Raw genomic sequence first — 82,614 nt, forward strand, 5'->3', positions numbered from 1 at the left:
AGCGGTTACGGCACCGAAGGGGGCGACAACAATTACAACCTGCGCGGCAAATTGCGTTACAATGATGGCGGCGCCCTGCGCGTGACGCTCAGCGGCGATTACAGCAATATCGACACATCGCAGATCGCCAACAAGCTCATCGCCACTTTTCCGTCCGTGTTTGCGGGCACCTATAATTGCGCCATCGCGGGCAATCCCACCCAGACCGTGGGCGGCGTGACCGGCCCTTGCGACAGCTTTATCGGCGGGCCTCCGGCAGGCGCCTTTGTCGGCAATCGCGGCGGCCTCAATTCGGTGGTCGATCTGCCCTCGATTTACGGCGTCAATGCCGATGCCAATCCGAACAACAACCGGCTGCCCTATGACAACCGTTTTGTGACCAACAGTATCGACACCAGCTATGCCAATGGCAACAATTTCTCGAAAATGAAGTCCTATGGCGGGTCGGCCACCATCGATTACGATCTGGCCGAAAATATGACGATCAAGTCGATAACGGCCTATCGCGAATTGCACTGGAAGGCGGGCATGGATCTGGACGGTTCGCCGCTCGATTTCCTCCATACCAGCTTTGAAATGAACCAGAAGCAGTTCAGCGAGGAGCTGCAACTGACCGGCAAGGCGATGGATAAGAAGCTCAACTATGTGCTGGGCGCTTATTATTTCACCGAAAGCGGCAATCTGCATGATTATGTGACCTTTGCCGAAGGTCTGCTGCAGGTGGACGGGCCGAACAATCTGTCCACCAAGAACTATGCCTTTTATGGTCAGGCCGACTATAAGATCACCGAGCAGTTGGGCATCACCCTTGGCGGGCGCTATACCCATGAAAGCAAGACGTTCGAAGGGTTCCAGTCGGACAATAACGGGCTGAATTATAAGCTGGCCCAGTTCTTCGGCGATCCCAATTGCGCCTCGCTGACGCCGATCTCGAACCAGTGCCGCATCGACAACAACTTTCCCAACGCGGGCCAGCCCCTGCGCTATTATATCGCGGGCGAGCAGCACAAGAGCTTTAACAATTTCTCGCCCAAGGTGGGCCTGCAATATCACCCCAGCGATGCAATCATGCTCTATGCCAGCTGGTCCAAGGGCTACAAGACCGGCGGCTGGACCACCCGCCTGTCCAACCCGCTGCCCTATGCGCCCGGCTTTGGCGCCGAAAAGGCCACGACCTATGAAGTGGGCGCCAAGACCCAGTTCTTTGATCGCCACCTGCAAATCAACGGCGCCGTGTTCCAGACCGATTATTCGGGCATCCAGCTCAACTTTCAGCAAGGCGTTTCGCCCACCATCCAGAACGCGGGCGTTGCGCGCATTCGCGGCTTTGAACTGGAAGTCACCGCCGCGCCTGCTCAGGGACTGACGCTGACCGGATCGCTGGGCTATACCGATGCCGTCTATACTTCGGTCGACGGTCCGGCGCAGGTGGCTGCCTCGGTGTCGCAGGCGGGCGTATTTGCCGGGGCCACCTTGCCCAAAACTCCCAAGTATAAGATCAACATCAGCCCGCGTTACGAGGCTGATCTGGGCAAGCATGGCAAGCTGGTGCTGCTGGGCGATGTCACCTTCACCGACAAGATGAAGAATGACACCGAAGGCACCTTCCTGCTCGACCGCCCCGCCACGACCGTCATCAATGCCAGCGTCACCTATAAGCCGCTCAGCGGGTTCTGGGATCTGACCGTGGGCGGCACCAATCTGACCAACGAGCGCTATCTGACCACGGGTCAGGCCCAATATGCCGGTGGCCAGATCTACGGCACCTATAGCCGCCCGGCCGAATGGTACGCGCGGCTTGGGATTAAGTTCTAAACAACACCCTGCCTTGCGCCGGATTGGCTCTGTCCGTCCGGCGCCCCCTTTCAAGGAGGCGAGCATGCCCGAAACAGCGCACAGCGAATTCTGGAAAGACATCAAGCCGGTCGAAAAGGTCTTTCGCGAGGGCGGCCTGCCCGAAGTCTATCTGCCCAAAATTGCCGAGGGCGACGAACGGTACTGGGTGCCGATCAGCGAGACCGTCTCGTCCAAACCGGTGTGGATCAGCCCGGCCAAGAACATGTGGGCTGATGTGCTGATGAGCAAAAAGGCGGGCCTGGTGAACCGCCATTACCACCCGCACCCGATCTGGGCCTACACGATCAGCGGCAAGTGGGCCTATCTGGAGCATGAGTGGACGGCCACGGCGGGCGACTTCGTCTATGAAACCCCCGGCGAGAGCCACACGCTGGTCTGCTATGAACATGCCGATCCGATGAAAGTATTCTTCGTCGTCTCCGGCCCACTGATGTGGCTGGATGAACAGGGCAACACGACCGGCCACTATGATGTCTTTGACTACATCGCGGCGGCCCGCGCCCATTATGCCGGTAACGGCATCGGCGCCGACTATGTCGACACGCTCATCCGATAATATCCCAGAGAGGAACAGCCCATGGGCACAATGAAAGCACCGCCATCCTCGGCTTATAAGATCGTGCAGGTCGAGGAACTCTACGCCGATCTGATCAAGAACAAGGGCGTGGAAGGCAGCTATGTCGGCCGCGAAGAGAGCGAAAGCCCATGGGTGCCGTTTGGCGAGGGCGCGGCCATCCGCCATCTGGCGTTTGACGTCCGGCAGAACATCTATTGCAACATTTTGTGGATCAAAGGCCCCGGCGTGATCGGCACCCACAAACATCGCGGGCCGGTCTGGGCCATCGGGCTGGAGGGCTCGTTCCGCTATCTCGAATATGACTGGGTGTGCCGCCCCGGCGATTTCATCACCGAAACCCCCGGCACCGCGCACACGCTGGTCACCGATGATCCCGACGGCATGAAGGCTCTGTTCTGGATGCAGGGCGCCAACGAGTTTTATGACGCCGATGGCAAGCATGTCGAAACGCTCGATGTGTGGTGGTTCATGAACCACTACGAGACCTATTGCCGCGAAAACAACATCGCCATCAATCCCGCGCTCTATCTTTAAAGGATCAGGCACAGTGGCAATTCTGGACAGATTTTCCGTCGCGGGCCGCAGCGCTCTGGTCACGGGGGGCGCATCGGGCCTCGGCCTTGCCTATGTCGAGGCGATGGCCGAGGGCGGGGCGGCGGTGACGCTGAGCGACATTGACGCGGAAGGGGCCGAGCGCGAGGCGCAGCGCCTGCGCGATGCGAGCTATGATGTGCGCGCCGTCGCGCTCGATGTGTCCGACAGCGATGCCGTGGCCCGCGTGTTCGACGATCACGCCAAGGCATTCGGCGGGCTGGACATCTGCTTTGCCAATGCGGGGATCGACACCGGGGCGGGCTTCTGGAACCCGGAAGGACATCGTAACCCCGATGGGCAGGTCGATACCTATGATCCCAAACGCTGGGACAAGTCGATCGCGGTCAATCTGTCCGGCATGTTCTATACGATCAGCAATGCCGTGCGGATCATGAAGCAACCGTGCCGGGCCAATGGCCGCACGGGCGGCGCGATCATCGCCACCGCGTCCAACGCGGGCCTTGTGACCGAACCGATTGTCGGCCTGCCCTATATGCCTGCCAAGGCGGGCATTTTGCATATGGTGCGCGCGCTGGGGCTGGAGCTTGCCGAATTTGGCATCCGCATCAACGCCATCGCGCCGGGGCCTTTTGTCACGAATATCGGCGGCGGCTGGCTCAAGAAGGATCCCACGGTGCGCGCGGCATGGGACGCTATCGTGCCTTTGGGCAGCGTGGCGGAAACCGAACAGATGAAGCCGCTGGCGCTGATGCTGGCCAGTGACGCGTCCGATTATATGACCGGCGCCCATGTGGTGATTGATGGCGGCATGATGCTGGGGAGGTTCAAGTGAGGCGCTGGGCATTGCTGCCGCTGATGCTGGTGGCCGCGCCCGCCTCGGCGCAAACGGGCCAGGCCTTGGGCCAAACGCTGGCGCAGCGCAGCCCGGCCAAGACCTATGCCAGCATTTGCGCCTATTGCCACGGCCATAACGTGGGGCCGATCATTCTGGGCCGCAAGCTGCCCGTCGAATATATTCAGGCGATGGTGCGCGCGGGCCGCAACGGCATGCCCGCCATGCGTCCGACCGAAATCTCCCCTGCCGAACTCGACGCACTGGCCACTTGGATTTCCAAGGCCCCCAAAGACATCAAGGAGCATGGCCAATGAGCGGCCCGACCATCGACAGACGCGGATTGCTGGGCGCGGGCGTTGCGGCGGCGGCGGCCGTCGGCATCGCCGGACAGGCGATGGGGCAGGGCGCGGTTATCGCGCCGGGCGTAAGCAAGGCGGACCTTGCCGCCGCGCTGAAAGCCATGCGCGCCGTGGTGGGCGATGCATGGGTGGCGGGCGACGCCGAGAGCCTGAGGCCATGGTCGAAAAGCTATACGCCCGATCCGACGGGCCGCCATGCGCCGGTGGGCGCGGTGGCGCCGGAAAATGTCGAACAGGTGCAGGCGATCCTAAAAATCGCCAATCAATATCGCCAGCCCGTCTGGCCGGTCAGCACCGGCAAGAATATGGGCTATGGCAGCACCACGACCGCCGCACCGGGCCAGATCATCCTCGACCTGAAACGCATGAACCGCATCCTTTCGGTCGATACCGAGCTTTGCACCGCGCTGGTCGAACCGGGCGTGACCTATCAGCAAATGCGCGACTATCTGGACGAGCATAATATCCCGCTGTGGATCGATGTGCCCACCGTCGGCCCGATTGTCGGCCCGGTCGGCAACACGCTGGATCGCGGCGTGGGCTATACGCCCTATGGCGAGCATTTCATGGTGCAATGCGGCATGGAAGTCGTCATGGCCAATGGCGATATTTTGAAAACCGGCATGGGCAGCACCAAGAACCCCAGCGCATGGCAGGCGTTCAAATGGGGCTATGGTCCCTATCTGGACGGCATTTTCACCCAGTCGAATTTTGGCGTGGTAACGAAAATGGGCCTGTGGCTGATGCCCGCGCCACCGGTCTATAAACCGCTGGTGGTGCGCCATAAAAAGATGGAGGATGTGGCGCGCATCTCCGACGCCATGCGGCCTTTGCGCATTGCCGGGATTGTGCCCAATGTGGTGCTGATGATGGGGGCGGCCTATCAACTGGCCATGTTCCACCGGCGCGGTGAGGTGACCACCAAGGCTGCACAGGTGAGCGACGAGGAGATCGCCACATTCGCTGCCCAGCATGATCTGGGCATGTGGAACACCTATATCGCGCTCTACGGCACGCCCGCCCAGGTGGCCGAAAGCGAGCGCATCATACGCGGCGCCTTTGCAGCCATCGACGGCGATGTGATGACGCAGGAGCAGATGAAGGATAACCCGTGGTTCCACCACCATGCCACGTTGATGCGCGGCGGGCTCAGCCTTGAGGAAGTGGGCCTTGCGCGATGGAAGGGCGCGGGCGGGGGCCTTGCGTGGTTTGCGCCCGTGGCCCCGGCCAAGGGCAGCGAAACGCAGGGGCAGATCGATCTGGCCAAACAGATCCTTGCGCGCCACGGCTTTGACTATACCGCCGCCTTTGCTGTGGGCATGCGCGAATTGCACCACATCATCGCGCTGCTGTATGACAAGAGCGACCCGGCTGAGGAAAAGCGCGCCGATGATTGCTATCGCGAGCTGGTCACCGGCTTTGGTGATCGCGGCTGGTGTTCCTATCGCACCGGGGTTCACGCCATGGATCTGGTGGCGGCGCAATATGGCGAGACCAATCGCGCGGTGAATGCTGCCATCAAGCAGGCGCTTGACCCCAACCACATCCTTGCCCCCGGCAAATCGGGGATCGCATGATGGCGGGGCGGTTTGACGGCAAGACCGTGCTGATTACGGGGGCGGCCACGGGCATAGGGCGGGCCACCGCTCTTGCCTTTGCCGCCGAGGGGGCCGGTGTGATGATCGGCGACATTGACCCGCGCGCGCAGGAAACGCGCGCGATGATCGCGGCGGCGGGCGGCAGGGCCGAATTTTGCCCCACCGATGTGCGCGATCCGGCGGCGCTGGACGCATTGGTCAAGGCTTGCCTGTCCAGTTTTGGGCGGATGGATTGCGCGTTCAACAATGCCGGTATTCTGCCGCCCCAGCGCCCCATCCACGAAGTGACGCCCGAGGAACTGGACCTTGCCATCGATGTCGATTTCAAGGGCGTGTTTTACGCCATGCAGGCCGAAATCCGGCACTTTCTGACCGTGGGCGGCGGAGCGATCGTCAACACCGCCAGCGTGGGGGCGGTGATTGCCGATCCCAATATGAGCGCTTATTGCGCGATGAAGCACGCCGTGGCGGGCCTGACCAAGGCTGCGGCGGTGGAATATGCGCGGGCGGGCATCCGCACCAATTGCATCGCCCCCGGCTTTGTCATCACGCCGATGACCCGCCATTGGGCCGAAAGCAACGCCTTTACGGATATGTTCTTCGCGCAAAACATCTCCGGCCGCGCGGCTCAACCCGAGGAAATCGCCCCCACCGTCCTGCATTTGTGCAGCGATGGCGCCAGTTTCATCAATGGCGCCACATTCGTTATCGACGGTGGCCAGACGGCACATTAGTATGTATTACAGACAAAACTATAAAGGAGAGAATTGCCATGGCCGTTATGACCGCGCCGCCTTCGAATAAGGCCGCCATTGTCGATGTGAAATTCCCCCATAAGGCTTTGGTTGATCGCCTCAGCCCCGGCGGGCGCTATATCGATGCGCAGACCGATGTGGACAGCCCATGGGTGCCCTTTGGCGAAAACGCCGCGATCAAGCATCTGGCCTTTGATGTGCGGCAAAACCTGTTTTCGAACATCCTGTGGGTCAAGGGGCCGGGCGTGATCGGCACCCATCTGCATCGCGGCACGATCACCATGGTCTGTCTCGAAGGCAGCGTGCGCTATCTGGAATATGACTGGACGGCCACGCCGGGCGGCCTCATCCTCGAAGTGCCGGGCGAAAGTCATACGCTGGTGACCGAGCATCCCGAAGGGTGTAAGCTGTTCGGATGGATGCAGGGCCCGATCGACTTCTTCGACGATCAGGCCAATCTGGTCGATACCGCCGATGTGTGGTGGTTCATCAACCACTATGAGACCTATTGCCGGGACAATGGCCTCGCCATCAATCCCAAGCTCTACGTCTAAAGGGCGCGGTCTGATGCGCGCGGTGGTGATGCAGGGGCTGCACAGGCCGCTGGCGCTCGAAACCTTGCCCGATCCCACGCCGGAGGCCGGCGAGATCGTGGTCAAGGTTGGGCGCTGCGGCATTTGCGGGTCGGATCTGCATATGACGGAAGACCCGGCCTACGGCATGGGCGCGGGCAGCGTTTTGGGCCATGAATTCGCAGGCGAAGTCGTGGCGTTGGGTAAAGGCGTTGAAGGGGGCGTCGAAGGCTTTGCCACGGGCGATCTGGTCGCGGTCAGCCCGCTCAAAAGCTGTGGCCATTGCCCCGCCTGTGTGGCGGGCGAGGTGGCATGGTGCGAGCATTTCGGGCTGCAAGGCGGCGGCTATGCCGAATATGCCGTCACGCGGCCCAATCAATGCGTGCGCCTGCCCAAAAGCGCCAGCCTTGCCGATGGGGCGATCATCGAGCCTTTGGCCGTGGCGCTGCATGGCATCAATCTGTCGGGGATGAAGGTCGGCGATAATGTGCTGGTGCTGGGCGGCGGGCCGATCGGGCTTGCCGCCGCCTTTTGGGCGCGGCGGCGCGGCGCGCGTGCGGTGGTGGTGCAGGATGTGGCCCTGTTTCAGGCCGAGCGCGCGCTGGCGATGGGGGCAACCGGCTTTGTTGCAGAACCTGACGATCCGGTCGGGGCGGCAGAGCGGGCGCTGGGCGGCAAGGCCGATGTGGTGATTGAATGCGTGGGCCGTCCGGGCCTGATCGCGCAGGCGGTGCAGCAGATCCGCCCGCGCGGCACGATCCTGCTGCTGGGCCTTTGCACCCAGCCCGACACGTTCAATTCCTTTGCCATGCTCTCCAAAGAGGTCCGGCTGGTCACCTCGGCCTTTTTCCGCACGCAGGAATATGAGGCCGCCCTCGACGCCCTGTGCAGCGGGGCGCCCGAGCCGCGCCATCTCGTGTCCGACACGATTGCCCTGTCCGACACGCCCGAGCGTTTTGAGGCGCTGCGGCGGCGCACCCATGACTGCAAGGTGCTGATCAGCCCGTTTGGATAGCAAACCCATGCGCAACATCGACTATTTCGACAAATCCGCCGGGCTTTATCCTGATCGCCCGGTACTGAAGACCCAGCAGGGCACGATCACCTATGCCGCGATGCAGCGGATGACGCACCGTCTGGCGGGCGCCATGGTGGCCGCTGGCCTGCAACCGCAGGAGGCCGTGGCGATCATGTCGCCCAACCATCCGGGCGTGCTGACGGCGATGCTCTCGCTGTGGCGGGCAGGGGCGGTGTGGATCCCGGTCAACACCCGCAACGCCATGCCCGACACGATTGCCTATCTGCGCTATGTGCGTGCGGGTTGGCTGTTCTATCATTCCAGCCTTTCGGCCGAGGCGCATGAGGCCGCGCGGCAAGTGCCCTCGATCCGGCATCTGATCTGCCTTGATGCGGCCGATGCGGGCAATCCCAGCCTCGATGGTTTCATGCTGCCCGCCGATGCGTCATCCTTTCCCGATCTGGGCAGCCCGGACGGGGGGGACCGCGAACTCTGCGCGATCATCGCCACGGGCGGAACCACCGGCCCGGCCAAAGGGGTGCGCGCGCTGAACCGCAGTTGGGGCACGATGCTGGAGAGCATCGCTATGCTGATGGCGGTGAAAGAGATACCGGTGTTCCTCGCCACGGCGCCTTTGTCGCATGCGGCGGGTCCTTTCGCGCTGGCCGGGATCGCCATGGGGGCGACGATTGTGATGCTGCCCGCGTTTGACGCTCATGCGGTGATGGAGGCGATCCAGACCTATCGCGTCACCCATATGTTCCTGCCGCCCACCGCGCTTTATTCGATGCTGGCCCATCCCGATGTGCGCCACTATGATTATTCCAGTATGCGCTATTTCCTGCTGGCCGGATCGGCTTGCAGCCCGGAAAAGCTGCGGCAGGCGGTCGATGTCTTTGGCCCTTGCCTGTGCCAATCCTATGGCCAGAGCGAGTTTCACCTTATTGCCACATGGCTGCCGCCCGAAATCTTGGCCGCCGCCGCCGCAGGGGATCACCCCGAACGGTTGGCCAGTTGCGGGCGGGCCACCGTCTCTGTGCGCGTGGAATTGATGAATGATGATGGCGCGCTGCTGCCCATCGGCGAGGTGGGCGAGATCGTCGGGCGCGGGGGCATCGTGTGCGACGGTTATTTCGAGATGGAGGAAGCCACCGCCGACGTGCGCGGCCATGGTTGGCACCACACGGGCGATGTGGGCCGCCGCGACGAGCATGGCTTTTTCTACATTGTCGACCGCAAGAAGGACATGATTGTCACGGGCGGCTTCAACGTCTTTTGCAGCGAGGTGGAAGCCGTGGTTTCCGAAATGGCGGGCATCCATGAATGCGCCGCCATCGGCATCCCCGATGAAAAATGGGGAGAGGCGGTTAGCGTGCTGGTGGTGGCCGATCCGGTGAAGGCGCCCGATGCCGCCGCGATCATGGCCCATTGCAAGGCGCGGCTCGGCAGCGTCAAAGCGCCCAAACATGTGTTCTTTCGCGACGACCTGCCGCGAACCCCGGTGGGCAAATTCGACAAGAAGGCCATGCGTGCCGAGTTTTGGCAGGGGCAAAGCCGCAGCGTCAATTAAACAGCGCTTTTATCCCCGCAGGCTTAGGGCCTGACGATCAGGCCGCCCACCGCCTTTGGCGCTGCGCCCCGGCATGGGCGGGGCGGCCGCTCTGGAACCGCGTGCGGCAGCAGACGTCTCTTCCGACATTACCGCATTGTTCTGGGCAATGGTGCCCATTTCCGCCACGGTCTGATTGGCCCTTTGCAACTTGCCCGCCTGTCCTGAGGCCTTTAAGAATGAAAAGATATTGCGCTCGAAGGCCCTGAACGTCGTCTGTGGATGGCTCCCGCGTTGCAAGCACTTTTTTGAAAATCTGACGGTCGGTCGGGTGCAGTCGTCTGTCCGGCCTGTTTGCGCAGTCGTTTCGGACTGCTGGCCCTGATGGGGTCCGCGAACAGGGTTCCTATCGGGTTTGCAGGCTCGATCACCTACGACGTTCACTGGATTGTCCCTGTTCCCGGTCTGACCGGTTTCGCCATCATTTCTCTTTGCGCTCACAACTTCGTTTGGCTGGGCTGCTCAGCCATATTCCATTCTCATGCCGCCAATACCGGCGCATGCGCCGCCTGATAGATCTCGCCGCGCGTCATCACGGCCCATGCAATCCGCGCCATTTTGTTGGCCATCGCCACACTGGCCACTCTGGTGGACTTCCTTGCCAGCAGGGCGACGATGCGCGGGTCAACTGCTTCAGGCTTGGTCTTGGCGCGACGGATCATCGAGGTCGCCCCGATGACAAGCAACTGCCGCAAATATTTGTCGCCCATCTTGGTGATGCGCCCGAGGCGCTCCTTGCCGCCACTCGATTTCTGGCGCGGGGTCAGGCCAAGCCATGCGGCAAATTGCCTGCCCGAACTGAATTGGTGAGGATCAGCGACCGATGCGGCAAGCGCTGTTGCACCGATCGGGCCAATGCCCGGGATCGTGGCAAGGCGACGGGCCACCTCATCGCTTCGCTGCAGAGCATCGAGGCGCAGGTCGAGCTGGCGCAGCTGGGCATGAAGATCCAGTGCAAGCCCGCACAGCATAGCGATCACGTGTGCCGCTTGTGGTGGCAGATCAACGCTAGCTTCACCATCGACGATTTGACGCGCCATCTGCAATGCCCGGTCCAGACCGACAGGAATGGCGATCCCAAACTCGGCAAGCTGGCTGCGCATCATGTTGACCAACTGCGTACGCTGCCCAATCAGCAGATTACGTACCCGGTGCAGCGATAGTGCTGCTTGCTGCTCGCGTGATTTGATGGCCACGAACCGCATCGTCGGGCGTGTCACCGCCTCGCAGATCGCCTCCGCATCATTGGCATCGTTTTTGCCACGTTTTACATAGGGGTTGACGTAAGCAGGCGGCATCAATCGCACTTCATGGCCAAGGTTTTGCAGTTCTCGAGCCCAGTGGTGCGAGGTCCCGCAAGCCTCGATGCCGACAAGGCATGGTGATAGCTTTGCGAAAAAGGGCAGCATCTGCGCGCGGCGCAGCGTCTTGCGCGCGACGACAGTGCCCTCCTTGTCGACACCGTGAACCTGAAAAACATTCTTGGCCAAATCGAGGCCGATCGTGCTAACTTCCATGGTGGATGGCTCCTTTGCTCGGGTTTGCCTGACAGCAACCCATCTTGGCACCTAGATGCCGTGAGCGGGAGCCATCCACCTCATCCGGTTTGAAGGGGGCGGGCGGTCAAGCATGGCGACTCACCGGCTTGGCTCAAAGGAGGGGTGGCGAATGCCCGGTCGGCTAGCCCTGCTTAACTCTGGCAATTTCAGCCTCGTCGAGCTGGCGGATCTCGATATTGCGAAACATGACTTCAGCGGCCTCGAATTCAAGTGCAATGCGCCCGCCGGTAAGTGGTCGCGGCATGCCGCTGGAATCGTGACCGTTGATCATCGAAAACACGGTCAAGACGATCCGTCCGTTCACGAGATGTGCGGCCTGATCGCCAAAGGCGTAGAGATCCAGCGTGTTCCAGCCATCCAGGCGCTCATAATTGCCGGAGTGCCGGAACCACTGACGAGCGATATTGCCCGCCACAACAGGCTCTTCGTAAGTCTTGGGGAGAGATGGTATCCAGTTTGGCCACAGTGGGGTGCCGCCCAGCAACAGCCCTTGAAGGCCCTTGGTATTGACCATGATGGCATCGCCAACGTCGCCCTCTTCAATCTGGAATTCGACGCAGTTCGGGAACAAGCGGTCCCGTTCTGGGCCCATGTGATACAAGAGACCGCTGTTTCTGCGCTGAAGACTGCGGGGCGTAAAGCGATCCAAACCCCATTTGAACTCCAGACGCAGGTGATAGTTGCTCCACTCCCGCGTTGTCGCAATGTGGCCCATCGTCGATTCCTGCGAACGGTCGAAGGCCGGACCGAGAAAATGGAGGGTTCCGTTTTCGATTGTTACAGCGCGGTGGAGGTCTTGATCGCCCACTTTGTCGTGAAAAAACGTCCACCCCTCAAGATTTTTGCCATTGAACAGCCGCTGCCATTCTCCCCCCGAAACGCGCGCTGGGTCTGCGAGCACACGAAAAGGGAGCAAGTTCGAGACACCTGCCAGTCCAAGGCCCTTGAGGGCAACGCGCCTGCCGATCAACTCATCCTCCATTATTAGAATTTTAATTCTATAGTATCTAGCAGCTGTCGCGCATTCTGCCAACTGGGCATCTGCAGAACCTTTCCGACGGGATTGCAAAACAGATCGCGGCAGGTGTGGCAGCCGAGACCCGGCCGCCCAAAACCATTCAAAAATGTCAGCTACAGGCCATGAATGGATGACCGCTTCGGTTTATTCAGCGAATGTCGTCCTTGGCGGCCCCGATCGTGGCGCGGGCGCGGCTTCTGCCCTCGTCCTGCATCAGCGCTGCGACTTTGGCTTGGACATAGGCGGCGATCACCTGCGGGGCGAATCCATCAAGGCGCGGCGGAAGCGGACGGTCATTGCGGAAACAGTTCGACATGGATGTCGCCCGTACGGCCATAGTAGACCACACGGCGGCCGAGGAACGAGACGAGATAACCAGCGCAGCCTGCCGCCGCCACATTCCGGCTGAAGGCCTGATACGTATAGGCCTGATCGCCCGACTGCGCCCAGCGGATCTGGGCCTCGACGACGGCTTTATCGAAGGCTGCCGCCACTGGTCCGGCATGAGAGGGCATTGGCAGGTCCAGCGAAGTGCCGTCAGGCAAGTAAAAACTCTGCGCGCTACGCCGATAATCGACCGCATAGCCTTCGAAACCGGCCTCGATCAACCGACCGATGATGGCGGGAAAGCTGAGCGAGCCATCATGGGTTGCATCAAGGCATTGCTGCGCAACAGCGGCAAGGTCGGCAGCAGGGGCGGGATCCATCATCATCCTCTCAAATTACTCCACCGGCGCGGTGGTGAGCGCATGGGCGTTAATCAGCTTATGCAGCAGCCCCCTGAGAGCCGCATGGTCTGCATCGGACAGGCCGATAAAGAAGGCGGCATCACTCTCGTCCGCCAGACGGGCCAGCGCAGGCACCTTGGCGATGCCTTCATGCGTGAGCGACAGGCTGTGGGCGCGTTTGTCGTTGGGGTTGTCGGTGCGTGCAATCAGGCCTTTGTCCAGCAACCGGTCGGCGAGCTTACTGATCGCACCCTTGGTCATCCCCATCTTGCGCGCCAGCAAGCTGGGGGGCAGCGGTTTTCCACCATAAAGCGCCCGCAGCATGACCCATTCGGCTAAAGTGACATCTTGGCCGGCCAGCTTGCCGGCGAAGCCCTGTGACACGGCGTTCGACACCATGCGCATGAGAAAGCCCGTGTGGGCGGAAAGATCGGAGACAGGATGCATCGGGCTCATCACATTGGTTGACATGGAAACTAGATAGGGAAAGTTTCCATGTCAACCAGTCCGAGTGGACGAGAATTTCGTTCAGCGAACACAAGTCGGTGGCTGCCGACGCTACGCTTCCTAAAATGATATGATCGCAGATGAACTGAAGGCAGGTGGCCACGACGCAATTTGGGCGCGCCAACGTCTGCTTTGGCTAAGGTTTTCGCGTGCTTGCGTACGAAAACCTTTCATGTAGGAAACCCGGGGGCCGCATAGGTTGAGTTATGGGGCTCAATTGTATCCCATTCGGACACCGTGATGCCAGTAGAGTACATTTCGTCGTGTACGAGCTTTGTACGATGGCCTTTCACATACGCTCTGCCTGAGTAAGCAGAGGTTTTCGATACCGATTGCATAGCAAAAAACCGTTGGAAGGGCGGTAATCCCTGCGCAGTTCATGAAGCAACACATGAGTAGATTCCGATGCTATTGCATTTCTCCCATTTGCTTATGGGTCATCTGTCGTCCAGTCATGTCTGAGCGCGCCTGCTGCGCGGATCAGTACTGTTCCAGAAAGGAAAATCATGCGCGCCCTTCCTCTTGGCATCATTGCTTTTGGCTTGCTTGCCGGTTGTTCCGACTATGGTGATCAGGGCCGCATGCGCATGGGATCGGGGGGGTATGATTATAACCGTCCTGATCCCGGCTACGGTGGCTATGAGGCCGACCGCTATTACCGCAATGACCCAAACCGCTATCAGGAAAGGCGATTGTCGCGTGATGAACGCATCTATCGCGGGCAGGATGGGCGATATTATTGCCGCCATTCCGATGGCACGACGGGGCTGATCGTCGGCGCGCTGGCGGGTGGGGTGTTGGGCAATGCCATTGCGCCGGGCGGATCGGAAGTGTTCGGCACGGTCCTTGGCGCCATTGCCGGAGGGGCGGCCGGTCAGGCCATCGACAGCCGCGCAGAGGCGCGTTGCCGGTAAACGCTTCGTTTCATGCCTCGGCCTGGCGCGATGGGCCAGCCAACCATAAAGGAGCCGGCAATGCCGCTTGGCCTTCTTCTTGTCATTGTGCTGCTAGTGTTCCTTTTGGGCGGTTTTAGCGGGCGGTTCGGCGGCTATGGCTATGGCTATGGTCATGCCGGGATCAGCGTTATCGGCGTGGTGCTTGTCGTTCTGGTTGTCCTGCTGCTGACCGGTCGGCTGTGAGATGCCGGCATTCGTCAGCCCTGTGACCGACACTTTACAGTAATAAATCCCTGATGAAATCGAGGATTACGAAATATGCCCCTTGTAAACCTGATTGTCGTGCTCATCGTAGTCGGAGTAATTCTCTGGCTCATCAACAACTATCTGCCGATGGATGGCAAGATAAAGTCCATCCTGAACGGTGTGGTGGTGATAACGGTCATGATTTGGCTGCTTCGGGTGTTTGGCCTGCTGGATTCGCTTTCGACCATTCACATCGGAAAGTGACAGGCAAACAGCAGCCTGCGGCTACGCCTCTTTAGCCACCCCAGCCAAGTGGAGCCAAGGCATGCGCGTTCGAACATTCGATATGGCTGGCCTTCTTGAATTCATTCCCGCCAAGATCGGCGATGGGCGGGGCTATTTTACCGAAATCTGGCGAGAGGACCGGTTCTGTCGAGAGGTTGGGCTCGTGGGCTTTATGCAGGAAAACCAGTCTTTGTCGGCACGGGCCGGCACCATCCGGGGGCTGCATGTTCAGACCCACCCCGCAGCCCAAGGCAAGCTGGTGCGTTGTATCGCCGGGGCCATTATGGATGTTGCTGTCGATATGCGAAGAAATTCTCGGACCTATGGCCAATGGTGCGCTGTTGAATTGTCTGCGGAGTGCCTCAATCAATTTTGGATACCTGTGGGATTTGCCCACGGGTTTTGCACGCTGGTTCCCGATACTGTCGTGACTTATAAGGTTACAAACTACTACAGTCCAGACAATGACAAGGGTGTGTTGTGGGACGATCCGGCCATCGGCATCGAATGGCCCGCCATCGCCGATGAGGCGACACTCTCGCCCAAGGATCGGGTGCAACCGACTCTGGCCCAATCCGAAATTCTGTTCTGACAAAAAGGATCAAGCCTATGCGCGTGATTGTGACCGGCGGCGCCGGCTTTATCGGCTCGGCGCTTGTGCGTCATCTGGTCCTTGATCGGGGCTATGACGTGCTGACAATCGATGCCTTGACCTATGCGGGCAATCTGGCCTCGCTCAAACCCGTAGAGGGGCGGGGCAATCACCATTTCCTGCGGGCCGACATTCGTGATGGCGCAATGATGGCGCAGGCCATGGCCACGTTCCGGCCTGACCGCATCATGCATCTGGCCGCCGAAAGCCATGTCGACCGCTCGATCACCGGGGCTGATGATTTCGTGCAAACCAATGTCCTTGGCACCTTCGCCCTGCTGGAGGCGGCGCGGGCCTATTGGGACGGGCTGGACGTGAGGGCCAGGGCTGGTTTCCGCTTCCTGCATGTCTCCACCGATGAGGTCTATGGCAGCCTTGGGCTGAGCCGGACGCATCTGTTTCGGGAAGACACGCCCTATGATCCTTCCAGCCCCTATTCGGCCACCAAGGCCGCCAGCGACCATCTGGCCAAGGCATGGCAGCGCACCTATGGCCTGCCGGTGGTGGTTTCCAATTGCTCGAACAATTACGGGCCTTGCCACTTTCCCGAAAAGCTCATTCCGCTCACCATCCTGAACGCGTTGGAGGGCAGGGAACTGCCCGTCTATGGGCGGGGCGACAATATCCGCGACTGGCTCTATGTGGAGGACCACGTGCGGGCGCTGGACCTGATCGCGGCCAAGGGCCGGGTCGGGGAAACCTATAATGTCGGTGGCCGAAACGAGCGGCGCAACATCGATGTCGTGCGCGCTATCTGTCATGTGCTGGACAGGCTGTGCCCGGGGCCGACCGCGCGTGAAAGCCTCATCCGCTTTGTTCCCGATCGGCCCGGCCATGATGCGCGCTATGCCATCGATGCCAGCAAGCTGGAAAACGAACTGGGCTGGCAGGCGTACGAAACCTTTGAAACGGGGATTGAAAAGACCGTCCAGTGGTATCTCGAAAACCCCGGTTGGTGGCAGCCTTTGCGCCAGAATTATGATGGCCAACGGCTGGGCCTGCTGGATCAATGCGCATGAGGATTGCGGTAACGGGCAAGACCGGACAGGTGGTCAGCGCCCTGATCGAGCGCCATGGTGGGCATGATCTGATCGCGCTGGGTCGACCGGGGCTGGATTTGTCCAGGCCCGATAGCATTGCCCCCGCGATCCGGGCGGCGCGTCCCGATCTTGTCGTTTCAGCCGCCGCCTACACCGGCGTGGATGAGGCCGAGCTGCACCGTGAGCAGGCCATGGCCATCAACGGCATTGGCGCTGGCGAGGTGGCGCGCGCCGCGTGGCAATTGTCGGTCCCCCTGATCCACCTGTCGAGCGACTATGTCTTTGATGGCACCAAGGATGGGCCATACACCGAACAGGATATTCTGGCGCCGCTGGGCGTTTATGGCTTGAGCAAAATGGCCGGTGAACGGGCCGTAAGGGCTGCGCATCCCGGCGCGGTTATCTTGCGCACGGCATGGATCTACAGCCCGTTCGGCCACAATTTCGTCAAGACCATGCTCAGGCTGGCCGCGACGCGGGACGAAATCGCGGTGGTGGCCGACCAGATCGGCAATCCAACCAGCGCGCTCGACATGGCCGATGCTGTGCTGGCGCTGGCCGAGAGGCTGGCCGGTGATGGCGCGCGCAAAGAAGGCCGGGTGTTCCACCTGGCCGGCAGCGGCGAGGCCAGTTGGGCCGATCTGGCCGAAGCGGTGTTTGCCGCCAGCACTGCGGCTGGTGGCCCTTGGGCAAGGGTGCGTCCGATCACCGCTGCACAATATCCCGCTGCGGCGATGCGGCCGGCCAATTCGCGCCTGTTCTGCGGCGCGATGGCCGATGCCCATGGCATCCGGTTGCCTGATTGGCGCGCCAGCGCGGCCCAGGTTGTTTCGCTATTGGTTCGCACACAGGAGAAGGCGATATGAAGGGCATAATCCTGGCAGGCGGCAATGGCACAAGGCTGCATCCGATGACGCTGGCGCTCAGCAAGCAACTGATGCCCGTCTATGACAAGCCGATGATCTATTATCCGCTGACCACCCTGATGCTGGCGGGCATCCGGCAAATCCTGATTATCACCACACCCCATGATGCGCAGGTGTTTCGACACTTGCTGGGCGATGGGGCGCAATGGGGGCTTGAGATTGCCTATGCGGTCCAGCCCGAGCCGAAGGGATTGGCGCAGGCCTTTACCATTGGTGCGGATTTCATCGCGGGCGAACCCTCCTGTCTGGTGCTGGGCGACAACATCTTCTTTGGCCATGGCTTGCCTGACCTGATGGGGCGGGCGTCCAGCGCGCTCGATGGCGGGGCGGTGTTTGCCTATCATGTGTCCGACCCCCAGCGCTACGGCGTGGTCGAATTCGACACACAGCGGCGCGCGGTCAGCATTGAGGAAAAACCCCGGCATCCGCGCTCCAATTGGGCGGTCACGGGCCTCTATTTCTATGATGCCGAGGTGGTCGATATTGCTGCGGGCATTCAGCCTTCGGCGCGCGGCGAAGTGGAGATCACCGACATCAACCGGATCTATCTGGAACGCGGCAAATTATCGGTGATGGAGATGGGGCGCGGGTTCGCATGGCTGGATACGGGCACACCTGACAGTTTGCTGGAGGCCTCGGAATTTGTCGCTACGCTGGAGCGGCGGCAGGGGATGAAGATCGCCTGTCCCGAAGAAATCGCCTGGCGCATGGGGTTCATCGCCGACAAAGGCTTTTCCCAGGCAATCGATCGGGTGGGTAAGGGGGCCTATGCTTCCTATCTGCGCGCCCTGACCGATGGGCGCATTGCTTTGGGCGCGCATTCGCCCGTTATGCCGGATCATGCAGTCCTGTGAACGCAAGCGGTTCTGTCGGAGCTTTGCTCCCCCATCGATCGCCCGATACGGCGCATCGCAAACTCACCGCGCCATTTTCATACCAGGCCGTTGGCCATCGCAAAGGCAACCATATGCGAACGATTGCGCGTGCGTGTCTTGAGGCGGATATGGTCGATGTGCCGCTCCACTGTGCGTGGCGCGATGGTCAGCTGTTTGGCGATCTCCTTGGCGGACATGCCCAGGATGACGCAACGCAGGATTTCGTATTCCCGGTTTGTCAGGGGGTCCGGGCGGGATTCGGTATTTTCGTCCATAGCGCCGCGCCTCCCTGAGCGATGGTTTTATGCGGCAAGAAAATAAATTCGGGCCGCTGCAAGCTTATCATGGTCAGTCAGAATGGCGCTCTTTGCAACGGTAATACCAGTACGTAAAAAACCTAGTGTGATACTAACATGGGGAATTTTGACCTGACGTATGGTAAAATAAGCGATCACTATTAATTGAGGTGATCGCGAAAAAAGCATCCAATTTTTTTATAACCATATGAAATAATGCCCAATGGTTATGATCATTTTTGGGGAAAGGGAGGAATATGTCGGATCATTGTGCAAATTTGCGACTCACCATCCGGGAAAAAGAAGTGGTCTGCCTTGTTGCGCGCGGAATGTCGGCAAAAGAGGTGGCAATCATTTTGGCAATTGCCCCGTGTACTGTTGAGCGACATGTCGAAAATGTCCGCCTCAAGACACGGACCCGCAACCGCGTTCATATGATCGCCTATGTCATCCGGAACGGCATGTTGCCCGACAGTCCGTCGGTCTACATTGTCAATGCTGCCTAGCAGTTCGATTTCGCCGGGGAGTGCGACATGGCCACCTATCGACCCGATCAACAGGTGGCGGATGAACGAGCCATTGTTCCGCCACTCGTTTCTGGTTCCCCTTCGCGGCGCTGGACATGTCCGGTCCAGTATATGCAATGTCTTGTCTGTTTCCTCGACATTGCGCTGATCGTTGCCGCCACTACGGCGTTGCGCCTGTTACTGCCCTTGCTGGGCGATCATGCTGCAACGCTGCGTCTCGACCGGATCGGCATCATGGCAGGCGCGCTGTTCGCCCTGATCGCCCAGCTTGTCGGCGCTTATGATCTGCCGGTTCAGTTGTCGGCCGGCCGGTCGGCCATGCGGGCGGCCCATGCCTGGACGGGGGTGACCTTGTTCGCGGCCGGGGCGGCCATGACGATGCTGGATCTGGTGCGGATCGCGCCAGAAGCGATTGCCTTATGGTTTTTGGCCTGCGGCCTTTCGCTGATGGCGGGGCGGGGCGCCATGGCGGGCATCATGCGCCATTTGCGCCGACAGGGCCTGTTCGATCAACGCAGCGCTGTCATCGGCACAGGGCGCGATGCGGCGGCCCTGCTGCGCTATATTTCCGAACACAAATTGCTGAACCTCAAACTGATCGGCTTTTTCGGCGAGGTTCCGGCGCCCGGGCGCCCGGATGGCGCCTTGCCCTATCGGGGCGATTTCGACGCCTTGCTGCTGGCGATCCGCGATGGGGCGGTCACGCGTGTCATCATCGCCATGCCTGCGGGCCGCGAGCGGCAGATACGCGCCATGGTCGCCCGATTGGCGCAAACCCCGGTCGAAGTCCGTCTGGCTCCGGTGGGCGAGGGCTTGTGGACGCGGCACAGTTTGGCGGTGCTGGGCGAAATGCCCGTGGTCACTTTGCAGCAATGGCCGCTCTCGCGTCATCAACGCTTGCTCAAGGCGGGCGAAGACTGGGTTCTTGCCCTGATCGCGCTGGTGGCGCTGATGCCGGTGATGGTGGTGGTGGCGGCGATGATCCGTCTGGATTCGCCCGGCCCCATCCTGTTCCGCCAGCAAAGGCAGGGGTTCAACTGCCGCACATTCGGCATTCTGAAATTCCGCACAATGCGCGCCGAGGACGATGGCGGCGACGCGGTGGTTCAGGCCCGACGTAACGATGCCAGAGTGACGCGGGTGGGCGCCATTTTGCGCCGCACCAGTCTGGACGAGCTGCCCCAGCTTATCAACGTGCTGCGCGGCGATATGTCCCTGGTCGGCCCGCGGCCCCATGCGCCCTCGACGCGGGCCGCCGGGCGTCTGTTTGGCGATATCGCGCAATCCTATCCTTCGCGCCACAATGTAAAGCCGGGCATGACCGGATGGGCGCAGGTCTGCGGCTGGCGCGGCGAAACCCATAGCGAGGAACAGTTGCTGGGCCGGCTGGAGCATGACCTGTTCTATGTGCGCAACTGGTCGATCTGGTTCGATATGCGGATCATGGTCCGCACCATTGCCATCGTCCTGCGCCAGCAGAATGCCTATTGAGACAGGCTATGCTTCGCGGCGCGCGCGTTCCGGGGGGGCGACGCGGCGGCTGGTCGATGTGCTGTTGAACAGGGCCGAGCCTTTCAGGAAATCGCGCAAGAGAAACGGCACATTGTCCTCGCGCCGCGTCCGAAACCGGCGCAAAACGCGCCACAGCAAATGCCCCGTCAGCCATGACAGATCGGCAAGGATCGCATAGAGCCGCCCGTGATTGACAATGAAATAGCGCCGCCTTGCATGAAACCAATAAGGCGGAATACGCTTTGCCCGCGACCCGGTCAGGCCAGTGCTTTGCCCCGCGATATGCATGACGCAGGCGGTGGGCAGATACCAGCATTCCCAGCCATCGCGCCGGGCGTTGAGGCAGAAGTCTGTTTCCTCGAAATAGAGGAAATAGTTCTCATCCATCAGCCGCGCGGTCAGCAATGTGTCGCGGCGCACCACCATATTCGCGCCGCACACCCAATCGACGGGCTGGGCGCGCGGCTCCATGACCCTTGGCACCTTGTGCCGGTCGAGCAGTTTCGTCACCGGGCCAAGGCACGCCCCGCGCTCGATTTCGCTCAGCGCCGAGGGGAAGCGGAAGGCAAAGGGCCATGGGCTGCCGTCGCCTTCGAACAATTGCCCCCCCGCGATGCCCGCCGTCGGGTGGCGGTCAAAAAATTCGAGGAAAGCGCGCAAGGCGCCGGGATAGACCCGCGTGTCGGGATTGAGCATCCAGAACAGATCCGGCGGCGTATCGAGCGACAAGGCCATCAGAAAGGCCAGATTGTTGCCATAGGCAAAGCCGCCATTGATCGGCGCCCGGACCAGCTCGGTCCACTCGCTCCAGCCCCGCTCGATGATCGCGGCGGCAATGATATGGGCCGAGCCATCGCTTGAGCAATTGTCGACAATGACGACCTTCGTTGAGCGGAATGTCAGGATTTCCGGGGCCAGACTGGCCAGACAATCCACCACCAGCAAAGGCGTCCGATAATTGACGATCACGATCATCAGGCGGGCGCCGGCCTGCGCATGGGGCTGGCCGGTCATCGCAAGGGCGCTCCGGGGCGAAGGCTCGAACCTTCCTGCCAGATGGGCGTGACCGGTGGCGAGGCGATCGCAAGGGTGGGGCTTCTTTCATCGGGCAGAGCGCTGGCGAGGGCCAGCGAAAGGGCGCGCGCCAGACTTTCGACATGGGGGGTCTGCAAGGCGCTGTGATGGCCGCCCGGCACCATAACCAGCCGTACCTCGCCCGCCGCCCGTTTGCCCCAGCCCAGCAGGCAATCGGTATAGGCCATGCTGGCGGGGCGGTCATCATGCGCGCCGGTGCCGCATGTCGTTTTGAACAAGACCACGTCGCCGCCTTCGAACACGCCTTGGGGATGATGCGCGCGACGCGCCCGTTTCCACACATTGGCAAAAGCGCCCGCAGGCCCGGAGGCCGGGCGCCGCACCAGAATGCCCGCCCGATACAGCAGGCGGGCGAGGGAGAAGATCCTTTCATGGGCTTCGACATCGGCGCCATCGATGATGCCGACAAAGGCGGTGCGCTGCCCCATGGCCTGCAGTTGCTGGGCCATTTCAAAGGCGATCACGCCGCCTGCGCCCAGCCCTGCCAGCAAATAGGGCCCATGGGGCTGCATCGTCCGTATGCGCGCGATATAGGCCTTGGCCATCCGGGCGATGGTTGCGGGCTGGGCGCCGCCGTGGTCATCCTGTTTCGGCGCAATGCCCAGGATCGGGCGGTCATGCACCATCAGCGCGGCCAGCGCTTCATAGATCGCTATGCTGCCCGATCCGTCATGGATCAGGAAGAGGGGCGTTCGGATTGCTTCAGGGGAGGCAACTGGCAGCACTTCCTTTTCGGATCGCGCAGCGATCAGACCGCAAGCGCCACCGGTCACGCCATTAAGCAGGCCGGGCGAGGGCGGATAAAGCGATTGCAGAAAAGGAGGCTCCATCGCCTTGCCGCCACCCGTCAGGCCGCAGGCGCGCAGATCCCTCGCCGCCTGCCGATCCTTCAACTCCGACAGCGTCCGGCCCGGACCTATGTTCAACAAGACGCGATCAGGCGTGGCCATGATATGCGCCAGCCCGTCCATGAACCGGTCCGGCTGGTGCAGGCGTCTTGTCCAGTAATGCGGGTTGGTAGTCTGCTCCGATGTGATCCAGTCCCCAGTCAGCGCAGAGATGAAAGGCAGCATGGGCGGGCCAAGTCGGATAGAGGCAAGCGTTCGGGAAAAGGGGTGCAGTATGGCGTCGCATGCTGTCGCGGGGGCCGGAAAGGGTAAGCCCGAAAGCTGGGTTTCCAGAAATTGGCCATGCGCGCGCAGGATGGTTATGGCTTCGCGCAGAGTAAACACACCCGCCAGATGCGCGGCGGCATATTCGCCGCTGCCCTGACCAATCATGGCGGCCGGATGGATGCCCCGCGCCATCCACAGCCGCGCCAACGCCACCTGGGCGGCGAACAGAAAAGGTAGGGCAACGCCATGCGCGGGACGGTCGCTCTTTTGTCTTTCCTCTGGCCGGGGCGCCAGCCATTGCCTGAGCAGCACGCTCTCTTCGCCCGTCAGGCATTCAATGCATTCATTGATAACGGCCCGAAACACCGGCTCGCGGCGATAGAGATCCGCGCCCATGCCGAAATCCTGCGGCCACTGCGCCGACATATCCATACCGGCAAACAAGAACGCCACAGACCGACCTTCGGTTTGCGACAGGCAGTCGTCACGGCGCGCGCTGCCGGCTTTTGCCTCGCCCGGATGTGTCTGTCCCCGCTTGCGCGGTGTCAGGTGGGAAATGTTGAAGGAGTGGTTTTCCTCATCCATCGATTTAAATCCCTCTTTCTTGCACGGTGGGCCAAAAGGGCTCGCGCTGATGATGTTTGACGGCGGCAATTCCTGCCTCGGCATCCGGCGTCATGCCTTGGGGTAAACAGGCGAGGGCAGAGCCGGGCAGCGCGGATCGCAATGTGGAGAGCTGCGTCCATGCCGCGCCCGCGGCTGCTTCATGCCCATGGCAGGTCGCCTGCTCATCGCCGGGCCGGTCGCACGGTCCGCCGTGGCATTTGCAGTCAGACCGGGCGTCGTCAGGGCGGGCGCCTTCGGGCGCGGTCGCCCGCTCGGGCATGGTATAGGGTTGGAGCGTGCCGTCGCTAAGCTGCTGCACGCGCAAGCCTGTGCGATAGACCATCGCGCCGCTCAGGATGGGATGGGGGATAAAGCGTTTCGCGTTCAGGTCGGGCCGGCCCAGATAGCCGCGCGCCACGCCTTCGCCCCCGATGGCCAGTTCGCCGGGAAGGCCGGGGGGCAGGGGCTGTTGATGGCTGTCCAGAACAAGAGCATGCTGATGCGCCAGCGGGCGGCCCAGCGGCACGCGGCCGGGCGCGCCATCGAGCCGGTGTGCGGCATGCCAGGCAGTCGTTTCCACCGTGCCATAGATGGCCGTGGCCCTTTCGCCCATCAGCGCGTGCAGGGTTTGCGCCAACTCGGCAGGCACAGGCTCTCCGGCAAGGAACAGGGTCTGCGTGCGCGCCAGTTGCTCCATGCCGGCCTTGTCATCGACCATCCGCTGTGCAAGTTCTGGCGCGCAGCACAGATGCGTCACCCCATGGCGAACCATCAAGGCTGTCAGCGCCCGCACATCCGTCTGCCTCGAGGCGGCGTCAAACCCATCGCCCGGCGCGGCAAGGATGACATGGCACCCGCGGCTCAACCCCCAGCATAGTTCCAGGATACAGCGGTCGAACTTCAGATCGGTCACCGCCAGCCAGATGCCCGGCTCTGGTATGTGGCGGTCCATGCCGCACAGCACGTTCGCCAGATTTCGATGCTCGACCATGGCGCCGATGAAAGGGGCCTGCGCGGCGGTCGAATAGTTCAGGCAGGCCAGATGATGCGGACGGGCGATGTCGGGCAGCAGCAGATCGCAATGTCCGGCCAGCGGCTCCCAATTATCGTCAAGGCACAAGACCGTTGCATCGCTGCACGGCAGCGTGAGCATTCCGGCCTTGTCCGTGACGACGATGGCGGGGCGGCAATCGGACAGGATGCGGGCGATATGTTCGCTTGGCTCGCCGGGCGAGAGGGGGACGCAGGCGCCGCCCGCCTTGTGGATGGCAAGCAACGCTATGACCATGTTGGCGGAGCGCCCCATATGCAGGCCGACCAAAGCATCGGTTTTTACGCCCAGGCCCAGCAGATGTTGCGCCAGATCGTCGGTGCGCCGGTCCACCTCGCCGAAGGTCAGCGTCCGGGCATTGCAGGTGATGGCGGGGCTGCCGGCGGCCTTTTGCGCCTTTCGGGTGAACAACTGGTGGTGGCACAGATCATGGGGCCGCGCGGGTCTGTCCTGCTCGATCTGGCGTTTCATATTGTCCCGACAGATCAGCGGCAGCGAGGCGATGGGGATGTCCGGCTCGGCCTTTGCCGCATTCAGAAAGGTTCGGAAGCCCGCCTGCATCGCGGCGATTGTTTCCACATTTAACCGTTGTGCATCGTGAAACCACCGGCAGGCCCCGCTGTCCGAGCGCAGGGCAATGGTCAGATCCGCGCCGGGATGGGGGGCGCCCTGTTGCAGATCATCGACGATCAGGATCGCCACCGGCAGGGCGGCGGGATCATCGATCCCCTTTCGGCGCAAGGAGGGCATACGGGCGAACAGGTCTGCGGCATGGCCTATCCGGCGCCTGACTTCGCGAATGTCGGCGCCCAATGTCTCGCGCAGCATTGAGAGGCCATGGTTGAAATGCAGGCCGATGTTCAACGGCAATTGCGCGGCAAACCAGGGTTCGTATCCTTGAACAGCAGCCCGCAGCACCGGATCGGCATAGCCCAGATCGAAATGGGCGTGATCGCGCCCCTTTTGCTCGGCGATGCGGCCCAGATAGCCGACCAGCGCGGCCATTACGGTGCGGTCGGCCGGGCTTCTGGGGCCTTCGGGACAAAGGCCGCGCAGATCGGCATGGCGGGGCTGGCTCTTGTCTTGCGGGTTCGTTTGGGTAACCAGCGGCAAGCGCAGTGGGCGAAGGCGGGTCAGTCGGTGGCGCCACCATGGTTCAAGCCGGCCAATATCGCGGCTCAGCGCGGAAAGATCGTGGCGTTGTCTGACCGACAGGCGGTCCAGAACGGCGCCGGACACATAGCCGTCGCGGGCAAGCCGTCCGGTCAGCGAGACCGCCAGACCTTCGCATGTCGTGATGCGGCCGATTTGCAGGTCGCGGGTTGCGGTGGCCACCACCATGGCACCGGGCTGCACCGACAGGATCGTCCCGGCGGGCTGGGAAGATCGGCGATCCTGCACCGATGCGGTTCCCACCAGCAGGACATGCCCGTTCATGCTGATTTTGGGAATGACCAGCCGGTTGGCATGGGCGCCATGGTCGAGGGCGCGCACCATATGCGCAATGCGATGTGCATCGGTGTGCCAGTCGATCATGCCCGCGTCAGCGGGGCGCGGATCATGCCCGTGGGAATGGCTGGCGCTTTTGCTGTGCGGCCGCGCAATGATGCTTCCGGTTGCCAGTCCTGCGATCAGTGTGGAAAAACTGCCTCTTGCGGCGATCAGGCATTTGGCCTTCAACGACACCGCGCTGTCGTCGTCCTCGATGTGAAAGCTGTGGGTCAGCAGCAGGTCGTCGGCCCCCGGCTGGGCGTCGATCAGGTGCCAGCTGATTCCGTGGCGTCTTTCACCATGGAGCAGCGCCCAGACCGGAGCGTCAAGACCGGCATAGCCGGGAAGCAGTCCGTCATGGACATGAATGGCCGCCCGGCGAGGCATTGCCAGCACCGGGGCGGGCAAGACGGGCGGATCGCTCAGATTGAACAGGTAATCGAAGGGGGACAGCCCGGCATCTTTGAGCAAGGTGGCCTGCTTCAGCACCGGTATGCCCATCAGTCCGGCCCATTTTGCGATGGCGGGCTGATCGCTGACGATGGCGGTCACCTCATGGCCGCGATCCCGCCATTGTCTGGCGCATTCGGGCAGCAGTCCGTCCGATCCGATCATCACGCATCGCATCATGAGAACACCACATGCCGGTTGCGCGACCGTGCCGCCGGCACGCCGATGATGATGGCGCCCGCGATCAGTATCACCATCATCCAGCCGTTGACGCTCTGTTCGCTGACCGGGCATGTCTGGGCCTCGGCATGGCGTGGGGCGGTTGCGGGGCGGGCGGTCTGTTCGAACCGCGCCGGCGCGCGCGCCTGATCCGTGGTGCAATCAATGCGGTGCATAACCAGCTTTGTTGCGGCATGTCCCGGTGTGCCCAGAAAAAATAAGGTGGCGATTGGCCAGGCGTAATTAGAAATCGCCATAAATATTCCTTTTAATTTTATTAAAAATGACAATTTATTTGTATTCAATGATTTTAAAATTATTTTTTTTTGCTTTCATGAAGTAGGCTAATTGGCCCAGAAAATGCGGCAATTTGGCCAGAACCATCAGATTGGCAGTCTGGGCGTCATGACGTTGGAATATGCGCCACCACAGCAACGGCCACAGCGGCCAGGCCAAAGGCAGCGCCCACACGATATTGCTGATAAACGTGCGTCTGAGGCCCGGATCGTCGCGGGCGGGATCGGAAAAAGCCTGCGCGATGGCATGGCCGTTACGCCGATTACGTTTCCACCACTGGCCAAAGCGGTCCATGGCCGCATCGTGCAGCGTCATTTCATCGGCAATGCGATGGATGGTCCAGCCGGCCTGCCGCAGGCGGAAACACAATTCGGGTTCTTCCCCGGCGATCAGTGAGGGGCAAAAACCGCCCACCGCCGCAAAGGCATCGGCGCGCACCAGCGCATCGCCCCCGCAGCTGTGTGTTTCGCCCAGCGAGGTGTTCCATTCCAGATCGCACAACCGGTTATAGGGGCTGGAATGGGGGTGGCGTTCACGCCTGCGCCCGCAGACGGCGGCAATCCGTGGGTTGCCCAGCAGCGTGGCGATGGCGGCCGTGGGCCAGCCATCCACCATCTCGCAATCGCCATCGATGAATTGGACCAGCACGACCGCCGGATCAAGAGAGCGCAGGCGGGCAAAACCGGCGTTGCGGGCGCGTGCGGCGGTGAAACCGTGCTCCGGGGCGAGTTCGACGATGCTGCAACCCATCGCGCGCGCCAGATCGGCGCTGCCGTCGGTCGAGCCGGAATCGACATAGATGATCGGATAGCCATGCGCGATGATGCTGGCCAGACAGCCGGGCAGGCGCGCAGCCTCGTTGCGACCGATCACCACGACCCCCAGTGCCGGGGAAGGAAGTGAAGGGGTGGGGGGGGGGGACATGGGACAGCCTTTCGGGTCAGGGTTCGCGGCTGGTGCGGACCCACGCGCTTTGTCTGGCGCGGGCGAGGCGGCGATAGATGGGCAGTTTCCAAAAGAGATAGCGGGGCAGTTGCAGCGCCATCGCACCGGGCAGAATGCCGCGCCCCAACGCCAGCCAGACCCCGGCCAGCACCGTGAGCGCCCCGGTTCCGGCGGCAACAAGGACCAGCAGCGGCGCAACCGGCCCGCCCAGCCCCGATCTGCCCAGCCCCGCCCCTGTCAGCACCGCAGCCACCAGCAGGACGGCCCCGCACACGATGGCGATGGCGGCCAGCAAGGCCAGCGGCGGTATGGCCAGATCGGCGGCCAGAACGAGCAGACCCGCCCGCCCCGAAAGGCCCGCCCGCATCAGCCGGGGCCAATAGTGCAGGGCGGTCAGGATCGAGCCATGCTCCCACCGGGTCCGCTGGCCCTGCGTGGCGGTTTGGGCGCTGGCGTGGCTGGTAAAGCAGGCGTGGGAATCGAAGCGGACCGCGCAGCCCCGCAAACGCAAGTCCAGCCCGAGCTGGAGATCCTCGACCAGCGAGGCGGTTTCGAGCGGCGCGGCGGCGAATATCGCCCATGGAAACGCCATGCCGGTGCCTTGCAGCAGCGCGCCGCCGCCCAACCGTTGCAGGCCCCGCTGGCGGACGAGATTCTTGATGAGGAAGGCCAGATTGGAGACCCGCACCAGCGGGGCCGCCGCCGGGGCTGTGGTCAGCAGATAGCACCCCTGAACCACGGCGCCAGATTGGTCGGCATGGGCGGCAAGGCGGGCCAGCGCGCCCGGTTCGGGCCGACAATCTGCATCGACGATGATGACCACCGATGGCGCATCGGCCCGCAGCGCGGCGCGGCCAAAGGCCAGCGCATAGGCTTTGCCGCGCCGGGTTGCGTCATGGCGTTCCACCACCTGCGCCCCACCGGCGCGGGCCAGCGCGGCGGTGTCGTCGCGGCAATTGTCGGCCACCACCAGCATGCGGTCGCAGGGGCGCAATTGCGCCGCGATGGCGGCCACCACGGCGGCAATCCCGGCGGCCTCATCATGTGCGGGGATCAGCGCCACAAAGGGCGGCGGCGCGCCATGAGGGCGCCATGGCGCGCGCGCGACGCCCGCAAGGCATTCGAGCGCCAGCATCAGCAGCGGCCATCCTGGCAACAAGGCCAAAGCCCAGTACAGGAGCGCCAGCACCGTCTAGGCCAGCGGACGCAGAAGGTCGGCCAGATCGGCGACATTCTCGTCCAGATCGTGGGCTGCCTCGACCCGCTCGCGCCCGGCATGGCCCATGGCGCGCAACTGGTCCCCCGGCGCATCGAGCACGGCGTTGATCGCCCCCGCCAGAGCTGTGACCGATCCGGGGGCGATCAGCCAGCCCACCGATGGGTCGATCAGTTCGGGAATACCCGCGATCTGGGTCGAGATCACCGTACGGCCCAAGGCCAGCGCCTCGATGATGACAATGGGCAGCCCTTCGGCAAAGCTGGGCAGGACCATGGCGCGCGCGGCCAGCATCGCCCGCCAGACGCTTTGCGCATCGCACCATCCCATCAGCGTGACCACACCGTTCAGGCCCAGTTCGGCGATTTGGGCCTCGATTTCGGGGCGCATCGGGCCATCGCCGATGATGTTGAGGTGCAGGTCTCGCGTCGATGCCACCATGGCGACGGCCTCGATCAACAGCGGAATGCCCTTTTGCGGGCTGAGCCGCGCCACGCACAGCAGGGCATGGCCGGACAGTCCCGCATCGGTGATCGGGGTCACATGGTTCATGAACTGGGGGCCGCTGCCGCAACGGATGACGGCGATCTTGGACCAGTCGTCCGGCGCGGCCCAGCGCATGATCTGGCTGCGCCCGAACGCGCTGATCGCGACGACAAAGCTGGCATCGGCCACCTTTTCGCGCAATTGCAGCCTTTCGGGCGCGTCAAATTCGTCCGGCCCGTGCATCGTTAGGCTATAGCTGAAGGCGCCAAGGCGGATGGCGATGCGCGCGACCGTGGCCGGATTGGTGCCGAAATGCACATGGATGTGGCGGATGCCCTCGGCCTCCATCCGGTCGGCCAACCGACAGGCTTCGAGCACATAGGCGGCGCATTGGACCAATCGGGCGCCCCCGTGCCGCAGGGCCGATCGCGCCACGCCCAGAGCGCGTAAAAACGCCCTAGGTCGGCGGGCGGCCCGTTTCAGCGCGGGCCACAGCATCACCGCGATGCGGCCATCGAGCAGGATGAAAGTGTTGTCGCGCTCGTGCAGGTCGCAGGCGTCAACCAGAAGATCGGGGGAAGCGCGAACGGTCAGCCGCGTCACGGCAAAATTCTGTCGCTCCAGGGCAAGGATCTCGTTGCGGATGAAGCTGTGGCTGTTCTTGGGATAGACGTTGGTCAGATAGGCAACGCGGGGCCGGTTGGCGGCGGGCGCCGCTTCTTGCGCATGTTCGATGTTGCGCGCAGTGATCATGGCTTCGGTCATGATCGGGACGCCCGGCCCGGCAAAACCGGCCGATCAACGCGATGCACGAAGGAATAGGGGCGTTGCTGCATGGAGGTCCCATTCTGCTGGCCCGACATCGAAGACCGATCAGGCGCCATCGCCATCGTGTCGCATCGCAGGGCCGGGCGGCATCCGCCCATCACCGGGCCGCAAAGCCTGTGGGGCCTTATGCCTCCTGTAATTGCCCAACGTAGGCTGCAGACTGTGGCGGGGGGTGCAGAACCCATATCAAGGTGCCCGTGTCGCCGGGCGAGAGCCGCTCAGGCATGACGTTCATGGCCATGCTGCGGGGGTTTTATGCGCATTTTGCTGATTGCAGAGAATATATCGTTGCATCTCAGTGGAGAAACATTGCTTCCCCATTGCTATATCGAAAAATTCATCGAGCGCGGCGAGGATGTTTATGTCCTGTGCCATGAAAGGGTTCGTGAAAGCCTGCGCGATGAATTGACGGTTGAGCAATTTGGAAAGGTAAGATTTGTCGGTGATACGCATTTGCAAAAGGCGTTGTTTCGGCTCGGGCGCTATTTCCCCTATCGGATTGAGGACCTCATCTTCAATCAACTGATCCAGTTGGTCACGCAGTGGCGGATGCGGCGCATGGCCAGACGCATGGTGGCGCAATTCGACATCGATGTCGTGTTCCAGCCTGCGCCCATCGCGCCGCGCACGATCAGCCTGATGTTCGCTCTGGGCGCGCCGGTGGTCATCGGCCCGATGAGCGGGGGGATGAACCTGCCCCCGGCGTTTCGGCGCATGGACGGGATGTTCGTGCGCATGGCGATTGGCGCGGCGCGTTGGGGGGCGGGCATTATGCACTGGATCTTTCCGGGGAAATTACGCGCCGCCGCTCTCATCGTGGCCAATGAGCAGACGCGCACGCTGTTGCCATGGGGCTATCGCGGGCGCGTGCATCAGGTGATGGAAAGCGCGGTCGATCTGGACCGCTGGAAGGCGCGCCCGGACGTGCCGCGCGATCCCGATGCGCCGGTGGCTTTCATCTTTTGCGGCCGTTTCGTCGACTGGAAAGGCATCCGGCTGCTGGTGCATGCGTTTGCGCCGCTGGCGCGGGCTGGCGGCGCGGTGCTGCATCTGGTGGGCGATGGCGAATTGTATGATGAAATCGCCCAGCAAATCACGCGCGAAGGGCTGGGGCGCCATGTGCGCCTGCATGGCCGGCTCGACCGGGATCGCTATCAGGCGTTGCTGCGCCAATCCGATGTCTATGTCACATCATCGCTGCGCGAATGCGGCGGGATGGCGATGATGGAGGCGATGGCGGTGGGCCTGCCGGTCATCGGGCTGAAATGGGGCGGGGCGGAGCAATATTCCAGCCCCGATTGCGCGCTGCTGGTCAATCCGGTGACACAGGACATGCTGATTTCGGGCCTGACGGAGGCCATGCGCCGCCTGACTTTGTCGCCGGCCCTGCGCCGAACAATGGGGCTGGCGGCGCGCGCGCATCTGGAACAGGCGGGCCATGGCTGGGTCGCCAAGGCCGACCAGGTGCTGGCTATTCTGGACGAGGCGGCGCAGGCCGAGAACCGGGCATCGCCGCGCAGGGCTGTGAAAGCCCGGCAATGTCCGCCCTCGGCCTTGCCCGCCGCGCATGGAACGGTGCGCTGAGATGGGCGCCCCGGCATTCCCGCAGGTCGACATCGTGTTCTACACGCGCCAGTTGCACAATGGCGGCGTGGACAGGGTTATCTTCAATCTGGCCGAGGAGTTCCTGACGCGGGGGATCACCTCGGCCATCGTGGTGGACATTGACAATGTCCACTCGCCGTTTCGAGGTCTGATCCCCGACGGCATCGGCTATGAGGTGCTCGACGCGCGCGGGCCGATCGCCCGATTGCTCAAGTTCCGCCGCTACATCCGCGAGGCAAGACCGGGGGCGGTGATGTGCGCCAGCTTCGGCTTTCCCAACCTTTATGCGGTGGTGGTGCGCTGGATCGCGGGGGTCCGGTTTCGCCTGATGCTGACCGAACATTGCTTTCCCTCGGTGGATGCGGCCAGCCCCCGGCCATGGCATTCGCGCTACTGGTTTTTCGCGCTGGCGCATTATCTCTATCCCTTTGCCGACCGTATCGTGGCCGTGTCGCGCGGGACGGCGCTGGATCTGGCCAAGGTGATCCGCATTGATCCCGATGGCATTGCCTGCGTCTATAACCCCATCATCAGCGATGCGCTGATTGCGCAATCGCGTGAGCCGGTGGACCACCCGTGGTTCTCGGACGGGCGCGCGCCCATCGTCATCGCGGTGGGAAGGCTGGAGCCGCAGAAGAACTTTTCCCTGCTGATCCGCGCCTTTGCGCAGGTGCGGGCGCAAAGGCGCGCGCGGCTGGTCATCCTGGGCGATGGGGCGCAGCGCGATATGCTGCGCGCGCTCGTCACCGAACTGGGGCTGGATGATGATGTGGCATTGCTGGGCTTTGTATCCAATCCCCATGCCTATGTGGCCAAGGCGCAGTTGATGGTGCTGTCATCGGATTTTGAAAGTCTGGCCAATGTCGTGATCGAGGCTCTGGCCGTTGGCACGCCCGTTGTCGCCACCGATTGCCCCTCTGGTCCTGCCGAAGCGCTTAATGGCGGTGAATGCGGGACGCTGGTGGCGGTGGGTGATCTGCCCGGGATGAGCGCGGCCTTGCTTGACGCGCTGGACAAGCCGTCCGCGCCGATCCGGCGCGGCTGGCTGGACCAGTTCGGTACGGCGCAGGTGGCGGATCGCTATCTGGCGCTGCTGGCCGCAGATGCTTGATGGCCTTTGTGGCGACGCATCCCGCTTGGCGGCGGGCGATGTCCAGCGGGGTCAGTCTGGTGGCGGTCACGATCATCGCCTCCAACTTGCTGCGCATCGCCAGCACGATCATCCTTACCCGCGTGCTGTCCCCGCTCGACTTTGGCGTAACCGGGCTGACGGGGGCCATTCTCAACATCCTGCTGATGATTTCGGATGTGGGGTTCGGGGTCTATATCATCCGCCATGCGCGGGGGGATGACGGGCGGTTGCTTGATGTCATCTGGACCGTCCGGCTGGTGCGCGGCGCGGGTTTGACGCTGTTGCTGGCGGCGTTTGCCGGGCCTTTGGCCGGGGCGCTGGGTAAACCGGAGCTGGGGATGGCGATTGCCGTCACGGCGCTGCAATTCGTGCTGGATGGCTGCTCTTCTCTGGCGCCCTTTACCGCGGTGCGGGACGAGAAGCTCGCGATGCTCAGCCTGCTCGACATCGCCGGCGCCGTGACCCAGACCGTGGCGGGCGTGGCGCTGGCTCTGTGGCTGCACAGCTATTGGGCGATCATCTGGGCGGGGCTGATCGGCACGGGGATAAAGTCTTTGCTCAGCTATACGCTGTTTCCCCATGCCGCGCGCCGTTTTGCCTGTGATGCGCATGAGGCGCGCGAATTGTGGCGCTTTGGCCGCACGATTGCGGGGGCGCATACGATACAGGTGCTGCTCTCGAATGTGGACAAGATCGCCTTGTCGCGGATCTTTCCGCTGGGGCTGTTTGGCCTCTATTCGCTGGCGGTCAATCTGTCGGGCGCGGCATCCGGCTTTACCACCCTCTATCCCAGCCGCATCCTGCTGCCCGCCTTTGCGCGGGCGCAGCGCGAAGGCCCCGGGCAACTGGCGCTGGCCTATTATGACAAGAAGCGCGCGATGATGGTGTTCTATATGATCGCGATGGGCGGGTTCATCGCCATGGCCCCGTCGCTGGTCGATCTGCTCTATGATCCGCGCTATCAGGCCGCCGCAACCTATCTGCGCGCTCTGGCTCTGGCCCCGGCCATTGCGATGAACAATTACGCCGCGCGCGAGGTGCTGATTGTTGTGGGGCGCATCCATACGCTGCTCTATGCCAATCTGGTGCGGCTGGTCTGGCTGTTGCTGGCGGGGGTGGGGGGCTTTGTGGGCTTTGGGCCGCTCGGTCTGGTGGTCGCGGTCGGTTGCATCGAACTGCCCGTGCAGGTCTATTGCTGGTATGAATTGCGCCGGGCCGGGCTGTTGCGCATCGGCGAGGAGGCGCTGATCCTTGCGGGTCTGTTGCTGGGCATTGTGCTTGGGATGACGGGGAACCTGCTCTATGGCGCGCTGTCGCTGGCATGGCGGGCGGGCTGAAACCGGGTGATGACCACCTGAGCCCGGCTGACCAGTCCGGCCCCTGCGGCCAGCAGCAGGACATAGCTTGCCTCGTTGCGGCCATAGCTGGTGGTGGTCAGGCTGGCCATCATGCCAACCAGACCGGCAAAGCACCCCGTCGCGGCGGCGCTGGCATGCCCCTCCAACCGGGGGCCGCGCAGGAACAGGGCCGTCAACACCGCAACGAGTATCGCATAATACAGCGCCGCGCCGATGATCCCGCTGCGCATGAGGATGGTCAAAGGCTGGTTGACCAGATCGATGATGCCTTCGCCCTGTCGCAGATGCTCCAGATGGGCATAGATATTCTCCATGCTTTGCCCGATCAGCCAATGGTCATCCATCAGCTTCAGCCCCGATGTCAGCAATTCCGATCGGTAATCGACTGAGCCTGCCGCATCGTCTCCGGTTCCCATCGATGCGCCCAGTATAGGGAACGCATGGGATAGCATGAGCAGCGCCCCCGCGCATAACGGGATTGCCGCCGCCATGCCGAGCAGCGCCAGCCACTTGCGTTTCTGGACCAGCCCGGCGATCAGCCCCACCACGACCACGATGTAGCAGATGCGCGCCAGCGTGAAGAACATGCCTGTCGTCAACACGGCCAGCGCCGCGCCAAAGGCGATGGATGAGCCCAGATGCCGCCGCAAAGCCACCAGCAGCACGACATCCATGCCCAGCAACATCGAAAGCCCGGTGGATTCGGGAAAGGTGGCGCGGCTGCGCAGCAAGCCGCCGCGTTGCTTGACATAGCCTGAGCCGATTTCGGGATCGGCGCCTGTTGTCTGAGGCATGGTGTCATAGAGCAACCAGTGGCGCGGCGCTTCAAAACTGGCGATCAGCGCCAGAATGCCGCCGCCCATCACCACCGCCAGCATCAGATCATTGGGCGAGCGCGAGCGGACAAAGGCCCGGCTGACCACGACATAGGGCAGGGCAAGGTTGAGGATGATCTGGTTACAGGCCCGGATTGAGTAGGTGACATTGTTGCCCCGGCAATCCATGAAGGCCTGAACCAGCATCATCAGTGCGAACAGGCCATCCCATCGCGCAAGGCGCGGTTCGCGCAGCCTTTCCCCCGCCAGCAGCATCGCCAGCACAAACCCCGCGCCCAGCAGATGGTCATAGGTCAATTGAGCATAGGTCAACCCGCCGGCCGCGATCGTATAGGTCAGCAACGGCATGAGAGGCATACACATCAGAAACAGCCTGCGCCGCAATTCCATCGCGCCGGCCGCAGGCAGCAGCACACCGGCCATGCTCAGGCCGGGGGCAACCACCATCAACCCCATGACCCCCATGGCAAAGACAAGGTAATTGCCGCCAAATGTGCCGATGGTCGGCAAGGCCAGCGCGGCGATGATCTGATGCGTGCCGGTGACATGGCGCAACCGCCCCGGCAAGAGCGCCGCGCCCCACAGGATCAGCAGGCTGAGCGCCGCAATGACATAGATCGCCATGCCTCAAGCCGTCGCCAGCAGGAGGGCCGGGGGCGTTCCGCCCTGCCGAACCCAGTCATAGAGACGGATGATCTGACGGGCCTTGCGCTCCCACGTAAACAATTGCGCCACCCTTTCGGCGGCGGCATTGCCCAACCGGTCGAGCATCGCCGGATCGGCCAGCGCCCTTTCCATGGCCGCGCGAAAGCCTGTCATCAGGTCATGCTGGCCGGAAAATGGGACGCGTATGCCGGTTTCGTCATTCATCAGTTCGACCGGGCCGCCATAATCGGCCACAATCGGGGCCACCCCCAGCGCCATCGCTTCGAGCACCACGCCGCCGCCGAATTCACGGATGCTGGGGCAGGCAAGGAAGTCGCATTCGACCAGCAGCGACTGAATCTCTCGATGTTCGACCTGACCATGCAGCGTCACGGCATCCTCCAGATCCAGCGTCCTGACCAGTTCCGATATCCAGCCGCGATCCGGCCCGTCGCCGATAATGTCGAGATGCAGATCGCCCCGCCGCAGCATCCAATAGGCCGCCTCGATCAGGACATCGGCGCATTTGTAGGGCACCAGCCGTCCAATGAAGACACCCCGCAAGGGCGCTCTGGCGCGTCTGGTCCGGCGCATGTTAAATCGGGTGGGGTCGATGCCATTTTCGGGCAGATGGAAACTGCGCGCGCGCGCGTCAGAGGGCAATTCGGACAGGGTATGGAGCGATCCGGCGAGAATGGCGGCGGCATGGCGCCGCGTGGCCGTATAACCGGGCAGCCATTTGTAAACGCCGCGCAGGGCAGACAGTCCCTCGCGTTCGCGCATCATCCGGGCGGCAAATCCGGCGGGCCATGGCAGCCCGCCATTCCACGGCCCCACCACCAGCGGCACGCCCGTGCGCCGCAGCCGCCCCGCCAGCCATGACGGCGTGGTCGGGCTCATCGGGGTCAGGCGGTGGACGATGTCATACTCGCCCGCCTCTATCGCCTGGCCAAAGCGCTTCCATACCGCCCTTTCAAAGGCATAGCAGCCGATGGGGGCCAGCGCCTGATAGATGGTCCAGCCGCGGTTGTCGCTGGCGCCCAGACTGCGCGCGACGCGAAAGATGGCGCGCACCACCGCCTCGGTGTCGATGACGGTGAAATCGCGCCCCTCCTGCCAGCCCAGCGCGGTGATCGCATCGCGGTTGCGAATATGGGTGACCAGATGGACATCGGCTTGCCGCGAGAGGGCCTGTGCGATGCACCAGCCGATCAAGGGCACGCTGACCATATCGGGATTGGCGATTTCGGCCAGCAGCAAGACCTTGTGTTTTGCGCTTTTTGACGGTGGCTGTGATAGATTTTGCCCGGTCATTTCAACCACCATAATCAAGGGACCTGTCAGGGTCGGGTTGGCTGGCTATACCGGCCGGGCGGGGCTTCATCCGCGATCATGCCCTGCCCGGTCGGTTCTTGTGCCATGGGTGGCCAGCATAGGGGCGCGGCCCGCAACATCCGATCATGGCCATTGGGAGGGGAAAATTGCGTGGGGAAAATTCCGGCAAGACAAGCCGCCGTCATAAAAAGCGGCCTGTGCCGCAGGGCCATGGCGCTGGCCATGATCCTGTGTGCGGGGGCATGCTGCAAGGCGGAGAAAAGTGCAGCGTCTCCGGGGCGCATGGCGATGGGCACCAATCTGGACGGTCTGGCCTATTGGAGCAGTGCCATGCCCACGCTGGACCTGATGAAATCGGCGGGCGTCTGGTTGCCCCAGGCGCCGGGCGTTTACGACACGGGCGAGGCGGTTCGGCTCGATGGCGATGGCTGGCCTCTCGCTTTCGGGCCATCGGGGGATCACCGCTATCGATGGCTGGTGGTCAATGTCCTGCATGACAATCCCGCCGCGCTGCCCGGCGCGCGCTATGCCATCCTCTATGATGGAGGCGCGCCTCTTACGGTGCTGGATGTGGATGGCGCGCGGGTCTTGTTGCGCGGGGCGGGGCGGATTGATGCGATGGCGGGGGGCAAGGGCAACCTCTATCTGCGTCTGGACCCTGGCGCGGCGGGTGAGGATCGCGTCCGCAATATCCGTGTGGTGCGTGAAGAGGAATTGCCACTCTATCGGGCCGGACAGACCTTCTCGCCCGAATTTGTCGCGCGGATCGCGCCGTTTCGGGTGCTGCGCTTCATGGACTGGATGCGCACCAATGCGGTCTTTGCCCCCGATGGCGCGGGACGGCCCCAGAGCGAGGAGGTCATCGACCATGCGCCTTTGCTCGACTGGGCCGACCGGCCGGTGCCGACGGCAATGCATTGGGGCGATGGGGGGCGGGGCATGCCGGTCGAGGCGATGGTGCAACTGGCCAATCGCACCGGCGCCCAGCCGTGGTTCAACATGCCCATCAACGCCAGCGACGATTATATTCGCGGCTTTGCCACCTATGTGCGCGCCCATTTGCGGCCCGATCTGAAACTGCATGTAGAATTGTCGAACGAGGTGTGGAACGCGATCTTTCCCCAGTCGCGCTATGCCCGAGCGCAGGCCCGGATCGCCTTTGGCCCGGATGGTGAGGGGCAGGAATGGTATGGCATGCGCGCCGCGCAGGTGGGGATCGTCTGGAAACAGGTGTTTGGCCAATCCTTGCTGCACACAGATGAACCGGGCCGGGTGGCCATGGTGCTGGGGGCGCAGTTCGACTGGCGCGGGCCTGAAACGCTGGCGCTGGAAACCCGGCATTGGCGCGATGGCGATGGACATCCGTTGCGCGCGGCCGATTATGTCGATGAATATGCGATCACCGGCTATTACGATGGGACGATGAACACCGACGCGGCGGTTCCCACCGTCAAAGACTGGTGGAAGGATGCCGATGGCGGATATGGCCGCGCTCTGGATGCGCTGCGCACGCGGATCGCAACGTTCAACACGCCGCTCTATCGCTATCACGGCGCGCAGGCGCGGGCTTATGGGCTGCGGCTGGTGACGTATGAGAGCGGGTTTGGCGAATCCACCCCGCCATCGCAGCATGACAATCCCGCCTACACTGATTTCCTGACAAAATTACAGCGCAGGCCCGAAATCACCGCGCTTGAAACCAGCAACTATAGGGCGTTTGCCGAGGCAGGGGGGAGCTTGTTCATGAATTTCGGCATCATCGGCGCCTCCAGCAAATGGGGCAGCTGGTCGGCGCTGGAATCGGTGCATCAGACAAGTTCGCCGCGCTATGCCGCATTGATGGCATGGCTGGGCGCACAGCCTATTGCCGCAGACGCCATTCGCGCAGGATCGCAAAAATCAGCGGCCCCTCGACCAGATAGCGTCGCCACAGCCGCAGCGGGTCGCTGAGCAGGCGGAACAGCCATTCCATGCCGAGGCGCTGGACGATGGCGGGCGCGCGCCGTTGCGCCTGCGTCAGGAACAGCAGGCTGGCCCCCACGCACAGGCCAACGCCGCTTGCCCTGCCCGTGCGGGCGATGCGATAGGCCAGTATTTCCTGCTGGGGCGATCCGACCGCAAGGAACGTATAGCGCGCCTGTGCGGCAATGGCGAAATCGACCGCGTCCTGTGTGGCGGCTGCGTCTTGGATGAAACCCATCGGTGGATTGTGATGCAACAGGCGGGTCAGGCCAAACAGGCGGCGCAGGCTCTCGACCATGGCCGGGCTGCCGCCGATGACGGTGATGGCATCGTCGGGGCGGATGATCCGGCGAAACATCGCAACGGTCAGATCGCTGCCCGGCACGACGGGCAGGCGCAATCCGACCCTGCGCGCCAATCGCCCCAAAATGCGGCTGTCGCAAAGGGTAAGCCAGGCAAGGCGATACATCGGCCACAGATCGGACCGGTCATGTTGCAGGCGCACGACATGATCGACATTGGGCGTGACGATATAGGCAAAGCTGGCCAAAGGCGCGCGTCCTTCGACATCGCGCAAGACATCATCCTGATCGTGCGGGGCAAAATTCAGGTCGATGAATTGGGATGTCTGATCCTGTTCGTTTTCTTTCATGGAATTACCCCTGTTTTCCGGAAAACATAGGGTTTTGTTGCGATTTGTATTTCCTGTGTTCTGTCAGGGTGGTCCTGCCATGGCATTTTGCGCCACGGCATTTTGCCTCTCGTATTTTCCACATGGTGAATATTGGGACCACTCTTGCACGACTGACGCGGCATCCGGCTTGATCGTAGTGTGCCCCTTCAGAAACGGGGATTGACCATATGCGCGTCATGCGATCTGGAATGCCGACTTTGGGAACTGTGGTCTGTCTTGCCGCAGCGCTATGGGGCGGCGCGGGCCATCTGGCCGCACAGACCATCGCAGAGGCCATGGACAGTCCGACCCAGGGCGTTGACCCGGAGTATCACGTCAATCCGGGCGATGATCTCGACGTTCTGGTATGGGGCGAGGACCGACTGCAACGCATGGTGCGGGTGTTGCCCGACGGCACATTCACCTTTCCTCTGGCGGGGCAGATCGTTGCCGCCCATCGCACCGTGCGCGAGATTTCCGCCCAGATCCGCACCAATATCGCCCCCAATTATCGTCAGGCCCCGCCCGATGTCACCGTGGCGGTGCATGAGCCGGCGGGCATGCGATTTTACGTGATGGGCAAGGTGCGTACGCCGGGTGGTTTTTCTTCGGGCCGCGCGGTCAATGTCGTTCAGGCGTTGAGCATGGCGGGGGGGCTGGCCGATTTTGCCGATGTGAAACACGCCATCATCCTGCGCCAGACCGCACAGGGGCAGATCGTCGAGCAACTGCGTCTGTCGGACGTGCTGAGGGGCGCGCGCAGGAGCGCGCCGGGGCAATTGCCCGCGCCTTTGCCGGTCCTGGGGGTCGGCGATGTTCTTGTCGTTCCTTGATGCCCGGAGCAACCGGCAGGCGGGCACCCATGGCCCTTGGCTGCTGCTCGCGGCTCCCGCCTTTTGCGCCATGTCCGCTCAGTGCCAGACCCAGCCAAGGCTGGCGGTGGACATGTCGGTTGTGACATCGCCCGATCCCTTTCTGCTTTCCGGCAATAATGTTGGGGCGATGATGGCGCAGGTTTCGGTTTCGCCCGGTGTGAAAATGACCTCACCGCGCGGGTCGACACTGGACGTGGGCGGCACGATCACCGACCGCCGTTATAACCGGCTTTACGGCAATTACGTGCTGGGCGAGGCCCGTATGGCGGGGCGCTATCGTGACAGCGATTTTCTTTCCATCGGCGCGGCGGCCGGGTTTGAGCGCTCTTTGGCGATCGACATACTTTCGGCCAGCGCCGATGTGGCCAGCGACCCGCGCGGCATCCGCAACGACTGGTATGCGCAGGCGGATGCCGCATGGCGCCCCGACCCATACAGCCTGATTGCGCCCGAGATCCGCTATGAACGGATCGCCTATGCCGACAGTCCGATGTTGCGCAATGCCGATGTGCTGACGATGGGCGTGGCCTATGCCCGCCGGACCGATCCGCTGACCAGCCTTGGCCTGCGGCTGCGCGATACGGTCAATGCGCAGGCGGGGCTGGGCTCCATCAACAGCGCGGCCATCTATGCCACGCTCAAGCGCCAGTTGGGCCAGCATTCCAGTCTTATTGCCGAACTGGGCGCCGAGAGGACGGGCGGGGGGGGGCAGTCGGCCGGCACGCTGCTGGCGGGCAGGGTCGATCTGTGCCGCGAGGATAAAGAAAAATCGCGTCGATTGACCGGATGCCTGACCGCCACACTCAATTCGCAGATCAGCGGTTTTGGCGGGCTGCGGCGCGATGCCACGGTGATCCTGTCCCTGCGTCAGCCCATGGGCGAGCATTTCGTGCTGCGCGCCAACAGCGAATATCGCCGCTCGGCCCGGATCGGCCCCGCCCTGTCACAGGCACCATCGGGCATCGGGCAGGACGGCGCCACCGATGCCATGCGCCATACGCTGATGCTCGACTGGGCGGTGGATCGCCATGTCACGCTGAGCGGGACCATCCAGTATCTGCAGCGCCAGCTTGTTTCCGGACAGAGGATTGGCGCGGCCTTTTTCGGCATTCAACTGCATTATCAACTGGGGGCACACCCATGAACGAAGATATGCCGCAAATGGTCAGGGTCATTGGACCGGGTGAGATCTATGCGATCCTGTTTCGGCGGCGGTGGTGGCTGGTGCTGCCGGCGCTGGCCGGGGTGGCGCTGGCGTCGGCGCTAGGTTGGTTGATGACGCCGACCTATCGGTCTTCTGCCACACTGTTGATCCAATCCTCTCAGGTTCTGACCAGCTTCGCGCCGCCCCGTTCGACCAATGATGCCACCGAGCGCGTGGCCAGGATCCGGCAACAGATAGTCAGTCGGGCCAATCTGACCAAGCTGATCGTGGATGCGGACCTGTATGAAAACCAGAGGCGCAAGTTGCCGTTTGACGATGTGCTGGCCTTGATGCGCAAGGCCGTCGTTGTCGATCTGGTCAGCGCCAGCGGCCCGCAACGCCAGTCCGGCGTCAATGACACCATCGCCTTTGAATTGTCCTATACCTATTCCAACGCGGCCACGGCCCATGACATCACCGAAAAGCTGGTTGCCATGTTCATGGCCGAGGACAAGCGCCTGTCGACCGAGCAGGCAATCGGGGCGGCCGGTTTTCTGGCGCGCCGGGTCGATGAATTGCGCAGCCAGATGGTCGATCTGGAAGGCAAACGCCGGATGATAGAAAGCCGTTATGCCGGCGCCTTGCCCAATCAGGTGGCGCTCAGCACGCAAGCGGGATCTGCCCTGCGCGCCGAAGTGTCCCGGCTGGACGCGGAAACGCAAGGGTTGATGCAGCAAAACAGCCTGCTGGCCGCGCGCAGCGTGGAAATCGCCTCGGCGCCGCGGCCCGAATATGACGGTCTGCGCCGGGCCGAGGAGCGCCTGGCCCAACTGGGCGCGACCTATTCCGACACCCATCCTGATGTGATTGCCGCCCGGGCCGCCGTTGTTCGTCAACGCCAGGCCGCAAAGGCCGCGATGCCTCTCATGCCGGGCGGCGGGGCGGTTGCCGCCGAAATCGCCGCAGGCCGCTCGCGCATCGCCACGCTGGGCGCGCGGCGCGGCGAACTGGTCGGTTCGATTGCGCAGATGGAGCGGATGACCGCGCTGGCGCCGCAAGCGTCCTATGAACTCAACAATCTGGAACGCGATTACGACAATCTGAAGCGTCAGTATCAGGATGTGCGCGACAAGCAGATGGAAGCCCAGATCGCCGCCAATCTTCAGGCCGAAGACAAGGGCGAGCGCTTTTCCGTCGTTAATGCGGCCAGCCTCCCCAACGCGCCAATTCGCCCAAGGCGGGTGCAAATGGCCATGTGGGGCCTGTTTGGCGGGCTGACGCTCGGGCTGATCGGGGTGATGCTCTGGGAATTTACGGTTGGCCCGATCCACGGCGAGAACGCGGTTTCCCGTCTGATGGGCGCGGCGCCTTTGGCGGTGATTCCCATGCTGAAATCCGGCCCCAATGCAGCTTTGCCGGCGCGCGCTGGACGATGGCCCGCGCGACTGGCGCTCTGGCGCCTGCGGGCTGCCACGACATTTAACAAGGCGAGGGCGAACTGATGATCATGATGACGCATAGTGCCGCCTCTGCGGCCATGGATATGGCGGAGCCTGCGGCAGGGGGGCCGGCAGAGGTTGCGCTTGACCGCAACCTGCTGCTGGCCAATGGCATCTTCGGGCTGGAAGACGCCGACAGGCGCGCTCGCAGCTTCATTCTGCTGCGCTCGCAGATCATGAGCGGTTTCTATGCCGATGGCGGGCGCGTGCTGGCCGTCACCTCGACGCAGGCGGGCAATGGCAAAAGCTTTGTCGCCGCCAATCTGGCCTGCGCGCTCAGCCTGATCCATCCCACCGTGCTGATCGATCTGGATCTGCGGCGACCCACCATTGGCGAGCGTTTTGGCCTTACGGTAAAGACTGGCGTCGATGATTATTTGTCCGAACGGTGCGAGTGGCCGGACGTGGGGCAGAAGGTCGCCGGGCTGAATCTGAAGCTCTATCCGGTGCGTGCCCGGTGCCTGCAATCGTCCAGCCTGCTGGCATCCGACCGTTTGGCGGGTGCGATGCAGGCGGTCCGCGCCGCCCCTGATCAGCCGATCTGCATTATCGACACGCCGCCCGCCCTGATCCTGGACGACATCATGCTGATCTCGCGCCATGCCGCCGGTATCATGCTGGTGCTTGAAGAGGGGCGCACGACCGAGCGCGATGTGATCGAGGTGCGGCGCCTGCTCAGTTCGACGCGGGTGATTGGCGCGGTGCTGAACCGTTCGATGACGGGTCAGCATACCGGCTATGACTACGGCTATTACGATGTTGGGCGATAGGCGGGGCGACCATGGTCCTTGTTTTCACCACGCAATAGCCTGTCTCTTCGCGTGGTTATCGTAGGTTTATAACGCATGTTCTGATGCAATCGCCGCCGCGTGAAACCGTGTCGGCCCTCATGACGGATGGATATGGACGGATGACACCCAGCCAATGGCCTGCTTCGCTTCTGCCCCATAGCCCGCATCCCGCGCCCCGGCTGGCCCGGGTGTCGGGTGAGCCGCCAACCCCGGTGACCCAGCCCTTCATGCCGCCGCTGGCCGAATATCTGCCCTATCTGGAAGTGATCTGGGCCAATCGCTGGCTGACCAATTCGGGGCCTTTGCATCAACAGCTCGAAGCCGCGCTTGAGGCGCATCTGGGGGTTTCGCATCTCTCGCTGGTGTCCAACGGCACCACGGCCTTGTGGCTTGCATTGCAAGCGCTGAAAATCGGCGGAGAGGTGATCACCACACCCTTTTCCTTTGTGGCCACGGCCCATGCCTTGCGGCTGGTGGGGGCAACGCCGGTGTTTGTTGATATTGACGAGCATGACTGCAACCTCTCGCCCGCGGCCATCGAACCGGCGTTGACCGAGCGGACCAGCGCCATTCTGCCGGTCCATTGTTTTGGCCACCCCTGCGATGTGACCGCCATCGGTCAGGTTGCCGACATTTATGACCTCAAGGTCATCTATGATGCGGCTCATGCCTTTGGCGTGCAGGTCGTCGGACAGAGCGTGCTGAGCCATGGTGATCTTTCGACCCTGAGTTTTCATGCCACCAAGGTCTTTAACACGGTGGAAGGCGGCGCGATCATTTCGCCCGACGCACGCACCAAGGCCCGGATCGACCGGCTGCGCAATTTCGGCTTTGTCGATGACATGACGATGGCCAGTCCGTCGATCAACGGCAAGCTCAACGAATTTCAGGCCGGTTTTGGCTTGCTGCAACTGGGCTATATGGACCGCATTCTGGCGCGCCGGGCGCAGATCAGCGCGCGCTATCATGCGGCCTTGGGCGATGTGGCGGGCATTGTGTCTTTTCGCATGGATGATGCGGTCCGGCCCAACCATTCCTATTTCCCGGTTCTCGTCACACAGGATTATCCGATGGATGCCGATGCGCTGTGTGCGCGGCTGCATGCCGCCGGGATCATGGCGCGGCGCTATTTTCACCCGCTGATCTGCGACATGCCCGGCTACCGCGACCTGCCTTCCGCGCGCCAGCCTTTGCCCGTGGCGCGCCGCATCGCCCGCCAGATCCTTTGCCTGCCGATCCATCCCAACCTCAGCGACGATCTGGTCGACCGCGCCATCGGCATTCTGGCCGATGTTTGATCGGGCGCTGCAAAAGAGCCAAAGGTGGCTGGGCGATGCCTCGGCGCGCATGGCGTTGCGATGCGCCAATATGGGCGTGGTCAACCGCCGCCTGATGCGTTCGCATGACAGGGCGCTGTCACGGCATCGTAACAAGCTGCCTGAACTGGCGGGCCTTGATCTGAAGATCGTCGAGGGCCTGCGCCGCGACGGGATGTACAAGACATCGCTGGCCGAACTGGGCGTTCCGGGCTGGCAGGAACTGCTGCGGGAAGGGCAGGCGCTGGGCGCGACTTTTGCCGATGATGCGCGGCGACAGTCGGCTCAAGGCACCGATTACACGATGGTTTCGCCCGATGCGGTGGCGGCCCATCCCAACCTGTTCGCATGGGGCCTGCACGACAGGCTGCTGGATATTGTGGAGGCCTATCTGGGCGTTGGGGTCGCTTATGACGGGGTGACGCTGATGTACACGGTGGCAGGTGCCCCGGTCGAAGGGCCGCGTCGATGGCATCTGGACTGGGAGGATCGCCGCACGGTCAAGGTGGCGGTCTATTGCAATGATGTTTCGGGCGATGGCGGCCCGTTCCAGATGATCCGGCGCAAGGATCCGGTTCAGGGCGGGGCTGGCGGCTATCACTATCTGCTGGCCGACGATGCCCTGCTGGGCGCGCGTCTGGGGGCTGGGTATGAGGATGATCTGGTCAGTTGCGAGGGACCGGCGGGCACGGTTCTGTTTTGTGAGACGGCCCAATATTTCCATCGCGGCAAGCCCGCGCTCAAGGCCGACCGCGTCGCCTTCTTCTTCAGCTATTTTGCCCGGCGGCCGCGCCATCCCTTCTTTTGCGAAAGATCAGGGTTAAGCCGCAGCCAGATAGCCGGACTGGCCCGGTCGCTGAACCCGCGCCAGCGGGCCAGCGCCCTGTGGCGTCATGGACTGCCCTTGTTGCTGCGACTGATACCGCCTGCCGGGCTGTGATTGGGGGCTGATTGGGCCAGAGGGCGCGGGCAGCTTTATCTTACGTCAGAGCCTCTTGCCACGGCCGCTTCGATGGATCTGATGAATTGATCGCCATATTGGTTGGTTGAGACATGATCCTGATCATGCTCACCCAGATCGTGGCCAGTGCCGAAGGTATCTTTGAGCCTGGCGAATATATGCGGGTCGCCCTCGGCTAGGTGCCGGATCAGGGCTTGCAAAATACGCTCGTGGGCCAGCACACGGCGTTCCAGATCGGTGGCTTCTATTGGCATAAGGGCTCCTTGATGATGGCTGTATCGAAGGGAATGGCTCCGGCTTTGCGTGGCGCCTGTCGCAGGATCTCGCCATGGACCGCCGCGTATCCCTCAGTACTGTCGCCGGCCAGATCGAGGGGTTTGGCTCCCAGCGAGGCATTATGCGCATTCAGAAAAGCGATTGCATGATCCCTGTTGCCGAAATGCATATAGGCAAGGTTGGCAATCAGGCTTTGCCGTTCCAGATACTGGGGGGTAAGTGGCGAGGCTCCTTTCAACCGGTGCGCGTTGCCACGATAGGGCATATAGGCGGATTTGCCGGTGGTGGTCATGGCTTGCTCCCTTGGAAAGAGGGGCGGGCCGGGGGGTATGGGGTGCTGTCCATTTCGGGTCCATGTGATGTGACGCAAATTTTCTGCGTAGTTTCCGAGGCGTGAAGCCGGCAGGCAAGGTCCCTATAAGGAACATGTCGGGTCATGCCGCGATCGCCGCGTGCCCCCCCCGCTGGCCAGCGACGCGGTGTGATCCGGCACCTAGCCGGAGCGCCTGAAGCTGGTGGAACCCACCTGCGCGCTGACGTTCCGAAAGGCATGTGCATAGCGCCGCGCCGTATTGGCCCATGTGGTCGGGCGGCTGGCGCCATAGGCCCGGCGGGCCAGAGCCATGCGCGCGGCATCGTTCCCCAACAGATCGGCCACGCCACGCCCCAGCGCAACCGTGTCGTCAAACGGCACCAGAAGCCCTGAACCATCGGCCAGCAATTCCGCGGCATGCCAATAGGGCGTTGAAACCACCGGACGACCGATGCCATGCGAAAGAGCCAGCGCCCCCGAGGTCATCTGTGCTTCGTGCAGATAGGGCGTGACATAGACATCGCACATGCCGATATGGTCCAGCATTGCGCACTGGTCGAAGAAGCGGTTGAGAAACGCCACATTTTCTTCAATCCCCAAATCCCGGACCAGCGCCATCAGGGATTCCCGATAGGCATCACGGCCTGTTGTCAACTGGTGCGGATGAGTGGCTCCCATCACCACATAGATCGCATCGGGAACAGCGGTCAGAACCGCAGGCATTGCCTTGATCATGGTCTCCACACCCTTGCCGGGGCCGATCAGGCCAGAGGTCAGGATCACCCGCCGTCCGCTATAGCCCAGCCGCGCCTTTGCCACGGCCGGCAGTGTCCATTCGACATCGGGAATGCCATGCGGGATCACCGCGATCCGTTCGGGATCGGCGTCATAATGCTCGACCAGCATGTCGCGGCCCTTGCCGACCATCACCACCACACAGGCGGCCATATCCAGCAGGCGCGCCATGACCAGCCGTTGTGCTGGCGTGGGGCGGTCAAGCACGGTGTGGAGCGTGACCACCAGCGGCATATCAAGCCGTTCGACAAGATCGAGAATATAGCCACCCGCTTCGCCGCCGAATATGCCGAACTCGTGCTGGAGGCAAGCGACATCGAACCGCTTGTCATTGATGAATTCGGCCGCTGCGTGATAATCTTCGCGCCGGTTCTGGCGCACGATCTGGCAAACCTTGCGCGGATAGAGATAGTCCTGCCCCGGATCGCTCATCGCCACGATCGCGGTTTCCCGGACCTGTGGCATTACGTGCAGAGCCTGTTCGAGATCAGTCGTAAAGGTGGCCAGGCCGCATTGGCGCGGCAGCGCATTGCCGATCAGCGCCACACGCAGGCCGCGCGGCACCTGGGTGTTCCAATCCGTCCCGCCGCGGGGCTCGGGCGACCAGGGCAGGGCGGAGGGCAAGATCCCTTCCGATTGTCGTAATGGGGCCGAAATTCCGGCAGGCATTATTCCGGTCATGCCAGTCTCTCTCTCGCTGGTGGTGAAAAGCAGGAGGATAGATTGAGGAGACCCGCGCGATAGTCTCGGAATCTACGCGCACGGATCACATGCCGGGTCTGCGTAGTTTCCGAGGCTTGTCCTTTGCCATCGTTGCGTCTGAACAAGACCATGCCGAAGGCAGCGCTTATTTTGCCGACGGCGACATTATGTTTGCAAGGATAAGGGGATGCACGTGTTAGTGTCCCATATGACGGCTACCTTCGATCAGCCTGTGTCGGCCGCACCGACCATTGTTGCCATTGGCGCTTCGGCGGGCGGGCTGGAGGCGGTGTCGCGCCTGTTTGCCGTATTGCCCGCGCATACGGGCATGGTTTTCATCGTCGTGCAGCATCTTGAGCCCAGCCATAAGAGCCTGATGGCCGAATTGCTGACCCGCCATACCACGATGCCGGTGGCCGAAGCCACCGAGGGCGCCTTGCTGTTGCCCGATACTATCACCGTTATTCCGCCGGGACGCGATATGACCTTGCGCGGGGGTGCTCTGCATCTCTCGGTTCCGCGTGCGCATCATGGCGTGCGTTTGCCCTTTGACACGCTGCTCATCTCGCTGGCGCAGGTTTGCGGCTCGCGCACGATCGCCATCGTCCTGTCGGGAACCGGCGAGGATGGCAGTCTGGGGCTGATCGCGCTCAAGGCAGCGGGGGGCCATATCATTGTCCAGCAGCCCGACGAGGCCGATTACGATGGCATGGCCCGCAGCGCGGTTGCAACAGGGCAGGTTGACCTTGTGCTGCCGCTGACCGCGATGCCCGATGCGCTGGCCCGGATTGCGTCCGGGCCGGCCGCACCGGCGATGATGACCGCCACCCCCGGCGAGGCGCCCGAAGAGATCTCCGGCGGGACCATTGGCGACATCATCCTTTATCTGGGCGCAACCACATCGCATGATTTCCGGGGGTATAAAGCCGGCACCATCGGGCGGAGGATCGCACGGCGCATGTCGCTGCTCAGTCTGCCGCGCGGGGATTATGCCGCCTATCTTGCGCTGTTGCGCCAGCAGCCGCCCGAGCGGGATCTGCTGGCGCGTGACATGCTCATCAATGTCACGGATTTTTTCCGCGATCCTAAAGTGTTCGACCACCTCGCCAAAGAGATCCTGCCCGATCTGATCGCGCATTTGCCGGCGGGGCGGCCCCTGCGCATCTGGGTCGCGGGGTGCAGCACGGGCGAGGAAGCCTATACTCTGGCCATGCTGACCAGCGAGGCGCTGGCCGAAGCGAAGAGCAGCGCGAAGTTGCAGATCTTCGCCTCCGATGTCGATCCCGAAGCCATCGCCTTTGCCCGTGACGGCGTCTATCCTGCGGCCAGCGCGCAGAGCATCCCGCCAGACCTGCTGGCGCGCTATTTCAGCCGCGATGATTATGGCTATCGCGTCAGTGCCAATCTGCGTGCGCAGGTGGTGTTTTCGGTACAGGATGTGCTGAGCGATCCCCCATTTTCGCGGATGGATATGGTATCCTGCCGCAATGTACTGATCTATCTGGACGCCGCCGCGCAGGGACGGGTGATATCGCTGTTCCATTTCGCTCTGCGCGAAGGCGGCATCCTCCTGCTGGGGGCCTCGGAAACCATCGGCAAGACCGGCGGCCGTTTCGATCTGGTGGCCAAGGCCGAGCGCATTTATCGCCATACCGTGCCAAGCCGTCCGGGCGAGGTGGGCTTTCCTTTCAGCTTTGGCGAGGGCCTGCCGCGCCTTCCATTGCCCGACAGGGTCAGCACGCTCAACCGCCAGACCAGCCTTGCCGACCTGTGCGCCCGCGCGGTGCTGGACGGTTTCGCGCCTGCCGCCGTGCTGGTGAACCGGGCAAGGCAGTGTCTTTATTCGATGGGCCGGGTCGAGCGGTTTTTGCGTCTGACGCCGGGCTATTTCAGCCTCGATCTGCTGTCGATGGCGCCGCCTGCGCTGCGTGGCAAATTGCGTCTGGCGCTGGAACAGGCCCATGCCGGACAGCGTCATATCCGTGGCGGTCTGACCCGGATGCAGGGCGAGGAAGGGCCGGTTTCGTTCCGCTTCGAAGTGCGCTTTCTGGGCGGCGCCGAAGAAGAGCTGTGGCTGGTCGTGTTTCTGGAGGAAGCCGCCCGTTCAGGCCCGGCCGCCGATACCGAGCCAGGGACCGACAACCCCCATGTCCATGCCCGCATCGCAGAACTCGAGCGCGATCTGGCCGCGGCGCAGACAGACCTGCAAATCGCGCTGGCGGCCCAGGAAGTGGTCCATCAGGAGCAAAAGGCGATCAATGAGGAGGCGCTCTCAGTCAACGAGGAGTTCCAGTCCACCAATGAGGAATTGCTGACCTCCAAGGAGGAATTGCAATCCCTCAACGAGGAACTGACCGCGCTCAACAGCCAGCTTCAGGAAACGCTCGACCGCCAGCGCCTGACCTCTGACGATCTCCAGAATGTGCTTTATTCCACCGACATCGGCACGTTGTTCCTTGATAAGGCACTGTGCATCCGTTTCTTCACACCCGCGATCCGAACGCTGTTTTCTGTCATTGCGGGTGATGTGGGCCGCCCGTTGCAGGATCTTCAGCCGCTGGTCCCCGATGCCGATCTGCTGGCGGACGCGCAAAAGGTGGTGGCTGACGAGGTTTCCTTTGAACGCGAAGTGGCCGGGCGGGAGGGGGAATGGTTCCTGCGCCGCATATTTCCCTATCGCGCGCGCGATGGCCGGGTCGAAGGGGTCGTCATCACCTTTGCCGACATTTCCGAACGCAAGGCCACCGCCAGCGCGCTTGAGGCGGCCAAGCTGGAGGCTGAACGCGCCAATATCGCCAAATCGCGCTTTCTGGCCGCTGCCAGCCACGATCTGCGCCAGCCGCTGCAATCGCTCACCCTGCTCAAAACCCTGTTGCTTCAGACCGTCACAGGCGAGCGGGCCAGAGAGCTTCTGACCCGCTTTGCCCAGACATTGGGCGCGATGTCTGGGATGCTCGACACGCTGCTCGACATCAACCAGATCGAGGCCGGCGCGGTCGAAGCCCATTTGCAGACCTTTTCCATCGACGAGGTGCTCGACCGGCTGCGCGATGAATTTACCGCTCTGGCGCAGGCGGGCGGCCTTTGCCTGCATATCGCGCCCTGTTCGGCGCTGGTTCGTTCCGACCCGCATCTGCTGGAACAGATGATCCGCAACCTGCTGGGCAACGCGATCAAATATACCCGCCATGGCCGCATCCTGCTGGGTTGCCGCCGCCGCGGGGAAAAATTGATGGTCGAGGTGTGGGATAGCGGGATCGGCATTGCGGCCGACCAGCTAAAGACCATCTTTGAAGAGTTTCACCAGATCGGCCATGCGCCGGAAGATGGCAGCCGGGGGCTGGGGCTTGGCCTGTCGATCGTGCAAAGGCTGGGCCATCTGTTGGGCCATGGGGTCCGCGTGCGCTCCGTTCCGGGCAAGGGTTCGGTCTTTACCATAGAATTGCCTCATCACGGCGCGCCTGCGGCCGACCGGATGCCCCCTGTGCCATCGACGCCGCGAGCCAGCCCCGTACTTCGCCATTCCTATCGCATTCTGGTGGTGGAGGATGAGCCCGATGTTCTGGATCTGCTCCACCAATTGCTGGCGGGGCATGGTTATGTCGTGCGCAGTGCAATCAATGCGCAGAGCGCGCTGGAGCAGGTGGACGATGGCGGGTTTTGCCCCGATATCCTGCTTACCGACTATAATCTTCCGCATGGGGCCAACGGGCTTGATCTGTTTGTTGCAATGCGCGCCAAGCTTGGGCGCGCATTGCCGGCCATCATACTGTCCGGCGATATTTCTACCGATACGCTGGCCCGTATTGCCAGCGGCGATTGCGTCCAGCTGAGCAAGCCGGTCAATGCCGACGCACTGATCGAGGCGATTGAACGGATCGGGCGCCAATTACCCACCTTGCCTGTCGCGACGAAGGAAGCGGACGCGGTTATTTCGGTCATCGATGATGACGCCCAGATCCTGTGCGCCATCCGCGAGCTTTTGGAGAGGGCAGGTCACAAAGTGGCCACCTATGACAGCGCCGAGGCATTTCTCTCGGCCTATCGCCCCGGCCAGGAAGGCTGCATTCTGGCCGATGTGCATCTGGCAGGGATCAGCGGGGTTGATCTGCTGGATCACCTGCGCATGGGCGGCGATGATGTGCCGCTCATGCTGATTACGGGCAGCGGCGATATCGGGCTGGCCGTCGAGGCCATGCGGATGGGGGCATGCGATTTTATTGAGAAACCTGTGGCCAGCGATGCGTTGATGGCCAGCATCGCGCGCGCATTGGCTCAGTCCCATGATCTACGGGTGATCGATGCTTTTCATGAAAGCGCCGCAGGGCTTGTGGCGGGGCTGACCTTGCGCCAGCGCGAGGTGATGAAAATGGTGCTGGCCGGACATCCCAGCAAGAATATCGCCTGCGATTTGGGCATCAGCCGGCGTACGGTGGAAAACCACCGCGCGGCGGTGATGCGGCGGATGAAGGTTCAGTCGCTGCCCGAACTGGCGCGACTGGTGATGGTGGCCGAACGCGAGGTCTGATTATCGCGGTTCGGCGTTGGGGCTGACAGATCGCGGGTCAGGCTCCCTTTCGGCTCAGCGTGGCAAAGCTTGTATCTCCGCCGGCGCAACGCTGAAACATGGTCTCATCGTCGGGGCCGGCTATGGTTTGGGCGATGACCCGGCGCCCGCGGGCCATCCGGCTCTTGATCGTGCCCGGAGCGCACCCGCATTGAACAGCCGCTTCTTTATAACTGAGCCCTTCGATGCCGACCATCATCAGCACTTGGCGCTGGCCGCTTGACAGATGATCGATGGCTTTCATCGCATCGTCCAGCAGCAGCGCGTCTTCCTGCGCAGGTTGGATAGTCAGCACGTGTTCGGCCAGTTCGGGATCCCAACTCGCGCTCCATTTCCCATGGCGCAGCGAGGTGTAAAAGCAGTTTCGCAGTATCACGCAGACCCATGCCCGCAAATCGGTGTTCTGGATGAAGGTCGCTCGTGCGGCCCAAGCGCGCATGATGGCTTCCTGCGTCAGATCATCGGCCAGAGCCCGCTGGCCGCACAGGCGATGAGCAAAACGGCGCAGCATCGGGACCAGCAAGGCGATCTGATCGCCAAACTGCCGGTCAAGGCTTGCCGCGTCAGTTCGCGTAACCGGGCTACTGACCCGCGCGGTCATCGTCTTGCCCGCTCTGGTGTTGAAAATCCGGCAAAATGCAGACTTTCACTGGTCGCTTTGATGCTCTCGCCCATTGTCCATTCCTTGTGACAGGCACGTACTCGCGTCTGCGGGTCTCGTCCTGTGTTTCTGAACGGCTCAAGGCGATTGGGGCAGCTTCGGAATCTACCTGCCGGCCATTATGTTTTGCCTGCACTGGGTATTTTCCGATGCTCGCGCTGCCGCTTTCGTGCGCCTAGCCTGTCGATCAACGGCCGCCCCTTTTTGGGCTGACCTGCCGGGATCCTCATCCGGATTCGACATCGTTCACGCGCGTCCCCGTTGCGATCGTGAACAGGAGATATCTCATGAACACCCCTTTCAACCTGACCCGCCGGTTTGGTTTTGCCTTCCTGCTTTGCGCCGGAATGCTCTCATCCTCCGCCATGGCGGGCGATCAGACCAATGCTGCAGCCGCCATTGCCGTGGCGCGCGGCAAGATTGCCGCAGGCGACAAGGTTGGCGCCAACAGCCGCGCGCCCGAATTGCAGGAACAGGCGAGGGCGGCGCTGATAGAGGCGCAGCAATTGCTGGACAATCACCACAAGAAGGAAGCGCAGGCCGCCGCTGTCCATGCCGGTGAACTGGCCGATCAGGCGCTGGTGAGCAGCGACAATCGCCGCGAGCAGGCCGAGCAGACTCGCCGCCTTGATGCGCAAGACGCCACCATCAGCGCCCAGCAATCGGCGGCCAGCGCCAATATGCGCGCCAATTCCGCCGAAGCTATGGGCAATGCGGCCAATATACGCGCCGATGCGGCGACACAGGAGGCGGTTTCGGCCAATGCCCGCACCGATGCCTTGCGCGCGATGCCGTCCCCTCAAACGGCTTCGATGACGACAACGGTGGAGCAGGATGAAACCGCCATGCCTCCGGCGCCTTTGCGGCACCGCGCCGTACGCAAGCCTGCGCGCAAGGCGGCCCCCATCCATCACGGAAAGACCGTTACCGTGGTGACCACAAGCCAGCATTGATGCGCTTTTCGCCTCTCGATTTCAGGAAGGTTGTCAAACCATGAAGCTCTTTTCCCGCCCGGCTCTTGCCGGTTTCGCAACGGCCGCGCTTGCGGCGATGGCGCTGGCCAGTCTGGCCGGCTCTTCCGCAAAGGCCCGCACCGCCCTGCAGATCACCCAGCAAGGCAAGGATACGCTGCGCCTGCTCGAAGCGCAGGATCCGCGCGCTCGTGGGCTTTCCCGCCGCGCCCGCGCCGTGCTGGTGTTCCCATCGATCATGAAGGGCGGTTTCATCTTTGGCGCGCAATCGGGCAATGGGGTGCTGCTGGCCCATGGCAAGACGCGGGGCTATTACAACCTCTCGGGCGGGTCATGGGGCCTTCAGGCGGGCGTTCAGGATTTCAGCTATGTGCTGTTTTTGATGAATGACCGCGCCCTGTCCAATGTGGAAAGCAACAGCGGTTTTTCGGCAGGCACCGGCCCCAGCGTGGTGGTCATCAACAAAAGCGCCCAAGCGGCGGTCGATACATCGATGATCGACCATGATGTCTATGCATTTCCCTTTAACGGCAAGGGATTGATGGCGGATCTGACGCTTCAGGGCACCAAGATTTCGCAAATCCATCCCAAGTGATCCTCTCAAGACAGAATGGGAAATTTCATGAAACGTCTTTTCATCGGCGCGTTGCTCGCGTCTGGCGTCCTGACCGGCGCCGTCCATGCCTCCGACAGCGGCCCCTATATTACCATCGAAGGCGGCGCGGTTAAGAACGAGCGCGCCGATTTTCGCAGCACCACCAGCAATTTCGAACATTCCGATCATTTCAAAACCGGCTGGGAGGCGGGTGGTGCGCTGGGCTATGACTTTGGCCATTTCCGGGTCGAGGCCGAGGGGTTCTATCACGCGGCCAATCTCAAATGGCAAAACCGTCCCACCGGCAGCCCTTTGCCCAATGGCACCTTTGGCCCGTCCGATGGTTTGAGCGGCCGCAGCAACAGTACGGCGGTGATGGCCAATGGACTGGTGGGGCTTGGTCATTGGGGAGGGGTCAAGCTCTATGCTGGCGCGGGCATCGGTTATGCAGACACATTCGTGCGTGACGCTCTGCCCGGTGGCGGCCTGATCTCAGGTCATGCCAAGGGACTGGCCTGGCAGGCGCTGGGCGGGCTGACCATGCCGGTCACGCGCAATATCGATCTGGGGGTGAAATACCGCTACTTCCGCCCCGATGGTGGCGAAAACTTCAATTTCTCGGGCGGCGGTGTCCGGCATGGTTCGCTGCGCAGCCATTCGCTGCTGGCCACGCTGACGGTCAATTTCGGCCGTGCGGCAGCCGCGCCCGAAACTGCGCCTGAACCCGTTGCCGCGCCTCCTCCGCCGCCCGAAGCACCGCCTCCGCCTCCTCCTCCTCCGCCACCGGCCCCGATCGCGGCCGTTTGTAACGGGGGGCCGTATATCCTGTTCTTCGACTGGAACCGCTCGGACATCAGTTCTGAGGCTGCCGGCATTCTCGACAGCGCCATCCAGGCCTATGGCAATTGCGGCAGCGTCGGCATCATGCTGGCCGGTTACACCGACAGTTCGGGCACGCCGCAATACAATATGGGCCTTGCCCAGCGCCGCGATGAGGCCGTCGAAAGTTATTTGACCGGCCATGGCATAGGGGCGGGGAAGATCTCGGCGCGCGCCTTTGGTGAAGCAAACCAGCGGGTGGCCACCGCCGACGGTGTGCGCGAATTGCAGAACCGCCGTGTGGAAATCACTTATGGCCCCGGTTCGGGCAAATGACCAACTGGGGGCGGGAGGATTCTGTCGATCAGACGCCGCCCGCCCTCGCATTTACGGAATGGAATTTCCCATGCCCCCATCCACTCAACCTGCCCAGACCTTTCTCAGCGATGTGAGCAGCCTGCGTGAGCGAACCCGCCAGCATATCGCGACCGGCGGGATGAGCCAGACCTATGATGGCGATGTCGAGGCCGCGATCGATATTCTTCAGGCGGTTCTGGCCACCGAGATCGTCTGCTTCCTGCGCTATACCCAACATTCGATCGTGGCCAGAGGCATCGCCGGAGAGGCAGTAAAGGCCGAATTTGCGGCCCATGCGCAAGAGGAGCAGGCTCATGTCATGCTGGTGGCGCAACGGATATGTCAGTTGGGCGGGATACCGGATTTCGATCCCAAGAACCTGCTCTCTCGATCCGCATCGAGTTATGCGACTGCGATGGATCTGGTGGACATGATCACCGAAAATCTTGTCGCTGAAAGGGTTGCGGTTGCGCATTACCGCGAACTGGCCCGCTATTTTTCCGACACCGATCCCACCACCAGGCGGATGATCGAACAGATTCTGGCGGCCGAGGAAGAGCATGCCAGCGATATGGCCGATCTGCTGGTCAGGCAGAACGGGTGATGTCACAAGGCAGCCCCATCCTCGCCGCCCATCCTGATGCCGCCGCCATCGCCCGGCACGAGAGCGCCCTGTCGCGTTGGGACAATGAAGGCGGCGCGATTGCCCGACCGGCCATTCGCCTGCCTGCCGATATACCCGAATTGACCAATGCCGAACTGGTGCATCTGCGGATACGGGTCATAGCGCTGGAAAACCTGCTGATCGCCATGCTTGCATGCGCGCCTGATGGACAACTCGGGCTGGCCCGTGCCATGGCCGCCCATATCGCCCCGCGCCCCGGTTCAACCCATCATCCTCTGACCGAACATGCCGCCCAGCGGATGAGGGATCTGCTGGTACGCGCGCGGCATTACACCGACACAGATATTCCCTAAAGAAGCAGGTGCGCCCCACCATATTTTGCGGGCGCACAATGCGCTCGAATGTCGCCTCATGGACCAACCCCGTCAAGGCGCGCTGCGTAAAGCCGTTGTTTTCCGCACTGAGCCATTCAATCGAGCGCAAGACATTCGCCTCGATCAGCGGTTTATAGATATTAAGCTCCCATTTTCCCTGTATGTCCCCCAATTCCACGGCGCCATGATTGGCGATCACCTGTGCGGGCAACTGTAGAGCCGATGTGGCGCGCGCAGTTGCGGGGGGCTTGCACTTGGATCTGCCGGGGCTCCGCATCGAACCGTATGCCCGACGAAGCGGCAAGTCCACCGGTCGGTTACGCGGCACGGCCGCGCGCAGACAATGTGCATGGCGTTTTCTCACGATTTGTGGAGCCTGCCTGAGCGTTTGACCTCTGCAACCGCGGCCGTGAGGTTCGTATAGCGGTAGCTGCCGACCGTGAACGTTTCCTCGGTGTGGCGGACCACTCCTGGCGGAATACTCGACGGAGCCTCAAGGCTTCCGCCCTCGTTTTCCCATTTGTCGGTGGACTTCGGCATTGGATACCCTCGCGATGCCTGTATCCTCTCGGGAACAGAAAGCAGCAAAGCCACCTCCCTTAATTGATCGGCGATTAATTCCAGCGCCTGCATGATACGGCTTTGCGTCGTTGCATCTGCTCGGCCCTGTGCTTTGCCCAGCCGCTGGTTTGGGGCACGGCCTTGTCCTGATCTCCCTTCCGTCCCTGCCCGTTAGGGCCTTTGCAAGCCGCCAACACCACGGAGGTGCAAGCAGCAGCAATTGCGCAATACCCCTCAAATCGCTGAGTCTGGATCGCACATGCGACGTTGGAAGCATCCACTTCATGCACTCAATGATCGGTCAGGCAAAATGTGCCATGGCCGGAAGAGATATTGCGGTGCTTGCTCTGTGGCCATGAAAGTCCGAGGTTGGCCGATCGGTTCGCACGAATTGTGTTCCTGGGCCTGTCAGTGCGGCGGCGCATTCCGGGACGAAAAGGCCGCTCAGCGCAGGGCTTTGGGAGGTGGGGCGTTAATGGAGGTCAAGATGACGAATGCTGACAAACAGCGCGATCACCTGAACGAGGACGAGGCGGAATTGCTTCGGCAGCTACGGGAGGTGCGCCGAGAGCAAAGGCTGTGCGGCTCGCAGGGCTCGGCAGGCAAACTGAGCAGCGGGCAGCGCGTCGCCGATATGGTTGCTGCCACGATGGGATCATGGCGGTTCATCATCATTCAGACGACCATTCTGGTGTTCTGGGTCATCTTGAACGTCACGGCCTATGTACAGCGGTGGGACCCCTATCCGTTTATCCTTTTGAACCTCGCGCTGTCTTTTCAGGCAGCCTACGCGGCACCTTTCATCATGATGAGCCAAAACCGGCAACAGGACATCGACCGCGCCGATGCGGCGGCCGATTATCAGATCAATATCAAGGCGGAACTCGAAATCGAGCTGCTGCATGAGAAGCTCGATGCCTTGAGAGAAAAGGAAGTTTTGGCGTTGACCGAGGCTGTACGATTTCTCAGCAGCCAACTGGCCAAGTCCGACGACGCCACTACAATGGCCGGCCGGCCAACGCCCGAGCAGTGACATCGCGCTGACCATGCAATCATTTCTTGGATGCCAGGACGCGCATAGTTCGGCCCACCAGGCCGATAAAAGGTAAGCGGCCGACAGGGGGCCAAGCGCCCTCCTATCCCAACCGATCTTCGTCGGTATAAACTTCAAAGCGGGAAAGCGTGGCCGGGCCAAAGGTTGTGGTAAGCGCCGCATCGGCCGCATCGCGCCCACGCGCCATCAAGATGCGCCCACGCCGAGGAAAATTGTGCCGCGCGTCAAAGACATACCAGCGCCCGCCCAGCCAGACCTCGAACCAGGCGGAAAAATCCATGTCGCCCACAATGGCCGGCAGATCCATATCGCCCAGATAGCCGGTGCAATAACGCGCGGGGATGTTCATGCAGCGGCACAGGGCAATCGCCAGATGCGCGTAATCGCGGCAAACCCCGGTGCGCTCGTGAAACACATCCCATGCGGTCTTGGTCGGGCGGGCCGCCATGTAGTCGAAGCGGATTGCGCCATGAACATAATCAACAATTGCCTGCACCAGTCCCCAACCCTGCGATACATGACCAAACAGGTTCCACGCGATTTCGGTCAGGCGGTCGGTTTCGCAATAGCGGCTGCTGAGCAGATAGTGCAGCGCATCATCGGGCAGTTCGGCCAGCGAGGCCTGCCTTGCATGGATGTCCACCAGATCAGGCTCGAAGTTATCCTCGATGACAAAGCCGCAGGAAATGGTCAGGCCGCCCGTCGGCATGGTCAACCGGGTGCAGATGTTGCCGAAACCATCGACATAATCATACATCGGCACATCCGGCGTGTTGAAGATACGCTGAGTGGTGCGCAGATCCTTGTTGCGCGATGGGTGAACGCTTAGCTTGGCCAGCATCGGAACGGGATGCTCGCAAGTGAAACCAATATTATATCCGGCGCGGATCAGCATGCTAGAAGACTTTCACTGGATGATCGCGGGCCAGGTCTGGATCCGCACGAATGGCTGGAATATATAGCGATGCGGGATTTTCAGGCATATTCTATCAACGCGCAAACCCTGCACCGGTTTCATGACGGTTCAGGTGTCTTTGACACATCTCCTTGCGTAAGCAGCGCAACCAGCGTGGTGATCTTGACCGTAGCCAGGGTCGAGAACGTATCGGAAATCGCATAGGGCAGAACAATCAGGTCACCCGATTTCATGGCGCCGCAGGAATAGACCACATTGGGCACATAGCCTTCGCGTCCAGACCTTTCAGGCCTTACGAGCGGGACGCGCGAGCGACCGATCACGCGGCTGGGGTCATCCTTGTCCAGCAGCACAGCCCCGATCGAATAGTGGCGCACCGGCCCGACACCATGGGTGAAGAGCAGCCAGCCCTCATCAAGTTCGATGGGCGAACCACAATTACCGATCTGAATGAATTCCCAAGGAAATTCAGGGCTCAATATCGGTGTGCCCAAATCCCATTCCAGCAGATCGTCAGAATAGATGAGGTGTAGGCTTTCATGGTCATGGCGCGCGATCATCGCGTAGCGCCCCCCGATCTTACGCGGAAAGAGGGCCATACCCTTGCTGTCGGCCGCAGGCCCACGAAGCGCAATGAGCCGGAAGGATCTGAAGTCGCGGGTTTCAAGCAGTTCAGAACGGATCTTGCGCCCGCTATAGGCAGTATAGGTGGCGTAATAGGCAGTCCGCCCTTCATCCACGAAGGCCACAAAACGGGCATCTTCAATGCCATTAATCTGCGCTTCGGTGACTGGAAAGATCACTCTTTCGGTAATATCGCTGTCGGCTGCAAAGGTCAGTTCTATTCGATCTCCCACACGCGAGGTCACTTTAGGCAGGCTGGCAAAACGCATTGGTGGTTCGATGGCCAGCATCCCTTCTTGGCTGATCGTACCGCAGCGGAATGTCAGCGAAGACACGTGCCCTTCGCCCACCGCCCGCAGCGACAGGATAAAGCGCAGGCCTCCGGGCGCTACACCGCTCTGGTCGGGATGGGGTACAATGCTGGGGTTGAACAGCGCGGCGGCCTCAAAACTGTATTCATGAAGGAAATAGGCCCCGATCAACTGACGCTGGACCAGCGAAAAGGAGGCGTGGCTGGCAAAGACATGTTCCATGTCACTGGCCCGCTGCTCGAAAACCCCCAGCATGTAGTCGTGGTGGTCGAAATTGGACAGGATACTGGCCAGAACGGTTTCGCCCTCGGCTTCATCAAGGGTCAGAACGTGCTTGATGACGTGATTGATTCGAGTCTTGTCGGTCGGATTAAACTCGCGCGGTTCAGCGGCGAGCCGGAAAGGGCGCACTATCACACGCGAAGGATCAGGGCGCAAATACAGGGCATGTCGGTTGAAAAAGGGATTATTTTCCATCATGTTCTATCCGGCTTGACGGAGAGGAAACGGTCGTGCGTCAGGTAATCGAATGGTCACTGGCCACGGCAGGTCACGCTCAAATTGCCGCATGTCGGAAAGAGACAAGAGGTACGAAAGAAGTGATTCAGCGCCTTTGTTTTCATTCGCGCGATCCGGATGCAATCCATCGCAACAGCTGCCTGTGGTGATATCGACCAGAGGCAGGCCCAGATCATTGGCGCCGGTAAACCACGCAAAGGCTTTATGCGCCTCGACATGCCATACTGGCGCCGGATCGATGAAGGACGCCGCCAGACAGGCCGCGATGGTTGCGCAGGCTTCGACAGGCTGTTGATCGAAACACAGCGGCGCTTCGCGCGATACCAGCAGGAAACCTTGCGAGCCGACCGGGCGGAAATGACCCTCCGGCGCGGTCTGATGCTTCAGCAGCCAGCGCAGGCTGCGCAAACCGTCTTCAACCAGCTCGCGTGATCCGCAACTCTTGCCCGTTAAGATCAGCGCCTCGCACAGACGCGCATTGTCATAAGTCAGTCGATCCTCGAACCATACCCAATCCTCGCTTTCACAGGCCAGCAATCGGGCGTGAAGCCGCCCGCCCAGCGCCAGTTGCAGCCGCCGCGCCTCGTGATTGTTCGGTCTGGCGCTGCAATAAAAGGACAGGCCCAGCAGCGCGAAGGCCCATGCCCGCGGTGAAGTAAATGCCTTTACCGGGATCAACGCCTGTTCGAACAGAGCGCTGGCCCATTGCGCCAGTTGCGGATCCTGCTTCTGCGCCATACATGCGCCCAGAGCCCAGAGCGTGCGCCCATGACTGTCCTCGGACCCGACATCCTCAAGCCATCGGCGGTCATAGCTCATGAAATTGCGAAACCGGCCTTCGACCGGGTTCCATCCATGCTGGATAAACCCAGCAAAGCGGGGCCGCATGGCCTTGAAAACATCGACCTGATCGCCTGAGCTTATTCTGCCGCACAGCAACAGAGCTCGTGCATTGTCGTCGATGCAATAGCCGTGGCTCCGGTCGGGAATGTCGTAAACCGCATGTTGCAACAGGCCGGTGCTGTCGCACATCGCCGCAAAGTGATCGAGCGGCATGGCGGGCAATACGGGCACCGGTTTGCGGCATACCGAACGAAAGGCCTCGCGATAGCGCAGCGCGGTGTTGCGCCAGGTCATCGTGCGACTGGCGACATAGGCGCGGCGGCCCATGGCCAGACGTGAAGCCTCATCAGTCAGCAGATCGGCCACCACCGCGCCAAGGGCAGCGGTATCGCCAAAGGGCACAAGAGCGCCCGAACCGTCTGTCAGCAATTCCAGCGCATGCCAATAGGGCGTCGAGACCACAGGCCGCCCCAACCCGTGCGAATAGGCCAGCGTGCCCGATGTCATCTGGGTTTCGACCAGATAGGGCGTCACATAGACATCGCACATCGCGATATGCTGCAACAGTTCGGGCCGGTCGACGAAGCGGTTGAGGAACACCACATGCCCATCCAGCCCCAGCTTATGCACCAGCGCGATCAGGCTTTCGCGATAGGCCTCGCCCGCCTCGCGCAGCAAGGTGGGATGGGTGGCGCCCATCACCACATAGACCGTGTCAGGCGCGGCGGCCAGAACCGCCGGCATGGCCTCGATCATCGTCTCGATGCCCTTGTTCGGGCTGATCAGACCGAATGTCAGGATGATGCGATGGCCGGAAAACCCCAGCTTTTCCTTGGCCTGCTGCGGGATGATCAGCGGCATGTCGGGAATGCCGTGGGGGATGACGAGAATCTTTTGAGGATCCGCGCCATAGATATCGATCAGGATCGAGCGCCCCTTTTGCGCCATCACCACCACCCGCGCCGAGGCCGCAAGCAGCGCCATGGTGACCTTGCGCTGGGCATCGCTGGGCCGATCCAGCACGGTGTGCAGCGTGGTGACCAGCGGGATGCGCAAGGCTGCGATCAGACCAAGGATATAGTCGCCAGCCTCACCGCCATAGATGCCGAATTCGTGCTGAAGCGAGACAACATCGAAGCCTTGTTCATGGATGAAATCGGCCGCCGCCAGATAACCTCCGGCATCCTCCTGCGCGATGGACCAGCGAACATGAGGAGGAAAGGCATATTGCCCGCCCGGATCGCACATGGCGATGATTGCCGTCTGCGCAACGTCGTCAAGGTGGCGCACGGCAAGTTCAAGATCGGTGGTAAAGGTGGCTATGCCGCAGCGACGGGGCAAGGCATTGCCGATAAAGGCAACCCGCAGTGACTGGGACTGGGAGTCGTCTCAGAGCTTGCCTTTCGGCTTGCGCGTCGCGGCCAGCACTGGCGAGCTTTCCTGCGGCATCAGCGGCACGATGGCCTTGCCTTTGGCGGCCTTGGGTTTGCGGATTTCACGATTGCTGCGTTTCTGTGATTTGGCCATGTCAGTTGTTTCCTTGGCTGGCGTGTGCGGATGCGTAATCGGGGCGATCATCGGTGGGGGAGGCCGGCTGGGCACATAGGGTCGATGAGGATAGGGAAAGGCTTGAAAATCCAGCTGCGACTGGCGTAAGGCGCGCAGGCTTGCGGCGGCGTTGGGGCCGCTTGGGGCCAATGCGTAACGCATGATGGCAAGTTGTTCGTCTTTGAAGATCTGATTGAGGCACATGACGTGTCCTCCTGTGTCAAGTGCAGGGGCATTGGATCCCTCAGTTGTGCGTGGATCGGTAAAGAAACATCACAATAGATATGCCCATGGCACAAATTGCGGATTATCTGGAATCGATTCTATGTTTTATCGCCGTCTCTGATCTTCAATTTCTTTTTCTATTAAACGTATGAATTGTTCGCCATAATGATCAGTGAAAACGAAATCCTGCTCATGTTCGCCAAGGTTGTGACCTTGCCCAAAGCGTGTGCTTAGTCGGGCAAGGATATCGGGGTTGTCATCAGCGAGATGTCCTATCAAAGCCCGTAAAATGCGCTCCTGAGCGAGTACTCTGCGTTCTAACATAGTAATTTCGCTGGGCTGAGCGCCAAGTTCTTTCCGTTCTGCACCCCTGTTGCGTTCTTCCTCCTGTTCAGAAGAAAGTTGATACGCGCGCGCATCATCTTCGGCGGATGTGAACGCCGAAAATGACCGTGAAGTCTTATCTTGAGATGTCGTCATGACATGATCCGAATACAGGGTGTAGAGTATTGAGAAAGGATTTGATTTTATCGGTGAAATATTTTGTAAAAATAAAGACATATCGTGATGAAGGCTGGTTTTCTTCATCTGGTGATTAGGCCATATACGCATAAAAGACGCCTTTGCTCACCTTCTCGTACTGGATCGGTCAGCCTCAAAACTCGAAGGCGTCTTTTATGAGTATATGGCTATTCGCATTCCCAGAGTCCGGAGATTGGCAAGATGGATGCGTTGGTTGCTTCCGAGCGCAGGGACTGAACTATAGAAAGGCATTCACTGGAATTTCTGTATCCACCACAATCTGCGAGAACCTTGCCGAACCGGTCGGATAACCGCCAGTGCCAGTCTCCTCCACCCAACTGGGTTGAAGTAAGCATCACTTGTTCGGCGCGATAGATTTCGAAGCTGGAGCATGAACCGATGGGCCGGTAAGATGGAATTAGGTGGTCAGATGAAAGTCCGCGTATGCGATCCTGACGTCTCAAATTTGATGAATTGTTCATGACACCCTCTTTTATGGCGTTCATCAAACAGGTGCGGAGCATTCTGTGCATCTTGCCCGCTCCGCCTGCGTCGAGTTGTGTTGATGTGATATGGGCACTTGCCGCAGTATTTCGCCACATACGGCTGCGTAACCCTCATTGCTGTCGCCAGCTAGGTCGAGCGGTTTAGCCGCGAGGTTCAAATTATGTTCATTCAGAAAAGAGATGGCCTGATCGCTATCGTGGAAATGCATATATGCCAGATTGGCGATCCGGCTCTGTCGATCCAAATATTGAGGTGTGAGCGGTGAGGCACCTTTGATCATTTGTGAGGTACGCTGATTACGAATATAAGTCAATTTGTGAATGATTGTCATGAAGTGCTCCTTTCAAATAATTTTATAATATTTATAAAAATGTTGATTTATTTTTGAAATCATGCGATGGAAAATATTTATAATATGACGAAATGCTTTTTGTCGCTGGATCAGACTTTGCCGAATTAAGATGGAGTAGGCGCGCTCGACGATTTTTTGCGCGCGCAATCCCAAAATGCGACTGGCACATTGTGATCGTGCTTGTCTTTTCCTGCGCCCAAAAAAAAGAGATTAGATCGAATCCGCATGCGCGATAGCCTCGGAAACTACGCATACTCAGTTTCCAGCTATTTCGACGCGGAGCGATGATTGGGGGGCTTCAAATGGCGCTACATGATGCTGGCAGGTACCATCGAGGTGCACGAATGGGGCAGTGATGACAGGCGTGAGTATGCTGGCAATTTATCTCGCCAAGTCATGCCTTGGGATCTGCGCGAAAGATCACGCAGGATCGATTTTTATAACCAAGCCATCCCTCGCGAGGCAATGACGTAAAAAGCAACTGCGCAGTATTACATAGTCCAGGGGGTGTTCTGGATGAAGGTCGCTCGTGCGGCCCAAGCGCGCATGATGGCTTCCTGCGTCAGATCATCGGCCAGAGCCCGCTGGCCGCACAGGCGATGAGCAAAACGGCGCAGCATCGGGACCAGCAAGGCGATCTGATCGCCAAACTGCCGGTCAAGGCTTGCCGCGTCAGCTCGCGTAACCGGGCTACTGACCCGCGCGGTCATCGTCTTGCCCGCTGTGGTGTTGAAAATCCGGCAAAATGCAGACTTTCACTGGTCGCTTTGATGCTCTCGCCCATTGTCCATTCCTTGTGACAGGCACGTACTCGCGTCTGCGGGTCTCGTCCTGTGTTTCTGAACGGCTCAAGGCGATTGGGGCAGCTTCGGAATCTACCTGCCGGCCATTATGTTTTGCCTGCACTGGGTATTTTCCGATGCTCGCGCTGCCGCTTTCGTGCGGCTAAGGTCATCAGCGAACGCTCGCAACCAGCCGGATCATCCCGTCGCTCTTGGTCAGGACATAGATCTCTCCGGCACCGTCGGTTGCAAGGCGCATGTCGATACGGAACGGGCGGCCCGCTGCCATGTTGGCTCCGGCCACCGAGTCAGAGGATGTCCGCTCCTGCATCCGCTTGGCGGCCAGTTGGGGCAAATCGGTCCTGATTTCGCCAAATCGGGCCAGTGTGGCGGGCTTGCCATCCGTGGCCGTCACAAGGTCGGCCATGCGGGCATAGAAGATCCGCCCGCTGGTGATGTCGCCGAATACGACCGCGCCTTTCAGCATCGGCCAGCGCGCGCCGCGACAGACAAAACCGTTGCTGATCGCATTGCCCTCCACCGTCGTTTTGTAGGCCAATGCGGAATCGCGCAGGCGTACTCGCTGGTCCAACATCACCTTGTCCGAAATGCGCAACGGTAGCGTGTTGTCGGTCGGCACCGCGCCATAGACCGGGCTGAGCGCCTTGAATTCGGGCCCTTCGCGCAGGGGATAGGCAAAGTTCGCGCCGCGTGTGATCAGGTCGATCGTTTCGTAACGGGGCCCCGGCACAAGGCCGTTGGAGCCGATGACAAAGGCCAGCAATCGTCCACCATCCCACGCCATCCGGTGAGGGTTGCGCATACCGGTGGCCCAGATTTCCCTGCGCGCGCCCGGGGTGGCGAAGAACGGATTGTCGCGCGGAATGCGATATTGGCCGTTCTCGCTCACCTCGCTGGTGGCGACATGGATGGACAGATCGGGGAAGATGCGGATGATCTTGCCGCCAAAATGATCGAGCCTTTGAGGGTTGAGGCGGCGGATATCGGCTTGCTCGCCCGCCCCGCCGTCACCCGTGGCGATATAGAGCGCGCGCCAGTCCGCATCGCCCGGACGGGCCGCCGGGTTAAAGGCGAGATCGTTAATGGGATGGATACTATTCATCAACTGTACCCGCAGGATTTCGCGGGCCTGGCCCATAAAGGCATCCGCTCTGTCACGGCTGGTCCATTCCACGACCACCGCCTCACGGATCAGCGGCGCGGGGCCCGAGGGCGTGGGAACGCCAGCAGTCACCGCGTATCCGCTCAGATCCAGCCCTGCCATCACGCCAGAGCGCGGGGCGGCGGGCGTGGTCTGGGTCATGTCCTCCATATGGATCGTGTAGAACCGGCCATTGCGGCGGTAATCGGGATCGAACGCCAGCGCGAGCAGGCCGCTGGCAAAGCTGGGTTCGGCCACGAAGCGCGGGAACAGTGCCTTGAAGTCGATGTACGGGCGCGGCTGCTTGGCGGCCTTGTCCACGCGGTAGAGAACCCCCCGCATTATCGCCGACAAAGAAACGCTGGGCGCCCGGTTCCTCGACCATGAAGTTGAGCCGGGCAACCTGAGAGCGTGTATCCTTGACCGCAAAATTGCCCGTGGCGGGCATCGCCAGGTAGTCCACCAGACCGGCGTGTTTGGGCAGTAACTTGTGTTGGGCCGATTTTTGGGGTGCGGTCTGCGCTGACGGGGCACCCTCCGCTGCGCCGTAATGCGTGGTCAGATAGGCCAGGATTTTGCCCTGTTCATCGGCGTTCACCATGGCCCCGCGCGTGACCATCCGTTCGACGATGGCGCGCCATTCCTGAGGGCTGCGCTTGCGCGCAATAACATTGTCCGCGCTGTGGCACTGGCTGCACTTGGTCTGGATGTCGCTCTTGCCGGGTCCCTCGGGAAGACCGGCAGGGGCCTGCGCGGACAGAGGCTCCGAACTGGATTGCGCCAAGGCAAGCACGCCACAGGCCATGGTCATCAAATGGTGCCGGAGAGAAAATTTCATGATGTCTCACAATCTTATGTCAATTATCATCAACGCGTCGTTGGCGCGGATGGCGTTCAGGGTCTGTGCTGAGGCGGATCAGATACCGGCCCCAGCCACGAGACCGTCTGCCCTTCAACCGTTTCTGAAATGGCGACATGGGTCATTGTGGTGGTGGTATCCGCGCCATGCCAATGGCGCAGGCCCGGCGGCGTCCACACCGTATCGCCCGCTCTCACCCGGACCGGCGTCTGGCCCTCGATCTGAACCCAGCCATGGCCTGCGGTGATGATCAGCAGTTGCCCCATGGGATGGCTGTGCCAATGCGTGCGCGCGCCTTTCTCAAAGCGCACCGTGGCCCCGCGCATGCGGGAGCCGTCCGAACCGCTGAAGGGAGAGGACACCATGGCCGAGCCTGTGAAATTTGCAGGGGAGGCGGGTGTGGGATCGCCCCCCGGTGCGACAACCACTAGGCCGGTTTCGCCTTTGGCCGGGGCTTGGCTGCGGGCCAAAAGGGCGATGGCCGCGCCGGCCTTGGGCCAACCGGCGTAAAAGGCCAGATGGGTAAAGACCTCGCCGATCTGTTGCGCGGTCCATCCATGACTGCGCGCGCGGTCGATATAGAACCCGAGCTGTTCGAAATCACCATTGGCGGCCATCGCCGCAATCGTGACAAGGCTGCGGTCGCGCGGCGAAAGTTCGGGCCTTTGCCAAAGGTCGGCAAAGATGATCCGGCTGGTCAGCTCGACGAATTTGGGCGCCAATGCTTCCGCTTGCTCTATGCCGGGAAGGGTATCTGGCCGCTCCGAAATCTTGGGTAGGCCGAACTGAGCGGCATCGATCTTGCGCTCGGCAAACACCGGCTCGATGACATTGAGCGCCGAGACCGCATTGGGCCAGCCTGCATAGAAGGCCAGATGGGTGACCATGCCCGCCACTTCCGATGGCTTGATCCCGTTGTTGAGGCCGCGCACCAGATGCCCGCCCAACTGGGCCGACTTGCCGGTGGCAATCAGCACGCTCAGCGTCACCATGCTGCGGTCACGCGGCGAGAGTTCCGTTCGTTCCCACACATCGCCGAACAAGACTTTGTCGGTATAATCGGCCAGCGCAGGCGCAACGGCATGCATGGCTTTTGGGGCGACGGATGGCCGTTCTTCCGCCGGGACCAACCCGGCGACCATGGCCATCGCGGCGGCAGCCTCTCCCATTCCGGTCATTGCAAAAGTCCCTTTCCCATCTGTCCGTCTTGAGCCGGTCAACGCGCGATGACCGGCTCTCCGGCCAGTTCGTTGGCATCGAGCCGCGCGCGCGTCTTGTCCGGGCCGCCAACGGGTTTGCCGTCAGAGGCAATGTCGAGGACCTCGCTGCCCGCTGTGCTGAAGCGCGGCCAGCGCGGCAGTCCCCTGCCATTGGGATTGCCGGTCTTGGCGAAATTGGCCCAATAGGAGTTCATGAGGCGGGCGACAGACTGGTCGCGCGGGGAAAGTGCCGCGCCATAGTGGGCCTTTGCCGTATCGAAGACGAAGTCGATCTCCGAGGCATGGGGCGCGCCCAGCTTGAAGCGGTCCTTCATACTGTCCGCCATATAGGAGAAGCGATAGACGAAGGCGGGATTGCCCGATTGGACAAAGGCGCGGGCGGTCAGTCGGGCCGGTTCGGCCCAGACCCTGTCGGTGTTCACCTGCGCCGAGAGCAACGCGAAATCGACATCGCCCTGCGGATCATAGGCCGTGATGGCCGCCGCCTTGCCCTTGCCGAAACTGTTGAACATTTCCTCTTTGTTGGCGCCCCGGACAAAGCCGGCGGGAACCTCTGCGCTGTTTGAGCCTGTCATGAGAGGCACCTTGGCTTGCCGCCCGGCCAGATAGGCGCTCTGCGCGGTTTCCACGATGACTCGGCCATCCATGATCGGGCCGGAATAGGTGCGCGGCCCGTTGGGGCCTGCGGTTTCCTGCCCGCCGTCGATGATCTGTTCGGTAGAAAGAGCGCGCAATTGGGCCAGCGCATCCGCGCCATCGCCAGCGATGCCATAGCGCGCCGCAAAATTGCGCCCGATCGTTTCGGCCGACACCGGATAATTGGCATCGGCATTGTCGGCGCGCAGCGGGCGGGCGGTCAATGTGCCGTCACGCCCGCCGCCCGATTCAATGATCGCCTTGTGAAACAGCCCCTTGGCCATGGGCGAGGTCAGCAGATTATGAACCGATACGCCGCCTGCGGATTCGCCAAAGATCGTGACATTGCCCGCATCCCCGCCAAAATTTGTGATGTTCTTTTGCACCCAGCGCAGCGCGGCGATCTGGTCGAGCAGGGCGAAATTGCCTTTGGCTTCCATGGGGCGTTCGGCGTCTAGCGCCGGGAAGGCAAAGAAGCCGAAACGGCCAAGGCGATAGTTGATGGTAATCAGGATCACGCCTTGCCGCGCGAAGGACGAGCCGTCGTAGGCAGGCTGCGCGCCGCTGCCTACGGCAAAGCCGCCGCCATAGATCCATACCATGACCGGCAGTTTTTGACGCGCTTTCACCTCGGCAGGGCGCCAGATGTTAAGCGTGAGGCAGTCCTCCGACATGCCCGCCGGATTGCCCGAAGCGCCAAAGGCAGAGGCAGGCTGCGCGCAGTCCGGGCCGAACTTGCCGGCGTCGCGCAAGCCCTGCCACGCCATGGCGGGCTGCGGCGCGCGCCAGCGGTTCGCGCCCACCGGCGGCGCTGCAAAGGGGATGCCCTTGAAGCTGGTGACATTGCCCTGCGTCACGCCCTGCAGGCGACCTGAGGCGGTTGGGACGCTCTGGGCATGGGCGGCAAGGGGCAGCGCAAGGGCCGTCATCGACAGGAGGAGTTTCATGGCTTTACCCCAGCTTCTTCTGCTTGAGGAAGGCGGACATCACATCGGCCACTTCGATATTATTGAGGTCGGAGAAGGGGAAATGGGTGTTCTCGCGAATGCCGATTTCGGGAAGATGGATCACGGTCACATCGCCGCCGCGCTTGTTGACCGCATCGCGCCACAGGCGGGCCATTTCCAGCCGCGCGCGCCAGCCATCGGCGCCGGGGTTGGGGTCGGGTTTTGCCGGGATGAAATCGCCATAGACGATCAGGATGGGAATGCGCGTCAGAGCCATGAACTCGGCCATCGGCGCGGCGATTGGTTCGATGGGGCCGGATGAACTGGGGATGGGGGCAGGCAATTCGCCCTCGGGAAAGGGGAAGTTGCTGCCCGGTTCGAAGGAAACGATGCCGCGCACGTTCCTGTTGTGCATCCCCGTCTGCCAGCCCAGCCCGCCGCTGTGCGAATGGGTGACCAGAACGCCCGCGCCGATCTTGTCAAACAGGGCGACGATGGCGTCCGACGTCAGTTTGAGATCGAAAGGCCCGGTGCTGGGCACCATCTGGCGGAAATGCTGGTTCAATGCTTCGGGATCGCGCGAGAATTGCACGCCGGGGTTGAACTCCGGCCAGACGCCCACACGGAAGGTGTTGAACCAGCGCTGGTCGTCAGGTGTGGTGCTGATCGGGCTGGCAACGGTTGTGCGGCCTGCCCGGCCCCGGCGGGGTTGGTCGATCAGATAGACGCTGTGGCGGCGGCGCAGAAAGATGTTCTGAAACCCCTCGCGCCCGTCAGGCGTGGTTTCCCAAGTCTTGGAAAACTGGCCGATGCCGTGCCAGAACACCAAGGGCAGCGGCTTGGCTCTAACGGGGATCTGATAGGCGATATAGGCGTGGTCGCCGTGCAGGGTCTGGCCGGTGGTGCCTTGAGCATATTGGTCCACCGCGCCCGGCGCCGTCACCACCGATCCGCCCACGGCAAAGCTGCCCTGATCCTCGATCATCAAAGGTGCGCGGGCAAGTTTGGCTGGGGCCCCGGCTTTGCTCAGCCCGGCAGTAGCCACCACCGTTGCCGACCCGGCCAGCAGGCCTCGCCGAGAAAGCGCCAGTTTATCCATGATCTGCATCCTCGCCTTTGCTGCGCGCGGCCCGGTGCAAGGGCGCGCAATCTGTTCAAAGCTGAGAGTAGATCACTTTGTCGTCATGAATTAGCGAGGCAATTGTGCATAAGCTCATGAAATGATGTCATCAGTCGCGATAGCGCAGCGCATCGAGCAGCAGGCGGAAAGCCACCGTTGGCTGGCGGCTGCTGGGATAATAGAGGTAGAGTCCGTCGAAAGGCTCGCACCAATCATCCAGTACGCGCACCAGCGCACCGCTGGCCAGATGGTGTTCGACATGGTTTTCGATGCTGAAACCGATGCCATGGCCCGCCAGCGCCGCTTCGACCATCAGGTCCATATCGTTGATGACCAGATGGCCCTCAACCTTGACCCGGATCTCGCGCCCGCCCTTATCAAACTCCCAAGCATAGAGCGCGCCTGAACTGGTCAGGCGCAGGTTGATGCAGGCGTGTTTTTGCAGATCATGCGGGGTGAGGGGGATGCCATGCGCCGCCAGATATTCAGGCGAGGCATAGGCGGCCATGCGCACCCTTGGTCCGATGCGCACCGCGATCATGTCCTTGTCCAGGCTCTCCCCTAGCCGTACGCCTGCATCGAAGCGACCGCTGACTATATCGGTAAAGCCGGAATTAACGTTCAATTCGATGTGAATATCGGGGTGCTCATGCATGATCCGGTTGATCGTGGGCCACAGAACCATCCGCGCGGCATGGGCCGAACAGGTGATGCGCACCGTGCCTGCGGGTTTGTCGCGCATGGCGGTCAGCAAGGCCAGCTTGTCCTCGATCTCGGCAAAAGCGGGGCGCAGCGTTTCGAGCAGGCGCTCGCCCACCTCGGTCGGGGCCACGCTGCGGGTGGTGCGGGTCAGCAGACGCAGGCCCAGTTTTTCCTCCAGCCGCCGCACCGAGTGGCTGAGCGCCGATTGCGATACGCCCAGCTTGGCCGCCGCGCGGGTAAAGCTGGTTTCCTGCGCCACCGTCATGAATTTGGCCAGATTGCCCAGATCATCGCTACGCATGCCATCTCCCATTCATGACATCAGATCATAGGCTTAAGCGTTTTACTCTGTCTAGTTTGTAGATCGCGCGGCGCCTATAAAGGTCATCAAGACAGATCGAAAGGATGCAGCACCATGCAGACCCGTCAACTTGGCCCTCTGAATGTTTCCGAAATCGGCTTTGGCACGATGAGCTTTGCTTCCGCCTATGGCGAGGCGCCCTCGCAGGAGGAAGCGATCCGCGTCATTCGCGGCGCCTATGACCTTGGCGTGACCTTCTTTGATACCGCAGAAGCCTATGGCCCATGGACCAACGAGGTGCTGGTGGGCGAGGCGCTGGCGCCGGTGCGTAACAAGGTGATTGTCGTCACCAAGTTCGGCTTTGACATCGACCCGGAAACCGGCGTGCGCGGTGCCGGGCTCAACAGCCGCCCGGATCATATTGTGCGGGTGGTCGATGCGATGTTGAAGCGTCTGAACATGGATCATATCGATCTGCTCTATCAGCACCGCGTCGATCCCACCGTGCCGATCGAGGATGTGGCGGGCACGGTCAAAGAGTTGATCGAGGCCGGCAAGGTCAAACATTTCGGCATGAGCGAGGCCAGCGCCGCCACCATCCGCCGCGCCTATGCGGTCCAGCCTGTGGCGGCCATTCAAAGCGAATATTCGCTCTGGACCCGCGAGCCGGAGGCCGAGGTGCTGCCGCTGTGCGAGGAGCTTGGCATCGGTTTTGTGCCCTGGAGCCCGCTGGGCGCAGGTTTTCTGACGGGCATGATCAATGCCGGGACAGAATTGGCACCTACCGATTTCCGTTCATGGTCGCCGCGCTTCTCGGCGGAGGCGCGTGAGGCCAATCAGGGTGTGGTAGACTTGTTGCGCGATATGGCCGCCCAGAAGGGCGCAACGTCGGCGCAGATCGCTCTGGCTTGGCTGCTGGCGCGCAAGCCGTTCATCGTGCCGATCTTCGGCACGCGCAAACTGGCGCGTGTAGAAGAGAACCTGGGCGCGGCGCATGTGCAGCTTTCGGCAGGCGATATTGAAACCATTGAAGCAAGTTTTGCCAAGCTGGAGGTGCAAGGCGCGCGGTTGCCGGAGGCGGTGCTTAAAATGTCTTATCTGTGATCGGAAGCGTGGCCCTCTTTTCGCGGGCCACGCTTCGAATTCAGAAGGAATGAGAGACTGCATTGGATGCACGCCATTTGCTTGGAAATGGCAGCTTCTGATAGGAGCGTATGTTTGCGCGTCACAGGCAGACGGTGCAGTGGCCGGTCGATGGCGTGGCTGAACCGCAAGTTGAGGGCTGAGGGTACGCCACATGGGCGCCGACCTATCATCGCCTGATCCATCCCATGCCAGCCTTCATCCGCCAGCTTCGCCCTGGCATTGCGGCCATTGAAGCCGAGGTGGATGCCCCATCCACTTCGTCACCCATTCGCTTCGAGGCTTGGTTGCACTGTCTTTGTTCAAGACATGGAGGCCAGCACAGTCAGGCAGCGTGGTGATGCTAGGCCCGTCGTCGGGCGGCAACGAATGGGCCGATCTGCTTGCGCGCTTCCGGCTTGGTCGTGTCGCGCTGGGGCCGGTGGGGGCAAAGTCTCGCGATCGGCCCGCCATCACCTTCCTCTTGGGAGTCATCGCTGACGACCGCCCTCTCGATCCGATCCCTCCTCGCCTGGTCGTGCGGGGGCCGAGTGATGGCAAGGTTTCCGTTGCGGCCACTCGGATCGATGGAATGGGCGATCACATCACCTTGCCGGTCTCACACATATTCATGCTGCGCAGTCAGTTGGTATTTCAGCAGATCCTGTCGTTTCTGGAGATTCAGCGCTTCCCGCATCGCCCAATGTGATGGGCACAACGGGCGTTTTGCAAGGCAACCCCTTGCCATCCGTATCCAGAGCTACCCCAGGTTTTACTGCCCATAACAAGCTAGACAATTTCTCCGAACGCTGAACCGATGTCGGCTTCGACGTGCTGACATTCTGACGTGAACGGCGTGTCTTGGGGCGAAAACCCCTTGCCGGGACCCCACGCGCTGACGGCGGCTATCGCCACCGCCACGTAAAATCGGGCGAAAAGAGGACTCGGGACCGGCGCAGCTGACACCGGCCCCTTATTCGCCAGCAAGTCACAGCATCCGTAGAATGATCTTTCCGAAGCTGGCGCCGGTTTCCATCCGGCGATGGGCTTCGGGAGCCTGCTCGAGAGAGAAGCTGCTGTCGATCACCGGGCGGACCGCGCCATCGGCGAAATGTCCCAGCCAAGCTTCGCCAAAGCGTTGGACCATGGCATGTTTCACCGCCTGATCGCGCGATTTCATCACCGTGCCGATGATGCGCAGATGCCGGTAGAGCAGGACATCAAGCGGCAGTTTTGCATCCGCCGCGCCGCCCATGATGCCCACCTGTACCAAACGTCCGCCATAGTTCAGCGAGCGCACATTGCGTTCCAGATTGGGCGCGCCGATGAAATCGACGATCACGTCCACGCCGCGCCCTTCGGTGGTTTCGGCCACGATCCGGGCAAAATCCTGTGTCTTGTAATCCACGCCGACATCGCCGCCGATGGCTTTCACCTTGTCGATCCGGTCACCCGGCGCGGTGAAGATCACCCGCGCTCCGCGTGCCTTGGCCAGTTGCACCGCCGCCGAACCGACCCCGCCCGAGGCGGCATGGATCAGCGCCCATTCGCCCGGCTGAAGCTGCGCCAGATGGATCAGCGCTTCGTGAGCGGTGACAAAGACCTCCATGATGCCCGCCGCCTCGACCAGGTCCAGATTGCCGGGTACGGGCAGCGCCATGCGGTAATCGATGCGGGCCAGCTGCGCATAGGCGCCGCCGCCCGTGATGCCCATGACCCGGTCACCCACCTTGTAGCCGGGCACATCGCTGCCCACCGCCACGACTTCGCCCGCCATTTCAAGCCCGATGAGGGGAGAGTCTCCAAAATCGGCCCAGCCGTAAAATCCGTTGCGAAAGCTCAGGTCCGCCCGGTTGATCCCGGCGGCTGCGACTTTCACCAGCAGGTCAGTAGGGCGCAGCACCGGATCGGGCACCTCGCGGATCTGAAGCACATCGGCGTCACCAAAAGCGTCGAACTGGATTGCCTTCATTGGTCGTCTCCCTGTTGGGCGCCAAGCGTGGCGGCGGCGATGGCCGAGGCGGTGATGGCGGCGGGGAAGCCGGCATAGAAGGAAAGATGGGTGATGAGCGCTCCCAACTCTTTATTGGTCACGCCGTTTTCGCGGGCCCGCTTCAGGTGTGCGGGCAGTTCATGTTCGGCATGCAGCGCGATGAGCGCGGCAACGGTGATCAGGCTGCGATCCCGCTTGGTCAGCGCGGGATCGTTCCAAACCCGGGAATAGAGCGGTTGCACGACGAATTGAGTCAATTGGGGGGTGAAGGCGCGGGCGGCCTCACGCGGGCTGGAGAAGTCGATGGCGGACATGGGGTGTCTCCTGAAAAATGGCTCAGATCTGGCTGATGAATTTGGTGACGAGGTAATTGTCGATGCCTTCCTCGCCGCCTTCCGAGCCGTAACCGCTCTCTTTGAAGCCGCCGAAGGGCAGTTCGGAGACGATCATGCTGAAGTGGTTGATGCCGATCATCCCGGCCTCCAGTTCGTCGCCGGCGCGTATCGCGGTCTTGGCATCTTGCGTGAAGACATAGGCGCCCAGCGCATAGGGCAGGCGGTTGGCTTCCTCCATGCCGTCCTCGAATGTGTCGAAGGGGCGGATGATGGCGACGGGGCCAAAGGGTTCCTCCTGCATCACGCGGGCGTCCAGCGGCACATCGGCCAGCACGGTGGGCTCGAAGAAGAAGCCGGGGCCGGGGATGGGCTTGCCGCCGGTCAGGATGCGGGCGCCGCGCGCCACGGCATCGTCGATCAGCGCCTGGGTTTTTTCCACTTGCCGGGGGTTCGACAGCGGGCCGACCTGTGTGGCCGGGGCATGCCCGTCGCCAACCTTGAGCGCCTGCGTTGCCGCCACGAATTTCTCGGTAAAAGCATCAAGACTTTCGCGCTGGACCAGAAAGCGCGTAGAGGAGATACAGATCTGCCCCGTGCCGCGAAAGCGGTTGGCCGCGCCCAGCCGTGCTGCCGCATCCAGATCGGCATCCTTGAACACCAGCACCGGCCCGTGCCCGCCCAGTTCCAGCGTGATGGGCTTGACCCCCTGCGCGGCCTGCGCGGCCAGCAGGCGCCCGACCGGCACCGATCCGGTGAAAGTCACCTTGCGGATGATGGGCGAGGCAATGAGATGCGCGCTGATGTCGGCGGGCACCCCAAAGAGGATCTGCACCACGCCCTTGGGCAGGCCCGCATCCTCCAGCGCGCGGCCGATGGCGAGCGCTGTGGCAGGGCATTCCTCGCCCGGCTTGATGATGACCGAGCATCCGGCGGCCAGCGCGGCGGCCAGTTTGCGCGCCGGGGTGATCGCCGGGAAATTCCAGGGGGTGAAGGCAGCCACTGGGCCGATCGGTTGGCGCTTGACGATCTGCTGCACCTCGGGGCGGCGCGAGGGGACAACGCGGCCATAGGCACGCTTGCCCTGTTCGGCGAACCATTCGAAATAATCGGCGGCGCTGGCCACTTCATACTTCGCCTCGCTCAATGCCTTGCCCTGTTCGGTGGTCATCAGTCCTTCGATATGGGCGGCGCGCTCGCGGATCAGTTCGGCTGTGCGCTTGAGCACCTTGGCTCGGTCATAGGCAGGCGTGCGGCTCCACAGCGTAAAGGCGCGCTGCGTGGCGGCCAAGGCGCGCTCGACATCCTCATGCGTGGCATGGGGCACGCGGCCGACCACGCGGCCATTGGCTGGGTTGATCACGGGCGAGGTGTCGCGGTTGCCCGCCTCCACCCATTTTCCGTCGATATACAGGTACAGATCGTCGAATCGGTCCTCGACCGGAGTATTCAGAGCATACATGGAATGTCTCCTTGGGGGGCGGGGAGGGGAGCCCCGAAGCACCGTCCTGCGGTGTGCCTCTGCTTCTAAGCGCGTTGGCCTTTGGCGATAATTCATTGCCTGCTCGAAACGCTTGTGCCAGAATCGCAAAGGTGAAAGATCCCCGCTTTGCAGAACACCTCTCCGTCCTTGTCGATGTTGTACGTGCGGGCAGCTTTTCAGGCGCGGCGCGGCGGCGCAATGTCACACCATCGGCCATCGTGCGACAGATCGATGCGCTGGAGGCGGGGCTGGGTGCGGCCGTCTTTGTGCGCTCGACCCGTGCGCTGGCGCTGACCGATGCGGGGCGGCTGGTGTTCGAACGCGCACAGCCGATCCTTGATGAACTTGTCGATCTGCGTGCCGAAGTGCTGGGGCTGGAAGATGCGGTGACGGGCACCCTTCGGCTTGCCTGCTTCCCCACCTTTGGCAAACGTTATGTGATCCCCATCGCCCATGCGCTGATGGAGCAGCACCCCGATTTCAGCATCGAACTGGATTTGACCGAGCGGCTGGCGGACCCGGTGCTGGAGCGGCTGGATGCGGTGATCCGCATCGGCCATCTGGCTGACAGCACGCTGATTTCCAGCAAGATTGCATCTGATCGCCGGTTACTGGTGGCCCAGCCCGCCTATCTGGCGCAGTATGGCATTCCCGCGCGTAACGAGATTGGCGCGTATCGCCTTATCGACAAGCTGCACGGGCCCGATCTGCTGGGTTGGCGCCATGTGCTGGGCTGCACCACGGCCCAGTTGCCCAGTTCACGCACCGTGTTCCGTTGCGATGATTTCGAGGCGCTTCGTCAGGCGGCGCTGCGGGGGATGGGCATCGCCCTGTTGCCCGAATGGGTGATTGGGCCGGATGTGCGCGCTGGGTTGCTGCAAAAGCTGCCTCATGATGTGAGACCACCGGAAGGCGATGCCGGCATTTATGTGCTGCGCGCCTTGCCCAAGGCCAGCGCCAGACTGGCTGCTTTCATGGCGGCGCTGCGTGCCCATATCGGGGCGCCGCCGGTCTGGGCGCATGACCATCAGCCAACCGAGGCGCAATTGGCGGCGGTGCCCTCTTTCGTACCCACTCCCGCCATGCTCGAATTGCCAACCACCGTGTGATCATCTGCTCAGCGGGATGGCATGCAGATCATCGGTGATGAGATGGAGCAAAGTTTCCGTCACTTTTAACCCAAGTAAACAAATGACCGGCTCCGAAGCTGGGAATACGGGCTGGAAACGGCTGCTTTGAAGACGGTTGCTCACGCAGCCCATTGGCCAACGAACCGGTCCAGAGAGAAGCGCCCGCCACCGCGCAGGATCAACGGGACCAGCCGCGCGGCCCAGCTCAGATGCGTGGGCCAGGCATCGGGATAGACGTGTGGCTCTGGCGCGGGCGCCGCATGCCGCAGTGATGGTCGAGCGGGATGATAATATTCCGCCTTTGTCCGAATTGCTGGCCGAACTGGATGTGGCGCGAGCCATTGCGACCGAGGAAATCGCCTCATGCGTCTGAGCGCCTTGCAGAGCGATTTTCTGGGCTGGTTGGCCAGCGGTGATGAGGAAGAGGCACAGCGCCTGCCTTTTCGCCGCGCGGAAGGGCTGGCGGTCTATCAGAACAATTACCGCGCCAGCCTGATGGCCTGTCTGGCGGAAACCTATCCGCAAACCATGGCCTGGATGGGGGAGGCGGATTTCCGCGGGGTTGCTGCGCGCCATATCGATCGCGTGCCCCCACACAGTTGGACGTTGGATGATTATGCCAAGGGCCTGCCCGCCAGCCTGAGCATGGAAAATCCGCATGACCGCGAGATTGGCGAGCTGGCGCGGATCGAAATGGCGCTGTCGCAGGTCTTTGTTGGGGCGGATGCTGCGATCATGAAGCCCGCGCAGATGGCGGACATGGATTGGGACACGGCATGGTTGCAGGTCATCCCGGCGTTGGTCATCCTGCGGCAAAATACCAATGCCGCTGAAATCCGGATGGCGTTGGCCGAGGGGCAGGTGCCTCCCGTTGCCCAGGAGCAACAGGAGTTGAGCGTGGTGCTGGTCTGGCGTCTGGATGGGATCTGCCGCTTGCGCAGGCTTGACGGGGAGGAGGCCGCCATACTGGAGATGTTGGCCGACGGACCGCTGCCCTTCGGACAATTATGTGGACATGCGGTCGCTCGATGGGGTGAGGAAAAAGGCATCCTCGCCATCGGGCAATGGCTGGCCCGTTGGGTCGGCGACGGTTTGATCGCTGCGGCGCAGGCTTGATGCCCTAGGAAAAAGGGAGAAAGTTGCGCCGTTTTTTCAATAGCGGCCGTTCACTTGGCTTATGATCCGCAACGGCTGTTCATGGATATACAGCCACGCCTTGCCGGACAGACCAACGGCGGCAACTATCCCCATCGGTGTAAAGACACCGCCATCTCCGGCTCTATTGCGACCTTGTGCGGGATGCCGGAACAAGGCATTTCGCCATTCTGTGCCGATCCCGTTTTCGCGCAAGGCTTCTCGCACTCATCTGGATTGGTAGGCCGATCAAGAGTTTACTGATATCTGACCAGTGAACGGTCAAATGCTCTCAAGCGGCATCCTGTTATCCAGCATCCCGATAGAGATGCAGAACAATCCGTCCGAGGATACCATCTTTTCATAATTGGCCAGTATGCCTGCGCCCCGCTCTGTTCAAACGGATGGCAACGGGCCGCTGACGGATACATTCAAGAAATGATGGAATGGGTTTCCTCGCTGGCCCACGCGGGCACGCTGCTGATTGTCAATGCGCTGTTGGCGGGACTGTCATGCGCCCTGTTTCTTGCGCTTTGGATCACGCGCTTTGATATGCGCAATGCGCGGGCGCTGGGTTTGTGGAGCTCGGCCTATGCTCTGATCGCCGCCGGTTTCACGACGCTGATTTTGCCGGCATTTCACATTGATTTTACCGGTCTGGCGCTGGTCGGCAATCTGTTCATCGATGCCGGAGCAATTATGGCGCTGTTGGGCATCAATGCCTATTTCCGACGCGGCGCGAGGGATTTCTGGGCCGTTTGGCCGGCGCTGGCGCTGGGCGCGGCAGAGATCCTGTGGACCATTATGGTCGGGGAGGATTACCGCATGCTGGTGATCCTGGGTGGCAGTCTGCGGGTGATTGTCACGATTGCCTCCGGAATCGCGCTCTGGAACTGCCTCGATGATACAAGGCGGATGGTGGCGCGCATTGCCGGTTCGTTTCACTTTATCTGGGCGCTGATGCTGCTGATCCGTGTGGCATGGTGGCTGGTGCACACCGGGGGCGATCACAGCGTGGAGCCTACCTCAACCTTTGGCCTCATGTCGCGATTGGTGCTTACGTGGGGCATCACGCCCAGCTACCTGTGGATGTTGACCCGCCAATTGGATGCGGAACTGATCCGCCACGCCCTGCAGGATCCCTTGACCGGCATCGCCAACCGGCGGGTCATCTGGAGCGAGGGCGAAAGGCGCGCGGCCCAGCCCCATCCAAACGGACCAATTCTGGCTGTGGTGATGCTCGATGTCGATCATTTCAAGGCGATCAATGACCGTTGGGGCCATGCGGTCGGGGATGAGGTGTTGATCGGCATAGCGCAGGTCCTGTCACAATCCATGCGCGAAGGTGATTTGCTGGCCCGCATCGGCGGCGAGGAATTCATGGTGCTGCTCAACCATGACAACACCGCCATCATTGGTTCGATTGCCCAACGCCTGCGCGAGGCCGTTGAGGCATGGAGCTATGACCTGCCTTCGGGCGACACGGTGACATGCACCGTCAGCGTGGGATACAGCACGGCTGTTACCGGCAAGACCGACTGGAAGGCGCTCGTGGCCTTGGCCGACAGCGCATTGTACGCGGCCAAAAACGGTGGCCGCAATCGCGTGGTGCAAGGCGGCGCAGACATGCCGCCCAAAGAGGCGGGACATAAGGCAGCTCAGGTTGCATAGGGATTCGCGGTGGAACGGCCATCGCCTGCAACCGCATTTCCAGCTTCCTTAGGTCTGCGGCCCAGATCAACTGTGACCTCCGCTGCCGGTGTGAACTAAGGGCAGCTTATGGCACATTGTATTGATCGCTAAGACGTTTGCAATGAGGGCAGCAGCGCCTCTCCCATCATTCTGGCAAAGCTGCCGGGCGGGGCGCCGAGGCGTTTGCGAAAGGCGGTGCTGAAGGCGCTGGCAGATTCATAACCGATGT

The 82,614-nt window shown here is 61.7% G+C and carries 80 protein-coding genes (1 of these 80 running past the window's edge); 42 read left to right on the top strand and 38 right to left on the bottom strand.

The annotated features are described in order from the left end of the window. The 10 genes from FHW96_RS12730 to FHW96_RS12775 all read left to right on the top strand — a co-directional run. A protein-coding gene (locus tag FHW96_RS12730) for a TonB-dependent receptor (protein ID WP_172340947.1) crosses the window boundary here: on the top strand, positions 1-1,815 show its 3' portion. Its footprint begins 726 nt before the window's first position; 1,815 of the gene's 2,541 nt are visible here — the last part of the coding sequence; the start codon falls outside the window, past its left edge; its stop codon occupies positions 1,813-1,815. Positions 1,816-1,879: 64 nt separating this feature from the next. Further along, a complete protein-coding gene (locus FHW96_RS12735; protein WP_172340948.1) occupies positions 1,880-2,413 on the top strand; it encodes a 2,4'-dihydroxyacetophenone dioxygenase family protein in 534 nt (177 codons plus the stop codon). Positions 2,414-2,434: 21 nt separating this feature from the next. Then, positions 2,435-2,968, top strand: a complete 534-nt coding sequence (locus tag FHW96_RS12740; protein ID WP_172340949.1) for a 2,4'-dihydroxyacetophenone dioxygenase family protein — start codon at positions 2,435-2,437, stop codon at positions 2,966-2,968. A gap of 13 nt (positions 2,969-2,981) precedes the next feature. Next, the gene (locus FHW96_RS12745; RefSeq protein ID WP_172340950.1) at positions 2,982-3,821 is read left to right on the top strand and encodes an SDR family oxidoreductase; all 840 of its coding nucleotides are present in this window, start codon (positions 2,982-2,984) and stop codon (positions 3,819-3,821) included. After that, entirely contained in the window at positions 3,818-4,138 is a 321-nt protein-coding gene (locus tag FHW96_RS12750) for a cytochrome c (protein WP_371815708.1), read from the top strand. The genes FHW96_RS12745 and FHW96_RS12750 overlap by 4 nt, the downstream gene beginning before the upstream one ends. Beyond that, positions 4,135-5,760: an FAD-binding oxidoreductase gene (locus tag FHW96_RS12755; protein WP_172340951.1), complete on the top strand. Its 1,626-nt coding sequence runs from the start codon at positions 4,135-4,137 to the stop codon at positions 5,758-5,760. The genes FHW96_RS12750 and FHW96_RS12755 overlap by 4 nt, the downstream gene beginning before the upstream one ends. Further along, positions 5,757-6,515, top strand: coding sequence for an SDR family NAD(P)-dependent oxidoreductase (locus tag FHW96_RS12760; RefSeq protein ID WP_172340952.1), 759 nt, complete (start codon positions 5,757-5,759; stop codon positions 6,513-6,515). The genes FHW96_RS12755 and FHW96_RS12760 overlap by 4 nt, the downstream gene beginning before the upstream one ends. A 38-nt stretch (positions 6,516-6,553) precedes the next feature. Further along, complete coding sequence (locus tag FHW96_RS12765) at positions 6,554-7,090, top strand: 2,4'-dihydroxyacetophenone dioxygenase family protein (protein WP_172340953.1); 537 nt, start codon at positions 6,554-6,556, stop codon at positions 7,088-7,090. Between the two features lie 13 nt (positions 7,091-7,103). Then, complete coding sequence (locus tag FHW96_RS12770) at positions 7,104-8,123, top strand: alcohol dehydrogenase catalytic domain-containing protein (protein ID WP_172340954.1); 1,020 nt, start codon at positions 7,104-7,106, stop codon at positions 8,121-8,123. Between the two features lie 7 nt (positions 8,124-8,130). Next, positions 8,131-9,696 carry a class I adenylate-forming enzyme family protein gene (locus FHW96_RS12775; RefSeq protein ID WP_172340955.1) on the top strand — a complete coding sequence of 522 codons (1,566 nt, stop codon included), beginning with the start codon at positions 8,131-8,133 and terminating at the stop codon, positions 9,694-9,696. 518 nt (positions 9,697-10,214) lie between these two features. On the opposite strand, the gene FHW96_RS12780 is transcribed toward FHW96_RS12775, so the two are convergent. From FHW96_RS12780 to FHW96_RS12800, 5 genes are all read right to left on the bottom strand, one after another. Continuing rightward, positions 10,215-11,252 (bottom strand): IS110 family transposase, encoded by a 1,038-nt coding sequence (locus FHW96_RS12780; RefSeq protein WP_172340956.1) that lies wholly within the window; start codon positions 11,250-11,252, stop codon positions 10,215-10,217. Between the two features lie 163 nt (positions 11,253-11,415). Further along, a complete protein-coding gene (locus FHW96_RS12785; protein WP_172340957.1) occupies positions 11,416-12,276 on the bottom strand; it encodes a DUF1080 domain-containing protein in 861 nt (286 codons plus the stop codon). A 184-nt stretch (positions 12,277-12,460) separates the two neighbouring features. After that, complete coding sequence (locus FHW96_RS12790; protein WP_172340958.1) at positions 12,461-12,628, bottom strand: hypothetical protein; 168 nt, start codon at positions 12,626-12,628, stop codon at positions 12,461-12,463. Next, complete coding sequence (locus FHW96_RS12795; RefSeq protein ID WP_216650880.1) at positions 12,606-13,025, bottom strand: DUF1398 domain-containing protein; 420 nt, start codon at positions 13,023-13,025, stop codon at positions 12,606-12,608. The genes FHW96_RS12790 and FHW96_RS12795 overlap by 23 nt, the downstream gene beginning before the upstream one ends. Positions 13,026-13,034: 9 nt before the next feature. Beyond that, positions 13,035-13,511: a MarR family winged helix-turn-helix transcriptional regulator gene (locus FHW96_RS12800; protein WP_216650881.1), complete on the bottom strand. Its 477-nt coding sequence runs from the start codon at positions 13,509-13,511 to the stop codon at positions 13,035-13,037. 542 nt (positions 13,512-14,053) lie between these two features. On the opposite strand from FHW96_RS12800, the gene FHW96_RS12805 reads away from it, so the two are divergent. The 7 genes from FHW96_RS12805 to rfbA all read left to right on the top strand — a co-directional run bounded on the left by FHW96_RS12805 (position 14,054) and on the right by rfbA (position 18,446). Then, positions 14,054-14,461 (top strand): glycine zipper 2TM domain-containing protein, encoded by a 408-nt coding sequence (locus tag FHW96_RS12805; protein WP_172340959.1) that lies wholly within the window; start codon positions 14,054-14,056, stop codon positions 14,459-14,461. A 60-nt stretch (positions 14,462-14,521) separates the two neighbouring features. Beyond that, the gene (locus tag FHW96_RS12810) at positions 14,522-14,686 is read left to right on the top strand and encodes a DUF3309 family protein (RefSeq protein WP_172340960.1); all 165 of its coding nucleotides are present in this window, start codon (positions 14,522-14,524) and stop codon (positions 14,684-14,686) included. Positions 14,687-14,761: 75 nt separating this feature from the next. Next, positions 14,762-14,953: a Thivi_2564 family membrane protein gene (locus tag FHW96_RS12815; protein ID WP_172340961.1), complete on the top strand. Its 192-nt coding sequence runs from the start codon at positions 14,762-14,764 to the stop codon at positions 14,951-14,953. A gap of 61 nt (positions 14,954-15,014) precedes the next feature. Next, complete coding sequence (gene rfbC / locus FHW96_RS12820; RefSeq protein ID WP_172340962.1) at positions 15,015-15,566, top strand: dTDP-4-dehydrorhamnose 3,5-epimerase; 552 nt, start codon at positions 15,015-15,017, stop codon at positions 15,564-15,566. 17 nt (positions 15,567-15,583) lie between these two features. After that, entirely contained in the window at positions 15,584-16,645 is a 1,062-nt protein-coding gene (rfbB, locus tag FHW96_RS12825; protein WP_172340963.1) for a dTDP-glucose 4,6-dehydratase, read from the top strand. After that, complete coding sequence (gene rfbD, locus FHW96_RS12830) at positions 16,642-17,532, top strand: dTDP-4-dehydrorhamnose reductase (RefSeq protein ID WP_172340964.1); 891 nt, start codon at positions 16,642-16,644, stop codon at positions 17,530-17,532. The genes rfbB and rfbD overlap by 4 nt, the downstream gene beginning before the upstream one ends. Then, positions 17,529-18,446 (top strand): glucose-1-phosphate thymidylyltransferase RfbA, encoded by a 918-nt coding sequence (gene rfbA, locus FHW96_RS12835; protein ID WP_172340965.1) that lies wholly within the window; start codon positions 17,529-17,531, stop codon positions 18,444-18,446. The genes rfbD and rfbA overlap by 4 nt, the downstream gene beginning before the upstream one ends. 77 nt (positions 18,447-18,523) lie before the next feature. On the opposite strand, the gene FHW96_RS12840 is transcribed toward rfbA, so the two are convergent. Further along, positions 18,524-18,742, bottom strand: coding sequence for a response regulator transcription factor (locus FHW96_RS12840; RefSeq protein ID WP_172340966.1), 219 nt, complete (start codon positions 18,740-18,742; stop codon positions 18,524-18,526). Between the two features lie 278 nt (positions 18,743-19,020). Here FHW96_RS12840 and FHW96_RS12845 point away from each other — a divergent pair, with 278 nt between their 5' ends. Continuing rightward, complete coding sequence (locus FHW96_RS12845) at positions 19,021-19,269, top strand: response regulator transcription factor (protein ID WP_172340967.1); 249 nt, start codon at positions 19,021-19,023, stop codon at positions 19,267-19,269. Positions 19,270-19,296: 27 nt separating this feature from the next. Then, on the top strand, positions 19,297-20,781 hold the full coding sequence (locus FHW96_RS12850) for an undecaprenyl-phosphate glucose phosphotransferase (RefSeq protein ID WP_172340968.1): 1,485 nt from the start codon (positions 19,297-19,299) through the stop codon (positions 20,779-20,781). Between the two features lie 6 nt (positions 20,782-20,787). Here FHW96_RS12850 and FHW96_RS12855 read toward each other — a convergent pair whose 3' ends face one another. From FHW96_RS12855 to FHW96_RS12890, 8 genes are all read right to left on the bottom strand, one after another. Further along, positions 20,788-21,816 (bottom strand): glycosyltransferase family 2 protein, encoded by a 1,029-nt coding sequence (locus FHW96_RS12855; protein WP_172340969.1) that lies wholly within the window; start codon positions 21,814-21,816, stop codon positions 20,788-20,790. Continuing rightward, on the bottom strand, positions 21,813-23,597 hold the full coding sequence (locus FHW96_RS12860) for a thioesterase domain-containing protein (RefSeq protein WP_172340970.1): 1,785 nt from the start codon (positions 23,595-23,597) through the stop codon (positions 21,813-21,815). The genes FHW96_RS12855 and FHW96_RS12860 overlap by 4 nt, the downstream gene beginning before the upstream one ends. Positions 23,598-23,601: 4 nt before the next feature. Next, positions 23,602-26,775 (bottom strand): AMP-binding protein, encoded by a 3,174-nt coding sequence (locus tag FHW96_RS12865; protein WP_253950941.1) that lies wholly within the window; start codon positions 26,773-26,775, stop codon positions 23,602-23,604. An 11-nt stretch (positions 26,776-26,786) separates the two neighbouring features. Continuing rightward, positions 26,787-27,005: a hypothetical protein gene (locus FHW96_RS12870; RefSeq protein ID WP_172340972.1), complete on the bottom strand. Its 219-nt coding sequence runs from the start codon at positions 27,003-27,005 to the stop codon at positions 26,787-26,789. Positions 27,006-27,120: 115 nt separating this feature from the next. Further along, positions 27,121-28,050 carry a glycosyltransferase family 2 protein gene (locus FHW96_RS12875; RefSeq protein WP_172340973.1) on the bottom strand — a complete coding sequence of 310 codons (930 nt, stop codon included), beginning with the start codon at positions 28,048-28,050 and terminating at the stop codon, positions 27,121-27,123. A 16-nt stretch (positions 28,051-28,066) separates the two neighbouring features. Then, positions 28,067-29,206 carry a glycosyltransferase family 2 protein gene (locus FHW96_RS12880; RefSeq protein ID WP_172340974.1) on the bottom strand — a complete coding sequence of 380 codons (1,140 nt, stop codon included), beginning with the start codon at positions 29,204-29,206 and terminating at the stop codon, positions 28,067-28,069. A gap of 57 nt (positions 29,207-29,263) precedes the next feature. Further along, entirely contained in the window at positions 29,264-30,538 is a 1,275-nt protein-coding gene (locus tag FHW96_RS12885; protein WP_172340975.1) for a glycosyltransferase, read from the bottom strand. A 294-nt stretch (positions 30,539-30,832) separates the two neighbouring features. Then, positions 30,833-31,183 (bottom strand): hypothetical protein, encoded by a 351-nt coding sequence (locus tag FHW96_RS12890; protein ID WP_172340976.1) that lies wholly within the window; start codon positions 31,181-31,183, stop codon positions 30,833-30,835. Here FHW96_RS12890 and FHW96_RS12895 point away from each other — a divergent pair. The 3 genes from FHW96_RS12895 to FHW96_RS12905 are packed head-to-tail and all read left to right on the top strand — an operon-like array spanning position 31,160 to position 34,675. Then, a complete protein-coding gene (locus tag FHW96_RS12895; RefSeq protein WP_172340977.1) occupies positions 31,160-32,185 on the top strand; it encodes a glycosyltransferase family 4 protein in 1,026 nt (341 codons plus the stop codon). The two genes, FHW96_RS12890 and FHW96_RS12895, sit on opposite strands and share 24 nt — an antisense overlap. Further along, on the top strand, positions 32,169-33,317 hold the full coding sequence (locus tag FHW96_RS12900; RefSeq protein WP_172340978.1) for a glycosyltransferase: 1,149 nt from the start codon (positions 32,169-32,171) through the stop codon (positions 33,315-33,317). Before FHW96_RS12895 ends, FHW96_RS12900 begins: the two co-directional genes overlap by 17 nt. Positions 33,318-33,355: 38 nt before the next feature. Further along, positions 33,356-34,675, top strand: a complete 1,320-nt coding sequence (locus tag FHW96_RS12905; RefSeq protein WP_172340979.1) for an oligosaccharide flippase family protein — start codon at positions 33,356-33,358, stop codon at positions 34,673-34,675. On the opposite strand, the gene FHW96_RS12910 is transcribed toward FHW96_RS12905, so the two are convergent. Continuing rightward, entirely contained in the window at positions 34,639-36,156 is a 1,518-nt protein-coding gene (locus FHW96_RS12910) for an O-antigen ligase family protein (RefSeq protein WP_172340980.1), read from the bottom strand. The two genes, FHW96_RS12905 and FHW96_RS12910, sit on opposite strands and share 37 nt — an antisense overlap. Positions 36,157-36,159: 3 nt before the next feature. Beyond that, positions 36,160-37,437 (bottom strand): glycosyltransferase family 4 protein, encoded by a 1,278-nt coding sequence (locus tag FHW96_RS12915; protein WP_216650882.1) that lies wholly within the window; start codon positions 37,435-37,437, stop codon positions 36,160-36,162. 357 nt (positions 37,438-37,794) lie between these two features. Here FHW96_RS12915 and FHW96_RS12920 point away from each other — a divergent pair, with 357 nt between their 5' ends. Beyond that, entirely contained in the window at positions 37,795-39,462 is a 1,668-nt protein-coding gene (locus FHW96_RS12920) for a hypothetical protein (RefSeq protein ID WP_172340982.1), read from the top strand. Here FHW96_RS12920 and FHW96_RS12925 read toward each other — a convergent pair. Then, positions 39,374-40,126 carry a WecB/TagA/CpsF family glycosyltransferase gene (locus tag FHW96_RS12925; protein WP_172340983.1) on the bottom strand — a complete coding sequence of 251 codons (753 nt, stop codon included), beginning with the start codon at positions 40,124-40,126 and terminating at the stop codon, positions 39,374-39,376. The genes FHW96_RS12920 and FHW96_RS12925 overlap by 89 nt on opposite strands. A 218-nt stretch (positions 40,127-40,344) precedes the next feature. Between FHW96_RS12925 and FHW96_RS12930 the strand changes: the two genes are divergently transcribed. The 6 genes from FHW96_RS12930 (at position 40,345) to FHW96_RS12955 (ending at position 46,712) form a co-directional block, all read left to right on the top strand. Then, the gene (locus tag FHW96_RS12930) at positions 40,345-40,980 is read left to right on the top strand and encodes a polysaccharide biosynthesis/export family protein (RefSeq protein ID WP_253950922.1); all 636 of its coding nucleotides are present in this window, start codon (positions 40,345-40,347) and stop codon (positions 40,978-40,980) included. Next, positions 40,961-42,166 (top strand): hypothetical protein, encoded by a 1,206-nt coding sequence (locus tag FHW96_RS12935; RefSeq protein WP_172340985.1) that lies wholly within the window; start codon positions 40,961-40,963, stop codon positions 42,164-42,166. Before FHW96_RS12930 ends, FHW96_RS12935 begins: the two co-directional genes overlap by 20 nt. Continuing rightward, positions 42,163-43,668: a Wzz/FepE/Etk N-terminal domain-containing protein gene (locus tag FHW96_RS12940; RefSeq protein ID WP_172340986.1), complete on the top strand. Its 1,506-nt coding sequence runs from the start codon at positions 42,163-42,165 to the stop codon at positions 43,666-43,668. Before FHW96_RS12935 ends, FHW96_RS12940 begins: the two co-directional genes overlap by 4 nt. After that, positions 43,668-44,435, top strand: a complete 768-nt coding sequence (locus FHW96_RS12945) for a CpsD/CapB family tyrosine-protein kinase (protein WP_172340987.1) — start codon at positions 43,668-43,670, stop codon at positions 44,433-44,435. Before FHW96_RS12940 ends, FHW96_RS12945 begins: the two co-directional genes overlap by 1 nt. Positions 44,436-44,554: 119 nt before the next feature. Further along, complete coding sequence (locus FHW96_RS12950; protein ID WP_305849697.1) at positions 44,555-45,754, top strand: DegT/DnrJ/EryC1/StrS aminotransferase family protein; 1,200 nt, start codon at positions 44,555-44,557, stop codon at positions 45,752-45,754. Continuing rightward, positions 45,747-46,712 (top strand): hypothetical protein, encoded by a 966-nt coding sequence (locus tag FHW96_RS12955; RefSeq protein WP_253950923.1) that lies wholly within the window; start codon positions 45,747-45,749, stop codon positions 46,710-46,712. The genes FHW96_RS12950 and FHW96_RS12955 overlap by 8 nt, the downstream gene beginning before the upstream one ends. A gap of 35 nt (positions 46,713-46,747) precedes the next feature. On the opposite strand, the gene FHW96_RS12960 is transcribed toward FHW96_RS12955, so the two are convergent. The 3 genes from FHW96_RS12960 to FHW96_RS12970 all read right to left on the bottom strand — a co-directional run bounded on the left by FHW96_RS12960 (position 46,748) and on the right by FHW96_RS12970 (position 48,681). Then, positions 46,748-46,987, bottom strand: coding sequence for a hypothetical protein (locus FHW96_RS12960; RefSeq protein WP_172340988.1), 240 nt, complete (start codon positions 46,985-46,987; stop codon positions 46,748-46,750). Beyond that, positions 46,978-47,301: a hypothetical protein gene (locus FHW96_RS12965; RefSeq protein WP_172340989.1), complete on the bottom strand. Its 324-nt coding sequence runs from the start codon at positions 47,299-47,301 to the stop codon at positions 46,978-46,980. The genes FHW96_RS12960 and FHW96_RS12965 overlap by 10 nt, the downstream gene beginning before the upstream one ends. 201 nt (positions 47,302-47,502) lie before the next feature. Further along, on the bottom strand, positions 47,503-48,681 hold the full coding sequence (locus FHW96_RS12970) for a glycosyltransferase family 4 protein (protein WP_371815709.1): 1,179 nt from the start codon (positions 48,679-48,681) through the stop codon (positions 47,503-47,505). A 346-nt stretch (positions 48,682-49,027) separates the two neighbouring features. On the opposite strand from FHW96_RS12970, the gene FHW96_RS12975 reads away from it, so the two are divergent. After that, positions 49,028-53,347 (top strand): CheR family methyltransferase, encoded by a 4,320-nt coding sequence (locus FHW96_RS12975; protein ID WP_172340990.1) that lies wholly within the window; start codon positions 49,028-49,030, stop codon positions 53,345-53,347. A 37-nt stretch (positions 53,348-53,384) separates the two neighbouring features. On the opposite strand, the gene FHW96_RS12980 is transcribed toward FHW96_RS12975, so the two are convergent. Further along, on the bottom strand, positions 53,385-53,987 hold the full coding sequence (locus FHW96_RS12980; protein WP_172340991.1) for a sigma-70 family RNA polymerase sigma factor: 603 nt from the start codon (positions 53,985-53,987) through the stop codon (positions 53,385-53,387). A 347-nt stretch (positions 53,988-54,334) separates the two neighbouring features. On the opposite strand from FHW96_RS12980, the gene FHW96_RS12985 reads away from it, so the two are divergent. The 5 genes from FHW96_RS12985 (at position 54,335) to FHW96_RS13005 (ending at position 57,767) form a co-directional block, all read left to right on the top strand. Continuing rightward, complete coding sequence (locus FHW96_RS12985; protein WP_172340992.1) at positions 54,335-55,000, top strand: hypothetical protein; 666 nt, start codon at positions 54,335-54,337, stop codon at positions 54,998-55,000. 40 nt (positions 55,001-55,040) lie between these two features. Then, positions 55,041-55,613: a YSC84-related protein gene (locus FHW96_RS12990; RefSeq protein ID WP_172340993.1), complete on the top strand. Its 573-nt coding sequence runs from the start codon at positions 55,041-55,043 to the stop codon at positions 55,611-55,613. Between the two features lie 27 nt (positions 55,614-55,640). Beyond that, entirely contained in the window at positions 55,641-56,768 is a 1,128-nt protein-coding gene (locus FHW96_RS12995) for an OmpA family protein (RefSeq protein ID WP_172340994.1), read from the top strand. Positions 56,769-56,838: 70 nt separating this feature from the next. Then, positions 56,839-57,393 (top strand): ferritin-like domain-containing protein, encoded by a 555-nt coding sequence (locus FHW96_RS13000; RefSeq protein ID WP_172340995.1) that lies wholly within the window; start codon positions 56,839-56,841, stop codon positions 57,391-57,393. Next, the gene (locus FHW96_RS13005) at positions 57,393-57,767 is read left to right on the top strand and encodes a hypothetical protein (protein WP_172340996.1); all 375 of its coding nucleotides are present in this window, start codon (positions 57,393-57,395) and stop codon (positions 57,765-57,767) included. Before FHW96_RS13000 ends, FHW96_RS13005 begins: the two co-directional genes overlap by 1 nt. Positions 57,768-58,148: 381 nt before the next feature. Here FHW96_RS13005 and FHW96_RS13010 read toward each other — a convergent pair whose 3' ends face one another. Then, positions 58,149-58,421 carry a hypothetical protein gene (locus FHW96_RS13010; protein WP_172340997.1) on the bottom strand — a complete coding sequence of 91 codons (273 nt, stop codon included), beginning with the start codon at positions 58,419-58,421 and terminating at the stop codon, positions 58,149-58,151. 415 nt (positions 58,422-58,836) lie between these two features. Between FHW96_RS13010 and FHW96_RS13015 the strand changes: the two genes are divergently transcribed. After that, complete coding sequence (locus tag FHW96_RS13015) at positions 58,837-59,382, top strand: DUF1003 domain-containing protein (RefSeq protein ID WP_172340998.1); 546 nt, start codon at positions 58,837-58,839, stop codon at positions 59,380-59,382. A 103-nt stretch (positions 59,383-59,485) separates the two neighbouring features. Here the strand turns inward: FHW96_RS13015 and FHW96_RS13020 are convergent, their stop codons facing one another. From FHW96_RS13020 to FHW96_RS13080, 13 genes are all read right to left on the bottom strand, one after another. Continuing rightward, complete coding sequence (locus FHW96_RS13020; RefSeq protein ID WP_172340999.1) at positions 59,486-60,298, bottom strand: transglutaminase family protein; 813 nt, start codon at positions 60,296-60,298, stop codon at positions 59,486-59,488. 119 nt (positions 60,299-60,417) lie between these two features. Beyond that, positions 60,418-61,731 carry a glycoside hydrolase family 130 protein gene (locus tag FHW96_RS13025; protein ID WP_172341044.1) on the bottom strand — a complete coding sequence of 438 codons (1,314 nt, stop codon included), beginning with the start codon at positions 61,729-61,731 and terminating at the stop codon, positions 60,418-60,420. Positions 61,732-61,737: 6 nt separating this feature from the next. Further along, positions 61,738-63,957, bottom strand: coding sequence for a glycosyltransferase family 4 protein (locus FHW96_RS13030; protein WP_253950925.1), 2,220 nt, complete (start codon positions 63,955-63,957; stop codon positions 61,738-61,740). Positions 63,958-64,005: 48 nt separating this feature from the next. Then, positions 64,006-64,368 (bottom strand): hypothetical protein, encoded by a 363-nt coding sequence (locus tag FHW96_RS13035; protein WP_172340827.1) that lies wholly within the window; start codon positions 64,366-64,368, stop codon positions 64,006-64,008. Positions 64,369-64,494: 126 nt separating this feature from the next. Beyond that, positions 64,495-64,977, bottom strand: coding sequence for a hypothetical protein (locus FHW96_RS13040; RefSeq protein ID WP_172341000.1), 483 nt, complete (start codon positions 64,975-64,977; stop codon positions 64,495-64,497). 101 nt (positions 64,978-65,078) lie between these two features. Continuing rightward, positions 65,079-65,513 carry a YegP family protein gene (locus FHW96_RS26745; RefSeq protein WP_371815710.1) on the bottom strand — a complete coding sequence of 145 codons (435 nt, stop codon included), beginning with the start codon at positions 65,511-65,513 and terminating at the stop codon, positions 65,079-65,081. Continuing rightward, entirely contained in the window at positions 65,417-65,749 is a 333-nt protein-coding gene (locus tag FHW96_RS13050; protein WP_172341002.1) for a hypothetical protein, read from the bottom strand. Before FHW96_RS13050 ends, FHW96_RS26745 begins: the two co-directional genes overlap by 97 nt. Before the next feature lie 512 nt (positions 65,750-66,261). After that, positions 66,262-66,480, bottom strand: a complete 219-nt coding sequence (locus FHW96_RS13055) for an RNA polymerase sigma factor (protein ID WP_172341003.1) — start codon at positions 66,478-66,480, stop codon at positions 66,262-66,264. Positions 66,481-66,724: 244 nt separating this feature from the next. Then, positions 66,725-68,056, bottom strand: coding sequence for a sorbosone dehydrogenase family protein (locus FHW96_RS13060; RefSeq protein WP_172341004.1), 1,332 nt, complete (start codon positions 68,054-68,056; stop codon positions 66,725-66,727). A 552-nt stretch (positions 68,057-68,608) separates the two neighbouring features. Next, positions 68,609-69,751 carry a carboxymuconolactone decarboxylase family protein gene (locus tag FHW96_RS13065; RefSeq protein WP_172341005.1) on the bottom strand — a complete coding sequence of 381 codons (1,143 nt, stop codon included), beginning with the start codon at positions 69,749-69,751 and terminating at the stop codon, positions 68,609-68,611. A 38-nt stretch (positions 69,752-69,789) separates the two neighbouring features. Further along, positions 69,790-71,376, bottom strand: coding sequence for a carboxylesterase/lipase family protein (locus FHW96_RS13070; RefSeq protein ID WP_172341006.1), 1,587 nt, complete (start codon positions 71,374-71,376; stop codon positions 69,790-69,792). Positions 71,377-71,380: 4 nt separating this feature from the next. After that, positions 71,381-72,475, bottom strand: coding sequence for an alpha/beta fold hydrolase (locus FHW96_RS13075; RefSeq protein ID WP_172341007.1), 1,095 nt, complete (start codon positions 72,473-72,475; stop codon positions 71,381-71,383). 130 nt (positions 72,476-72,605) lie between these two features. Then, positions 72,606-73,499 carry a LysR family transcriptional regulator gene (locus FHW96_RS13080; protein ID WP_172341008.1) on the bottom strand — a complete coding sequence of 298 codons (894 nt, stop codon included), beginning with the start codon at positions 73,497-73,499 and terminating at the stop codon, positions 72,606-72,608. A 114-nt stretch (positions 73,500-73,613) separates the two neighbouring features. Between FHW96_RS13080 and FHW96_RS13085 the strand changes: the two genes are divergently transcribed. Together FHW96_RS13085 and FHW96_RS13090 are read left to right on the top strand one after the other, a co-directional pair. Beyond that, positions 73,614-74,603 (top strand): aldo/keto reductase, encoded by a 990-nt coding sequence (locus tag FHW96_RS13085; RefSeq protein WP_172341009.1) that lies wholly within the window; start codon positions 73,614-73,616, stop codon positions 74,601-74,603. Positions 74,604-74,925: 322 nt separating this feature from the next. Next, positions 74,926-75,330, top strand: coding sequence for a hypothetical protein (locus FHW96_RS13090; RefSeq protein WP_172341010.1), 405 nt, complete (start codon positions 74,926-74,928; stop codon positions 75,328-75,330). 279 nt (positions 75,331-75,609) lie between these two features. Here FHW96_RS13090 and FHW96_RS13095 read toward each other — a convergent pair whose 3' ends face one another. Genes FHW96_RS13095 through FHW96_RS13105 form a run of 3 tightly spaced genes read right to left on the bottom strand, consistent with a single transcriptional unit; the run spans position 75,610 to position 78,408 of the window. Beyond that, entirely contained in the window at positions 75,610-76,593 is a 984-nt protein-coding gene (locus tag FHW96_RS13095) for an NAD(P)H-quinone oxidoreductase (RefSeq protein ID WP_172341011.1), read from the bottom strand. Continuing rightward, positions 76,590-76,928: a carboxymuconolactone decarboxylase family protein gene (locus FHW96_RS13100; RefSeq protein WP_172341012.1), complete on the bottom strand. Its 339-nt coding sequence runs from the start codon at positions 76,926-76,928 to the stop codon at positions 76,590-76,592. Before FHW96_RS13100 ends, FHW96_RS13095 begins: the two co-directional genes overlap by 4 nt. A gap of 22 nt (positions 76,929-76,950) precedes the next feature. Beyond that, positions 76,951-78,408: an NAD-dependent succinate-semialdehyde dehydrogenase gene (locus FHW96_RS13105; protein WP_172341013.1), complete on the bottom strand. Its 1,458-nt coding sequence runs from the start codon at positions 78,406-78,408 to the stop codon at positions 76,951-76,953. 131 nt (positions 78,409-78,539) lie between these two features. Here FHW96_RS13105 and FHW96_RS13110 point away from each other — a divergent pair, with 131 nt between their 5' ends. The 4 genes from FHW96_RS13110 to FHW96_RS13125 all read left to right on the top strand — a co-directional run bounded on the left by FHW96_RS13110 (position 78,540) and on the right by FHW96_RS13125 (position 82,364). Further along, entirely contained in the window at positions 78,540-79,538 is a 999-nt protein-coding gene (locus tag FHW96_RS13110) for a LysR family transcriptional regulator (protein ID WP_172341014.1), read from the top strand. Positions 79,539-79,797: 259 nt separating this feature from the next. Continuing rightward, positions 79,798-79,932 carry a DUF692 family multinuclear iron-containing protein gene (locus FHW96_RS13115; protein ID WP_371815711.1) on the top strand — a complete coding sequence of 45 codons (135 nt, stop codon included), beginning with the start codon at positions 79,798-79,800 and terminating at the stop codon, positions 79,930-79,932. Beyond that, positions 79,923-80,675, top strand: coding sequence for a DNA-binding domain-containing protein (locus tag FHW96_RS13120; RefSeq protein ID WP_172341015.1), 753 nt, complete (start codon positions 79,923-79,925; stop codon positions 80,673-80,675). Before FHW96_RS13115 ends, FHW96_RS13120 begins: the two co-directional genes overlap by 10 nt. Positions 80,676-81,131: 456 nt before the next feature. Next, positions 81,132-82,364, top strand: coding sequence for a diguanylate cyclase (locus FHW96_RS13125; RefSeq protein WP_216650883.1), 1,233 nt, complete (start codon positions 81,132-81,134; stop codon positions 82,362-82,364). Positions 82,365-82,614 lie beyond the last annotated feature (250 nt).

Origin of the sequence: Novosphingobium sp. SG751A, from assembly GCF_013149295.1 — a bacterium.
Classification (GTDB): Bacteria; Pseudomonadota; Alphaproteobacteria; order Sphingomonadales; family Sphingomonadaceae; genus Novosphingobium.

Bases quoted from the DNA above. Each gene is read 5' to 3' on its own strand.
- FHW96_RS12735 (WP_172340948.1), top strand. From the start codon at position 1,880: ATGCCCGAAACAGCGCACAGCGAATTCTGGAAAGACATCAAGCCGGTC.
- FHW96_RS12740 (WP_172340949.1), top strand. From the start codon at position 2,435: ATGGGCACAATGAAAGCACCGCCATCCTCGGCTTATAAGATCGTGCAG.
- FHW96_RS12755 (WP_172340951.1), top strand. From the start codon at position 4,135: ATGAGCGGCCCGACCATCGACAGACGCGGATTGCTGGGCGCGGGCGTT.
- FHW96_RS12760 (WP_172340952.1), top strand. From the start codon at position 5,757: ATGATGGCGGGGCGGTTTGACGGCAAGACCGTGCTGATTACGGGGGCG.
- FHW96_RS12765 (WP_172340953.1), top strand. From the start codon at position 6,554: ATGGCCGTTATGACCGCGCCGCCTTCGAATAAGGCCGCCATTGTCGAT.
- FHW96_RS12770 (WP_172340954.1), top strand. From the start codon at position 7,104: ATGCGCGCGGTGGTGATGCAGGGGCTGCACAGGCCGCTGGCGCTCGAA.
- FHW96_RS12775 (WP_172340955.1), top strand. From the start codon at position 8,131: ATGCGCAACATCGACTATTTCGACAAATCCGCCGGGCTTTATCCTGAT.
- FHW96_RS12780 (WP_172340956.1), bottom strand. From the start codon at position 11,252: ATGGAAGTTAGCACGATCGGCCTCGATTTGGCCAAGAATGTTTTTCAG.
- FHW96_RS12785 (WP_172340957.1), bottom strand. From the start codon at position 12,276: ATGGAGGATGAGTTGATCGGCAGGCGCGTTGCCCTCAAGGGCCTTGGA.
- FHW96_RS12790 (WP_172340958.1), bottom strand. From the start codon at position 12,628: ATGTCGAACTGTTTCCGCAATGACCGTCCGCTTCCGCCGCGCCTTGAT.
- FHW96_RS12795 (WP_216650880.1), bottom strand. From the start codon at position 13,025: ATGATGATGGATCCCGCCCCTGCTGCCGACCTTGCCGCTGTTGCGCAG.
- FHW96_RS12800 (WP_216650881.1), bottom strand. From the start codon at position 13,511: ATGTCAACCAATGTGATGAGCCCGATGCATCCTGTCTCCGATCTTTCC.
- FHW96_RS12805 (WP_172340959.1), top strand. From the start codon at position 14,054: ATGCGCGCCCTTCCTCTTGGCATCATTGCTTTTGGCTTGCTTGCCGGT.
- FHW96_RS12810 (WP_172340960.1), top strand. From the start codon at position 14,522: ATGCCGCTTGGCCTTCTTCTTGTCATTGTGCTGCTAGTGTTCCTTTTG.
- FHW96_RS12815 (WP_172340961.1), top strand. From the start codon at position 14,762: ATGCCCCTTGTAAACCTGATTGTCGTGCTCATCGTAGTCGGAGTAATT.
- rfbC (WP_172340962.1), top strand. From the start codon at position 15,015: ATGCGCGTTCGAACATTCGATATGGCTGGCCTTCTTGAATTCATTCCC.
- rfbB (WP_172340963.1), top strand. From the start codon at position 15,584: ATGCGCGTGATTGTGACCGGCGGCGCCGGCTTTATCGGCTCGGCGCTT.
- rfbD (WP_172340964.1), top strand. From the start codon at position 16,642: ATGAGGATTGCGGTAACGGGCAAGACCGGACAGGTGGTCAGCGCCCTG.
- rfbA (WP_172340965.1), top strand. From the start codon at position 17,529: ATGAAGGGCATAATCCTGGCAGGCGGCAATGGCACAAGGCTGCATCCG.
- FHW96_RS12840 (WP_172340966.1), bottom strand. From the start codon at position 18,742: ATGGACGAAAATACCGAATCCCGCCCGGACCCCCTGACAAACCGGGAA.
- FHW96_RS12845 (WP_172340967.1), top strand. From the start codon at position 19,021: ATGTCGGATCATTGTGCAAATTTGCGACTCACCATCCGGGAAAAAGAA.
- FHW96_RS12850 (WP_172340968.1), top strand. From the start codon at position 19,297: ATGGCCACCTATCGACCCGATCAACAGGTGGCGGATGAACGAGCCATT.
- FHW96_RS12855 (WP_172340969.1), bottom strand. From the start codon at position 21,816: ATGACCGGCCAGCCCCATGCGCAGGCCGGCGCCCGCCTGATGATCGTG.
- FHW96_RS12860 (WP_172340970.1), bottom strand. From the start codon at position 23,597: ATGGATGAGGAAAACCACTCCTTCAACATTTCCCACCTGACACCGCGC.
- FHW96_RS12865 (WP_253950941.1), bottom strand. From the start codon at position 26,775: ATGATCGGATCGGACGGACTGCTGCCCGAATGCGCCAGACAATGGCGG.
- FHW96_RS12870 (WP_172340972.1), bottom strand. From the start codon at position 27,005: ATGCACCGCATTGATTGCACCACGGATCAGGCGCGCGCGCCGGCGCGG.
- FHW96_RS12875 (WP_172340973.1), bottom strand. From the start codon at position 28,050: ATGTCCCCCCCCCCCACCCCTTCACTTCCTTCCCCGGCACTGGGGGTC.
- FHW96_RS12880 (WP_172340974.1), bottom strand. From the start codon at position 29,206: ATGCTGGCGCTCGAATGCCTTGCGGGCGTCGCGCGCGCGCCATGGCGC.
- FHW96_RS12885 (WP_172340975.1), bottom strand. From the start codon at position 30,538: ATGACCGAAGCCATGATCACTGCGCGCAACATCGAACATGCGCAAGAA.
- FHW96_RS12895 (WP_172340977.1), top strand. From the start codon at position 31,160: ATGGCCAGACGCATGGTGGCGCAATTCGACATCGATGTCGTGTTCCAG.
- FHW96_RS12900 (WP_172340978.1), top strand. From the start codon at position 32,169: ATGGAACGGTGCGCTGAGATGGGCGCCCCGGCATTCCCGCAGGTCGAC.
- FHW96_RS12905 (WP_172340979.1), top strand. From the start codon at position 33,356: ATGTCCAGCGGGGTCAGTCTGGTGGCGGTCACGATCATCGCCTCCAAC.
- FHW96_RS12910 (WP_172340980.1), bottom strand. From the start codon at position 36,156: ATGGCGATCTATGTCATTGCGGCGCTCAGCCTGCTGATCCTGTGGGGC.
- FHW96_RS12920 (WP_172340982.1), top strand. From the start codon at position 37,795: ATGGCGATGGGCACCAATCTGGACGGTCTGGCCTATTGGAGCAGTGCC.
- FHW96_RS12925 (WP_172340983.1), bottom strand. From the start codon at position 40,126: ATGAAAGAAAACGAACAGGATCAGACATCCCAATTCATCGACCTGAAT.
- FHW96_RS12930 (WP_253950922.1), top strand. From the start codon at position 40,345: ATGCGATCTGGAATGCCGACTTTGGGAACTGTGGTCTGTCTTGCCGCA.
- FHW96_RS12935 (WP_172340985.1), top strand. From the start codon at position 40,961: ATGTTCTTGTCGTTCCTTGATGCCCGGAGCAACCGGCAGGCGGGCACC.
- FHW96_RS12940 (WP_172340986.1), top strand. From the start codon at position 42,163: ATGAACGAAGATATGCCGCAAATGGTCAGGGTCATTGGACCGGGTGAG.
- FHW96_RS12945 (WP_172340987.1), top strand. From the start codon at position 43,668: ATGATCATGATGACGCATAGTGCCGCCTCTGCGGCCATGGATATGGCG.
- FHW96_RS12950 (WP_305849697.1), top strand. From the start codon at position 44,555: ATGACGGATGGATATGGACGGATGACACCCAGCCAATGGCCTGCTTCG.
- FHW96_RS12955 (WP_253950923.1), top strand. From the start codon at position 45,747: ATGTTTGATCGGGCGCTGCAAAAGAGCCAAAGGTGGCTGGGCGATGCC.
- FHW96_RS12960 (WP_172340988.1), bottom strand. From the start codon at position 46,987: ATGCCAATAGAAGCCACCGATCTGGAACGCCGTGTGCTGGCCCACGAG.
- FHW96_RS12965 (WP_172340989.1), bottom strand. From the start codon at position 47,301: ATGACCACCACCGGCAAATCCGCCTATATGCCCTATCGTGGCAACGCG.
- FHW96_RS12975 (WP_172340990.1), top strand. From the start codon at position 49,028: ATGACGGCTACCTTCGATCAGCCTGTGTCGGCCGCACCGACCATTGTT.
- FHW96_RS12980 (WP_172340991.1), bottom strand. From the start codon at position 53,987: ATGACCGCGCGGGTCAGTAGCCCGGTTACGCGAACTGACGCGGCAAGC.
- FHW96_RS12985 (WP_172340992.1), top strand. From the start codon at position 54,335: ATGAACACCCCTTTCAACCTGACCCGCCGGTTTGGTTTTGCCTTCCTG.
- FHW96_RS12990 (WP_172340993.1), top strand. From the start codon at position 55,041: ATGAAGCTCTTTTCCCGCCCGGCTCTTGCCGGTTTCGCAACGGCCGCG.
- FHW96_RS12995 (WP_172340994.1), top strand. From the start codon at position 55,641: ATGAAACGTCTTTTCATCGGCGCGTTGCTCGCGTCTGGCGTCCTGACC.
- FHW96_RS13000 (WP_172340995.1), top strand. From the start codon at position 56,839: ATGCCCCCATCCACTCAACCTGCCCAGACCTTTCTCAGCGATGTGAGC.
- FHW96_RS13005 (WP_172340996.1), top strand. From the start codon at position 57,393: ATGTCACAAGGCAGCCCCATCCTCGCCGCCCATCCTGATGCCGCCGCC.
- FHW96_RS13010 (WP_172340997.1), bottom strand. From the start codon at position 58,421: ATGCAGGCGCTGGAATTAATCGCCGATCAATTAAGGGAGGTGGCTTTG.
- FHW96_RS13015 (WP_172340998.1), top strand. From the start codon at position 58,837: ATGACGAATGCTGACAAACAGCGCGATCACCTGAACGAGGACGAGGCG.
- FHW96_RS13020 (WP_172340999.1), bottom strand. From the start codon at position 60,298: ATGCTGATCCGCGCCGGATATAATATTGGTTTCACTTGCGAGCATCCC.
- FHW96_RS13025 (WP_172341044.1), bottom strand. From the start codon at position 61,731: ATGGAAAATAATCCCTTTTTCAACCGACATGCCCTGTATTTGCGCCCT.
- FHW96_RS13035 (WP_172340827.1), bottom strand. From the start codon at position 64,368: ATGTGCCTCAATCAGATCTTCAAAGACGAACAACTTGCCATCATGCGT.
- FHW96_RS13040 (WP_172341000.1), bottom strand. From the start codon at position 64,977: ATGAAGAAAACCAGCCTTCATCACGATATGTCTTTATTTTTACAAAAT.
- FHW96_RS26745 (WP_371815710.1), bottom strand. From the start codon at position 65,513: ATGTGGCGAAATACTGCGGCAAGTGCCCATATCACATCAACACAACTC.
- FHW96_RS13050 (WP_172341002.1), bottom strand. From the start codon at position 65,749: ATGACAATCATTCACAAATTGACTTATATTCGTAATCAGCGTACCTCA.
- FHW96_RS13055 (WP_172341003.1), bottom strand. From the start codon at position 66,480: ATGACCGCGCGGGTCAGTAGCCCGGTTACGCGAGCTGACGCGGCAAGC.
- FHW96_RS13060 (WP_172341004.1), bottom strand. From the start codon at position 68,056: ATGCGGGGGGTTCTCTACCGCGTGGACAAGGCCGCCAAGCAGCCGCGC.
- FHW96_RS13065 (WP_172341005.1), bottom strand. From the start codon at position 69,751: ATGACCGGAATGGGAGAGGCTGCCGCCGCGATGGCCATGGTCGCCGGG.
- FHW96_RS13070 (WP_172341006.1), bottom strand. From the start codon at position 71,376: ATGAAACTCCTCCTGTCGATGACGGCCCTTGCGCTGCCCCTTGCCGCC.
- FHW96_RS13075 (WP_172341007.1), bottom strand. From the start codon at position 72,475: ATGGATAAACTGGCGCTTTCTCGGCGAGGCCTGCTGGCCGGGTCGGCA.
- FHW96_RS13080 (WP_172341008.1), bottom strand. From the start codon at position 73,499: ATGCGTAGCGATGATCTGGGCAATCTGGCCAAATTCATGACGGTGGCG.
- FHW96_RS13085 (WP_172341009.1), top strand. From the start codon at position 73,614: ATGCAGACCCGTCAACTTGGCCCTCTGAATGTTTCCGAAATCGGCTTT.
- FHW96_RS13095 (WP_172341011.1), bottom strand. From the start codon at position 76,593: ATGAAGGCAATCCAGTTCGACGCTTTTGGTGACGCCGATGTGCTTCAG.
- FHW96_RS13100 (WP_172341012.1), bottom strand. From the start codon at position 76,928: ATGTCCGCCATCGACTTCTCCAGCCCGCGTGAGGCCGCCCGCGCCTTC.
- FHW96_RS13105 (WP_172341013.1), bottom strand. From the start codon at position 78,408: ATGTATGCTCTGAATACTCCGGTCGAGGACCGATTCGACGATCTGTAC.
- FHW96_RS13120 (WP_172341015.1), top strand. From the start codon at position 79,923: ATGCGTCTGAGCGCCTTGCAGAGCGATTTTCTGGGCTGGTTGGCCAGC.
- FHW96_RS13125 (WP_216650883.1), top strand. From the start codon at position 81,132: ATGATGGAATGGGTTTCCTCGCTGGCCCACGCGGGCACGCTGCTGATT.